The sequence below is a fragment of the uncultured Cedecea sp. genome (assembly GCF_947498825.1).
GTDB lineage: Bacteria > Pseudomonadota > Gammaproteobacteria > Enterobacterales > Enterobacteriaceae > JGM124.
In genome coordinates this window covers 1-91,926 of the sequence record NZ_CANMLV010000019.1, presented here as the reverse complement: position 1 = coordinate 91,926, position 91,926 = coordinate 1, and the positions used below count along the sequence as shown (strand labels likewise).

79 protein-coding genes, 2 tRNA genes and 1 pseudogene are annotated in these 91,926 nt (G+C 45.5%); 33 read left to right on the top strand and 49 right to left on the bottom strand.

Translation table 11 applies throughout. The features are described from left to right. Positions 1–184: 184 nt before the first annotated feature. The 4 genes from htpX to Q1A40_RS17605 form a co-directional block, all read right to left on the bottom strand. On the bottom strand, positions 185–1,066 hold the full coding sequence (gene htpX / locus Q1A40_RS17620) for a protease HtpX (protein WP_300002681.1): 882 nt from the start codon (positions 1,064–1,066) through the stop codon (positions 185–187). A gap of 265 nt (positions 1,067–1,331) precedes the next feature. Then, a complete protein-coding gene (prc, locus tag Q1A40_RS17615; RefSeq protein WP_300002678.1) occupies positions 1,332–3,377 on the bottom strand; it encodes a carboxy terminal-processing peptidase in 2,046 nt (681 codons plus the stop codon). 20 nt (positions 3,378–3,397) lie between these two features. Continuing rightward, on the bottom strand, positions 3,398–4,102 hold the full coding sequence (proQ, locus tag Q1A40_RS17610; RefSeq protein ID WP_300002676.1) for an RNA chaperone ProQ: 705 nt from the start codon (positions 4,100–4,102) through the stop codon (positions 3,398–3,400). A gap of 103 nt (positions 4,103–4,205) precedes the next feature. Continuing rightward, positions 4,206–4,694 carry a GAF domain-containing protein gene (locus Q1A40_RS17605; protein ID WP_300002673.1) on the bottom strand — a complete coding sequence of 163 codons (489 nt, stop codon included), beginning with the start codon at positions 4,692–4,694 and terminating at the stop codon, positions 4,206–4,208. 205 nt (positions 4,695–4,899) lie between these two features. Here Q1A40_RS17605 and yebS point away from each other — a divergent pair, with 205 nt between their 5' ends. From yebS to Q1A40_RS17585, 4 genes are all read left to right on the top strand, one after another. Then, positions 4,900–6,156, top strand: coding sequence for a membrane integrity lipid transport subunit YebS (yebS, locus tag Q1A40_RS17600; protein ID WP_300002670.1), 1,257 nt, complete (start codon positions 4,900–4,902; stop codon positions 6,154–6,156). Next, complete coding sequence (locus tag Q1A40_RS17595) at positions 6,113–8,746, top strand: PqiB family protein (protein WP_300002667.1); 2,634 nt, start codon at positions 6,113–6,115, stop codon at positions 8,744–8,746. Before yebS ends, Q1A40_RS17595 begins: the two co-directional genes overlap by 44 nt. Positions 8,747–8,817: 71 nt before the next feature. Then, the gene (gene rsmF / locus Q1A40_RS17590) at positions 8,818–10,263 is read left to right on the top strand and encodes a 16S rRNA (cytosine(1407)-C(5))-methyltransferase RsmF (RefSeq protein WP_300002664.1); all 1,446 of its coding nucleotides are present in this window, start codon (positions 8,818–8,820) and stop codon (positions 10,261–10,263) included. Between the two features lie 109 nt (positions 10,264–10,372). Beyond that, a complete protein-coding gene (locus tag Q1A40_RS17585) occupies positions 10,373–10,558 on the top strand; it encodes a YebW family protein (RefSeq protein WP_300002686.1) in 186 nt (61 codons plus the stop codon). Positions 10,559–10,677: 119 nt separating this feature from the next. Here Q1A40_RS17585 and Q1A40_RS17580 read toward each other — a convergent pair whose 3' ends face one another. From Q1A40_RS17580 to Q1A40_RS17570, 3 genes are all read right to left on the bottom strand, one after another. Then, on the bottom strand, positions 10,678–11,208 hold the full coding sequence (locus tag Q1A40_RS17580) for a GNAT family N-acetyltransferase (RefSeq protein ID WP_300002661.1): 531 nt from the start codon (positions 11,206–11,208) through the stop codon (positions 10,678–10,680). Positions 11,209–11,226: 18 nt separating this feature from the next. Further along, complete coding sequence (locus Q1A40_RS17575; protein WP_300002659.1) at positions 11,227–12,474, bottom strand: MFS transporter; 1,248 nt, start codon at positions 12,472–12,474, stop codon at positions 11,227–11,229. 304 nt (positions 12,475–12,778) lie between these two features. Beyond that, on the bottom strand, positions 12,779–14,275 hold the full coding sequence (locus tag Q1A40_RS17570) for a SulP family inorganic anion transporter (RefSeq protein ID WP_300002656.1): 1,497 nt from the start codon (positions 14,273–14,275) through the stop codon (positions 12,779–12,781). 322 nt (positions 14,276–14,597) lie between these two features. Between Q1A40_RS17570 and Q1A40_RS17565 the strand changes: the two genes are divergently transcribed. After that, positions 14,598–14,825 carry a hypothetical protein gene (locus Q1A40_RS17565; RefSeq protein ID WP_300002654.1) on the top strand — a complete coding sequence of 76 codons (228 nt, stop codon included), beginning with the start codon at positions 14,598–14,600 and terminating at the stop codon, positions 14,823–14,825. Between the two features lie 438 nt (positions 14,826–15,263). Here Q1A40_RS17565 and Q1A40_RS17560 read toward each other — a convergent pair whose 3' ends face one another. The 3 genes from Q1A40_RS17560 to yobA are packed head-to-tail and all read right to left on the bottom strand — an operon-like array spanning position 15,264 to position 16,891. Further along, positions 15,264–15,611, bottom strand: coding sequence for a YebY family protein (locus tag Q1A40_RS17560; protein ID WP_300002652.1), 348 nt, complete (start codon positions 15,609–15,611; stop codon positions 15,264–15,266). 27 nt (positions 15,612–15,638) lie between these two features. After that, a complete protein-coding gene (copD, locus tag Q1A40_RS17555; RefSeq protein WP_300002649.1) occupies positions 15,639–16,511 on the bottom strand; it encodes a copper homeostasis membrane protein CopD in 873 nt (290 codons plus the stop codon). 5 nt (positions 16,512–16,516) lie between these two features. Beyond that, entirely contained in the window at positions 16,517–16,891 is a 375-nt protein-coding gene (gene yobA / locus Q1A40_RS17550; protein WP_300002646.1) for a CopC domain-containing protein YobA, read from the bottom strand. A gap of 252 nt (positions 16,892–17,143) precedes the next feature. On the opposite strand from yobA, the gene Q1A40_RS17545 reads away from it, so the two are divergent. Together Q1A40_RS17545 and exoX are read left to right on the top strand one after the other, a co-directional pair. Continuing rightward, a complete protein-coding gene (locus Q1A40_RS17545) occupies positions 17,144–17,374 on the top strand; it encodes a DNA polymerase III subunit theta (RefSeq protein ID WP_300002643.1) in 231 nt (76 codons plus the stop codon). Between the two features lie 94 nt (positions 17,375–17,468). Then, positions 17,469–18,140 (top strand): exodeoxyribonuclease X, encoded by a 672-nt coding sequence (gene exoX / locus Q1A40_RS17540; protein ID WP_300002640.1) that lies wholly within the window; start codon positions 17,469–17,471, stop codon positions 18,138–18,140. A 136-nt stretch (positions 18,141–18,276) separates the two neighbouring features. On the opposite strand, the gene Q1A40_RS17535 is transcribed toward exoX, so the two are convergent. Continuing rightward, positions 18,277–18,591 carry a YebG family protein gene (locus Q1A40_RS17535; RefSeq protein WP_300002637.1) on the bottom strand — a complete coding sequence of 105 codons (315 nt, stop codon included), beginning with the start codon at positions 18,589–18,591 and terminating at the stop codon, positions 18,277–18,279. A 133-nt stretch (positions 18,592–18,724) separates the two neighbouring features. Here Q1A40_RS17535 and purT point away from each other — a divergent pair, with 133 nt between their 5' ends. Continuing rightward, positions 18,725–19,906, top strand: a complete 1,182-nt coding sequence (gene purT / locus Q1A40_RS17530; protein ID WP_300002634.1) for a formate-dependent phosphoribosylglycinamide formyltransferase — start codon at positions 18,725–18,727, stop codon at positions 19,904–19,906. A gap of 89 nt (positions 19,907–19,995) precedes the next feature. Here the strand turns inward: purT and Q1A40_RS17525 are convergent, their stop codons facing one another. Both Q1A40_RS17525 and zwf read right to left on the bottom strand, forming a co-directional pair. After that, complete coding sequence (locus Q1A40_RS17525; protein WP_300002631.1) at positions 19,996–20,637, bottom strand: bifunctional 4-hydroxy-2-oxoglutarate aldolase/2-dehydro-3-deoxy-phosphogluconate aldolase; 642 nt, start codon at positions 20,635–20,637, stop codon at positions 19,996–19,998. A gap of 537 nt (positions 20,638–21,174) precedes the next feature. After that, a complete protein-coding gene (gene zwf, locus Q1A40_RS17520; protein ID WP_300002629.1) occupies positions 21,175–22,650 on the bottom strand; it encodes a glucose-6-phosphate dehydrogenase in 1,476 nt (491 codons plus the stop codon). A gap of 498 nt (positions 22,651–23,148) precedes the next feature. On the opposite strand from zwf, the gene Q1A40_RS17515 reads away from it, so the two are divergent. Together Q1A40_RS17515 and pyk are read left to right on the top strand one after the other, a co-directional pair. Continuing rightward, positions 23,149–23,991, top strand: coding sequence for a MurR/RpiR family transcriptional regulator (locus Q1A40_RS17515; RefSeq protein WP_300002627.1), 843 nt, complete (start codon positions 23,149–23,151; stop codon positions 23,989–23,991). 156 nt (positions 23,992–24,147) lie between these two features. After that, positions 24,148–25,590: a pyruvate kinase gene (gene pyk, locus Q1A40_RS17510; RefSeq protein ID WP_300002625.1), complete on the top strand. Its 1,443-nt coding sequence runs from the start codon at positions 24,148–24,150 to the stop codon at positions 25,588–25,590. Between the two features lie 71 nt (positions 25,591–25,661). Here the strand turns inward: pyk and lpxM are convergent, their stop codons facing one another. The 3 genes from lpxM to znuA form a co-directional block, all read right to left on the bottom strand. Beyond that, positions 25,662–26,639, bottom strand: coding sequence for a lauroyl-Kdo(2)-lipid IV(A) myristoyltransferase (lpxM, locus tag Q1A40_RS17505; RefSeq protein WP_300002623.1), 978 nt, complete (start codon positions 26,637–26,639; stop codon positions 25,662–25,664). 280 nt (positions 26,640–26,919) lie between these two features. Beyond that, positions 26,920–28,242, bottom strand: coding sequence for a murein DD-endopeptidase MepM (mepM, locus tag Q1A40_RS17500; protein WP_300002621.1), 1,323 nt, complete (start codon positions 28,240–28,242; stop codon positions 26,920–26,922). A gap of 15 nt (positions 28,243–28,257) precedes the next feature. Continuing rightward, complete coding sequence (gene znuA / locus Q1A40_RS17495) at positions 28,258–29,202, bottom strand: zinc ABC transporter substrate-binding protein ZnuA (RefSeq protein WP_300002619.1); 945 nt, start codon at positions 29,200–29,202, stop codon at positions 28,258–28,260. Positions 29,203–29,281: 79 nt separating this feature from the next. Between znuA and znuC the strand changes: the two genes are divergently transcribed. The 3 genes from znuC to Q1A40_RS17480 are packed head-to-tail and all read left to right on the top strand — an operon-like array spanning position 29,282 to position 31,330. Next, complete coding sequence (gene znuC, locus Q1A40_RS17490; RefSeq protein WP_300002616.1) at positions 29,282–30,037, top strand: zinc ABC transporter ATP-binding protein ZnuC; 756 nt, start codon at positions 29,282–29,284, stop codon at positions 30,035–30,037. Continuing rightward, positions 30,034–30,819: a zinc ABC transporter permease subunit ZnuB gene (znuB, locus tag Q1A40_RS17485; RefSeq protein ID WP_300002613.1), complete on the top strand. Its 786-nt coding sequence runs from the start codon at positions 30,034–30,036 to the stop codon at positions 30,817–30,819. Before znuC ends, znuB begins: the two co-directional genes overlap by 4 nt. Before the next feature lie 34 nt (positions 30,820–30,853). Beyond that, positions 30,854–31,330, top strand: coding sequence for a GNAT family N-acetyltransferase (locus Q1A40_RS17480; protein ID WP_300002610.1), 477 nt, complete (start codon positions 30,854–30,856; stop codon positions 31,328–31,330). Between the two features lie 39 nt (positions 31,331–31,369). On the opposite strand, the gene Q1A40_RS17475 is transcribed toward Q1A40_RS17480, so the two are convergent. From Q1A40_RS17475 to aspS, 7 genes are all read right to left on the bottom strand, one after another. Next, positions 31,370–32,734, bottom strand: a complete 1,365-nt coding sequence (locus Q1A40_RS17475; RefSeq protein ID WP_300002606.1) for a bifunctional diguanylate cyclase/phosphodiesterase — start codon at positions 32,732–32,734, stop codon at positions 31,370–31,372. Positions 32,735–33,075: 341 nt separating this feature from the next. Continuing rightward, on the bottom strand, positions 33,076–34,086 hold the full coding sequence (gene ruvB / locus Q1A40_RS17470; RefSeq protein ID WP_300002603.1) for a Holliday junction branch migration DNA helicase RuvB: 1,011 nt from the start codon (positions 34,084–34,086) through the stop codon (positions 33,076–33,078). Positions 34,087–34,094: 8 nt separating this feature from the next. Then, the gene (gene ruvA / locus Q1A40_RS17465; RefSeq protein ID WP_300002601.1) at positions 34,095–34,706 is read right to left on the bottom strand and encodes a Holliday junction branch migration protein RuvA; all 612 of its coding nucleotides are present in this window, start codon (positions 34,704–34,706) and stop codon (positions 34,095–34,097) included. 119 nt (positions 34,707–34,825) lie between these two features. Then, complete coding sequence (ruvC, locus tag Q1A40_RS17460; protein ID WP_300002598.1) at positions 34,826–35,347, bottom strand: crossover junction endodeoxyribonuclease RuvC; 522 nt, start codon at positions 35,345–35,347, stop codon at positions 34,826–34,828. Between the two features lie 43 nt (positions 35,348–35,390). Further along, the gene (locus Q1A40_RS17455; protein WP_300002596.1) at positions 35,391–36,131 is read right to left on the bottom strand and encodes a YebC/PmpR family DNA-binding transcriptional regulator; all 741 of its coding nucleotides are present in this window, start codon (positions 36,129–36,131) and stop codon (positions 35,391–35,393) included. 24 nt (positions 36,132–36,155) lie between these two features. Then, positions 36,156–36,599 carry a dihydroneopterin triphosphate diphosphatase gene (nudB, locus tag Q1A40_RS17450; RefSeq protein WP_300002593.1) on the bottom strand — a complete coding sequence of 148 codons (444 nt, stop codon included), beginning with the start codon at positions 36,597–36,599 and terminating at the stop codon, positions 36,156–36,158. Beyond that, positions 36,599–38,371, bottom strand: coding sequence for an aspartate--tRNA ligase (aspS, locus tag Q1A40_RS17445; protein ID WP_300002590.1), 1,773 nt, complete (start codon positions 38,369–38,371; stop codon positions 36,599–36,601). Before aspS ends, nudB begins: the two co-directional genes overlap by 1 nt. A gap of 262 nt (positions 38,372–38,633) precedes the next feature. Here aspS and Q1A40_RS17440 point away from each other — a divergent pair, with 262 nt between their 5' ends. Further along, a complete protein-coding gene (locus Q1A40_RS17440) occupies positions 38,634–39,200 on the top strand; it encodes a hydrolase (RefSeq protein ID WP_300002587.1) in 567 nt (188 codons plus the stop codon). Then, on the top strand, positions 39,197–40,015 hold the full coding sequence (locus tag Q1A40_RS17435; RefSeq protein ID WP_300002584.1) for a DUF72 domain-containing protein: 819 nt from the start codon (positions 39,197–39,199) through the stop codon (positions 40,013–40,015). Before Q1A40_RS17440 ends, Q1A40_RS17435 begins: the two co-directional genes overlap by 4 nt. A 320-nt stretch (positions 40,016–40,335) precedes the next feature. Here Q1A40_RS17435 and Q1A40_RS17430 read toward each other — a convergent pair whose 3' ends face one another. The 8 genes from Q1A40_RS17430 to Q1A40_RS17395 all read right to left on the bottom strand — a co-directional run bounded on the left by Q1A40_RS17430 (position 40,336) and on the right by Q1A40_RS17395 (position 51,669). Beyond that, positions 40,336–40,605, bottom strand: a complete 270-nt coding sequence (locus tag Q1A40_RS17430; RefSeq protein ID WP_300002582.1) for a hypothetical protein — start codon at positions 40,603–40,605, stop codon at positions 40,336–40,338. Between the two features lie 588 nt (positions 40,606–41,193). Further along, the gene (locus Q1A40_RS17425) at positions 41,194–42,183 is read right to left on the bottom strand and encodes a DUF3472 domain-containing protein (RefSeq protein ID WP_300002579.1); all 990 of its coding nucleotides are present in this window, start codon (positions 42,181–42,183) and stop codon (positions 41,194–41,196) included. 1,023 nt (positions 42,184–43,206) lie between these two features. Then, positions 43,207–44,826 carry an acyl-CoA synthetase gene (locus Q1A40_RS17420; RefSeq protein ID WP_300002576.1) on the bottom strand — a complete coding sequence of 540 codons (1,620 nt, stop codon included), beginning with the start codon at positions 44,824–44,826 and terminating at the stop codon, positions 43,207–43,209. A gap of 2 nt (positions 44,827–44,828) precedes the next feature. Continuing rightward, a complete protein-coding gene (locus Q1A40_RS17415; RefSeq protein WP_300002574.1) occupies positions 44,829–45,983 on the bottom strand; it encodes an MFS transporter in 1,155 nt (384 codons plus the stop codon). Between the two features lie 3 nt (positions 45,984–45,986). Continuing rightward, on the bottom strand, positions 45,987–47,375 hold the full coding sequence (locus Q1A40_RS17410; protein WP_300002571.1) for a Gfo/Idh/MocA family oxidoreductase: 1,389 nt from the start codon (positions 47,373–47,375) through the stop codon (positions 45,987–45,989). Continuing rightward, on the bottom strand, positions 47,372–48,544 hold the full coding sequence (locus Q1A40_RS17405; RefSeq protein WP_300002568.1) for a citrate/2-methylcitrate synthase: 1,173 nt from the start codon (positions 48,542–48,544) through the stop codon (positions 47,372–47,374). Before Q1A40_RS17405 ends, Q1A40_RS17410 begins: the two co-directional genes overlap by 4 nt. A 27-nt stretch (positions 48,545–48,571) precedes the next feature. Further along, positions 48,572–49,999, bottom strand: a complete 1,428-nt coding sequence (locus tag Q1A40_RS17400) for a nucleotidyltransferase domain-containing protein (RefSeq protein WP_300002565.1) — start codon at positions 49,997–49,999, stop codon at positions 48,572–48,574. Between the two features lie 17 nt (positions 50,000–50,016). Further along, positions 50,017–51,669, bottom strand: a complete 1,653-nt coding sequence (locus Q1A40_RS17395; RefSeq protein ID WP_300002563.1) for a thiamine pyrophosphate-binding protein — start codon at positions 51,667–51,669, stop codon at positions 50,017–50,019. A gap of 911 nt (positions 51,670–52,580) precedes the next feature. Between Q1A40_RS17395 and Q1A40_RS17390 the strand changes: the two genes are divergently transcribed. From Q1A40_RS17390 to Q1A40_RS17370, 5 genes are all read left to right on the top strand, one after another. Then, positions 52,581–52,976 (top strand): MAPEG family protein, encoded by a 396-nt coding sequence (locus tag Q1A40_RS17390; protein WP_300002560.1) that lies wholly within the window; start codon positions 52,581–52,583, stop codon positions 52,974–52,976. A 37-nt stretch (positions 52,977–53,013) separates the two neighbouring features. Next, positions 53,014–53,757 carry a carboxy-S-adenosyl-L-methionine synthase CmoA gene (gene cmoA, locus Q1A40_RS17385; protein ID WP_300002557.1) on the top strand — a complete coding sequence of 248 codons (744 nt, stop codon included), beginning with the start codon at positions 53,014–53,016 and terminating at the stop codon, positions 53,755–53,757. Then, positions 53,754–54,725 (top strand): tRNA 5-methoxyuridine(34)/uridine 5-oxyacetic acid(34) synthase CmoB, encoded by a 972-nt coding sequence (gene cmoB / locus Q1A40_RS17380; RefSeq protein WP_300002554.1) that lies wholly within the window; start codon positions 53,754–53,756, stop codon positions 54,723–54,725. The genes cmoA and cmoB overlap by 4 nt, the downstream gene beginning before the upstream one ends. Before the next feature lie 53 nt (positions 54,726–54,778). After that, entirely contained in the window at positions 54,779–55,693 is a 915-nt protein-coding gene (locus Q1A40_RS17375) for a LysR family transcriptional regulator (protein WP_300002552.1), read from the top strand. Between the two features lie 262 nt (positions 55,694–55,955). After that, a complete protein-coding gene (locus tag Q1A40_RS17370) occupies positions 55,956–58,346 on the top strand; it encodes a TonB-dependent receptor (RefSeq protein ID WP_300002549.1) in 2,391 nt (796 codons plus the stop codon). Positions 58,347–58,715: 369 nt separating this feature from the next. Here Q1A40_RS17370 and Q1A40_RS17365 read toward each other — a convergent pair whose 3' ends face one another. Further along, the gene (locus Q1A40_RS17365) at positions 58,716–59,495 is read right to left on the bottom strand and encodes a Sua5/YciO/YrdC/YwlC family protein (RefSeq protein ID WP_300002546.1); all 780 of its coding nucleotides are present in this window, start codon (positions 59,493–59,495) and stop codon (positions 58,716–58,718) included. A gap of 243 nt (positions 59,496–59,738) precedes the next feature. Here Q1A40_RS17365 and Q1A40_RS17360 point away from each other — a divergent pair, with 243 nt between their 5' ends. Next, positions 59,739–60,446, top strand: coding sequence for a PAS domain-containing protein (locus Q1A40_RS17360; RefSeq protein ID WP_300002544.1), 708 nt, complete (start codon positions 59,739–59,741; stop codon positions 60,444–60,446). A gap of 21 nt (positions 60,447–60,467) precedes the next feature. Next, complete coding sequence (locus Q1A40_RS17355) at positions 60,468–61,379, top strand: pyridoxal-phosphate dependent enzyme (protein ID WP_300002542.1); 912 nt, start codon at positions 60,468–60,470, stop codon at positions 61,377–61,379. Between the two features lie 270 nt (positions 61,380–61,649). Here Q1A40_RS17355 and nfsB read toward each other — a convergent pair whose 3' ends face one another. Beyond that, positions 61,650–62,303 (bottom strand): oxygen-insensitive NAD(P)H nitroreductase, encoded by a 654-nt coding sequence (nfsB, locus tag Q1A40_RS17350; RefSeq protein WP_300002539.1) that lies wholly within the window; start codon positions 62,301–62,303, stop codon positions 61,650–61,652. Positions 62,304–62,458: 155 nt separating this feature from the next. On the opposite strand from nfsB, the gene Q1A40_RS17345 reads away from it, so the two are divergent. The 4 genes and pseudogenes from Q1A40_RS17345 to Q1A40_RS17330 all read left to right on the top strand — a co-directional run. Further along, on the top strand, positions 62,459–63,379 hold the full coding sequence (locus Q1A40_RS17345; protein WP_300002537.1) for a LysR family transcriptional regulator: 921 nt from the start codon (positions 62,459–62,461) through the stop codon (positions 63,377–63,379). Positions 63,380–63,479: 100 nt separating this feature from the next. Next, entirely contained in the window at positions 63,480–64,934 is a 1,455-nt protein-coding gene (locus tag Q1A40_RS17340) for an AMP nucleosidase (RefSeq protein WP_300002534.1), read from the top strand. Positions 64,935–65,092: 158 nt separating this feature from the next. Beyond that, positions 65,093–65,168 (top strand) — tRNA-Asn (locus tag Q1A40_RS17335). Between the two features lie 179 nt (positions 65,169–65,347). Next, positions 65,348–65,848: pseudogene (locus Q1A40_RS17330) on the top strand (tyrosine-type recombinase/integrase); the annotation flags it as partial. Positions 65,849–66,023: 175 nt separating this feature from the next. Here the strand turns inward: Q1A40_RS17330 and Q1A40_RS17325 are convergent. The 3 genes from Q1A40_RS17325 to Q1A40_RS17315 all read right to left on the bottom strand — a co-directional run bounded on the left by Q1A40_RS17325 (position 66,024) and on the right by Q1A40_RS17315 (position 69,700). Further along, positions 66,024–66,773, bottom strand: a complete 750-nt coding sequence (locus Q1A40_RS17325) for an FCD domain-containing protein (RefSeq protein WP_300002531.1) — start codon at positions 66,771–66,773, stop codon at positions 66,024–66,026. A gap of 84 nt (positions 66,774–66,857) precedes the next feature. Then, positions 66,858–68,654 carry a glycoside hydrolase family 2 protein gene (locus Q1A40_RS17320; protein WP_300002528.1) on the bottom strand — a complete coding sequence of 599 codons (1,797 nt, stop codon included), beginning with the start codon at positions 68,652–68,654 and terminating at the stop codon, positions 66,858–66,860. Between the two features lie 53 nt (positions 68,655–68,707). After that, a complete protein-coding gene (locus Q1A40_RS17315) occupies positions 68,708–69,700 on the bottom strand; it encodes a TRAP transporter substrate-binding protein (RefSeq protein WP_300002683.1) in 993 nt (330 codons plus the stop codon). 299 nt (positions 69,701–69,999) lie between these two features. Between Q1A40_RS17315 and Q1A40_RS17310 the strand changes: the two genes are divergently transcribed. Genes Q1A40_RS17310 through Q1A40_RS17300 form a run of 3 tightly spaced genes read left to right on the top strand, consistent with a single transcriptional unit; the run spans position 70,000 to position 74,292 of the window. Further along, positions 70,000–70,494 (top strand): TRAP transporter small permease, encoded by a 495-nt coding sequence (locus tag Q1A40_RS17310; RefSeq protein WP_300002526.1) that lies wholly within the window; start codon positions 70,000–70,002, stop codon positions 70,492–70,494. A 44-nt stretch (positions 70,495–70,538) separates the two neighbouring features. Then, positions 70,539–71,840 carry a TRAP transporter large permease gene (locus Q1A40_RS17305; RefSeq protein WP_300002523.1) on the top strand — a complete coding sequence of 434 codons (1,302 nt, stop codon included), beginning with the start codon at positions 70,539–70,541 and terminating at the stop codon, positions 71,838–71,840. A 55-nt stretch (positions 71,841–71,895) separates the two neighbouring features. Continuing rightward, positions 71,896–74,292, top strand: coding sequence for a glycoside hydrolase family 31 protein (locus Q1A40_RS17300; protein ID WP_300002521.1), 2,397 nt, complete (start codon positions 71,896–71,898; stop codon positions 74,290–74,292). Positions 74,293–74,642: 350 nt separating this feature from the next. Here the strand turns inward: Q1A40_RS17300 and Q1A40_RS17295 are convergent, their stop codons facing one another. The 10 genes from Q1A40_RS17295 to Q1A40_RS17250 form a co-directional block, all read right to left on the bottom strand. Continuing rightward, positions 74,643–75,566, bottom strand: a complete 924-nt coding sequence (locus tag Q1A40_RS17295) for a LysR substrate-binding domain-containing protein (RefSeq protein WP_300002518.1) — start codon at positions 75,564–75,566, stop codon at positions 74,643–74,645. 164 nt (positions 75,567–75,730) lie between these two features. Then, on the bottom strand, positions 75,731–76,876 hold the full coding sequence (locus Q1A40_RS17290; RefSeq protein ID WP_300002516.1) for an aminotransferase class I/II-fold pyridoxal phosphate-dependent enzyme: 1,146 nt from the start codon (positions 76,874–76,876) through the stop codon (positions 75,731–75,733). Between the two features lie 266 nt (positions 76,877–77,142). Further along, positions 77,143–77,661 carry an HD domain-containing protein gene (locus Q1A40_RS17285; protein ID WP_300002513.1) on the bottom strand — a complete coding sequence of 173 codons (519 nt, stop codon included), beginning with the start codon at positions 77,659–77,661 and terminating at the stop codon, positions 77,143–77,145. Beyond that, entirely contained in the window at positions 77,661–78,665 is a 1,005-nt protein-coding gene (locus Q1A40_RS17280; protein WP_300002510.1) for a carbon starvation induced protein CsiD, read from the bottom strand. Before Q1A40_RS17280 ends, Q1A40_RS17285 begins: the two co-directional genes overlap by 1 nt. Before the next feature lie 745 nt (positions 78,666–79,410). Then, the gene (gene cbl / locus Q1A40_RS17275) at positions 79,411–80,355 is read right to left on the bottom strand and encodes an HTH-type transcriptional regulator Cbl (RefSeq protein ID WP_300002507.1); all 945 of its coding nucleotides are present in this window, start codon (positions 80,353–80,355) and stop codon (positions 79,411–79,413) included. Positions 80,356–80,461: 106 nt separating this feature from the next. Next, positions 80,462–81,379, bottom strand: coding sequence for a nitrogen assimilation transcriptional regulator NAC (gene nac, locus Q1A40_RS17270; RefSeq protein WP_300002504.1), 918 nt, complete (start codon positions 81,377–81,379; stop codon positions 80,462–80,464). 249 nt (positions 81,380–81,628) lie between these two features. Next, complete coding sequence (locus Q1A40_RS17265) at positions 81,629–82,135, bottom strand: protein disulfide oxidoreductase (protein WP_300002501.1); 507 nt, start codon at positions 82,133–82,135, stop codon at positions 81,629–81,631. Next, the gene (locus Q1A40_RS17260; protein WP_300002498.1) at positions 82,125–82,754 is read right to left on the bottom strand and encodes a DsbA family protein; all 630 of its coding nucleotides are present in this window, start codon (positions 82,752–82,754) and stop codon (positions 82,125–82,127) included. The genes Q1A40_RS17265 and Q1A40_RS17260 overlap by 11 nt, the downstream gene beginning before the upstream one ends. Beyond that, positions 82,751–84,637: a protein-disulfide reductase DsbD domain-containing protein gene (locus tag Q1A40_RS17255; protein ID WP_300002495.1), complete on the bottom strand. Its 1,887-nt coding sequence runs from the start codon at positions 84,635–84,637 to the stop codon at positions 82,751–82,753. Before Q1A40_RS17255 ends, Q1A40_RS17260 begins: the two co-directional genes overlap by 4 nt. Before the next feature lie 48 nt (positions 84,638–84,685). Further along, positions 84,686–85,051 (bottom strand): copper resistance protein, encoded by a 366-nt coding sequence (locus Q1A40_RS17250; protein WP_300002492.1) that lies wholly within the window; start codon positions 85,049–85,051, stop codon positions 84,686–84,688. A 191-nt stretch (positions 85,052–85,242) separates the two neighbouring features. Between Q1A40_RS17250 and Q1A40_RS17245 the strand changes: the two genes are divergently transcribed. The 3 genes from Q1A40_RS17245 to Q1A40_RS17235 all read left to right on the top strand — a co-directional run bounded on the left by Q1A40_RS17245 (position 85,243) and on the right by Q1A40_RS17235 (position 88,329). Beyond that, a tRNA-Asn gene (locus tag Q1A40_RS17245) sits at positions 85,243–85,318 on the top strand. 179 nt (positions 85,319–85,497) lie between these two features. Continuing rightward, positions 85,498–86,772, top strand: coding sequence for an integrase arm-type DNA-binding domain-containing protein (locus Q1A40_RS17240; protein WP_300002489.1), 1,275 nt, complete (start codon positions 85,498–85,500; stop codon positions 86,770–86,772). Between the two features lie 120 nt (positions 86,773–86,892). Next, positions 86,893–88,329, top strand: coding sequence for an SEFIR domain-containing protein (locus Q1A40_RS17235; RefSeq protein WP_300002486.1), 1,437 nt, complete (start codon positions 86,893–86,895; stop codon positions 88,327–88,329). 125 nt (positions 88,330–88,454) lie between these two features. Here Q1A40_RS17235 and Q1A40_RS17230 read toward each other — a convergent pair whose 3' ends face one another. Beyond that, positions 88,455–88,832 (bottom strand): phage tail protein, encoded by a 378-nt coding sequence (locus Q1A40_RS17230; protein ID WP_300002483.1) that lies wholly within the window; start codon positions 88,830–88,832, stop codon positions 88,455–88,457. 6 nt (positions 88,833–88,838) lie between these two features. After that, positions 88,839–89,947 (bottom strand): IS3 family transposase gene (locus tag Q1A40_RS17225; protein WP_300002481.1). Its coding sequence is split into 2 segments (ribosomal slippage): positions 88,839–89,695 and positions 89,695–89,947, totalling 1,110 coding nucleotides; the frame shifts between segments, so codons are not numbered across the junction. Between the two features lie 310 nt (positions 89,948–90,257). Here Q1A40_RS17225 and Q1A40_RS17220 point away from each other — a divergent pair. After that, positions 90,258–90,656 carry a hypothetical protein gene (locus tag Q1A40_RS17220; RefSeq protein ID WP_300002478.1) on the top strand — a complete coding sequence of 133 codons (399 nt, stop codon included), beginning with the start codon at positions 90,258–90,260 and terminating at the stop codon, positions 90,654–90,656. A gap of 304 nt (positions 90,657–90,960) precedes the next feature. On the opposite strand, the gene Q1A40_RS17215 is transcribed toward Q1A40_RS17220, so the two are convergent. Continuing rightward, positions 90,961–91,926 (bottom strand): SH3 domain-containing protein (locus tag Q1A40_RS17215; RefSeq protein WP_300002475.1); only part of this gene is annotated, 966 nt, incomplete at its 5' end.

Below are 91,926 nucleotides of genomic sequence, written 5' to 3'. Positions count from 1 at the left end.
CACCTCCAAGTCATCTGTTAACCACCACGGTCAACGGACAGCGCCGTTCAAGGCGCTACGCGCCATGCCCGGCGCACCATAAAAAAGCGTGCCCGGAGAGCACGCTTTTGTTCGTTCAGAGGAAAATAAAAGCATTCTCCTCTTACGTTATTATCCACAGCAAAGATGAGTAATACTATATGAACTACTTCAAATACTGACCAGAACGCAGCGCTTCAATACGTTTATCCAGCGGCGGGTGAGTCATAAACAGCTCACTCATTGATTTTGCTTTACCGTTAATGCAAAACGCCATCATGCTACTGGCTTCCTGAGGCTCATAGCTGGTTTTCAGACGCTGCAAGGCAGCAATCATTTTCTCGCGCCCCACCAGTTTTGCTGAGCCAGCATCTGCATGGAATTCACGATGACGTGAGAACCACATCGTGATGATGCTGGCAAGAATACCAAACACCAGTTCCAGAACAGTGGCAACCGCAAAATAAATAAGCGGGTTACCATTGCTGCTCTCACCTTCATCACGATTACCAGACATAAAGCCCGACACTATCTGAGCGATAATACGGGAGATAAAGATAACGAAGGTGTTTACTATCCCTTGTACCAGGGTCATCGTTACCATATCGCCATTCGCAATATGACTGATTTCATGCGCGATAACCGCTTCAGCTTCGTCACGGTTCATGTTTTGCAGCAAACCGGTACTGACAGCCACCAGCGATGCATCACGGCGTGCTCCTGTGGCAAAGGCATTGATATCAGGAGCATGGTAGATAGCCACTTGCGGCATCGCTATCCCAACTTGTTGGGACTGATGGCGAACCGTTTCCATCAGCCAGCGTTCAGTTTCGTTACGCGGTTGTTCAATAACCTCACCGCCGACTGAACGTAACGCCATCCATTTTGACATCAGCAACGAAATAATAGAGCCGCCGAAGCCAAATAACAGCGCCATGATCATCAAACCTTGTACACTGCTCGACTGAATACCTGTCAGGCTAAGAACCAACCCAAAAACAAGCATAACCGCAAGGTTAGTTAATAAGAAAAGGCCGATACGCATCATGATTTTTTTCTACCTCGGTTAGAAATACGTACTTTCACTTCCCACATCCTAGGGGCGCGCCGTCTATTTTCAAGCATCAAAGCTCGCCAAGTCATTAATAATACATAACTTTACACTTTGCATTCATTTCACTGACTAATTATGAGGAAAGCCGACCTGAAAAGAGATTATCTCTTATAATTTAGTCGTTATGAAGCTGGGGTGGAAAAATATAGAGGCATTCTGACAGATGTCGGCTCCCGCTTACCGGGAGCCGACGTGGTGATTATTTTACCACTTTAGAATTTGCGGCGCGAGCTTGCTCAATAGCAGCGAGGTCGAGTGCAATATTCACCGTTTCATCAAGATAAGGATCCGGCTCCTGATAACTTTTCGGTAAATCGTCCAGCTTCTTAATCGCCGGTTTTCCATCACGTTTTAAGCGCTCGTTAATACGCGATAAGCGTAAGGCTTCGTCTTCCTGATTCTCTTTTTCGCGCTCGGCAAAATTAAGAGAAACAATATTACGTTTGTCTTTTAAGGCATTAAAACGTTCGATATCCTGGGTGATGTACTGGAACTCAGAATCTTTAGCGATACGCTGCTCATGTTTTTTCAACAATTCCGGCTCAAACTGAGTAACATCCCCAGTTTTATTGTAAGTTGCCGCCTTAATGCTGTCCCACGGAAGCGCATTATCTTCAAATTTTTCGCCGGTTTCAATTTCCTGATTACCCGTTGGCAACATGATATCTGGCGAAACGCCTTTGCGTTGCGTACTACCACCATTAATGCGATAGAACTTCTGGATAGTGTATTGCACCGATCCCAACGCCGGCCATTCGGGACTTAGCATTTGGTCATAAATACGGTTTAGCGAGCGATATTGCTGAACCGTTCCCTTCCCAAATGTCGGCTCTCCAACGACCAGAGCACGCCCATAGTCCTGCATTGCCGCGGCAAAAATTTCCGACGCTGATGCACTGAAGCGATCAACCAGAACGACCAGCGGTCCTTTATAGTAAACAATGCCATCCGTATCACTGTCTTCACGGACTTTGCCATTATTATCGCGAACCTGAACAACCGGTCCGTTAGGAATAAACAGCCCCGACAACGCTACAGCTTCGGTCAGCGCACCACCACCATTTGAACGCAAGTCAATAATGATACTTTTCACGTTCTCTTTTTCTAGTTTCTGCAGCTGAACTTTGACATCGTCTGTTAAACCGACATAAAAGCCCGGAATATCCAGTACACCGACCTTTTCTTTGCCAACGGTTTTAATCGACATTTTGACCGCTCGATCTTCGAGACGAATACGTTCACGTGTCAGCGTCACAATACGTGTTTTCGCGCCTTTCGCAGCAGGCAAAATCTCGAGGCGGACTTTACTTCCTTTCGGCCCTTTAATCAGCGCAACAACATCATCCAGGCGCCAGCCGATGACATCGACCATACCTTTTCCGGCCTGGCCGATACCGACAATTTTATCGCCTATCGCAATGTTTTTACTTTTTGCAGCCGGTCCGCCCGCAACCATAGAGTTGATGACAGTGTAGCCATCATCCATTTGCAATACGGCCCCAATACCTTCCAGCGACAGACTCATTTCTGTATTAAACTGTTCGGTATTACGCGGTGAAAGGTAATTCGTATGGGGGTCTATTTCGCGAGCAAAAGCGGTCATCGCCAGAGTAAACACGTCTTCACTGTTGCTTTGTGCCAGACGGCGGATAGCAAACTGATAACGTTTTTTTAGTGCTTCCCGAATTTCCGCATCGGTTTTACCCGCCAATTTCAGGCTCAGTTCATCGTATTTGACCTTGGCATCCCAGAGTTTGTCCAGTTCAGCGACACTGGTTGGCCATGATGCTTTGCCACGATCTAAATCAATAGTATCGTTACCGGTAAAATCCATCGGTTTTTCCAGCACCTTCAACGCGTACTCATAACGTTCGAAACGCCGTTTTTGTGCCAGATTATATAAATCATAAAATACCGTCAGTTTGCCGGTACGCAGTTCGTCACCTAACTCATTTTTTTTACTGGCAAATTCAGCCACATCGCTGGCTAACAGCACATTGTGACTGTAATCAAGCAGATTCAGGTAACGATCAAATATTTTTGCTGAAAAATCAGCATCGAGATCAAACTGACGATAATGAGAGCGGGTAAAGCGCGATGTCACGCGCTCACTGACGGTAGAATGCTGATTTTCCTCCGTTAACTGAGGTATTTGATCAGCTTTCGTGATATCCGTTAATGCCAGGGTGCTGCCTGTTACAAAAAACAGGCAAGCAACAGCCGTAAGCTTAAAGAGTTTGTTCATGCCTGGACCAGGCCTCCGTTTCAGAACTGTAAGTGTTCTGCGCGTACGATCATTGCCATACCAGAAGTCAGCTGTACACGGACGCCATCTTTGGTAATTTCCAGAACAGTTGCGTCCATAGCGTTGTTACCCGCTTTGACTTTAAGTGTCTGTCCAACCTGTAATACTGAAATATCCGTTACCGGAGTACGACGTTCTTCACGCGCTTTTTCAGTCGGTTTTTCAGCCGCCGGTTTGTTCAGCGGTTTTTCTGACCGTGGTTTACGTTCAGCACCGTCCTGGCGACGTGCAGCCACAGGTTGTGGTTTACGCTTACGACGAGGCGCTTCTTCTGTCACCCCAGCAGCAGAAGCTGCTTCACGTTTTTTAGCTTGCTGTTCGGCACGTTTAGCCTGCACACGTGCTTTCGCTTCTTCAAGCTGAACACGCGCATGTTCAACATGCTGCTCATCAAGTTCGCCACAAGGATTACCGTCAAGGTCAACGCGGATTGCGCCAGCCTTGATACCATGCAGATAACGCCAGCTTGAGGTATAAAGACGCAATGCTGAACGCAATTGCGTTTTGCTGAGGCTCAACTCACCTTCTACACGTGAGACCAAATCCTGAAAGATACCAATCTTTAAAGGACGAGCTTCGCCTTCGGCATTAAAGCAAAGCGGGAAACGCTCTGCCAGAAAAGCGATAACTTCTTTACTGCTATTCAACTTAGGTTGATTTTCCATGAAATTTCCTGATTACACCGGAATTGCCAATTAGCGCAGGCATGAACACGCCACATTATAATGACGCTATCGTTAAATGCCACGGGATCCGTTGTTTATCATGCTATAACGAGACGATTTTTTTAAAATCTGTGCTGTACAATACTTCTGAAAGTCTTGATACGAGGGATTTTAAACCGATTTCGTCCTGTTGTGAAAAACGTGCATACTGTGTGCTGTCGATATCCAACACGCCAATAATCTGTCCATTCACATAAAGTGGCAGGACAATTTCAGAATTACTGGCAGCATCACAAGCGATATGTCCGGCAAAAGCATGGACATCATCCACCCGCTGTACTAGAGCGCTGGCAACAGCAGTACCACAGACACCTTTACCAGATGGAATACGGACACAGGCTATTTTACCCTGGAAAGGTCCTAATACTAAGGTATCTCCTTCCAGAAGATAAAAACCAGCCCAGTTGACCTCTTCCAGACGCTCAAACAGCAAGGCACTGGTGTTTGCCAGCACAGCCAGAAAGCTCGTTTCACCTGTCATTAACGCACTGAAGTCGCGATTCAGATCTGCGTAAAATTGCTCTTTACTCATTACCCTGCCATTTTGATGTCATTGTGAATTGCATAGCATACTATACCCTAAATAATTCCAGTTAATTACAGGCGTTGCGTTTACCCAGCAGACAGGTGCAGATAAACTACGTGATTCGGCAGCCCTCACTGCGGCAACGCCCAGGCAACGTGAAGTATGACGGGTATTAGCCAAAATTATCGCAGTAAACTGATGATAACAATAGATGAAAATAGATAACTTAAGTCAAACACTGCCTTCAGGGCGTTATCAGCGCTGCCCTGAATGTGATGCATTGTTTTTACTTATGCCCATCAAAACCGGACAAAATGCCTATTGCCCTTGCTGTGATGCCAAAGTGCGTAGCGGACGAGACTGGTCGCTGACTCGCCTTGGCGCTATGGCGATTGCTATGCTGCTACTGATGCCGCTGGCTTTCACGTCTCCTTTGCTGAGTATTCTCATGCTCGGCTCACGTATTGATGTCAGCCTGTGGCAAGGTATCTGGCAGATGGCCATTGCAGGCGATGTGATTACCGCCGCGATGGTCATGTTTTGCCTGATTGGTGCGCCGGCTGTTCTGGTATTATCTATCATTTACTTGTGGCTGGGTAATATTTTAGGGATAAATCTACGCCCTGTACTGTTGATGCTAGCCCGGCTAAAAGAGTGGGTGATGCTGGATATCTACCTTATCGGCATTGGCATTGCGTGTATTAAAGTCAGTGACTATGCCTATATCGAACCAAGCTTCGGACTGATTGCCTTTGTTGCCTTGGTTATCCTGAGTTTACTGACCTTAATACACCTTAACGTAGAGCAGCTATGGCATCGTTTTTATCCTCGCCGCCGCAAATACGCGATCCCAGCACATTTACGTATTTGTCTTGGCTGCCATTTTACCACTCTTGCGGACGAGCAAGGTCGTTGTCCACGCTGTCATACTCCTTTACGCTTTCGACGCCGCCATAGTCTGCAAAAAACCTGGGCGGCACTGATTGCCTCTTTTATTTTCTTACTACCGGCTAATCTGCTACCTATTTCGATACTGTACGTCAATGGCGTGCGCCAGGAAGATACCATTTTTTCAGGTATTATTAGTCTGGCGAACAGTAATATTGCGATTGCCATCATCGTGTTTATTGCCAGTATTCTGGTGCCATTCACGAAAATCATTGTCATGGTTACGCTGTTACTCAGTATTCATTTAGACTGTGGTCCTGGACTTAAGACACGCATGAAAATGTTGCGTTTTGTGACCTGGATTGGTCGTTGGTCGATGCTGGATTTATTTGTTATCGCATTGATGATGACATTGATTAATAGGGATTTGTTACTCGCTTTTACTATGGGACCTGCTGCCGTTTATTTCGGTGCGGCGGTAATTTTAACTCTGCTTGCTGTCGAATGGCTTGATAGTCGACTGCTTTGGGATGTACATGCCTCAGGACACGCCTGCTTCCGTGATGGAAGCTCGGATTAAAACAAAACGCCGGATCTCACCCTTCTGGCTGCTCCCCTTTATTGCTCTGTTGATTGGTGGCTGGTTAATGTGGACCGCCTGGCAGGAGCAAGGGGCCACCGTGACTATCGACTTTACCTCCGCTAATGGCATTGTTGCGGGCAGAACGCCCGTGCGCTATCAGGGTGTTGAGGTTGGGATGGTGAAAAGTATCAGCCTGAATGATGACTTACGCAAAATTGAAGTGAAAGTCAGTATTAAGAGCGATATGCAAGATGCGCTTCGGGAAGAGACTCAATTCTGGCTGGTCACTCCCAAAGCTTCTCTGGCGGGCGTATCCGGGCTGGATGCCCTGGTTGGCGGTAACTATATCGGTATGATGCCTGGAGGCGGTTCCCCGCAGGATCATTTTACCGCCCTTGATACCCAGCCCAAATATCGGTTGGATAATGGCGAGTTACTGATACATCTTCAGGCACCGGATCTTGGGTCGCTGAATAGCGGTTCCTTGGTCTACTATCGAAAAATTCCGGTCGGTCGTGTTTATGATTATGAAATCGATAAAACCAAGCAAGGCGTGGCTATCGACGTTTTGATTGACAAACGCTTTGCTAATCTGGTCAAAACCAACAGTCGCTTCTGGAATGTGTCTGGTGTTAAAGCAGATATTAGTCTTAGCGGAGCACAAGTTCAGCTGGAAAGCCTGGCGGCACTTGTCAATGGCGCCATTGCGTTTGACTCTCCTGATGATTCGCCAAAAGCAAACAGCAATGACAACTTCACGCTATTTGAAGATCTGGCCCATAGCCAGCGCGGCGTCAATATTACCCTGAGTTTACCTGGAGGTAATGGTCTGAATGCCGGATCAACAAAGTTAATGTACCAAGGGCTGGAAGTAGGTTCTCTGACACAAATGACACTCAACCCTGACAGCAGTGTGACGGGGGAGCTAGTGATTGACCCGAGTGTTGTCAATTTAATGCGTACCGGTACGCGTATTACCTTAGAACAACCAAAGGTTTCATTGAACAATCCGGCTCTTAGTCGTTTATTAACCGGTGCAACACTTGAACTCATACCCGGTGAAGGTGAACCGCAGCACCATTTCACCGTACTTCCTGGCGCTGAAAGCCCGCTACAACAGCCTAATGTCTTAACGCTGACACTCACGGCACCTGAAAGCTATGGTATTGATGTCGGACAACCACTGATCCTGCGCGGGGTACAGGTTGGGCAAATTATCGAACGAACCCTGTCAGATAAAGGCGTCAGTTTTGTTATTACTATCGATCCGCAATACCGTGCTCTGATTCAGGGCGACAGTAAATTTGTCGTGAATAGCCGCTTTGATGTCAAAGTGGGTATTGATGGCGTGGAAATGCTCGGAGCCAGTACCAGTGAGTGGCTCTCCGGGGGGATACGTATTCTTCCGGGAAGTAAGGGAGAGGTAAAAACCACCTATCCGCTGTTCGCTAATCTTGAAAAAGCGCGTGAAAACAGCCTGACACCGCAACCGACGACAACGCTCACCCTTACCGCCAGCAGCCTGCCAGATATTCAGACGGGTTCTGTGGTTCTGTATCGTAAATTTGAAGTCGGTAGCATCATCAGCGTTCGTCCGCTGGAGGATAATTTCGAAATCAATGTTCATATCAAACCTGAGTATCGCCATTTACTGACATCAGGCAGTGTGTTCTGGGCTGAGGGGGGTGCAAAAGTTCAGTTAAATGGCAGCGGTTTGAGCGTTCAGGCAGTACCGCTATCGCGAGCCTTAAAAGGAGCGATTAGCTTTGATAATCTGAAAGGCGCTGGAGAAGGCGTTGCCAAAAACGGTAAACGCATTCTGTTTGCTTCTGAAACCGCAGCCAGAGCGGTGGGAAGTCAGATCCTGCTGCGTACTTTTGATGCCGGTAAACTGTCGGTCGGAATGCCAATTCGTTATCTGGGGATCAATATCGGTCAGCTGGACTCCATGGAACTTGGACAATCCCGTAAAGAGGTCGTCGCTAAGGCGGTTTTATATCCTGAGTATGTTACGGCCTTCTCTAAAGGGGGCAGCCGCTTCTCCGTTGTGACACCGCAGATTTCAGCTGCCGGAGTGGATAATCTTGACACAATTATCCAGCCTTATATCAATGCCGAGCCCGGCACCGGTAATTCACAGCGTGTTTTTGAGCTGCAGGCTGCCTCTATCAGTGACTCTCGTTATGCTGATGGGTTGAGTATTGTGCTGGAAGTCCCCGAAGCCGGTGCTCTAAATATTGGTACTCCGGTACTGTTCCGTGGCATAGAAGTCGGTACGGTTGCGGGAATGAAACTCGGCGAACTGTCTGACCGGGTACTGTTGAATTTACGTGTCAGTACCCGCTATCAGCATTTGGTCCGTGACAGTTCCGTGTTCTGGCTTGCTTCTGGCTATACTCTCGATTTTGGCCTGACCGGCGGCGTGGTGAAAACGGGCACCTTTAATCAGTTTATTCGTGGCGGAATTGCTTTTGCCACACCACCAGGTGTTCCGCTTGCGCCGCGCTCTAAAGCCGGAAAGCACTTCCTGCTGGAAGAAAATGAGCCAAAAGAGTGGCGTCAGTGGGGAACGGCCCTGCCACGTTAAATCCTGGTTAATGCGAATAACCAGAGCTTTATGCTAAACTGCGCCCCTTATTCTCCCATGGGGCGCCTTTTATGGCTCAATCCAACTCTGCTTACCTGCCACAACCTTTTCTCGATATGATAAATCAGGCTATGCCTGCTTCTCTGTCCCTTGATAGTTTTATCGCTGCCTGCCACCGTCCACTGCGCCGCAGTTTACGTGTTAATACACTTAAAATATCTGTCAGTGAATTTCTCCTGCTGGTTGAACCTTACGGCTGGCGGTTGACGCCTGTACCTTGGTGCGCAGAAGGTTTCTGGATTGAACGCGATGATGACACATTACCTTTAGGGAGCACCGCGGAACATTTAAGCGGCCTGTTCTATATCCAGGAAGCCAGTTCAATGCTTCCTGTTAGCGCATTATTTTACGGGCAAGACAGGCCACAACGTATTATCGATATGGCAGCCGCACCGGGGTCAAAAACCACGCAAATTGCCGCCCATATGGGGAATAAAGGCGCTATCCTCGCCAATGAATACTCTGCCAGCCGGGTAAAAGTCTTACATGCGAATATCAGTCGTTGCGGGATAAGTAATGTCGCCCTCACCCATTTTGATGGTCGCGTTTTTGGGGCCGCAACCCCCGAAGCTTTTGACGCCGTACTCCTTGATGCCCCCTGCTCCGGTGAAGGGGTTGTACGTAAAGATCCTGATGCCTTGCGTAACTGGTCATACGAAAGCACACAAGAGATTGCCAGCACACAAATGGCCCTGATTGATAGTGCATTTCACGCTTTGCGCCCAGGCGGAACCCTGGTGTATTCAACCTGTACGCTGAATCCGGCAGAAAATCAGCAGATCTGCTTCTGGCTCAAAGCTCGTTATCCGGACGCAGTAGAGATAGAGCCGCTCAACGACCTGTTCCCTGATGCCAAACGAGCCGTCACCCCCGAAGGTTTTTTACATGTTTTCCCACAAATCTATGATTGCGAGGGGTTCTTTGTCGCCCGCCTGCGTAAAACAGCATCGGTTGAACCATTAGACAAACCCGGATATAAACTCGGTAAATTTCCGTTTGTACGCATGAAAAGCGCCGCGGCTGAGCAAGTTACCCGTGCCGCAGCTAAATCAGGATTGCAGGTTACTAACGCACTGACACTCTGGCAGCGCGATAAAGAAATTTGGCTTTTTCCCTCTGAGATAGAACCTTTGCTAAACCAAGTTCGCTTCTCACGTATTGGTTTAAAGTTAGCCGAACAGCATAATAAAGGGTATCGTTGGCAGCACGAGGCAGTGATTGCCCTGGCAAAAGCTAATAATCCTCTGTGCTTTGCCCTGACGACGGCTGAGGCCGAAAGCTGGTATCGAGGCCAGGATATTTATCCCGAAACCTCAGTTTTAAGCGATGAGGTGATAGTCACTTTCCAAGGGCAACCCTTAGGACTGGCCCGGAAAGTCGGTTCACGGCTGAAAAATAGCTACCCTCGTGAACTGGTTCGTGATGGAAAACTATTTACCACCCAGATATCAGGATAAAATTAGCTTTTTTCCTTGTTATTTTGGTGATAGCAACCAGGCTAAAAGAAGGCATCAAGCTTGGTTGCCGCTTTTTTCGCTTATCCATTCAAGCAATAGCGAGATGATAATGTTTGCCTTGGTTATTTTTGTTTGTTATTTACACGGGGGCTGCGATGATTTTGTCGTTGAAATTCTCAAAACTGAGGAGCAATGCCTGGCCGTGATGGATGAGCAGCGTATCCGCCGTGGCGGTTGCTATCCACTGGATGAGGTGCATGACAATTTTTGGCGGCCTGCTCAAGAGTACATCTAGAAGATTCGAATGACTTGTAGGCACCAAGTTCAGCCTGCCTGTGAACACAGGCAGGCTCCATGATTTGCGGGACAGACACCGGTCCGGGCTATTTGCGTATGACAAACAGATGCTGATTATTAGCCCGCTAACGGACGCACCAACATACGAACCTTTTTGTTATGGTACTCCGCATAATGTCTGAACTGAAATCCCAGCCGTTCAGCCAGCCGAAGCGAAGGCACGTTTTCATCATCAATAATACAGCATACCGGCCCGGCAAAGGTGTCATCTGCCCATGCAAGAATCGCAGTCAAGGCTTCCGTCGCATAGCCCTTGCCACAGGCCGTCGGGCTGAGTGTCCACCCGGCTTCCGGATATTCCAGAGCAGGTGTTAAATTCCGCTTCTGGTTTTGAATACCCATAGTACCAACAAGCAGATCCGTCTCCTTTTCACAAACGGCCCAGTAGCCATATCCCAGAAGCTGCCAGTGCCCGATATAGCGCAGCAACCTTCCCCAACTCATCTCACTATCTTGCGGTTGCCCGCTGCCAATATATTTGACCGTATCCGGGCTTGCCCAGTATGCGACCAGCGCATCATAATCATTGAGGGTTAACTGGCGTAAGCGCAATCTCGCCGTTTCCAGGGTCGGAGCCTGAGTCAACATAAATTGTTCCTTGCGTTGTTATTCCTGAAGGCGTTTTTGAATACCGCTCCGTGAACAGAAAATAATGGCCCCCAGCAACAAGCTGAAGAATAAGGTACCCATAAAAACCCCGGAGCCCGTTAAAGTGAGTAATACCCCACCGATTAAAGGACCTATCGCTATCCCCAGTGTCTGGAGTGAAGAAGCTCCCATATAAGCACCACGATGCTCAGCCGGGGCCAGCTGATCCAACAGAATATTGAGGTTAGGCATAAGAATAGCCTCTCCGATACTGAACACGACCGTCACACAAAACCATAACAGTGGATCGGTATTACCGATGGCCAGAAAACCCAACTGCGACAGCGCAAAAATACTGCTACCCAGTAAAATGCGTTTCGAGATCGCCATCTGAGCCAGTAACCGGACTAAAAATATCTGTGCTATCAGTACCGTACTGGCATTGGTCACAAGAATTAAGGTTATCAAAGGTACTGCTGCCGTTGCATCGAGCATCATCAAATAGAGCGGGACCACCGCCTCATAATGGACAAACACGATGGAACACAAAATACTGCATAACAAAGCAGCGATGAACAACTTGTCACGGGCAATAATCATCAGCACTTGAGGCAACGGCACTGGCGCTTCATGGCTGCCACCCGTTGAAGTCATTCTGCCCTTGGGAACAAACAGTAATAACCAGACCAGGAAAGGCAAATAACTTAATGCCGTTATCAGAAAGGTTCCTTTCTGGGATGTCAGTCCCCAGGCAATCCCTACCAGCGGGCCGGTCACTGCACCGAGGTTAATCAAATAATAACGAATTTGTAGCGCCAGCGCGCGACGTCGTTTATCCCCAAGTAAATCACTCATCAAAGCACGCATTGGCGGATCAACCCAGGCAAAACAGACGCCGACAGTCAGTAATCCGGCAATAAATACTCCCATATTGCTGGCCAGCGCCAGTAAGGCATAACCGATAAAAGAAAAAGCACAACCGAGGGATAAAATACCCCGACGTCCCAGACTATCCGATATTTTGCCACCATAAATTCCCAGTATTACCGCAAGTAAAGCACTCCCGGTCATCGACAGACCAATAGCAACCGGAGACATTTGATAATCACGGGTCATAATGATGCCGAGAAACGGCCAGGCCATAAAATAGCTAAAACGGATAACCAGAGTAAAAAATAACAACATCACAACGGTGAGTGGAAAAGTTTTTACCGTTTGAAAAAACGTCGGTGCTGCAGCGCTGACGCGTGCAGATTCAGTGCTCATAGGGAGGGCATCCTGTTGCTTATTAAATCGGTTAATCCTCCCTTTTCGGCAGGTCATATATTAGATTTAAAATGTTTAGCAATAGATCGCAATATAAATGTTACAGCAATGTTTAATTCGCCAGCATCATGGCTTAATGGTTGTTGTTTCAGCTAAAAATATTAATTATTTGCTACCCGGTTCGCATTTTTAGCAATAAATTCTGTTAACACAGAATCCGCTGGCTGACAGTCGAAAAAAGACTGTCAGCCAACTGAACATCAGGTTATTTAGCCCCGACACAGGCATAAATAACCGCAGTTCATTATACTTTCCCGGTTAAACGCTGATGGAAATCGGTACTACGCGTATCCAGCCCGATAATTTCTACCTCTGTCTGATAACGCTGATAGCGTGTCGTGATGGTATCAAGTATTGCCACCGTTGAGGCATCCCAGATTTGGGCGTGGGTCAGATCGATAACCACCCGCGAAGGATCATCGGCATACTGGAAATGTTCCACCAGGTCATTACTGCTGGCAAAAAACAACGGACCACGAATTTCATACGTAACCGTATCGCCGCCAGGTGACAACTGGCGCTGCGCTTTTACAACATGGGCAATACGACGAGCAAACAGTATCATGGCGAAAATAACGCCGCCGAGCACACCGAGTGCCAGATTATCGGTGGAGACAGTGATAGCCACTGTGACCAACATCACCAGCGTTTCTGATAATGGCATCCGACGTAACATCGAAGGTGAAATATTGTGCCAGTTAAGCGTTTTTACCGCGACAATCATCATGATCCCGGCCAGCACCACCATCGGGATTTTTGCCATCACGTCACTTAATGCAGTGACCAGTAAGAGTAATACGATAGCGGCAGAGATCGTGGACAGCCGGGTACGCCCCTTCCCTAGCTCGACGTTAACCATCGTTTGCCCTATCATCGCGCAACCAGCGATGCCACCATAAAATCCGGCAAAAATATTTCCCACACCCAAGCCCCAGCATTCACGCCGTTTACTGGAAGGCGTATCCGTCATCGCATCGACCAGTTTGGCAGTCAGTAATGACTCCATCAAACCGACAAAAGCAACGCTCAGAGCACAAGGCCAGATAATACTCAGCGTGGTGAAATTGAGCGGCACTATCCATTCAGTTAACCCAGGCAACCCCGGTTTCATGCCACCAATATCTTGTACCACCGGAACTGTCCACCCCATCACCAAGGTGACTGTGGTTATCAGCACGACGGCCACTAACGGAGCAGGGACAGACTTCAGTACTCTGGGTAACAGTAAAACTATCATCAGCGTGACGGCAAGCAACCCCCAGATAAGCGGCCCTTTTCCCCAGACGTGAGGCATCTGGGCAAAGAAGATCAGAATCGCCAGTGCATTGACAAAACCGTTCATAACTGACAGAGGAATGTAACGCATCATTCGCGCCAACCCTGTAACACCAAACAGTATTTGAATCACACCGGCCAGTACCACGGCAGGTAAGATATAGCCAACCCCGTGAAGCTGTACCAGGGGAGCAATCACCAGTGCGACAGATCCGGCAGCAGCCGTTACCATCGCTGGACGGCCACCCAGTATTGACAGGCTAAAACACAACACAATCGAGGCTATCAGGCTGACCTTCGGGTCAACGCCGGCAATCACAGAAAAAGAGATAACCTCAGGGATCAACGCCAGGGCAGTAATGACCCCGGCCAGGACTTCCCGCTGTATCAGACGTGGCGAACGTAGCACACTGCGGAGGCTATTCTCCTGGGCATGCCGGGTAATAATATGGGCGTGTTTTGTCATAATAAAATACAGCGTTAAAGTGTCATATACATCCCCCACAGGGCAATGTATAAAGGAGGAGGCAGAGTGTAATACCCGGTCTGTTTTGAAGCGAGCTTTTCAGTATAAGAAAGCATTTTTAGGCGAAGAGAAACCGTTTTTATTCTCAGCTATTCTGTAGAGTTTGTTATACTCAAAGCAGGGCAGAAAGCTTCCTATACCCAAAACAGTTCACGTTGCTTGTATATCCGTCGATGAGAATAGCTAAACATTGTGATCCACGGAACGCATACAAACTTCCCTGACAACGTGAAGTACCTCGGGAATATACAGGAGAACGATTATGCAAGCAGGTATTCGTCGAAGCTGTCACAGAATAGGGCTTATTATCGGAGCACTGTGTTTTCTGTCTTTTTCACTACTGCTAATGAGTGAAATTAATGCCAGTTCACCAGGTAGCGTTTCGCCATGGTACTTTGCTCTGGCAGCAACACTGTCTGTTTTTATCTACTGCGCTTTTCGTTTACTTGGCTGGATAATCCAGGGATTTTTCCCGCACCACGATCGCTAAGGAGCGGAAATACCTCCGACAGAAAAATATTATTATCAGCCCAAAAATCTGTTAATAACATTACCTGTATTTTTTAATAAAACTACCGATGGATTAATAGTCTTCATTTCGTGGTTTTTTCGTGCAATATATAAGTTTAAAAATAGAATTGAAAAACAATCAGATAAAAAGAGACCAAACACGAATCCTGTGTTCGGTCCAGGGAAATGGCTCATCTACGAGCCGTGCGCTAAAACTGGTATATATCCGATATCACTTCGCAGAAGTGATGCCGATATATTAATATCACCTCTCATCTAAAAGCATAGATGAATAATGTTATTTATCCAGTTTCCGCAGAAAATAACGTAAAAAACATTTCCACTCTTTTATCAGCAATGGAAACAGCAACAGACTCCTGAAGTTAGTGCTGCTTCCCGGCCGAATTTTTTATTGCCGTTAATCTTTCTTACACAAGGCCTGAGCACGCTCGATAAAAGGCTCCAGACTCATTTTTTTCCCTGGGTTATCTGGCGAATCAATCAGAATAACGGATACAGGCTGTCCCTTAGTCATACCACTCAGAACCTGCTCCTCTGCAACTTCATTGAGTGGATATTGCATCAACGTGCCTGGATTAATGGCAAACAGTGCGTTACCCCCCCGGCAGGTTAACATCACCTCTTCGCGATTAAAGGCCCATTTATCCTTTCCTATCTCGAAGCGACTGACAGTAATGATATTCGGTGCAGCCAGTGCCGCACTGGTACAGGCAAGCAGGGATAAAGTTAAAATAATTTTTCTCATCAGTTTCTCATATACCCTATGTGACTCTCAGAATGGTTCCTGGGTGGCAAACAGGCTAACCAGCAACAATATTGCTGCTGATAATATCACTTCCAGCCAGGTCAGCCGGATAAACTGCTGCTTTGCCAGGGCTGAATGGTTAAATTTCGCTACCAGCCAGTAACGATTGATTAGCGCCAGAATAACCATCACGCCAACCAGTACTACCTTAAGCAATAACAAGCGAAAATAGTTGCTTTCAAAGGGAATATTCCAGCCCATGATCAGTAAACTATTTATCATGCCGCTGATAATAACAGCAGCAACTGCCAGATGTCCGTAACGGGAAAATCGCATCATGGACTCAATAGCAATATCACTCCAGGCCGTTTTACTCGCCAGCCGCATACAAACTAATAATGGCAGTAACCCCCCGACCCAGAATGACGCACTCAGCAAGTGAATGGTATGGTTGACACGATGAAGAACACCGATCCCACCATCATGCAGGGAGGCATGTCCGACGCAAGCCATTAATACTAGCTGTAAACCAGTCAATACCAATAAGTACGCTTGCATCTTCCGCGGCTGAACTGCCAATACAATGACACTCGTAACAGCCATGATCAGGAGCCAGGCCCAAATATGACCAAACTGGGTTCCCAGCACCATAAGCCAGACCGAGGGGTTAATGACGTCCAGCCAGCCATCTCCCATCTTCCCGCCTTGTACACAAAGCAACAGACAGGCACTGATTAACGAGACCCCAATGGCAGAACGCCAGACAACCTGAAGCTGTCGGACCAATACCCCTCGCAACGCCCCGGGCGCTAATAACACACTATAAACCGTGCAGCCAAACAACAGTATTAGCGACGCAAAGTGGATAAAACGCAGCGCAATGTAACACGCCGAAAGCATCGCCATTATTTCACGGAGAACCGATAGTTGCCTTTAGTTTTATGGCCATCAACCGATACCACATGCCACTCCACCAGATAAGCACCGGGGACCAGAGTCTCCTCAAGCGGAACAATCAGTTGCTTTTCATCTTGAGCACTACGCTGTGCTTTCGCCGTTTTGACTCTGTTATTTTCAGGTCCACTGATTTTGATACCACTGAATCCAGGTTCAATGCCTTCAGAGAAGTCCAGGGTAATCACCTGCGGAGCCGATGTCATCACGGCATCAGAGGCGGGATAATGGTTTTTAAGATGCGCATGGGCCAAGGCTTGCGAAGATGCGCCTAGCGCAGTCAGAAGGAGTACAATCGGGACAATACGTTTCGTGGTGATAGCCATCTTAACGGTTCCTTTTTTATTATCAGGTGAAGCGGTGAGAATAGCTTCACAAGGGGGTTAAGTCGAGCCGGAAAGCACTTTTAGTCCCCCATGATTATTAATGTTATCTGAATGTTACATTCAATCGACTATTGCCGATATTATAGCTATCCGTTACGTTAGCATCTGGCTGATTACGTTTATTTGACTGACAAAACTTGTTATCTCTGGAATAAAACAGTAACTTTTGCCCAGCCTTTGTCGGAGAAGATAATGACCTATAATCTCGCGGAACTCTCACCTGAAGAGATGGATAAAATTAACGTTGACCTTGCCGCAGCAGGGGTCGCATTTAAAGAACGCTACAATATGCCGGTCATTGCTGAAGTGGTTGAGCGTGAACAGCCACAACAGCTACGCGACTGGTTCAAAGAACGCCTTGCTATTCATCGCACCGCGTCTGTGAATCTGTCCAGGCTGCCTTATGAGCCAAAATTAAAATAATTGCCCTGAATGTATGATGCTGATTTTTCCAGTCACAAAAACGCTCAACGCCTGATAAGGATAGCAGGCCATAAATAGTAAACGGGGACCGACCATGCTACGTGTTATTGATACAGAAACCTGTGGATTGCAAGGGGGCGTCGTCGAAGTCGCCTCTGTTGATATTGTCGACGGACAAATTACCAATCCAATGAGCGACTTAGTACGTCCTGATCGCCCTATCAGCCATCAGGCGATGGCCATTCATAACATTACCGAGCAAATGGTGGCAGACAAACCCTGGATAGAAGAGGTGGTTCCGCGTTATCAGGGAAGTGCCTATTATGTCGCGCATAATGCCAGTTTCGACAGGCGTATGTTACCCGAGATAAACGGGGACTGGATTTGTACGGTTAAACTGGCTCGCCGTTTGTGGCCGGGCATGAAATACAGCAATATGGGACTGTATAAATCGCTAAAATTACACGTCAACACGCCGCCCGAGTTACACCATCACCGGGCTCTATTCGACTGCTATATCACTGCGGCATTATTGTTACGCATTATGGACGATTCAGGTTGGTCAGCCGAAGAGATGGTCGATATTACGGGACGCCCTGCGCTGGTCACCACGCTGACATTCGGTAAGTACCGGGGGAGAGCAATTTCTGATATTGCCCAGCAGGACCCGGGCTATTTACGCTGGATGCTGAATAATATTAAAACATTAACACCCGAGCTGCGCCTGACGTTGAATCACCACCTGACACAAATCGCCCAGTCGTGACAGATAAACCAGTGGTTCACAGCGATACCACTGGTTTATACCCTTCATACTTCAAGTTGCATGCGCGTTATTCAAAACGTTAATGTTTTGTCCTGCAAGCCACATTATTTTGGGTACAGGCATAATCGATAGTTTTTCAAGCGACATCGCGCTTTTTACGGCTGGCATGCTCGCTGATATTTTCGACAGCAGCGACTTCATCACTGCCTGATGGCTGGGGAAGTTTGCCGTTTTTCAGAATAGCAGCGAGGCTGTCTTTATTTTCGGCCATCCACATACCCAGCTGTTCCCGGGCTTCATCTTCAATCACCGTGGTGCTGGTCTGTAGCCAGTCAGTTAATGCGTCAGCCAAGTCCAGCATTTTGTCGTAAGCATCGGCATCTTTTTTACTGGTAAAGGCCATTTTTTCTTGCCCCTCTCTCACAACAATATATTTAATCTCAACGGCCATATCCCGGCTCCCATTAGACTGTTTATTCATACAGTATATTAAAAAAATATGCCTCTGGCAAGGCGATCTCATTCCAACGCAAACGTTTTCGTTTATACTGCGGCGGTCTTTTTATCGATTAAGGCCTATCGCTATGTCAAATTTAGGAACCGCCCTGCGTCCAGCGGCAACACGTGTTATGTTGCTTGGCTCAGGTGAACTGGGCAAAGAAGTCGCTATTGAATGTCAGCGTCTGGGGGTCGAAGTGATTGCTGTCGACCGTTATCCTGACGCCCCTGCTATGCATGTAGCCCATCGAAGTCATGTGATTAATATGCTGGATGGTGCTGCACTCAAGGCTTTGGTGGCACTTGAAAAGCCCCACTTTATTGTTCCTGAAATTGAAGCGATTGCTACCGATACTCTGCTGGAACTGGAAGCTCAGGGCCAGCATGTTGTCCCCTGCGCCCGCGCCGCCAAACTCACCATGAACCGTGAAGGTATTCGTCGTCTGGCAGCTGAGGAACTGGGTCTTCCAACGTCCAGCTATCAGTTTGCCGATTCCGAAGAAACCTTCCGCCAGGCCGTAAGTGAGACAGGCTATCCCTGCATTGTTAAGCCAGTGATGAGTTCATCAGGTAAAGGTCAAAGTATGATCCGCACACCAGAACAGCTTTCACAGGCATGGAGCTATGCGCAACACGGTGGACGTGCAGGTCAAGGGCGAGTGATTGTTGAAGGCGTGGTAAACTTTGACTTCGAGATAACCCTGCTGACCATCAGCGCTGTCGATGGTGTACATTTCTGTGCCCCTATCGGTCATCGCCAGGAAGATGGAGATTATCGTGAGTCATGGCAGCCACAGCAAATGAGTGATATTGCGCTCAGTAAAGCCAAAGTTATCGCTGAACAGGTGGTCAGTGCTTTAGGGGGCTATGGCTTATTCGGCGTGGAACTGTTTGTCTGTGGCGATGATGTTATTTTCAGTGAAGTCTCCCCTCGCCCGCATGATACTGGCATGGTGACGCTTATTTCGCAGGATTTGTCTGAGTTTGCCCTGCATGTCCGCGCGTTTCTCGGTTTACCTGTTGGGGGCATCCGTCAGTATGGTCCTTCCGCCTCAGCGGTTCTCTTGCCAACGTTAGATAGCCGCGATGTGAAGTATTATAATCTGGCCGCCGCGACCGGTAACGGATTACAGCTGCGTTTATTTGGGAAACCTGAAATAAGCGGTAAACGTCGGATGGGTGTAGTGCTGGCAACCGCATCAAATGTGGATGAAGCAGTAGCCAAAGCGGTAAATGCTGCAGCACATATTCAGGCGAAGGCTGAATAAAATCTGTCACTGCAGGTGCCTGGTATGCATTTTCTGGCACCTGCCAGTCAAGGCCTCATCCTACTATGAGGATAATCAGGCCCCTGCTCTTATGCCGTTGCGCCTTCTACGGCCTCACGTGCCAGGCGGGTAATACGATCGTAATCACCGGCTTCCAGTGCATCTTGCGGCACCAGCCAGGAGCCACCGATACACAGCACACTTTTCAGTGCCAGATAATCGCGATAGTTGGCCAGAGAGATACCGCCGGTTGGACAGAAACGAACCTGAGAGAAAGGACCTGCAATCGCTTGTAGTGCTTTCGTGCCACCATTGGCTTCTGCCGGGAAGAATTTAAACTCTTTCAACCCATAGTCCATACCCAGCATCAGTTCTGATACGGTACTAATCCCCGGGATCAAGGGAATCGTTCCTTCCGTTGCTGCTTTCAGCAATGGTTCAGTGAGGCCCGGGCTAATGGCAAACTGCGCACCCGCGGCAGTCACCTCGGCTAACTGTTGTGGATTAATAACAGTCCCCGCACCCACGATAGCTTCAGGTACTTCTTTCGCGATAGCGCGGATCGCATCCAGCGCACAAGGGGTGCGTAAAGTCACTTCCAGCACACGAACGCCACCTGCGACCAGCGCTTTGGCCATCGGAACAGCGTGTTCCAGTTTATTCACTACGATGACCGGGACGACGGGTCCTGTTGTCAGGATCTGTTCCGCAGTGGCTTGCCAGTTTTTCATCTGAATACCTCTTTTACCCACGTTAAAATCAGTGAACCGGTGTCATAGCCAGACCCGTGAAGAACCATTTTTTCCTCAAGCCCAAAGCTCAACAACTCAACCGGTGAAAAATTTTCGCCAATAATCAAAAACATCAGCAAAAATATAAAAAATGAAATGACGGTTCAATAATACATTAAGTTCACCCATAAGTTTATGGAATTCTTACTCAGGAAGCATTTTTTTGACACAAAACCGACTGCCATATAGCACGGACACAGAACCACACCATCAGCCTGCCCTTCACAAACGCCAGCGATGGCTTCCTCCGCAACATAACGCATGGCTGAAGGCGAACAAGAACTCATCACTTATCAAGATTACAGCCGCGGTGGGGAGGGAATGCGTCGGTGTGAGAATTTCGTTTACCGATGCTGATGAAAGCACGGGCTATTTGCTGGCGATGAAACAGTTGAGGCAGATTTCTGGAGCAGAAAAAATTTTTGAACAGGATAAAAATACCCGACAACATATATGCTGTCGGGTAACAATTAACGATTACTCAAACTCATTCCACGAATGTCCATCGCGGGTAATCATTGCCACAGAAGCGACGGGCCCCCAGGTTCCTGCCTGATACGGTTTGACACCGTCACTTTCACTTTCCCAGGCTTCTGTAATGGAATCGACCCATTTCCAGGCCTCTTCCACTTCATCACGGCGTACAAACAGAGCCTGAATACCGCGCATGGTTTCAAGCAGTAAGCGCTCGTAAGCATCCGCCAGATGAGTCTCGTTAAAGGTTTCTGAATAGCTTAAGTCCAGTTTGGTCGTCTGGAGATTATGTTTATGCTCAAGACCCGGCACTTTGTTAAGCACCTGGATATCCACCCCTTCATCCGGCTGCAGACGAATAGTCAGTTTGTTCTTAGGCAATTCCTGCCAGGTGTCTTTGAACAAGTTCAGCGCAGGGTTTTTGAAATACACGACAACTTCAGAACATTTGGTTGGCAGACGTTTACCAGTACGCAGGTAGAAAGGCACACCTGCCCAACGCCAGTTATCGATATCAACGCGGATAGAGACAAATGTTTCTGTAGAACTGGTTTTATTTGCCCCTTCTTCTTCCAGATATCCCGGCACTTTTTTACCCTGAGCAAAACCGGCAGTGTACTGGCCACGAACCGTTTTCTCACGCACGTTGGTACGGTCGATACGGCGCAGAGCCTGCAACACTTTCACTTTTTCGTCACGGATGCTGTCTGCGCTGAGATTAGAAGGAGGAGACATCGCAATCATACAAAGAATTTGCAGCAGGTGGTTTTGGATCATATCGCGCATCTGGCCGGCTTTATCAAAATAGCCCCAGCGCCCTTCAATGCCCACTTCTTCTGCTACCGTAATTTCCACATGATCGATAGTACGGTTATCCCAGTTATTGACGAACAGAGCGTTAGCAAAACGCAGCGCCAGTAAGTTCAGTACCGTTTCTTTGCCCAGATAATGGTCGATACGGTAAACCTGACACTCTTCAAAGAATTCGCCAACCTGGTCATTAATTTCCTGGGAAGTTTCCAGTGAGGTCCCCAGTGGTTTTTCCATCACTACGCGAGCCGGTTTGGCATTCAGTTTCGCTTTACCTAAACCGCGGCAAATGGCACCAAACGTACTCGGCGGCATCGCGAAGTAGTTGATAGTCACACGATGGGTCTGATCCAGCATTTTACCCAGTTTGCCAAAACTTGCGGTATCTTCGACATCGAGGTTACAGAAATCCAGGCGAGCACTGAGCTTTTGCCATAACGTCTCGTCAATAGACTCTTTCATAAAGGTTTCGAGCGCTTCGCGTACCACCTGGGTATATGCCGCTTTATCCCAGTCCGCGCGACCAACACCCAGAATACGCGTATCAGGGTGAATTTGCCCCGCTTTTTCTAACTGATAAAGCGATGGCAACAGTTTGCGACGTGCCAGATCGCCTTTTGCGCCGAAAATGACCAGGTCACACGCCTGGGCTGTTTGCGTTACCGCCATGTCTATCTCCTCGTGTCAGATATTCCGGTTAGTACTCTCCCCCGCACCTGGAGTAAGGGGTCAACCGGAGCTCTCATGTAATTTAATTACATGCAATGTACTTCTTTTGCTAATTTGTCGTAAACCTTTAAGCCTGATTTGCGCATTTTATTCTGCATTTTTCTTCAAACAGGGTACGATGACGCAACATTAACGATAATTTCTGAACGATTTTTGTCATTATTGAATCCATGGGTTTATCATAGACCCTAAATAATGCATGTCACTTGCCGATACTCAATCAGTAAACCGAAAAAAAATGTGGTTATTCAGCAAGCTTTATACTCACTATGTGCGAAGAATGGAAAGTATGATGGCGATTGCAGGAAATGAAAATTAACCAGGAAATCTCATCATAATTCAGATATTTTCTTTTTTTTGCTGACCTGTATTCTGGCTGAACCAGGCTGCGATTTCTCCTTTTTCTGAAATCGCTCAAACCGATGGATACCTGACTTTATGAATATTCTGGATAAAATTCAGTCACAACTAACGTTGCTGAGTAAGTCAGAACGTAAAGTTGCCGAAGTTATCCTCGCCGAACCAGAAGAAACGATACACTCCAGTATCGCCATACTCGCTCGTCGCGCTAATGTCAGTGAGCCCACCGTCAATCGATTTTGCCGCCACCTGGAAACAAAAGGCTTCCCGGACTTTAAATTGCATCTTGCACAAAGTCTGGCCAAGGGGACGCCTTACGTAAACCGTCATGTAGAAGAGTCCGACAGCGTAGGATCCTATACGGATAAAATATTCGAATCATCGATGGCGGCTCTGGCTCGCGTGCGTCAGGGTCTGGACATCAGTGTTGTCAATCAGGCTGTTGACCTTCTGACACAGGCCAGAACCCTCGCTTTTTTCGGTCTCGGCTCATCCGCCGCCGTCGCTCATGATGCGATGAATAAATTCTTCCGCTTTAACATTCCCGTCATTTATTCCGATGATATTGTTGTCCAGCGCATGAGCTGTATGAACTGCAGCGAGCAGGATGTGGTTGTGCTTATCTCCCATACCGGCCGAACGAAAAGTTTAGTACAACTCGCACAACTGGCGCGGGAAAATGGTGCAACAGTCCTGGCGATTACGTCTGAGGATAGCCCGCTGTCCCGTGAAGCGACGCTGGCGCTGTTACTGGATGTGCCGGAAGATACCGACATTTATATGCCAATGATTTCTCGTCTTGCCCAGTTAACCGTGATTGATGTCCTGGCGACAGGGTTTATTTTACATCATGGGGCTAAATTCAGAACCAATCTGAAACGCGTTAAAGAAGCTCTTAAAGAGTCACGTTTTGATAAGTAACGCTTTGCTGAGAATGGTAAATGCGTGAATTTTTTTACCTCGAGGCTGTAACTTATCAATACATTCAGTTAGCTTATTCGTTAAGTTATTATCGCGCTTATTAATTGCGCCATTATTCACACAACATTATTGTTGTTCAAGTCAACGGAGTAATACATGTCCAGACGGCTACGTAGAACCAAAATCGTTACCACTTTAGGCCCGGCAACCGATCGTGATAATAATCTGGAAAAGATTATTGCTGCAGGTGCCAACGTGGTTCGAATGAACTTCTCACATGGTTCTGCTGAAGATCACCAGTTACGTGCCAATAAAGTGCGCGAGATTGCAGTAAAACTCGGACGTCATGTTGCGATTCTGGGAGACCTGCAGGGTCCTAAAATCCGCGTTTCTACCTTCAAAGAAGGTAAAGTATTCCTGAATATTGGCGACAAATTTTTGCTGGATGCCGAGTTAGGCAAAGGCGAAGGCGATAAAGAACAAGTCGGTATCGACTATAAAGGTTTGCCTGCTGATGTGGTTCCGGGAGATATACTGTTACTCGATGATGGTCGTGTTCAACTGAAAGTCCTGAAGGTTGAAGGACTCAAGGTTTTCACCGAAGTGACAGTTGCCGGGCCGTTATCAAATAATAAAGGTATCAATAAGTTAGGCGGTGGTCTGTCAGCCGAAGCGCTGACAGAAAAAGACAAAGCGGATATCCTGATCGCGGCGAAAATTGGTGTCGACTATCTTGCTGTTTCCTTCCCGCGCTGCGGTGAAGACTTAAACTATGCTCGTCGACTGGCGCGTGAAGCCGGCTGTAATGCAAAAATCGTCTCTAAAGTTGAGCGTGCTGAAGCGGTAGCCAGTGAAGCAGCCATGGATGATATCATCCTCGCTTCTGACGTTGTGATGGTTGCACGCGGTGATTTAGGGGTTGAGATCGGCGATCCTGAGCTGGTCGGCATCCAGAAAACACTGATTCGTCGCGCACGTAAGCTGAATCGTGCCGTCATCACGGCGACGCAGATGATGGAATCGATGATAACCAATCCAATGCCAACCCGTGCTGAAGTCATGGACGTAGCTAACGCCGTGCTGGATGGTACAGATGCCGTGATGTTGTCAGCTGAAACCGCTGCGGGTCAGTACCCTGCTGAAACGGTTGCGGCAATGGCGCGTGTTTGTATGGGCGCTGAAAAAATCCCGAGTATCAATGTTTCTAAACATCGCCTCGATGTTGAATTTGATAATGTGGAAGAAGCTATCGCTATGTCTGCGATGTATGCTGCAAACCACCTGAAAGGCATTACCGCGATAATTACCATGACGGAGTCCGGTCGGACTGCATTGATGACTTCACGTATCAGTTCCGGCTTACCTATTTTTGGTCTGTCTCGTCATGAAAGCACCCTGAACCTGATTTCACTCTATCGTGGTGTCACACCTGTTCGTTGCGAGATGAACACTGACGGTGTGGCTGCAGCTAATGATGCAGTCATACTGCTGCGAGATAAAGGTTATCTGCTGTCCGGTGATTTAGTTATCGTCACTCAGGGAGACGTGATGGGGGCAATCGGCACGGCGAACACCACCCGTATCTTGCGAGTAGAATAAATCTGTCTGAGCGCGTTCAGGTAAGTCAAAGGAGGGAAAACAGTCTTGTTTTCCCTCCTTTATTTCTATAGTTATTTCTTTTTAGGATAGAGTTCATCCCGGCAATATGGCTCGGTTTCGCCTGCTTTACGTGTTTTCAGCAATTTCAGGATCCAGGTATATTGTTCCGGGTATGGCCCGACCAATAACTCGACTTCCTCGTTCATACGACGCGCAATAGTATGGTCATCAGCCTCAAGCAAATCGTCCATTGGCGGGCGAATATAGACATCCAGCCGATGAGTGGTACCGTTATAGACTGGAAATAGCGGAATAACACGCGCCCGACAGACCTTCATTAAGCGGCCAATCGCTGGTAGTGTCGCTTTATAGGTGGCAAAAAAATCGACGAATTCGCTATGTTCAGCACCGTGATCCTGATCCGGTAAATAATAGCCCCAGTAGCCCTGACGTACTGAACTAATAAAAGGTTTAATACCGTCATTACGCGCATGCATACGCCCACCAAAACGACGGCGTACCGTATTCCAGACATAATCAAATAGCTGATTGCCCTGATTATGGAACATAGCGGCCATTTTTTGCCCCTGAGAGGCCATTAACATTGCAGGAATATCCACAGCCCAACCATGAGGAACAAGGAAAATCACATTTTCGCCACGCGCCTGTAATTCATCAATAAGCTCTTTGCCATGCCAGTCGACGCGTTGCATGACTTTTTTAGGGTCACGCAAGCCCAGCTCAGCCATCAGCACCATCGCCTGTGGCGCGGTCATAAACATCCGATCGATAATCTGTTCACGCTCAGCTTCTGGCAGTTCAGGAAAACAGTAGAGCAGATTAATTTGCGCACGACGACGTGCGCTCTTTGCCAGCCGCCCCGCAACACGACCTACTTTACCCAGGAGCGGATCACGTAAACCCGGTGGCAGCAATGCCAGGCCTGCAAATGCGCCAACACCCAGCCATGCGCCCCAATAGCGCGGGTGAAAAAAGGATTTTTTAAATTCAGGGATAAACTCGCTGTGATTTTTTTTATTTTTTTCCATACAGATACTCATCGGCGTCAGTAAATTGACGAAAAACAATGCCGATATCATAACGGCGTCCAGCCCGCCGCACAAAATAAAAAGCCGGTACACGTACCGGCTTGAGATTAATGGCAAAGCTAAAGTGATATCTGATTTTCAGCGCTTATTTACGAAAATAAACAGGAAAATCAATTCATTGATTTTCGGCAGATAACTCAAAGAAGGAAAAACCACGTTTTTTCCTTCTTTGCCAGCAATCTGAAGCCGGTACACGTACCGGCTTTCAAAGAAGAGTGTATTAGTTTAGCGCGAGCTTAGGAACCACATCGCGGACTTGCGCCAGGTAATCACGACGTTCCTTCCCTGTCAGCCCCTCAGAGCGCGGCAACTTAGCCGTCAGCGGATTAACTGCCTGCTGGTTAATCCATACTTCATAGTGCAAATGAGGGCCTGTAGAGCGGCCTGTATTACCAGAGAGTGCAATATGGTCTCCACGTTTTACTTTCTGTCCAGGCTTAACTAACAGCTTTTTCAAATGCATATAACGCGTGGTATAAGAACGACCGTGGCGAATTGCAACCAGATAGCCTGCTGCACCGCTGTGTTTCGCCATCACCACTTCACCATCACCGACGGCCATCACTGGCGTACCTTGTGGCATAGCAAAGTCAACACCCTTGTGCGGCGCAATACGCCCAGTCACCGGGTTAAGGCGACGCGGATTAAAGCCCGAAGAAACGCGGAATTGTTTAGTGGTAGGAAAACGCATAAAGCCTTTCGCCAGACCGGCTCCATTCTTATCATAGAATTTACCGTCTTCAGCACGAACCGCGTAATAGTCTTTACCATCGCTACGCAGACGGACGCCAACTAACTCACTTTGTTCGCGTTTACCATCGAGCATTTCACGTGACAGTAAAACCGAGAAGGCGTCGCCTTTTTTCAGCTTGCGGAAATCCATCTGCCACTGCATGGCTTTAATGACAGAGTTAATTTCTGAATTAGAGAGTCCCGCTTGTCGGGCGCTTGTGATAAAACTGCCATTCACGGTACCGGTCAGTACACGATTAACCCACTCTCCCTGCTGAATCGCCGTGCTCAGTTTAAAACTGTTACCGGTACGATCGTAGGTGCGGGTTTCACGGCGAGACACTTCCCAGGTTAAACGCTGAAGGTCGCCACTGTCCGTGAGGGTCCAGGAAATCTGTTGTCCTATCTTAAGATTACGCAGATCTTTATCTATGGCAGCGATCTGGCTGATATCGCCCATATCGATGCCATACTGGTTAAGAATACTACTGAGGGTATCGCCCGATGAAACCACATACTCGTGAACACCCGCTTCATTGGCTGTTTTTTCATCGAGCTCATCTTGTGGGATGATATCGTCATCAGCATTCGGCGCTTGTTCCAGTGGTTCACTGGCTTCAGGTAATAACGTACGGGACTCGGTTTTGTCTAGCTCGATAATCTTACTGACTGAAGAGCCTACCGGATGATAGACACTTGGACGCCATACTGCGACCGCGAGAGTAAGAACTGTCAGCGACCCCAGCATAACGCGGTGAGGTCGTGACAAATTATCAAATGCTGTGGCGACAGAGCGGGCTATCTGTTGCACGTAGTAAATTCCTCATTATTCTCCTTTCAGACAGCTCGCATACTGGTCAGATAACTGGGTCAAAAACTGCATATAGCTGTCTTTACCCAACACAACCCCGATGCCCAATGGGTCCAAGCTGCCTGTGCGCACTTGCGTTCCCTGGGCAACGGCATGGATTACCGCTGGCCTGAATTGTGGTTCAGCAAAAACGCAAGTCGCTTTATGCTCAACCAACTCTGTTCTGATTTTATGTAAACGCTGCGCGCCCGGTTGGATTTCAGGATTCACGGTAAAATGACCTAGCGGTGTCAGGCCATAGTGTTTTTCGAAATAACCATAGGCATCATGAAAAACGAAGTATCCTTTCCCTTTTACCGGCGCGAGCACGGAATTAACCTGCTTATCCGTCTCTGCAAGACCAGAGGTGAAATCACGCAGGTTAGCATCAAGTTTGTCTCTATGTTCTGGCATAAGTTCCACTAATTTGTCATGGATTGCAACTGCTGACAGCTGCGCCACTTCAGGTGAAAGCCAGATGTGTAAATTATAGTCTCCATGATGGTGATCTTCGCCACTTTTTTCACCTGATTCATGAGCGTGATCATGATCATGGTCATCATCATCACTGCCCTTCATTAGCAGAGGTTTTACGGGTGCAAGAGCGGATAATTCGAGCTGTTTTTGTTCCGGTAACTGACGCACCGACTTCTGCATAAACGCTTCCATCTCAGGGCCTACCCATACGACTAAGTCCGCGCCCTGTAAGCGTTTTACGTCTGATGGCTTAAGTGCGTAATCATGCTCAGACGCTCCATCTGGCAGTAAAACTTCGGTATCTGTGACCCCATCAGCAATGGCTGAAGCGATAAAGCCCAACGGTTTAATTGACGCTACAACGGCCGCATTGGCACTCAATACAGGAGCCGCAGTCAGTACCGTAGACAAAGCTGCAAAAAGAAGTGTTTTTTTATGTAACATAATGAAAATTACCATCGTGACAAGATGAGGAGTTGTGATATTATAACATTCGTTAATTTCTGCAACCCCTAAAATAGTCATGATAAATTTGGTTGAGCTCGAACATATTTCTGTTTTTTTCGGACAGCGGCGTGTCCTGAATGATATCTCTCTGTCGTTAACGGCTGGGCGGATCATGACGCTGCTGGGACCCAATGGCGCGGGTAAATCTACCCTGGTCCGTGTGGTACTCGGGCTGGTTAAGCCTGATACCGGGCTTATCAAATGCGATAATAATCTGCGTATTGGGTATGTGCCTCAGAAACTGCATCTGGATATCACCCTCCCCTTAACCGTCGATCGCTTTATGCGCTTACGCCCCGGTGTCAAAAAAGCGGATATCCTGCCTGCTCTGCAACGCGTGCAGGCAGCTCACCTGCTTAATGCCCCGATGCAAAAGCTATCCGGGGGGGAAAATCAGCGTGTATTACTGGCGCGTGCTCTGCTGAATAAACCGCAATTACTGGTATTAGATGAACCTACCCAAGGCGTAGATGTGAACGGACAGCTATCGCTGTATAACTTGATTGATAAGCTGCGTCATGAACTGGGCTGTGCGGTATTAATGGTGTCCCATGACCTGCATCTGGTGATGGCCAAAACGGATGATGTACTATGCTTGAATCAACATATTTGTTGTTCTGGCACGCCCGAAGTCGTTTCGACTCACCCTGAATTTATCTCCATGTTTGGCCCCGTCGGTGCTGAACAACTCGCGGTTTATCGTCATCACCATAATCATCGTCACGATTTGCACGGTCGCATCATTCTGCGCAAAGGAAAGAGTCAGTCATGATTGAGCTATTACTTCCCGGCTGGCTGGCCGGTATTCTGCTTGCTTGTGCCGCAGGCCCTCTCGGCTCTTTTGTCGTCTGGCGTCGGATGTCCTATTTTGGCGATACGCTGGCGCATGCTTCGCTATTAGGTGTCGCTTTTGGTTTGTTGCTTAACGTTAATCCATTCTATGCGGTTATCGCTGTCACTTTATTGATGGCGCTGGGACTGGTATGGCTGGAAAGAAGGCCGCATCTGGCTATCGATACTCTGCTGGGTATTATGGCCCACAGTGCCCTCTCCTTAGGTCTGGTCGTCGTCAGTTTGATGGGGAATGTGCGGGTCGATTTAATGGCTTATTTGTTTGGCGATCTGCTATCAGTCACGTTGGACGATATCATCACCATCGCCTCAGGTGTTGCTATCGTATGCGGAGTCCTGGCCTGGCAGTGGCGTAATTTACTGGCTATGACCATCAGTCCCGATCTCGCTCATGTTGATGGCGTCAATCTGCAACGAACCAAAATGCTGCTCATGCTAATAACGGCACTGACCATTGGTGTGGCAATGAAGTTTGTTGGTGCGCTGATTATTACCTCGTTATTGATAATCCCCGCAGCCACCGCACGACGTTTTGCCCGTACGCCAGAACAGATGGCCGCCGTGGCAGTATTGACAGGAATGATTTCAGTGACAGGCGGACTGGCATTTTCTGCTCTGTATGACACCCCCGCCGGACCATCGGTGGTACTGGCCTCTGCGGTGCTCTTTATTCTCTCTATGTTGAAAAAGCAGAGTGCGTGAATCACCAGTAAAACCGTCAGGTAAGGAAAAAATTATGATAACGTTTCGCCCAATGCGCGAGGATGAATATCCCGCTTACCTGACGTATTTTATTGCTGATTATGCGCAGGAAATTACCTCAAACTATCGCCTGTCTCTTGATGATTCACGGCTCAGGGCTAAACAAGAAATCGCCGAAGACCTTCCTGACGGTGTGCATACCCCCGGACAAGTTTTACTCTGTCTGACGGTTAGCCCTGGGCAAAAAGAACAGCATGTGGGGTATCTCTGGTACAAGCCGGATACCGCCATGCGAACGGTATTTATCTATGATTTTCATATTTTTAATGACTATCAGGGACAGGGATTGGGTAAAAAAGCCCTTCAGGCTCTTGAGAAAAATTTGCGTGAACAGAATTTTCAGCAAATTCGTTTACGTGTTGCCGGAGACAATAGCCGGGCACAACACGTCTATGAAAAAAGTGGTTTCGGTGTTACAGGGATCAATATGAGCAAAACCATAACAGACTGAGCAGAAAGCAAGCGCCGGTACTGCTCTTACTATACTGGCTCAGCGATGAGACAAGTAACCTGATGCACTGTATTCAGTATCATGATGGGAATGACTGCTCACAAAGAGGATAAAGTCGGCAACACTTACCGGCCGCGAAAACAGGAATCCTTGAAAAACAGTACAGCCATACTCTTTCATAATTGACCATTGATAAGGTGTTTCTATTCCCTCAGCCACCACTTCTAATCCTAACTCAGTACCCATTCTGGCAATATTTCTCGCAATAACGACGCCTTTAGTATTAGTACTGGCGCCCGTGACAAAACTACGATCGATCTTAATTTGATTAAGCGGCAGCTTACGCAAGGTACTTAAGGCAGAAAAACCGGTCCCGAAATCATCGAGTGCGAACGTAAAACCAGCAGCTGCTAATTCATCCATTTTAGCGGCAACAATATGGGGTTCGGAAATAAAGACACTTTCCGTCAATTCCAGACGCACTTGTCGGCAAGGTATGTTTTTGACTTGCGCCTGCTGGAGTAACTTACGCACAAAATCAGGCTGCATAAAATGATCGGTGGTGATATTAATTGACACTGTTAAATGACGTGTCTCTGCATTTTCTTGCCACCGCAGTAAATCGTTAAAGGCCTGAGCAATTACCCACTCACCAATCATTGGCATCATCCCAGCCTGTTGGGCGTCAGGGATAAATGTCACAGGTGAAATTAACCCGGAGGATGGATGATTCCAGCGAATAAGCGCTTCCGCTCCAGTGACTCTGCCTTTCAGGTTAACCACGGGTTGATATAAAAGAATGAACTGATCGTTGTATAAGGCATTCTGGATAGCCTTGACACTCTTCTTTCTTTTAGAAAAATCAGTATGCATAGCCACAATCACACCGACAAATAATAGCGTGGAAAGCAACGGATTTATCCACGAACTCACCATCTGAAAATGCCGGACGGTGCTATTATCCATCGATAAAAAATGGACATTACTGCTGAATAAAATAAATAACACCAAGCTGATTAAAATAATAAAAATTTGAAATTTTGACTTCGTTTGCTGATAACTAATATAACCTACCAAGGCTATCGTCGGAATATATAAGTGGGTGCTTCGCTGGAACAGCTGATTTGAAACATCGTATCGATAGCAGAAAAAACCGACAAACAATAAGCAGGTAATTTGTGCAATGAGCAGGCTACGGAAAAAAAGACCACGCATTGCCATAACCCAGCAGGGAAGCGTAACAAAGGCGAGAATAATTAGCGATACGGCAAGATCCCACTCCTTTGACCAGATAAAGTAGCTAAACCAGCCGAGAGCAATCGCCACAGCGGTATATGCCGCGATACGACACAGATAAGTCGCGTGAGCCGCTGCCGGAATAAAAGCTGAGGATATGTGAGGCATTATATTATTCGTTCCTTATACGCTTACCCATATCTGTTGATATTTGCCAGTCGTTGGTCTGTTCAGGAAACAACTGGAGCAGCCCACACTCTGCACCCAAAACGATTCGGGCGGCCTACTGAAAACCTGTCTCCCTCCGGAGATATCATTATTTTCCACCAGTCATATACAAGTCATTTGCAGCCTGACAGCTAGAATTGTAAGTATAGAGGATACTTACAATTGCTACAGACTTAAAGATATTCGCGAAGGTTTCTGGAGACTTAGAGCAGAAAATATCAGAAACGTAGCATCAGAGTTGATGCCACGTAATCGGGAGGAGATTCCTTTTTATACTCTCTTTAAGGCATTTCAGGCGGGGTAATACCAAAGTGGCTCCAGGCCCTTGGCGTGGTGATTCGTCCTCTCGGTGTTCGTTGCAAGAAGCCTTGCTGAATTAAAAAGGGTTCTAGCACATCTTCGATAGTTTCTCGTTCTTCACCAATGGCCGCCGCAAGGTTATCCAGGCCAACCGGACCGCCGAGGAACTTATCAATCACTGCCAACAGCAGTTTGCGATCCATATAGTCGAAGCCTTCGCTATCGACATTGAGCATATCAAGAGCCTGAGAGGCCACTTCTGCGCTGATGACGCCATCATAACGTACCTCGGCGAAATCTCGCACCCGGCGTAACAGGCGGTTGGCAATTCGCGGTGTGCCTCGTGCACGGCGGGCAATTTCCAGCGCACCCTCTTCGCTCATCTCCAGGCCCAGTACTGCAGCGCTACGTCCGACGATATGCTGAAGATCGGCAACCTGATAGAACTCAAGTCGCTGGACGATACCAAAACGGTCGCGTAACGGTGAAGTCAGTGAACCGGCACGCGTGGTTGCTCCGACCAGAGTGAAGGGCGGCAAGTCTATTTTAATCGAACGTGCTGCAGGGCCTTCACCAATCATAATATCCAGCTGATAATCCTCCATCGCCGGATAGAGTACTTCTTCAACTACCGGCGACAAGCGATGGATCTCATCAATAAACAGCACATCATGGGGTTCGAGGTTGGTCAGCATCGCCGCCAGGTCGCCGGCTTTTTCCAGCACCGGGCCAGAAGTCGTACGCAAGTTAACGCCCATTTCATTAGCAACAATGTTCGCCAACGTGGTTTTACCGAGCCCGGGCGGGCCAAAGATCAACAGATGATCGAGGGCATCACCGCGCAGTTTCGCCGCCTGGATAAAAATTTCCATCTGCGAGCGGACATGGGGCTGCCCCACATAGTCAGACAGCTGCTTAGGACGGATGGCCCTGTCGATTAACTCATCCGGGGTGATAGTTCCGGATGAGACCAGACGGTCTGCTTCAATCATTCTTTACCTCACAGCGCTGCGCGAAGTGCTTCGCGGATCAGCGTTTCGCAATCTGCACCGCTACGTGCAACTTTGCTTATCATACGACTCGCTTCCTGGGGTTTATAACCTAAAGAGACCAGGGCAGCAACAGCTTCGGCTTCGCTGTCATCCGCAATACCACTCTCTGGCGCAGTCAGAACCAGTTCGGTAGTCGGGGTAAACAGATCACCATGCATACCTTTGAAGCGATCTTTCATCTCTACCACCAGGCGTTCGGCGGTCTTTTTACCGACACCCGGCAGTTTTATCAGCGAAACGGAGTCTTCACGTTCAACGGCGCTGACAAATTGTTGAGCGGACATACCCGAAAGAATAGCCAGTGCCAGCTTTGGGCCGACACCGTTGACTTTAATCAACTCGCGGAACAGAGTACGTTCTTGTTTGTTATTGAAACCAAACAATAAATGAGCATCTTCACGCACCACGAAATGGGTAAAGACTAAGGCTTCAGAACCAATGTCCGGGAGTTCATAGAAGCAAGTCATCGGCATATGAATTTCATAACCCACCCCACCCACTTCAAGTAATACCAGCGGGGGCTGTTTTTCCAGAACAAAGCCTCTGAGTCTACCTATCACATTACGCTCCTGGGAATTCCCCGTTTAAAAAATATCTGTCCGTTATACACCCAAGTAACTTGAAGTATCACGAGTATACTGCATGATATAAAAAAGGCTGGATGAATATCCAGCCTTTTTTATTTTAATCGTCCTCGCGCCAGATTCAGTCGCGAAGAGCTTATATGCGCAGCATTCTGTGTCACATGGCAGTGGGTAATCGCGATAGCCAGCGCATCTGCAGCATCTGCCTGCGGATTAGAGGGAAGTTTTAGCAGCATACGCACCATATGCTGTACCTGGCTTTTCTCCGCACTACCGGTTCCGACCACTGTCTGTTTCACCTGACGGGCTGCATACTCAAATACCGGTAACTCCGCATTAACCGCAGCAACAATGGCTACCCCACGCGCCTGTCCCAGTTTTAGTGCTGAATCCGCATTCTTCGCCATAAACACTTGTTCAATGGCAAAATAATCCGGCTGAAACTGCGTGATTAATTCACTTACCCCGGCGTAGATAATCTTTAAACGCGAGGGTAAGTCAGTGACTTGTGTACGAATACAACCGCTGCCCAGATAGCTCAGTTGTCGACCGGTCTGGCGAATAACGCCATAACCCGTGATACGTGAACCCGGATCGATACCGATAATAATCGCCATCACTTATCACCTTCAAGCGGGCATCTTGCCCGGCAGAACCCCATTAAAGGGTTGCCGCCACCTCGTCAGAAATTTCACCGTTATGGTAAACTTCCTGAACATCATCACAGTCTTCCAGCATATCGATCAGACGCAGCAGTTTCGGTGCGTTGTCAGCATCAAGATCGGCTTTGGTCGATGGGATCATCGAAACTTCAGCGTTGTCCGCTTTCAGGCCGGCAGCTTCCAGAGCATCTTTCACCGCACCCATATCTTCCCACGCGGTATAAACATCAATCGCGCCGTCATCAAAAGTCACAACATCTTCAGCGCCAGCTTCAAGCGCGGCTTCCATAATCTGATCTTCATCGCCCGCTTCAAAGGAGATAATCCCCTTTTTGCTGAACAGATAGGCAACTGAACCATCAGTACCCAGATTTCCGCCGCATTTGTTGAAGGCATGGCGCACTTCAGCCACGGTACGATTGCGGTTATCACTCAGGCATTCAACCATGACCGCAGATCCACCCGGGCCATATCCTTCATAGATGATGGTTTCCATATTGGCATCATCATCCCCCCCCACACCACGAGCGATAGCACGGTTCAGGGTGTCACGTGTCATATTATTAGACAGTGCTTTATCTATTGCTGCACGCAGACGTGGGTTGGAACCTGCATCTCCGCCACCCAGACGGGCCGCGGTCACCAGCTCACGAATAATCTTTGTGAAAATTTTACCGCGTTTCGCATCTTGCGCAGCTTTACGGTGCTTTGTGTTGGCCCACTTGCTATGACCTGCCATAAAAATCTCCAAAAAACGCCTGTATCAGGCGGCATCAATAATAAATTCTTCTATCGCCATTCGGTTGCTCCATGACTTTGTCATTCGAGCCGCTTCGATTGCCGGTACCCATTTCCAGTCCAGATGCTCACTAATGATAATCGGGCGTTCATGGGGAAGTGCCAGCGTAAACCACGATTCTGTGTTACGCGTCACTCCCGGTGCGTAGCGATGACGTAAATGCGTAAAAATTTCAAATTCCACGCAGCGCTGACAATCAACCAAGGGCAGAAGCTCTTCGACGGCATCGATAGCAACTTCCTCTTTTACCTCTCGCTGAGCAGCAGACAGCGCGTCCTCCCCCTCTTCTATACTGCCAGTAACCGACTGCCAGAAGTCAGGATCATCGCGCCGCTGTAGCATCAGCACCCGTTTCGTATCTTGTGCGAAAATAACCACCAGAATAGAAACGGGACGCTTATAACTCATTAGTTTTTCTCTGCTTTTTTAATCACTTCAATACCCAGTTCAGCCAGAGCAACAGTGTTAGCAAAACTGGGTGCTTCAGTCATCAGGCAGGCTGCAGCAGTCGTTTTCGGGAACGCAATTACGTCACGGATGTTCTCGGTACCGGTTAACAGCATTGTCAGACGATCCAGGCCAAACGCCAGTCCAGCATGAGGTGGAGTACCGTATTTCAGGGCATCGAGCAGGAAGCCGAATTTCTCACGCTGTTCTTGCTCATTGATACCCAGGATACCAAATACTGTCTGCTGCATCAGTTCATGGTGGATACGCACTGAACCGCCGCCCACTTCGTAGCCGTTAATCACCATATCGTAAGCATTAGCAATCGCCGTTTCTGGTTCAGCAGCTAACTCTTCAGCCAGCATATCACGTGGTGCAGTAAATGGATGGTGCATCGCACTCAGGCCGCCCTCGCCATTATCTTCAAACATTGGGAAGTCGATGACCCACAGTGGCGCCCATTTGCTTTCATCTGTCAGGTTCAGGTCTTTACCAATTTTCAGACGCAGTGCACCCAGCGCATCGGATACCACACGTTTATTATCAGCGCCAAAGAAAATTATATCACCATCAGCGGCGTTGGTTCGCGTCAGGATAGCTTCCACAATAGTGGCATCGAGGAATTTAGCGACCGGACTGGTAATACCTTCCAGACCTTTCGCTCGCTCATTGACCTTGATATACGCCAAACCTTTCGCGCCGTAAATTTCGATAAACTTGCCATAATCGTCGATCTGTTTACGGCTTAGCTGTGCGCCACCCGGTACACGCAGGGCAGCAACACGGCCTTTCGCGTCATTCGCCGGGCCAGAGAAAACTTTGAATTCGACATCTTTGAGCAGGTCGGCAACGTCCACCAGCTCCATTGGGTTGCGCAAATCGGGTTTATCAGAACCATAACGACGGTCTGCTTCCGCAAACGTCATAACCGGGAAATCACCAAGATCAACGTTTTTGATATCCAGCCACAGATGGCGAACCAGTTTTTCCATAATTTCACGCACTTGAGGTGCGGTCATAAAGGAGGTTTCAACATCTATTTGGGTAAATTCTGGCTGACGGTCGGCTCGTAAATCTTCATCACGGAAGCATTTTACAATTTGATAATAACGGTCAAAACCCGACATCATCAGCAACTGTTTAAACAGCTGTGGGGACTGTGGTAGCGCGTAGAATTTACCTTTATGTACGCGGCTCGGTACCAGGTAGTCACGCGCACCTTCTGGCGTGGCTTTGGTCAGCATAGGGGTTTCAATATCAAGGAAACCGTGCTCATCCATAAAGCTACGTACTTTGCTGGTTATCTTCGCACGGGTTTTCAGGCGATTCGCCATTTCCGGACGACGCAGGTCAAGGTAGCGATACTTCAGACGCGCTTCTTCGGTGTTAACGTGGTTGGAGTCCAGCGGTAGCGGCTCGGAACGGTTGATAATGGTCAGTTCAGCCGCTAACACTTCAACTTCACCTGTAGCCATATCTTTGTTGATATTTTTCTCGTCACGCGCACGAACGGTACCGGTCACCTGGATGCAGAACTCATTACGCAGCTCAGCAGCACGCGCGAGGGTTTCCTGTCCATCAGGATCGAAAAACACCTGCACGATCCCTTCGCGATCGCGCATATCAATAAAGATAAGACTTCCCAAGTCACGGCGACGATTAACCCATCCACAAAGTGTTACTTGCTGTCCCACATGAGTGGCATTAAGCTGCCCACAATATACTGTACGCATTAGAAATTCCTTAATTAGCTGCGCGCGACCCGTCACCTGCGAAGCAGGCACTTTGGTGGCAACTCTGTCGACTATCACGACTGACTGAAAAAAGGGGGCTATTATACTGGAAATAATGGCGCACGATAAGTCCGAAACCACTACGCTGGCAGAATCATCCCGGTAAGTTGATAATTCTCATAAAATTTAACAAAATTTACCGGGATAACACTCTCGACCAAGCGTAATGTCTTGTTCAATCAGAATCAAACTGGAGTGTGATATGACGATTTTTAATACAAAGCACAGAGCACTGGTCGTGATTGATTTACAGGAAGGCATTTTACCTTTTGCAGGTGGTCCAAGACAGGCAAATGAGGTGGTCGATAATGCCGCAGCTCTGGCAAGAAAATGCCGCGAAACCGGTGTACCTGTTTTTCTGGTGCGTGTCGGCTGGTCAGCTGATTTTATCGAAGCCCTGAAACAGCCTGTTGACGCCCCTAATCCCGCTCATGCCCTGCCGGATAACTGGTGGCAACCGCCAGAAGCACTGGGGCAAGAAGAGAGTGATATTGTGGTGATAAAACGCCAGTGGGGAGCCTTCTATGGTACTGACCTCGAGCTTCAGTTACGTCGTCGCGGTATCGACACCATTATCTTATGCGGTATTTCGACCAATATTGGCGTCGAGTCTACGGCCCGTCATGCCTGGGAGCTGGGATTTTCGCTGGTGATAGCAGAAGATGCCTGTAGTGCAGGTAGTACCGAACAGCACCTGGGCAGTATCAATAATATATTCCCACGAATTGCCAGGGTGCGAAGCTGCGAGGAGATTATTACCGCATTATGATATATCTAGGCCTTCCACAATGGCAGCACCCTAAATGGGCACGAGCAGGGATCGCATCTCTCGCTGACTATGCCCGCTATTTTAATTGTGTGGAAGGCAACACCACCCTTTATGCTTTGCCCAATCAGGAGCGTGTTTTACGCTGGCGCGATATGACCAGCGATGATTTCCGCTTCTGCTTTAAATTTCCGGCCACAATTACTCATCAGGCGGCACTGAGCCACTGCGATGATTTACGTGATGATTTCTTCACATGCCTGGCCCCACTGGCAAACCGTATTGGTCAGTACTGGCTACAGCTTCCGGCCACCTTCTCTCCGGCTGACTTGCCCAAATTATGGCACTTTCTTGACCATCTGCCTGATACGTTTACCTATGGTGTTGAAGTACGCCATCCGGCTTTTTTTGACAAAGGCGAAGATGAGCGCGCATTAAATCGTGGCCTGCACCAAAGGCAGGTGAACCGCGTTATTCTCGACAGTCGCCCTGTGCATCTGGCTATTGCTCGTAACGAAGCCATGCGCGAGGCGCAGCGTAAAAAACCCAGACTCCCGGTCCATGCGATTATGACCGCCAGCAATCCATTAGTCCGTTTTATTGGCAGTGCCGATAAAGAGCAAAGTAGTGAATTATTTACTGTCTGGTTAGATAAGCTTGCTGAATGGGCAACTCAAGGTACTCCTTACCTGTTCCTTCATACCGCTGATATTGGCGAGGTCCATTCACTACTCCACCGATTATGGCCCCAGCTACAACAGCGCTTTCCTTGCCTCACTCCCCCACCCGCATTCGCTGAGCAGGCTTCTCTTTTTTGAACCCGGGCACTGATTAAATCCTGTTATTAGCGATATTTTTGACCTGCACTTCTAACAAACCGGTCACTTCGGACTGTATTCAGAAGCGCTGTTCAATCAAGGAAACGCTTTTACCAGACCATAAATAGATAATTTTATCTTTGCTAGATTGATATCGCCCAACCCTACAAGTGAAAATATCAGGCACTTGCATTTTATCGTTTGGGAATTTTTCAGGCTCGGGAAGATTCAATTTCATAAAATAATCTTCACATGAAATTACAATTGCACTAAACACACCCATAGTGCAATGTTATCACGAAAGTAGATATTTATTAGCATCAGGAGGAAAATAGATACATCAAAGCCACAATTACAACGACTGCGCAACAAATAAAAACACTCCCAGTGAACGAACTTAATGAATTTAAATAGCCATTACTAAATTCATTTACCTTTCTTATGGCATCCTTCTCATTATCAGCCTCTACTTCAACATGATGCTTTGTGAAACCAAACTGTTTCAAATCTTTAATTGTTGAACGCGTAACGAGCTTTTTCGGGATTGCTTTAGATTCATTATCCTTGATAAAAACAACATATTTTTCCATTGTTCCCTCCTTGAATAACAGATAGTTGAATCTGTGCCTTTCAATTATAATTACCGAATAGTTTCAGGGGAGCCATTTCGTTCATTGCCAGAACAATCAGCAGACTTACTTCCCCATAAACCATATGTACCAGAGCCACTACCGTAAAGGGCATCTGTTGATGAATCTTTTTGTAATCCGTTGCCACCTTTACTATTGTTATTCTCTTCTGAAGCCTGCAGCTATTATTACTGGAACCACAAAATTCACCAACCCCTCCAACAAACACATCTGATTGTTTCGATATGGCTTATTTAAAAATATCACCTTTCTTTAATTTTTTAGTAACATTCTCTTTATGAGGATTATTTTAAATTTATACTCTGAAAAACCTATTTGCAATCATTATAGTTTAAATATTTTTAGCTGTTATATATCATTCACTTAACCGCACTATCTTCATGGCTTTGAGGCTGTCACTCTAACAAATTAAGGAAATATCCTAAAAGTCGATAATTAATTCCATTGCTAACTTAATATTAGCTCGATAAATACCACCAACCTTACTGTTTGAAACAGAAGTGTTAGTGGTATTAAGGGGGAATAATTTTAGGCCGGGTTAATCACTTTCCATCTGCTACCATCAGACATATACATTATGTGCTGGCCCTTGTTTATCTTTGTAACAGAGCCGTTTACATGAACAGCTGAACTAGAACCTGCGCGATGATCTACAAATATTGATTTCCATTTTAGCGTGTGAGGCTCCGGGAAATAAATATTTGGTGCCCAATGACCATCCTGAGAGCGAATAGCTACCAAGTCGACTTTGTTCAAAGCGTTAGATATGGTTTCTGCGGTCAAGTGGTTATCGTTGACAATCGATACTATAGGTGCGTTTGGGGAAGCCATTGCACGAAGATTGCTGATGGTATTGATGCATGCATCACCATTACATGCAGCTTGTATCACATAAGGATCATTGCAATTTCCATAGGTATAGGAACTCTGCTCTGCGTTTGTTTTGTCATCGCCTATTGGGTTCAGAAAAATTGAGCTTTGAGCCCCCATCACATAACAGGAAGAAAGCTGCTCATTCTCTTGGGAATATTCTTCAACAAAACCGGAAGATGAGTATAGCTTACCGAATGTATCTGGAATTTCGATAACACCAACCGTTGTAGCTGTACCATCCATCAAATCGGTCACTGTCCCTGTAACCAGATTTCCATTTTTGGAAACATCTAATTTGTACTGATGTCCAATTTTCCATGGCACAACAATCTGGCATTGAACTCCAGAACCTTCGTGATCGAAGTAACTACACACACCACTCTTCCATCCTTTTGCCTTCCAGATAGAATAATTAAAGGCATGAACACCGTCGCCCCGGTTTTGTAAACCAATATACCCAGCATCTCCATTTTTAAAATAAAACTGATTTACCCAGTAGTATTTGGAGCCTGTTCCTCCATCGTTATTTATCTGCTGAAAGAACGATAATTTATTAAATTCTGAGTTGACAGGCCATGAATGACTTACCGAAACGATCCCACCAGCTACAACTGCATGACTTAAAGGGCTAAACAGAAATAACAACGGGACTAACAGTTTTTTTTTTGATTCTATAGCTCATGATTTAATTCCTTATTTAAATTCAATGAAATCAGACTCACCGTTACCAATATAAAAATACTGGATTAATTAAATAAGAACAATATTGTAATTGGCATTAAGGATTGTTCTGCGAGAAACTACGCAACCTGTACCGATGGAATGTCCGGAGAAAAAAGGCCATACTTTATGTCATGATATGGGGATACCCCGGAAACGTTGCAAAGACATATATATCCTGATGACCAATGGTGATCTGACGGTATAAATCTACTCAGCATGACATAATTTCTGTTGCCGGAAAATCTGGGGTTCCGGCGTAGATCCCCTCTGGTCGCAACTATCAGACTTAATTATTTTTTATAGACTTCTGTCCTGCCGGATTGGAAGGGTAATATTTGAAGAACATCCGGTGACTGAAAAGGCGAAAGAGGAAGCGATTAAGATAAAATACAGACTTTTCTTATACATAGAGTATTCCTCATGTTGGGGAAAAATTTGTATGACACACTAAGCATAGACATTCAGAAACGTACCGCATCTAAGGAATATCTTAAAAATGCATCTAATGGTCCGATGACATCCCCTCTGTTCATGTGGCCAGACCCAGTGTGCCACGACACAGCACACGTCTCTTTTCTGAGCCCTGGCGACAGAACCCGCGTTGCACGTTATGATAGGAGGGCGAACGCTGTATTTATGGGGTTTCTATGATTTGCGCGCTGTATGCCGTGATTACTGCTTTAATGCTGATTATATAGGGGGATGTTACTGACTTCATTTCCATATCATCTACAGAATCGATCATTAACATTGCTACCAAATCGAGTACTACGAGGTAGTCAACTTAAATTATTCACATTATTGCTCTTTCATATCTATATATCGTACGAACAATCCACTATTTCAGAACATTTTGATTCTATTTACTTCTTTCCTAAAGAGACTCGTTTCCAAGATTCAGACGATGGCTCACAACCTGACCTCAGACACGGACTGAATAGTATTTCACCTCAATTGCAGCCTCTTGCGTAACTCGATTTTATGGATTTTTCCTGTAAAGGTTTTGGGAACATCACCGAAATAGATAGCCCGAGGGATTTTGTAACCCGCTAACAAAGTACGACAATGAACGATCAACTCGTCTTTCGTCACCGAGGAGCCTGACTTGAGCTCAACGAAAGCACAGGGTACCTCTCCCCACTGAAGATCTGGCATCGCTACGACGGCTACAACTGACACCGCAGGATGATGGTAAAGAGCATTTTCAACCTCAATGCTGGAGATGTTCTCGCCTCCAGAGACAATGATATCTTTCTTACGGTCTTTGATATGCACATAACCATCAGGGGACATAACACCCAAGTCTCCAGTGTGAAACCAACCTCCAGTAAATGCGGCTTCCGTAGCGCTCTCGTTTTTAAGATAGCCCTTCATGCAGATATTACCCCGGATTACGATCTCACCGATAGTCTTGCCGTCTGCAGGAACGGACTGCATTGTATCAACATCAAGCACCTCTACATCGCGCTGAAAATGATTACGCACTCCCTGCCGGGCCTTGAGCTCTGACTGCTCACCATCGCTCAGGTGCTTCCAATCATCCTGCTCGGCACACACGGTGGCAGGGCCAAAGACCTCGGTCAGACCGTATACATGAATGAGTTCGAATCCAATCGCTTTTATCCTGGTGATGATGGCAGGTGCTGGCGCAGCACCTGCCATCATGGTATGCACTCTGTGGTTTATTCCCTCTCGCCATTCGGCGGGCGCATCAGCCAGCGCCGCCTGCACGATTGGTGCGCCGCAATAATGAGTAACACGCTCACGACGAATCAAGTCGAATATCAGACTGACATCGAATTTGCGTAGGCAGACATTGACTCCGGCCCGCGCCGCGATTGTCCAAGCGAAGCACCAGCCATTACAGTGATATAGCGGTAACACCCACAGGTAGACGGGATGTTTGGGCATGTCCCACTCCAAGATGTTGCAAATAGCATTGAGATATGCACCTCGGTAATGGTAAACCACCCCTTTGGGATCGCCAGTAGTACCCGATGTATAATTCAAGGTGATAGCATCCCATTCGTCCTGTGGTGTGACCCAAGCGAATACTGGATCACCCATAGCGATGAACGTTTCATAATCTATCGCGCGCGGAAAATACGCTGCGTCTGCCGGTAACACATCTGCAACACAGATAATATGTAACTCAGGTAGTTCCATGGCGACTCGTCTGGCAAGTTCAGAAAATTCCGTATCAATTATTAGAGACTTAGCCTCACCATGACGCAGCATGGATAACACGCTATCAGAATCTAGTCTGGTATTAAGGGTATTGAGTACCGCACCCAACATAGGCACGCCGAAATGCGCTTCGATCATAGGTGGCGTATTAGGTAGCATGATAGCAACCGTGTCACCATAGCCAACACCTGCCTGTTCCAGGGCGCTAGCCAGCTGGCGTGCACGCGTATAGGTATGGTGCCAAGTACGGCGTACACTGCCGTACACTATAGCCAGTCTATCGCCATAAACTTCTGCCGCACGAGCAATAAGATCGACAGGTGTCAGGGGCACGTAGTTAGCCTGACGGCGCTCAAGTCCTTGTTGGTATGCCTTCATGGTTACTCTCCTTTTGTTGCTCTTATATTACGTGGATGGATAGACAGTAATACAGTGGATAAAATCAATATTGCGGAATTGAGTAGAAGGGCGGAGGAAGGTGTTATGAGTATCAATATCGAAGGAGCTATTATTTGCCCTGTAGCCTGAGCGAAGAAGGTTACCGAGCCTAAGATGCCATAAATTTTAGGAATTTCATGAACGGAAAAGGTATCTGAAAGATGGTGATGAAAAGACGTGAAATAAGCAGTACTGCCGATCCCACTCAATATTGCCAAAATGATAAGCAAAGGAGTGTTCATCCCCCCCATCGCTGGCAAAAAACTTGTGAGTGCTAAAATGAGCAGACCACCCCGCATCCGCGTAACGAATGATTGATGGTGAAAAAATCGCCTCAAAAGTGGCCAGAATAATCCACCGCATGCAGATGCCGTGAAAAATAGCCCTAATGCGCTATACCGAACACCATCAATGTTCCCCAAAAAAACAGGCCAAACAACAAGCCAAAAACCTAATGAGAAAAATTCCAGCACCTGAACACAAATAGGCAGCATAAAATAGCTCTGCCATTTTGACCGTATTTCATGCTGAATCACTGGCGCAACTATTTCATATTGTATGTATCGTCGATTAAATAGCAGACACAGCCCCCAGGTCAAAGCGCTACCGATAAAAACTCCCCGAGGGCCATATATTGATGCAAGAAGTGCAGCAAACGCGGGTCCAACCAAGCGCCCCGTACTTTGCGATATAGTATAGGCATCATTGACGGATTCAAATATCGGCTGCTGGCTAAATCCATTGAGAAGAGTACGTAAGGAAACGATGTAGATAGACAGACATACTCCTTCTGCAAAGCGTGCGATGATAAGCACTGCAGGGAGGGGTACGAACGCAGTCGCAAGAGCCATGCCAGCAAGTATCACCAAAGAAACCCATCTGAGCATATAAGTTTTCACGGGTGAAACCAGTAAACCCGCAATAGGTTGGAAGAATGTACGCCCAATAGCCATGCTAGCGAAAAAAAAACTCTGCTCCAAGCTTGTTAATCCGTATATTCCCGCCAGTGACGGGAGATAAGCAACACCAGCCGATGCGCCTGCCCAGAAAAACAGCCCTTCCAGAAAGACCTGAATGTCGTAGCGGATCCTTCGCACTCTTTACTCCTGATTTCCAGACATAAGCTGGGTACGTTTTTCAATATCTTCGCTAAGTTTGTCAGCCAACCTGCTTAATAGCTGCATACTTGCCTGGTGAGATAAAACATCAGAATAGGAGTTATCTTTGGCTAAAAATGACCTGAGAAGATGGACTCTTGCCCATCCGTTAGATGCTGCCCCCAGCGGAAGATTCGGTTCAATATAGGAGAGATCTTCTCTACTGAAACGCTGCACTCCCCCACCCCGATAGCTCGGATGTTTTCCAATCACAAGTTCGAAATCTTCCGGATCCGATGGGTTGGCGAGCTTCCGGTAAGAACTCGCACGTAATGAGATAGAACAATAGTGGCCCAGATTTATCAGAAGTTGCTCACTCCTCACCCGGCCATTTCCAGCTTTCTCTTTATCAATTATCCGCGCTGCGACAGTCGTTTCTAGAAGTTGTCCACTAAACAAAAGTCCGTGACCATGAGGTGAGAGGTAACGGCCAATAAATCCCAAGTCAACTTCTCCATATCTTCGGGCATTCATCCATTGGACAGGATTGTTCACCATGACTGTGGTATTCAATGCTGAATTCCGTCGGACAGGAATACTCGCCAGAAGAATTGTGTCGCTGGGCCTGGTGGTCATAATGTGTACCTCTGGCCTCGCCAGGTCCAGCTCAACAAGAGGGGTATTCATCTCTGCTATTGATGCGATAACATCAACGTAGTGGTAGCCTGAATGGAAGAGGACACCATAGCCATACTGGAAAGGATGATTTTCAAGATAGAGATATTCGTCAGGATAGAGCCATTTTCCGCCACCAAAAATAACGTGGATTGATGTGACAGGGATATTATGTTGCTCTATGGCGTAAGATATCTCCTCTTTAATGAGGGCATAACCTGGATGAGCTCTTCGTTCACAACTAATGCACAGACTACGCCCAAGAGAGATGCTTTTTTCTACCAGATAATTATAGTCTTCGAGCAAAATACCAGATCTTGCAGGAAGGGCTACCGCAGAGACAGGTTTGTCCATAAAGACATCAAGACCGCGATCCATAGCCCAAGCTGCACAAGCACGATGGCTCTTTGGTTCAGTGCAAATCAGTGCAACCTCGGCCTGAATCTGAGTAATTATTTCGTCCAGAAATTCAACCAACGTTGCCTCGGAACGAACATCACGCAATGGTTCAGGAAGAAATATCAGATGCTCAGGTTGCAGGCTATGTTTAGCAAAATTCGCGATAACTGTAGAACGTTCCGTCTCCAGATCTACCGCAAGTCTTAATCGGTGGCCGTCTTGCTCTAAAACCGAATGGTATTTAGAAAAATAGTGTGAACCACACCCAATGACGATAACACCACGTCCATACGCGCCGAACAATTTCGGGTTCATCATGCGCTCAACTCTTGAGGCCGAAGCAGAGGCTCTTTCGTATTAATACTATCAAAATGATGGGCAAGCCATCCGGCAGAGCGGCTCAGACAAAGAAGAGCCGTGTTTTCGCTTGAAACGAAGCCTGCTCGACGTAGCAACAAACCATTAAATAAATCTGGATTGACAGCAATGCCACGCTCACGAAACTTCTCGATACGAATCGCTGCCTGGGCAAGAGAAAGTGCAATTTTCTCGTAGCGGCTAAGATGATTCTGCTCACATTCAAGGTTCTTACGCATAAAAGCAGCTCGAGGATCCTCTTTCCGATAGATCCGGTGGCCGAAACCATGGATACGCTCTTTTGAGTCAAGCTTCCGCTGAATAAACCGCTCAATATCTTCTCCGCTTGCGGCAAGGATATCGAGTATCTCTCCCACGATCCGGCTTGCTCCTCCATGTAATGGTCCCTTAAAAGCTGCGATTCCGGCCACGATTGCGTCATAAGCTTCACCACCTGTACTTACCACCGTGCGTACAGCAAGTGTGGAACAATTCATCCCATGTTCAGCATGAAGAATAAGAAACTCGTTCAAAGCCTTGTATGCTGCTGCTTTAGGTTGTTGCCCAAAGCAGCCTGCAAGGATAAGGCTAACAAAGTCATCCCGATTGCTATCAATAATATTTGTATGCTGTCCTATTGGGTCATGGAATACCATCGTGGCCGCTGCCATTGCGCCTATCACATACGCAGACGTTTCCTCACGGCCCGTATTCTTTGCATCAGCACCAGCCAGAAGGACAGCGGCTGATTCAAATGAGGTCAGCGGCGAGTCAGGCATAGAAGACCAAAGGGCACGAGTTGCGGGTAGCCGTTCGATTGTTGACGCTATGAGTAAACGTTCAAAGGCTCCGTCAGCTTTACTCTCTCCTTCAATTAAGAGATGAGCAACTTCTGCGAAGCGGTTTTCTACCGCCAAAGTCTGGACATCGTATCCTCGATAGCTGATTTGAGGAATAAGTGGATTAATTTTGCCAACGTGACTGATACAGACTGCTGTATGCTGAAGGCCGGGATCCAGGATAATCCGGCTATCATCATTCTGTTTCCTAAGCACTGTGGTCTCACCAATTTTTTGTTCGGAGAATTCAGGGTTTGCACTATGAGTAAACGTATTCAAAGTCGTATTCATATAATGACTCCGATATATATAATGTTATCAGACGAGATTTTTAGTCTGTATTTCTACCAAACAAGCAGCTTCAGACAGTTCATGGAATAACTGTTCGATAAGGGTAATATCTCCTCTAAACAGAGCCTCCTGAAGTGTCTGTTCATTAAATTCAAGATTGTCAATGAAAGAGAGGATATGGGTATAAGATGCTACATCAGAGAAGAATGACCTAATTTCTGCGCGGGAAGTTGGATAAATCCCCATCTTCAGTTTTTGTACCGGGCGTAGGCATCCATGATCAATAAGCTTCGCCATAAGAGCGGCAATATAATGTGATCGTTCGCCGTAGCTACCCTCAATAAGATAAGCCCGGGCAACCTGCCGTACGATAAAAATATTATTGATAATTCCAGCTATATCGTCATTTATATCCGGCTTAAAGCTAAGACACAAATCTCCACTAACCAATTTTGTGCCATTCACTAATCCATACCGACGAAATTTAGGATAGTGATTCACCTCAGCCAGGCTATAGACCAATATAGTAAAAGGTGGGTTATCAGACTGAATACTCCTCACTCTTTCCAGAACATCTCTGCTGACATGATCAACAATAATAAAACTGTCGATATCAGACCCTGGACGCATATCTCCTCTTGCAGCACTTCCATGTAAATAGAAAGATAACAGCGACGGACCAATTTCCCGAGTAAGACGATCTCTTACAGCATTCACGGCAGACGCTATATTTTCTGGATACGTATCATGACCCGCTGCGCTGACCAAGATATCCATTACTGGATGCGTCCTCTGAAGATCTTCTGCCTTGCGGCTGGCAATCTCACTCAGATAACTCGCAGCATCTCTGAATGCAGCCTCAGAATTGGTCAGTTTTCTCTTGTGTTGCATCCAGTTATTTTGAAAATCAATTAACCAATTTCGGTCAGCTGTTTCTTGTTCATTGAGCGAGTCATTCTGGTCAAGATTAAACAGACCATTCAGAGCATAGCGGACAGCCCAGCCAAACTGTCTGACACCCCATATATGGGTCTTAAGATTGAGGTTTCTGATATAGTACAATCGACTAAGATGACAACAGGCAAAAATGGCTTGCCTCCTCTCCTCCAATACATCTCTTTCTGGCATCGTTATTTGATAATTATTCTTTTTATAAAGCCATTCAGAAAACTGAAACTGCCATATAACATGAGGAGGATAGTCAGCCAGTTCAAACTCATAAATAAAATTAAATAATGACTCTGGAAATTCCCTGGCAATATATCTGAGTATCCAGATATCTTCCTGATAGAGATTATCGGAAAGAATAAAATAATAATGATTCTCTGCTCTGGATGAATAGTCTGGTTGCCTCAAATAGGAATCTGTAGCGACAATTCCAATAAGCCTGTTCCCAAGATACTCAAGAGCAACGGAGACTAAATAAGTACTGAAATGACTGCCATTATTTAACATGTCGGATTTCTCCAGTATTACGCCATATGGCGTCGCATTTCATAGGAATAGATAGTTGGAATTTCAATGAGAAACGGTTTTCGTGCTTCAAATGCCCGTTCAAGGACTAAAGACAAGTTATTTTCGTTTTTCAGGCATTCACTTTCCATACCGTTTGCCTTTGCTAAAAGAGCGAAATCGACACTGCCAAATTCCGTCATATTGGCACAATGACCGCGTTCAGATAACGTTTCATAGTAATGGATGAGTCCAAAGGAACTGTCATTCAGAACAACAATGACAACAGGGAGGTTGTAACGTACGATCGTCTCAAGATCCTGACTACCGGAGTGAAACCCTCCATCGCCACAGATCAGAGCAACACGACTGTCCGGAAATTTTAACTGGGCAGCCATTGCGGCTGGCAAACCAAAACCGAACGTTCCGCAGACATTCGAGCACAAAAAATGGTTGGGCTTACACGTTCTGGCAAGCAGACCGGCATACTGTTTGTGCAAGCCAACATCGGAACACAGAAAACCATCCTCGCCGAGCGTATGAGATAGGGACTCCAGCACAAGCGATACATCTGTAGTACCCTCCGGTAAGTTATTGATACGTCGGCGATCAATAATTGTCTTGAGTGCTACATGCTTCGGAGATAATCCCTTCCATGAGGGGGTGGCATGAAGCAGATAATCAGTTATCACACCAAAATCACCGATGCAAGCAAGGTCTGGCTCAAAGACTGTCCCCATAGGGACATCGACACTGTTGATTAGGACTGTATGCTTGTTTCTACCCCAGAGGGAAGGTTTAAGGTCTTCGCCATAATCATAACCAATAAGAATCAAGAGATCAGTTTCGTCGAACATCGGTTCAATTATTGTCTCGTTATATACACCATCTAGATATTTGTTAACTGCTCCAAGGAAGAGTGTATGTTTATCAGGAATGATTCCTTTTGCAGCTAGCGAACAAATCGCGGGTACTTGCAGATGCTCAATGAGCATCATAACCTCTTCAATTTTATTATCGCGGATGACTTGGTTGCCCACTACAACCATAGGATAATGACTCGCCGAAATAGCTGATGCAATTTCTTGTATAGTGGCAGGCTTGGGTAAGAGACGTTGTTGGGGATACGAGATATCAATGTTACGCAAAATGGTATCAGCTGTTTCGTCCGGAACGTCTAGCTTAAGAACATCAAGTGGGAGGCTTACATAAACCGGGCCTGGTAACCCTTCCTGGCACAATTCCACTAAGCGTTTGATCTCTGTTTGCAATAACAAAGGCGTGGTGATTTCGGCCATCCCTTTGGTAAGGGAATTAGCGAATGCCAGATTATCGATACACTGGTGCGTGAGATTGAATTTGATCTGATCACGCGGGATCTGCACGGATGCAAAAAATACAGGAGAGTGATCGAGGATTGCGGAACACATCCCGGTTGCAGCATTAGTTAAACCCGGGGCAAATGTTGTCCAACACATTGCCGGACGTCCCGTTAGTCGCCCCCAAACATCAGCCGCTACACTAGCCGTAAACTCATGTCGTGTCAGGATGAAACGTGGGTAATCAGTCTTATCGGAAAAATGGATCGCTTCTGCTTCACCGCCGACGACACCAAAGCACATATCGATGCCTGACTTCTTGACAGCTTGAATGAATAAATCGGATATTTTCATGTTTTATCTCCTATAATATTCATGTTATTGACTACATAAACACCCATCTCCTCATTTTTTCGCAGCAGATATTCATCTGCTGCACCGCTGGTATTGCAAGTGACTATCTCGATCAGAAACACTGGCTCCGGCCTATCCGCCAGTTGATATATTAGGCACAGAAATTTCTTTATTTAATACGCCTATCTACAAGAAACCATTAATAATAAATTAAATACCAATGATTTATTCCATATTTACTATTATATTTTTTAAATACGGCTTCACGACGTGGAGATATCAGCTGACGTAAATATCTCCGCAACACTTCAAATTTTCTGGATATTGCTGGCGTTAAGATAATTGAATCAAATAGTTATACCTATGCTCATTGACGCTCGGAACTTTACACCTACAAGTAACTCGAATTATTTAGCATATAGAGAACACAATATATATTGTGGTGTGACGCAAAGCTATTCATGTGGTTTTTCAGCGTGTATTTAGTAATAGCAGTGAATGCTGGCAGTTACAACACTCACTTGTAAAGAAATTGTTAAAGTATATTTCACCACCAATTGAAATAATTATTAAATTATTAACATGATAGTTAATACGGCAAACAGAATAAAACTGCATGGCGTATTGCTTTGTTTTAATATACTTTTAGACTTATATTTAGCCGAACTATACCCAAAATAATTCGAGTTGCTTGTAAGCGCAAAGAGAAAGGCAGTCGATGAGCATAGTTTGCCTAAGCTCATCGATGCGCCTACACGCGCCTCGAATTATTTAGAGTATAAATAGCAATCAGTAATGCGCAAAGCATAGCGAAAAAGCCCCCAAACAAACGTCTCTTTTCTGAGCCCTGGCGACAGAACCCGCGTTGCACGTTATGATAGGAGGGCGAACGCTGTTTTTATGGGGTTTATATGATTTGCGCGCTGTATGCCGTGATTACTGCTTTAATGCTGATTAAGTTCTCGTTTGATGTAGCTCGTTTGCGTATGCAATACCGCGTTTCCTACGGGGACGGGGGGTTTAGCGAGCTTCAGAGTGCCATTCGTATTCATGCTAATGCGGTGGAATATATTCCCATTGGTCTTCTGTTACTGCTACTTATGGAGATGAATGGCGCTTTAGCCTGGATGGTGCATGTTTGTGGCATTTTACTGGTGGTAGGACGTCTGATGCACTATTACGGTTATCACCACCGACTATTACGCTGGCGTCGCTCCGCAATGAGCGCAACCTGGATTTCACTGGTGCTGATGGTACTGGCCAATTTATGGTATATGCCGTGGGAGTTGGTTTTCTCCTTCTATTAACGCAAAATACGCTCTTTAGGATTTCCGGATTAACCTTATGTCAGACCGCGATATGCTCTTTTCTGCCCCGATAGATAAACTGGGCGACTGGACTTTTGATGAACGGGTAGCAGAAGTCTTCCCGGACATGATCCAGCGTTCGGTTCCTGGCTACTCCAATATTATCTCAATGATAGGGATGCTGGCGGAGCGCTTTGTACAGCCGAATAGCCAGGTTTATGATCTCGGTTGTTCGCTTGGGGCAGCAACACTCTCAGTCAGGCGCAATATTCGTCATGAGGGATGCAAAATTATCGCTGTCGATAATTCACCGGCCATGGTCGATCGCTGTCGCCGCCATCTTGATGCCTTTAAAGCTCAGACAGTCGTGGACGTTATTGAAGATGATATTCGTAATGTCGATATCAAAAACGCGTCCCTGGTAGTGCTGAACTTTACCTTACAGTTTCTGGTTCCTGAAGACCGGCAGCGCTTACTGAATACTATCTGGGAGGGATTGAACCCTGGCGGGGCTTTAGTCCTTTCGGAAAAATTCAGTTTTGAAGACCAGGAAGTCGGGGAATTATTATTTAATATGCATCATGATTTTAAACGCGCCAATGGTTACAGCGAGCTGGAAATCAGCCAGAAACGTAGCATGCTGGAGAATGTCATGCTGACCGATACGGTTGCCACCCATAAAGCACGCTTAAAACAAGCCGGTTTCGAACATGCTGAACTGTGGTTTCAGTGTTTTAATTTTGGTTCATTAGTGGCAGTAAAGTCCGGGACAACTGTATGATTGATTTTGGTAATTTTTATCAGCTTATTGCAAAAAGTCCGCTGGCCCCGTGGCTTGAAACCCTGCCTGCACAACTGTCCTCATGGCAACGTGAATCCCTGCACGGTCAGTTTAAACAGTGGTTTAATACCATTCATCATCTGCCCGAAGTACAGCCTTATCACCTTGATTTACTGCACCAGGTACATGCCGAGGCCCAGGAACCCTTAAGTCCGGGTCAGCAACTCGGCATTGAGAAGTTGCTGCGTAACCTGATGCCATGGCGTAAAGGTCCTTTTTCTTTATACGGTGTCGATATCGATACCGAGTGGCGTTCTGACCTGAAATGGGATCGTCTGCTACCCCATATCTCCTCCCTCGAAGGCCGCACTATTCTCGATGTAGGCTGCGGCAGCGGTTATCACCTGTGGCGGATGATTGGCGCGGGCGCACACCTGGCTGTCGGCATAGATCCCATGCAACTGTTTTTATGTCAGTTCGAAGCAGTGCGTAAATTATTGGGTAACGACCAGCGGGCGCATTTACTGCCGCTAGGAATAGAACAACTCCCCGAGCTGAATGCCTTTGATACCGTGTTTTCGATGGGCGTGTTGTATCATCGTCGTTCCCCACTCGACCATCTCTATCAGTTAAAAAGTCAGCTATTACCCGAAGGCGAATTAGTGCTGGAAACGCTGGTCGTGGAAGGGGATGAAAATACCGTACTGGTACCGGGTGAGCGTTATGCCCAGATGCGCAATGTCTATTTTATTCCTTCGGCGCTGGCGCTGAAAAATTGGTTAGAAAAATGCGGTTTTGTCGATGTCAGAATCGTCGATAGCTGTGTGACCACTTCTGAAGAGCAACGCCGGACGTCCTGGCTTACCACCGAGTCGCTGGCCGATTTTCTTGATCCTAATGACGTCAGTAAAACCGTTGAAGGATACCCGGCACCGGTCCGCGCAGTGCTGATAGCGCGTAAGCCTTAACCACAGAGTCCGGGGGCGTTCCTCCGGACTGTAGCGAAAGGAATAACGGCCAGGTGGAAAAAGTCGAAAATCTGATCCCGATGGCGGTTTTTGCTCGCGTTGTTGAGACCTTAAGTTTCACTGAAGCAGCCAAAAGTCTCGGTATGTCAAAGTCCTCTGTCAGCCGGGATATTGCTCTGCTGGAACAGCGTGTCGGCGGTATGTTGTTAAAACGCACCACTCGCAAAATCACGATTACGGAACTGGGACTGAGTTACTACCAGCACTGCTTTAAAATTCTGAATGAACTCAGATCCTCCGAACTGTTTATTAAAGAGTACTATCAGGAAACAACAGGCACGATTACCCTGCTGGCTCCGGTCACTTTTGGTACCCAGTATGTCGTTCCGGTTCTGAATTCGTTTCTGGAAAAAAATATTCACGCCACTATCGACCTTGATCTCTCTGACAAAGAAGTCGATATCAAAGAAAGTCCGTATGACCTGGTTATCTGCGTGTCGCAAGACCCTCCCCTGCATGAACACACCCAGTTTTTATGTTCCATTCAATGGGGATTATTTGCCGCGCCCGGATATCTGGAAACACTTAGATCGATCCTGAGTCCGAAAGACTTACCGACACGGGACTATATTTTATTACGCGGTATTGCCCGTTCGATTTCGCTGCCATTCCGTAAAGATAAACAGAAAATCAGTATCAGCGTTCAGAGTCGTTTTCGCAGTAATAACAGTATTGCTTTAGTGCAGATGGCGTTATCAGGTCGAGGTATCGCCTATTTACCAACCTATGTGGCACGTGAAAGCGTCGCTGCCGGTAAACTGGTCAGAATTTTACCCGGCTGGGTAATGGACGAATATAAAATTTGGCTGTTATTTAAAACCAAAGAGCGCGTAACATCAGGCATTAAACGCTTTAGCGATGAGTTACAGCAACGAATTGCCGCCGCCGAATCTAAAGAGCACCCCTGACCTCCCGTACTCCGGATAATCATTTTTGTCCGGACGTCCAGTCATCATAGGCACCCCGCTATATCCCTTTATATTCAATGGATAATGATGAAGCAACATGCCTTCTTGTAATCATGAAGAATTGTGAACACCAATGAAAATGATTATCATTTATATAGTGTAATGATAACATTTACGATATTGTAATAATGGTTGATGCTGACAAGTATCAACCATCATTACCTATAAAAAAGACAAAAAATAATTCTTTAACGGAGTTCACATGCATTTCCATAATCAGGGATTTCAGATCTCGCGTCTTAACAAACTTATTCTTTCTGGAATTCTCAGTAGCGTAGCCTTCGTGAGTCACGCTGCAGAAGAAAACAAAAATAAGACCACTGAAACGACAGAATCCTCTAAAACAAAAGCCGAAGAAAACGTAGAGCAGATGACAGTCTGGGCCCGAAGAATTGAACCTGGCACCAAAGTGGCAATCAGTGCTGAGGAAATGCAGCAGAACGGTGTAAATGATTTTAGTAACGTTATGCGTTATCAGCCATTAATGAGCGCAAACGGTTCTGCTGGTGGCTCATCCGCCGGGAAAAGTTCATACGATCGTGGGGGGGCTACCGGATACAATATCCGTGGTCTGGATGCAAACCGTGTTTCTATCGATATTGACGGCGTCGAATTGCCAACGGCAACTGACCGCTCCACATCGCAAACCAACGGTCGTTCAGAGTATGGAAGCTACGGTATTGGCCGGGGTGACTATCTTGATCCTTATATGTATGGCTCTGTTGATATCGTTTCAGGTACCACCGAGGTTTCCAATCCGAATAACGCGCTAGGAGGTTCCGTTTCTTTTAAACCTAAATCACCCAATGACTATTTACACCGCGATAAGTATAACTATTTCGGTTATCAGAGTGACTATGATTCCTCTAATCAGAGCTGGCACAACGGCATCACCGCAGCCGGCGGCGATGATAATTTACGGGGTATTATTGTCATCAGCCGTAGAGACGGTAATCAAACCAAAAATCAGCATGAAGCGACCGTCAATACACCAGCAGCGAACTGGCATTCTAACGCGGTACTTGCTTCAGGTATCTGGCAGGCAACCGATAACCATCAGCTGACCGCGTCAGTGGATTATTTCCACAAAACTAACCATACCCATTTCCCGACCTGGAGTGGTTCAAGTTATACAGGGTACGCTATCAGCGGCACCTCATATCAGAGTAGCCAGACCCGACGCTATGGTGCGAGTGTCGAAGATCTCTGGACACCCGATCGTTTCACTCTTTTTGATGCGTTAAAAACGAAGGTGTTCTATACCAAGACCGAAGCGCACGACGCCACTTTTGAAACCCCGTCCACAATGACATGGACCAATAACGACACCCGAACTGTCGGGATAGAATCCAGCGCGAATAAGGACTGGGATCGCCACCAGTTTAGCTATGGCCTGAATGCCAAAGTCACCCGTTCAGAACGTCCATTAACCCAGACAGGATCCACAATTATTCTCGGGCAGCCACAAGCGGATAGCGATGTGACAACGCTGGGTGTCTTCCTGCAAGATACCCTAACCTGGGATCTGAACGGACATGATTTCTCGGTGGTACCCGGCATACGCTGGGCTTATCAGTATGCAAAACCGAAAAACCAAGATGCCCTGATGTCTAACAATACCAATGTCACCGATACCAGCAATCTTTACGGTACCATGGCAGAAGGTAAAGTGCTCCCGTCCCTGAGTCTCCAGTATAAACTGAAGCCGGATTTGGCCGCGTACGTACAGTATAAGCGTGGTATTCAGTTCCCTACTCCGGGACAACTTTATGGAGCCTGGAGTCTGGGATACGGAGGCGGTTATTCAAGCCCTTACGCTATCCTGAGTAGCCCGGACCTGAAAACTGAAACCAGTAATAACTATGAACTGGGCGTCAAAGGCCATCTGATTGAAGGCGTTACCTTTGGTGCGTCAACTTTCTACAACGACTATCAAAACTTCATTGGCATTACGCGTTACTCCTGCGCATCAAGCAGCAAATGCAGTGGTTATCCGGGTGGAATAACGACTGTTTATCAGTATGAAAACCGCGATAAAGCCTATATCTATGGTGCAGAGGTGAGTGCCAAATTCGCCTTAGGGACTTGGTTTAATCAGATTGACGGGATGAGCACCCGTGTGGCATTTGGCTATTCAAAAGGTGCGGCGAAATCAAGCTTCTCCGGGGACCAATACGTAGATCTGGATAGCGTGGCACCAATGAGAGCAATTCTCGCAGTGGCCTATGACGATCCGCAAAAACTCTACGGTGCCGCAGTCAACGCCACTTTTAACAAAGGTAAACGCGCAACGGATCCCGGCCGTAATACCTACGGTAATAGCGGAACGGCGATTAGCGGTTCAACCACTTACATGAATGCGCCAGGTTATGGCGTTGTTGATTTGACCGCTTACTATCGCCTCACTAAAAACGTAAGAATTAACGGTGGGATATATAACCTGACTGACCGCAAGTACTGGGACTATCTGAGTGTCCGGGATATTGAAGAAGCAACAAACACGAACGCCAATAGCGATCAAAATTACTACAACCAACAGCTTGCTATCGCGCCGGGCCGTAATTTCCAGTTAGGTGTGAATGTCGATTTCTGATTAAACGGGTTTTTATCATATGTTTTCAACCTGTCCAAAAGCCGGGTTGAAATTAATTCGACTGATGAAAGCGCTGAGTGAACAAGTTACTCAGCGCTTTTTTACCATGAAAACAGGGCCGCTAAACAGAGAAACAGAACATATTTAAGGGAATGATAAACGCTGTCGGCACGTTTACTCTGCGTAAAATTTAGCAAAACAGAATATCAGAGTCGCTACAGCCGACTCTTGCTTAAATTCCAGCAATCTGGCCTGACTCTGTGGGTTTACCAGACTGGCGACAAGGGCAAAATGGGGGGCGATCGCTACCTGAATCACACCCTGACGACACAAAATCGCCACGATGTAGTGAATACTCTCAGTATGGCATTAGTAGTAATCACCATGACGATAATCCCACGAATTAAAGCGATCGGCCATCAGGGACATAATGCGATCCACATCCAGACCTTTACGGATAATGACTGGGCATGGCGTCACTTTACGTTCACCGCGCTGCTCCGGCACCAATTTCCCCTGACTATCGACCATAGAAACCATCACGCCTTGTTCATAACGCGCGCCTTCACTTTTTCCTGCCTGAACAGAACTGACATAGTCATTGGCAGAGATAATTAAGTCCGCACGCTGTTCAATGCGTTCACCAATATTCTCTACCCGGCCACGATTGCCTTTACCTGACGGATTTGCCGAACTGGCAAAGGAGAACTTGCCCCTTTCTTCCCACAGGGCTTTCGCCAGCATCTCACCCGGTTTACCAAACTTAATCACAAAACAGCTGGTCTGGCGGCCATCCATCATCAGCGCTTTTAATCCGTCATCAGGTAACGCATCCAGAGCCTGTTGCTGCCAGGGCAGGATACATCCCAGTAAAATATCGGCATCCCAGTGTGCCTGATAAAATGCGGTAATCTCCGGTGTCAGTTGTGCCAGTTGTTTTAATTGTTCCATACTGCCGCACAATACCACTCCAGGCTTATTGCGGTTACGCTGCTTGGCTTCGAACTTACGCTCCAGTCCCTGCTTATCTGAGGTCATGATGATGTAACCTACTTTTGTCGGGCAGATAATCATCCCGCCTTCAGCCGATAAAATAGTCAAAGCCTCTGGCTGCACCGCGCCATTCCATGTGATTTTTTTGTTGTTCATGCTGTTACCTTTAGACTGTGGGGAAGTGGTTTCAGCATGGAGTTTTGTGCTTAAGGGTGCAATCAATCCAACAGAATCGGCTCGATTGTGCCGCTGCTGGAACAATACTTTGCCAGCATCATTCAATCTTTGATTTTATTGCAAACTAATCAACAATATGTTGATTAGTTATTTTATCAATGCTATTTTTTCTACAAAATGTAGAACTAATCCTGTTCCGGAATGATGAGATAAGGTTCAAACATGTCTCAGTTAACAGAGCAACAGTATCTTGATGAGTTAATGGTCATGCTGTCAGCCGCGGTCAGGGTAATCGGTAGTGTAGTCTCCTGTCAGACCGAGGTGGTATTGCACGATCTCCGCAAGCCGGAATATTCCATTGCAGAAATAGCCAATGCGGGTGTAACCGGGCGTCAAAAAGGAGACTCTGTGCTGGCGGGAATGCGCACGGATAAGGCCTTTCTTAGTGCCATGGAACGACGCGATGAACCCGTTTCATTACTGCTGGACTATGTCACTTATAGCCGTGAAGGCAAGCCGCTACGCAGCAGTACTGCAATCTATCGTGACCGCCGTCACCAGCCTTTCGCCGCGCTCTGTGTCAACGTTGATAACAGCGGAATTGAAGAGGCACTACGTGTGTTGAACTCACTGGCAGGGATAGTCGCACCAGAGCAAAACAGCAATCCTCCCGCACAAACCCTAGAAAATAGTCATGCCAGTATTGAAGACTTAATGCATGAGATCATCAGTAATACCGATATGTCAGGCACTAAAGGTAACCGGGCTGATACCAAACGAGCCAATTTACTCGCGGTAAAAAATATGCAGGAAAAAGGGATTTTCCTGATCAAAGGCGGGGTTGAAAAAGCGGCAGCGGTCCTCGGAGTCACGCGTTACACCATTTATAACTATCTTGATGAACTAAAAAATGAATCCCAAATTCTGTAGTGACAAGAGGAAATAAAACATATGGCGCTTAGTATCAATACCCCGCTACTGGAATCACTGGCGCTCAGTCAGTTGAACCACACCCGTGTCTGGTTAAAGATGGAAGCCCTGCAACCTTCAGGTTCATTTAAAATGCGCGGTATTGGCCATGCCAGTGAAACCCATGTTGCGCGTGGTGCCCGACGTTTAATTTCATCATCAGGCGGGAATGCCGGTCTGGCGGTAGCCTATGCCGGTCGTAAGCTCGGTGTCCCGGTGGTAGTGGTGGTGCCTGAAACCACTTCCGAACGTGCCCGTCATTTACTGGCACTGGAAGGTGCAGACGTCAGAGTGCAGGGCAAGTCCTGGGCAGAAGCCAATGAGCTGGCGCTGTCATTATTAACTGAACAAGATGCATTTATTCATCCTTTTGACGACCCTTTGCTATGGGAAGGACATGCCTCAATGATTGATGAGGTGGTTAAGGCCGGTTTACGTCCGGATGCCATCGTGCTGTCCGTAGGCGGCGGCGGGCTGTTGGCAGGGGTTGATGAAGGATTATCACGCAATGGCCTCGATAATGTTCCCATTTTTACCGTAGAAACTGCAGGTATGGCCTCCTACAAAGCCGCAATGGAAGCAGGACAACCGGTCACGCTCTCCACGCTATCGGGTATTGCCACGACCCTGGGGGCACGTCAGGTCTGCCAGCGAGCGTTTGATGTGACTCAGCATCGACAAGTGTTTCCTTATACCGTCACGGATACCCAGGCCGTGAACGCCTGTCTGCGCTTTCTTGATGACCAACGCGTTCTGGTAGAACCCGCTTGTGGTGCTGCCCTGGCGCTGCTCTATCAACAGCAACCGGCGCTTGCTGACTATCAGAATGTGCTGGTGATTGTTTGTGGTGGCTCAACGGCGACCACCTCTTTCTTGCAGACATTTGATGATTAATTTTTAGCCTTCTGCTCCGAAGCAAGTCAACTGACGCCCTGAGAAAATGACACTCTCGGGGCGTTTTCTTTATCGCTGGATCATTTTTTCATTACCGAGACGGAGCGATCAGCGTTATCGATAACCTAAAATTTAATCAACTCAGGAGGAGCAAACAGATAAAGGCGGGATTAATAGCTGGAAAATTATAGCGATAAGTCTGAGGGAAAATAACAATACAAAACTATCATGCCAGTCAGTCACTGAGTCGCGTCTGACTGGCGATGAACGTTAAATTTCGCTCAGCGTCATGCTCAGTGGTAAGCGTGATTTCGGTAAAGCGGCATTAAAATCATTTTCACTGCGATAGCCGATAGCGACAATCACAACACTGGTAAACCCTTTTTCGCGTAATCCAAACTCGGTATCGAGAATGCGTGCATCGAAACCTTCAATCGGTACCGCATCAATCCCTAAGGATGCAACGCCCAGCAGGAAGTTACCAACATTGAGGTAAACTTGCTTTTCCATCCAGTGCTGCGCATCTTTATAATCAAAGCGGTGCATATTGGCGAAGAAGCTACGGCCTTTATGCTGGCCCGCCATCACTTCGTCGTTCACAAAACGATTGTCAGACTGCTCTTGCTGTAACACAACATTCAGATACTCTTCATCGAGTGTTGTTTTAGCGCAAAAGACCACCACATGGGACGCGTTAAGGACTTTAGGCTCATTAAAACCGTAAGCTCCCGATGTCGCCTTGGCGATGCGCGATTTACCCTCATCGCTGCCGGCAAGGATAAAATGCCAGGGTTGCAGGTTAGTACTCGATGGGCTTAAGCGTAATAATTGCTTCACTTTTTCAACTTGCTCAGCGGGTATTTTCTTGCTGTTATCGAAAACTTTGGTGGTATAACGCGACTCAGCAACATCAATAATGGTCATGCGGATATCCTTAAAAAGGCAAGCTAACAAAATGAATAATCTAACAACGGATTTCTTTCCGTTCGTCAGAAAACCGTTAATGACCATAGAATACAGGCAGGCTGGCTGTCGGAAAACCGCTGTCAGCCGATAACACTTATACTCAGGGAGGATAAATGCTCAGATTTGAAGACCTCACGCTATTTGTCAGAGCGGCCGCATTAGGAAGTTTTAGTGCCACAGCGCGTGAGGCAGGCATTCAGCCAGGCCAGGTCAGTACCGCCATCAAGCGACTGGAAGAGAATCTGCAAATCCGTTTATTTGCGCGTTCGACCCGCCATCTGCGCCTGACACAGGAAGGTGAACGCTGGCTGCCCTATGCCGTTTCGGTACTGGAAACGCTTGAAGCAGGATTCCAACAACTCAAGCCTGCGGGCGATGAAATCAGTGGCTTGCTGCAAATTGCCGTCCCTTCGGATTTAGGCCGTCATTTGCTGCTGGAGGTATTCCATCGGTTTCGCCAACAACATCCTGCTCTGCAATTGAGAATCTTGTTCTCAGATCAAGTCAGTGACGTGTTTAAAGATCCGGTCGATATCGCGTTCCGCTACGGTAACACGCATGATGCATCCTATGTCGCTCTCCCCTTAGCCGCTACCAATCGCCGGGTACTTGTGGCCTCTGCCGACTATCTGCTCCGCGAAGGCACACCGCAAACGCCGGAACAGCTAAAACAGCACAATGCCCTGACCTATACCTTACAGGGTCGAACTTATGATAACTGGAGCTTTCGCCGCCAGGACAAGCACTACCAAGTGGCGGTGAAAGGCACGGTGACCAGTAACGATGCCGAAGTGATCCGCCGTCTGGCAATTAAAGGCGAAGGTATTGCCTATAAATCCTGGATAGATGTCTGCGAGGATGTTCAGATGGGCGCTTTACAGGTCTTACTGCCACAATATCAAGGAGATGATTTACCCCTTAATTTAATCTGCCCGCACCGCCAACAGCTCTCACCCGCGGTACGTTTATTACATCAGGCAGTGAAAAGTCGTTGTGAAATCGCGCTCAGCACTCAACCTGCAACAGAACTGTGACAGGATATTCGGGATAACACATGCGATACTGTAGTTCGCAAAAAAGCCCCTGAAAATAAAAGCCACACCCAGGTAACAGCGTTAACTAAATGGAGATAGAATGAGTAATAAAGCCACACCTGCAGGCCTGACTCCAGCCCAGGCACTCGATAAGCTTGAAGCACTCTATAACAATTCCGTCCATGCCCTGCGTAGTGCTATTGCCGACTATACCCAGAATGGCACCCTGCCAGACGTAGATGCCCGCCTTGAAGGATTGTTTGTTTATCCGCAATTACGCGTAAGCTGGGATGGTACGCCACGGTGCAGTAATAAAACGCGCGCTTATGCCCGTTTTACCCACCCAGGCAGCTACGCCACAACCATCACACATCCGGAGTTATTCCGCTCTTATCTTGGTGAACAGCTCGAGCTGTTACATCAAGATTATGGCATTTCTATCAGTGTCGAACCTTCTCTTCACGAAATCCCTTACCCCTATGTGATTGATGGCTTGAACCTGGATCGCACCATGAGTGCAGGACTGACGCACCATTTTCCCAGCACTGACCTTGCGCAAATTGGTGATGAGAATGCCGATGGCCTGTTTCACTCCACCGAAGAGTGGCCCCTGTCGCACTTTGATGCCCGCAGAGTCGATTTTTCACTGGCTCGCTTGCGCCATTATACCGGTACCCCTATTGAACACTTTCAGTCATTTGTACTGTTCACTAACTACAGCCGCTATGTGGATGAGTTTGTGCGCTGGGGTTGTGAACAAATCAATGACCCAGATAGTCCGTATATCGCCCTCTCCTGCGCGGGTAATATCCTGCTGACCTCGGAAACCGAGTCTCCGGAAGAAGCGATTTCAGATCTCGCCTGGAAAAAACATCAAATGCCTGCCTGGCACCTGATTGATAACCATGGCACCGGTATCACCCTGATCAATATTGGCGTCGGCCCGTCAAACGCCAAAACTATCTGTGACCATCTTGCAGTATTACGCCCGAATGCCTGGATGATGATAGGCCACTGCGGAGGACTGCGGGAAAGTCAGCAGATTGGTGACTACGTGCTGGCACATGCTTATTTACGCGACGACCACGTACTTGATGCGGTTCTGCCGCCGGATATTCCTATCCCGAGCATTGCCGAAGTGCAGCGAGCACTTTACGACGCCACCAAACAAGTAAGCGGTATGCCAGGGGAAGAGGTGAAACAACGGCTTCGTACCGGTACTGTGGTCACCACCGATGACCGTAACTGGGAACTACGCTACTCTGCCAGCGCCTTACGCTTTAACCTGAGCCGTGCCGTGGCCATTGATATGGAGAGTGCCACCATCGCCGCCCAGGGTTATCGTTTCCGGGTTCCTTATGGCACTTTGCTATGCGTTTCAGATAAACCCCTGCACGGGGAAATCAAACTCCCGGGACAGGCTAACCGCTTTTATGAAGGTGCCATCTCCGAACATTTGCAAATCGGCATTCGCGCTATCGACTTACTGCGCGCTGAAGGCGATAAACTGCATTCCCGCAAATTACGTACCTTCAATGAACCACCATTCAGATAATCGCAGCGGGTAAAGAAACAGTATCACCTTAAAAAGTCGCACAAAAGTGCGGCTTTTTTAACAAATCTGCTGGATAAACCAGCAGTCGAACTTCCTTTATGAAAACAGCCTTTGACAACCACCCCGCCCCTCGCTACTATTCGCCTCGTTCACACGATTCCTCTGTAGTTCAGTCGGTAGAACGGCGGACTGTTAATCCGTATGTCACTGGTTCGAGTCCAGTCAGAGGAGCCAATTTAAAGAAAGCAGACGTTCAATGACGTCTGCTTTTTTGCTTTCTATCAATTACTTACCCTCTCTTTTGCGTTCACCCTCTTCCACCAAAAAACGCTACTGCCCACTACTTTTGTTGGTAGAATTGTTGGTATCTCTGGTTCGATTTTGCTTATACCCACAACTCAAGGGGGCGAGTCATGTCACTGACTGATTCCAAAGTAAAAAATGCCAAGTCTCTTGAGAAAGAATATAAGCTGACGGATGGCTTTGGTATGCAGCTGTTGGTGCATCCGAAGGGGTCATACTGGCGCTTGTCTTACCTTTGCGAAAAGAAACAAAGGATACTCGCTCTTGGTGTCTACTCTTCAGTTCCACTTTCTAAAATAAGAGAACGCCGGGATGAAGCCGTAAGCTGATTGCTGAAAGTATTGATCCTGATGCCAAGAAAAAATCGGAAGCTACAGAGCTAAAAGCAAAACGAGCTAATACCCGTGCTTTCAAAGTCATTGCCAATTCATGGTTTACCACCAAAAAAAATGGTTCGAGGATTACCAGAACACGGTAAGAACCCGACTGGAAACTTACGTCTTTCCCTATATTGGGATAAAGACGTGACGGAGGTTTCAACGGGCGATCTGTTAGTTCCGATCAAAAAAGTGGAAGCGCTTGGTTATCTGGAAGTGGCGACAAGGCTTAAATGTATTGGAATACACATTATCTCCAACGGTAAGCAGGTTTACCATGCTTTTAAACTCAGCTTTTCTGCCGCAATCGTGATACTCGCGACCTTATCGACTTATTTATTGTTACGTTATTTTTACTTTGAGCACAAATCAAGTATTAAGGGAGAATTTCTCCTCAATAAATTATGAGTTATGGGAACAGATAGCCATCAAACTTTGGGTCATCCACATCAGATAGCTTGAAAAGAACTTGTTTAACATTATCCAGATGCTCCCACATTGCTTTACATGCCCCTTCTGAATCGCGTTTTTGTAACGCGACTAACACTTTTTCATGATCTGATAACCAAGCTTTACGATAATTGTTATCGGTAATACGGGAATGTAGTTGTCTCCACATCGAGCTTTCATGGCGGCGTTGCCACAAATCACTAGCAATATCAGCTAACACACTATTTTGAGAGGCTTCTGCAATGATAAGGTGGAATAATTCATCACTGTCATAATCTTCGATGCCACTTGCTAAGTTATTTTTTTCGCTATTTAACACGTCACGTAGTCGTTGAATATCACTCTTGGTAATATGGCGCGCAGCGAAACCTGAAATTTCACTTTCAATCACTTGGCGAGCTTGCAACAGTTCAAACGGACCGATATCTGAGCTGGACCTTGGCATTGACGTTTGCCCATTTTGACTGTCTTTACTTGGAATATTAATGACGTAAACACCAGAACCTTTACGCACTTCAACCAAACCTTGTAGTTCCAGCATAATGATAGCTTCGCGTACAACTGAGCGACTGACTTTCATTTCTTCAGCTATATCGCGCTCTGGTGGTAAACGATCACCTACGTTGAATTCACTTTTTAAAATGCGTTCCTGTAGTGATAAACCTATTTCCTGATACTGTCTTTTTGGTTCTGATATTACTATGTTCATTGATACTCTCGCCCGTTTGTCATGATGTTATCTTATTGTTTGGGGCAAATTGGTCACCATGAGATTGATCAATTTTGAGCATTGTTATACAGATTGTGATTTTAGTTTCACGTAAAAGTCGGCAAGCAGATGGAAGGCCGCTTTTTTCGTCGATTTATCATTACAAATTAATCCCTTGCGATTCCATCCACTCTGAAATATATTTTGGCGGCGTTCGGCACGGAATTCATAAAGAATCCAAGGCGAGATACCTTTGATATAATCCAATCGCTCTAGGTATTCAGTCTGTTTTTGATAAACTTCTGTCATATAGGACTCACTGAAGAAACCTGTTTTGATTGCGCCTTCCCCGATGAAACCATCTGCACCCGTTTCAGAAATGACGACTGGTTTGCCTGGATTTGAGTTTTCGCCAATTTCAATCAAATCATCGAAGACTTCTTCATACCACCCGTAGTATTCATTGATACCAATGACATCTAAATGATTGACTAAGCGGTCTTCAATCTTATTTTTTGCATGGTTAACTAAACATGCGGCAGAGACCAGACGACAAGGATCATTTTTACGTGCTGTTTTCACAAGATTAGACATAAAGATGAGACGCGGATCGGTATCAGCATTTTCATTCCCAACCGACCACATGATGACTGACGCACGATTACGATCACGTTTAATCATTTCAATTAACTGATTTTCCGCGTCCTGGTAAGTTGCTGGATTCTCAAAATCGATAGCCCAGTACACAGGGATTTCTGCCCAAATTAAGAAACCCAGTTCGTCTGCCATCTTGATTGCCATTTCATGATGCGTGTAGTGTGCAAAACGCATGTAGTTACAGTTCAGCTCTTTTGCATGCTGGAAACGGCGTTTAAGATCTTCAGGTGTCACGACTTTACCGAGATCTTGGTCATCTTCATGAACACTGATACCGCGTAGGAAGGTATTAACACCGTTAAGGAATATATCTGTCCCTTTAACTTCAATTTGGCGGAAACCAACACGATCGTTGATTTGATCCTGGCAAAACGTTGCTGTTATATCATACAGTTTTGGGTTCTCTGGCGACCATAGTTCAGGCTGCACCTCTAATTTAATCGAACCTTTACCTTCAGTCAGCACAATAGAAGTATTGATACCAAGTTCAGCAATCGTAATTTTAACGTGATCAGTTGAACCTTCGGCTTCAACATCAATATGGATCAGGTTGTACTGGCTGTTTGGAACAAGATAAACGTGCAGATCGCGAATGATTTCCTTTGGTGTTCGCACAATTTCGATATCACGGTATATGCCACCGTAGTTGAACCAGTCAGTATTGCGCATAGGTACGCGATCAAGAGTGCGGTTATTGTTAACACAGCACATGATCCAGTTACGACCCGCTGATAATTTATCCGTAAATTCGGCAAAAAATGGAGTAGATCCCCCGTAGTGGTTACCGATAAATTCTCCGTTCAGGAAGATCTTACAATCATACTGAGCTGCACCGATTCGGAGGAAAATGCGTTCGTCTTGCACTGCTGCATCGTAGTCCCAAGCCTTGGTGTACCAGGCACTCCCTTCAAAGAAATACCATTTCTCTTTTTGCATTTGCCAGCAAGACGGCACTGAAATTGTCTCACCAACATAGGGGTCATAGTCCCACGGTTCGCTCCGTTTTTCAGCTGGCATCGGTTTCATATTATACCAACGCTGACGCAGGCCTGTATCTAGCAAGTCTACTGCAAAATTCCAGTCACCATTGAGAGACTCCGTTTCACGCCCCCCCATAAATAGCATGTTGGTATGGTTAAGATTTTGTAGATTGAGCGGCATATCGTACTGCTCATCATGCAGACAGTTGATAGCATTTTCAGCAAGTTCAGAACGTTCTAACATATGATGACTATTCCTGAGAACGAGAACGCACAATACGCTCGCGATATTTACGATTAGTTAGTATTAGCCAGAGCATCAATACCACGAACATAATCCGCAATTGCTGGATTTTTCAGGGCTGTATCATGCATTGGTTTTACTGCATCTACGAATGGCTGCTTCTCAACGGCGACAAACTTAACCCCCATAGAGGATTTGGACTGTTCGATAGACTCAGCAGTCATCTCCGTCCACAGATTTTTATGATATGCCATTGATTCTTTTGCTGCTTTTTTCAGTGCTTTCTGTTCTTCTTCTGATAGTTTATCCCAGACTTTTGAACTGATAACCAAAACATCAGGAATCATCGTATGCTCATCCATACTGAAAATTTTTGTTACTTCGCCATGGCGAGCGGTTGTGAGTGCTGTTTCGTTGTTTTCTGCACCATCAACCACACCTTGCTGTAGCGCTGTGTATAGCTCGCCATAAGCCAGAGGCGTAGGAGAGCCCCCCATCATTTTAATCATTTCAACTGCTGTAGGACTTGGCTGCACACGAATTTTCATACCGGCGAGATCTGCTGGTGTTTTGATTTCTTTGTTGGCATAGAAGCTACGAGCACCAGCATCGTAGTAAGTCAGGCCGATAAAACCTTTATCATAAGAAGCTTCCAGAATTTTCTCACCCACGTCACCTTCCATTGCACGGTAGTAGTGATCACGGTCGCGGAAGATATAAGGAATATTGAAAGCGCCGTAAGCCGGTTCAAATGCTTCGAGCTCACTGGCGTTTGATTTCACAATGTGAAGAGCTCCATTTTGAAGTAATTCCATTGACTCACGCTGAGTTCCTAGCTGACCGTTTGGATAGATACGGATGCGCACTTCATCGTTTGTGTATTCTTTCACTTTGTCAGCCATATGCTGCATTGACTTATGAACCGGATGGTTACGATCCTGGTTATGGCTCAATTTAAGCGTTGTCGTCGCAAGAACAGAAGAGGAGATACTTGCTGTCAGCACGCAAGTAACGAATGTCACCAGTACTTTTTTATTAAAATGCATAGAATTCTCCATATTTAATCGTTTCATTAGCCGAACACCATTATGGTTGACCAATATTTTGAGGCTAATCAAAATTTTTCAACGCATATCCAAACTGACCTATTCGCAACCAATTTTCAACGAAAAAATTTCAATTGGTTGACCAGTGTCATGCTTTTGGTTAGCAATCTCAGCTACAGCCATCTAATTGTGAGTTTTATCACAAGATCGGTTATTGCTCTGTGTTTAAATGCGCCACATCCTACTTCTGTGTCGCTTTCTACAGTATTAGAGAAATAATTCGTCGCCAGGAGACGTTAATGAATAAACTCATCATCATATTGAACAAAGTACTCTCTTTATTCTGTATTTCACTGAGTAGTGTATTGGTGCTGTCTGTCGCGTGGCAGGTATTTTCGCGTTATGTACTGAATAACCCAAGCACCTTTACGGATGAAATGTCACGTTTTCTATTTATTTGGGTTGGCTTGATGGGAGCGGCATACACCATGGGGCAAAAGCGTCATCTGGCTATCGATTTACTGCCAATGGCCCTGGAAAAAAGCCCACTAAAACTGAATAACCTGAATATCATTATTAATCTTTTAAGCATTTCTTTTGCATTTATCATCATGATTTACGGTGGCGGTAATTTGATGCTAAATACACTTGAAACAGGTCAAATTTCGCCTGTACTAGGTATTGAGATGGGTCTGGTTTACGCGGCTATTCCATTGAGTGGTTTATTTATGGCGGTTTATATCATCCGCGACCTAATAGAACTGGTTGCCAAACGCCGGACTCTGGCGTCATAACACCCGATAAAATTTTAATAATGACTTAAATAAGGAATATCACCGTGGAATGGCAAATTCTGATCGTTTTATTTGGTAGTTTCTTTATATTGCTCGGTATTGGTGTGCCAATCTCATTCTCTATCGGGCTCTCTTCATTACTAACCATCATAATGTCGCTACCTTTTGATGCAGCGATTGCCGTGATTTCACAAAAAATGGCATCGGGTTTAGATAGCTTTGCTCTGTTGGCTATTCCATTTTTTATTCTTGCCGGCAATATTATGAACCAAGGTGGTATTGCGCGTCGCCTGATTGAGTTTGCTAAAATCCTCGGCGGTCGTTTACCCGGTTCGCTGGCGCATGTGAATATCATCGCTAACATGATGTTTGGTGCGATTTCCGGGTCTGCTGTTGCCTCTGCTGCTGCAGTAGGTGGCACCATGTCGCCACTGCAAAAGAAAGAAGGCTACGATCCGGCGTTCTCAGCAGCGGTCAACATTAGTTCATGCCCAACAGGTTTGCTGATCCCACCGAGTAATACATTTATCGTTTACTCGCTGATTTCGGGCGGCACGTCAATCGGGGCGCTATTTTTGGCCGGTTATATACCGGGCATCCTTATGGGCGTTAGTTTGATGATCGTGGCCGGTATTATTGCGAAAAAACGTGGTTATTCAGTTGCTCCTAAACCAACGTACTCTGAAGTGATGCAAAAAACGCTGGAAGCACTGCCAAGTTTGAGCTTAATCGTGATAATTATGGGCGGTATCATCGGTGGCATCTTCACAGCAACAGAAGCATCAGCGGTTGCTGTCATTTATACTTTATTGCTGGCAATTGTGTTCTATCGTGAAGTGAGCATCAAACAACTTCCAAAGATCATTCTTGAGTCAGTGGTAACAACATCGATTGTCTTGTTGCTGATTGGTGCCTCCATGGGGATGTCTTGGGCGATGGCTAACGCAGATATCCCCTATCTAATCAGTGATGCACTACTCACTATCTCCGAAAACCCATTAATCATCCTGCTGCTCATTAACCTGGCGCTGTTGATTGTTGGCACCTTTATGGATATGACACCCGCCCTGCTTATCTTTACGCCTATCTTCTTACCCATCGCGTTAGATTTAGGTATGGATCCCGTGCACTTCGGTATCATGATGACTTTCAACCTGTGTATTGGTATCTGTACGCCCCCCGTTGGAAGCGCACTCTTTATTGGCTGTTCCGTGGGTAACGTGAAGATCGATAGGGTTATTAAACCGCTGCTTCCATTCTACATAGTGTTATTTGTAGCACTCATGCTCGTCACTTTTGTGCCACAAATTAGCCTGACACTTCCTCAGTTATTCCTGGATTACTAATAATTATGGCGAGAGTGTCTGTCGACTCTCTCGCAAATGAATGGATACCTTCACAATGAAATTTCTAAAACAGTGGCAGTTTGAACAACAAAATAACAACGAAGTGATTCTTCGTTGCGATAATAGACACATGCTCCACCTTTTTATTCTTGAAAAGAATCTGATTCGTGTCTTGGTTAAACGTGACAACACGTTACGTCTTGATCGCACATGGACAGTCGCACCCGACAGTCAGGATGTTCCCTGGGAAGGCCGTGATCGTCTATCTATACAAGGCTTCACTTGCCCTGATTATCAGCTAGAACATACCACTGATAAGCTTACAGTGACCACAGAACAGCTACGCTTGACTGTACATCAACCATTGTGGATGGAGTGGGAACATCGCATCAACGGTGAATGGGTAACGCTTGCTAAAGATCGAAAAACAGGCGCGATTCAACTCGGAGTGAATGAATCGGGTATTGCGCACTTTATGAACCGAGAGTTAACCGATCATTACTACGGTTTAGGTGAGAAAGCCGGTAACTTGAATCGCGAAGGTCGTCGTTTTGAAATGCGCAATCTCGATGCTATGGGATACGACGCAAGTAAAACAGACCCTCTTTACAAGCACATTCCTTTCTACATCACTAAACCACTAAATGTTCAGCACAATGCTTCGTTTGGTCTGTTTTACGATAACCTGGCGAGTTGCTGGTTCGATCTTGGCAATGAGCTTGATAACTACCACATCAAATACCGTAGCTACCGTGCTGAAGACGGTGATCTCGATATGTATTTTATATACGGGGATAGCATAAAGAACGTCACGAAACAATTTGTACGCCTCACGGGGGGGACGATGTTTGGTCCGAAATGGAGCTTAGGTTACAGCGGTTCGACGATGCAATACACTGATGCACAAAACGCTCAAGAACTGCTTGAAGGCTTTGTTGATCAATGTGCTGAACATGGTATTCCATGTGATTCATTCCAGCTCTCTTCTGGTTACACATCGATTGGTGATAAGCGTTATGTATTCAACTGGAACTCTGACAAAGTACCAGACCCTAAAGCCATGTCAGACCATTTTCATCGTAATGGTATGAAATTAGCCGCGAATATCAAACCCTGTCTACTGCGCGACCACCCCCGTTTTGCCGAAGTTGAGGAAAAGGGCCTGTTCATTCAAGATTCAGAGTTTGATTACCCTGAAAACTCAGTATTTTGGGATGCAGAGGGGTCACACTTAGACTTTACCCACCCTGAAACGGTGAAATGGTGGCAAACTAACGTCAAAGAGCAGTTGCTGGAAAAAGGCATCGACGCAACCTGGAATGACAATAACGAATACGAAATTTGGGATCGTGGTGCGCGCTGTTTCGGCTTCGGAAAAGAGATCCCCGTTAGCTTAATTCGACCACTTCAGCCGCTACTGATGATGCGCGCATCATTTGAAGCGCAAGCTGAGTTCGCACCATACCTTCGCCCTTACTTAATTTCGCGTTCTGGCTGTCCTGGCATGAGTCGCTACGTACAGACCTGGAGTGGCGATAACCGCACAAACTGGACTAGCTTGAAGTACAACATCAAGATGGGGCTCGGTATGAGCTTGTCTGGCCTCTATAACTTGGGTCATGATGTAGGAGGATTCTCGGGGGATAAACCAGATGCTGAGTTATTTGTTCGCTGGGTACAAAATGGTGTAATGCATCCTCGTTTCACTGTTCACTCGTGGAATGATGATGGTACAGTAAACGAGCCTTGGATGTACCCTAATGTCACCCCCATCGTCCGTAATGCAATATGTCTGCGTTACCAGTTACTGCCATACATCTATGACTCTTTACATAAAGCCGCGACGCAAGATGAACCGATGTTGCGCCCAACCTTCCTCGATCATGAGCATGACGTACGTACTTTTGATGAATGTGACGACTACTTATTTGGTCAAGACCTCTTAGTGGCATCGGTCGTTGAGCAAGGTCAGTATCTGCGTGATGTTTATCTGCCTGACAACGAAACAGGCTGGTACGATTTCTACACCGGCCAATGGCATAGTGCCGGTCAAATGATTACCCTTGATGCTCCTTTAGAACGTATTCCACTACTTGCTCGCGCAGGTTCGATTATCCCGATGAGCGAACGTGTGGCGCATATAGATATCAAGCAAGATGCCGCACGCATACTGAATATCTACCCTATTATGGGAGTAGGTAAGCATACAAGTTGCCTGTTCGATGATGATGGCGAAAGCTATGGATACCAGGAAGGACAGCATATTACGTTGGATATTGAGATGGTATGCAGCAACCAGGCGATTAAATTGGACATCACCCGCTCTGGTAACTACCAACCTGCGTATCAAACCTTGACACTGCGTTTACCTCAAGGTGAAACACGTCCGCTTATTGTCAATGGTAAAACTTATCACTCAGGTGCTACTTTCCCACTCAGCGAAGCGAAATAACAACAGTCATAGCCTGAGAGCCCCTCGGGCTCTCTGTCACCCAGTCATAAAGTCGTTGCGCAATAATATTTTTTTCCTGGGTATGCCAGTACAACCTGCCAAATAGCAAAAATCCCGCATAAGGAAACTTACGCGGGATTTTTGCTATTTGGGTAGCTCTTCCCTATTCAGCGGAACTGTCAATTTCATTTTCCCGCACTTTCAGATACGCAGTATATAAACGACGCTCCAGCACGATGTGATAATACAGGTATCAATTTTAAATGCCTGTACCAACGCGGTTTACATATTACGACTCCAAATCAACCACGAGCGTTATAGCCCAGGTAAAACTCACCGGGCAGGAATATCTACAGGCTATGCCTGACTTGTAAAACATTGATGGTATCTTTTATCTCATCCATCAGATTTCTGACATGTTCATCTACATAACACTTTGAATGAAATATTATGTAAACCGGAATCGGATAGGTCCAGTCATTAAGTATTGATTGTAATATATTATTTTTGATTTTTTCATGGCAAAGAAAACTCAAACCAGACCCAATCCCCATTCCTTTTTCAATAAAAGAAATCACTGTGCGTTCACTGGATACCTTTAAGGTAGGCCCTAATGGATAGGACTCTAATACACCTTTTACTTTATTCCGGAACAACCATTTATCACCTGTCAGGCAGTGCTCAAAATTAATACATTTATAGTCCACCAGATTTTGTGGATGAAGAGGTTCTCCATGAATACGTAAAAACTCTGGTGAGGCCAGAATGTAAGATTTAAGATTAGTGATTATCTTAGAATAATAACTACAGTTCGGTAATTCTCCGATATGTACAGCGAAATCAACTTCTTCTTCAATCAAATTTCCTAACCGGTCGTCATAGCGTGTGTGAACAATAACTTCCGGATTTTTAGTCATAAATGAGGATAATGCATAATGTACATCAGGTATATCGAATATAACAGGTAATTTAATGGAAACCTCTCTCCTCGAAAAAGAAGAAACATTTTCTAATGATTTAACGGTTTCTTCTAATAAGGCATCTATCTTAAGACTTTGCTCATATAGATATTTCCCTTCAAATGTGAGTGAGAAAAAACGTGTATTCCTGTTAATAAACCGAATATTAAAACGTTCTTCAAGATTTTTTATATTTGACATCACCGATGAGCGCGAAACGTTCATCCTCTTAGCCGCAGTAGAAAAACTTCGATATTTGGCGACGTGGAAGAAAAATAAAAAATGTGATAGATCCTGTTTCTTTTTCATTTTCATGAAAACCAATTCCTATGTGAATATCAAAACGTTCCATAGTATATAATAGCAAAATGAATTAAGAACCTCAAAAACACATCGCTAGTTGTCACAGATTTATTCTGTAATAAAGATATTAACCGGGATTGAGCCCCAGTTAATATGTAAGCAAAAAAAAACTACAGTTAAGCCCCATCAAGAAGATTAATGATATTCTGTGATGCTTTATGGATCGCTTCAATACTGACTCGTTCATGGCAGGGTAAAACCAGCATTCTTCGTACCAAATTAGATGCATTAGGAAAATCAATGTTATTATTTCCAGAATACTTAGGCTGCGTGTAAAAAACCTTGCAATAAGGATAATTACTGACTATCGCATTTTTATATCTATAAGTATCAGTGTTAATACCAAGGGTATATAGCTTATTAGCCAGTTCTTTCCCTGTATATTTAACATTTTCATTTAATAAGCAGACTAAAGAATAACAGTTATGCCTGCTCATGACATCTGAATTTAAGAAATCGATATACTTTGATTGCTGGAGTAATATTTTCCATTTTGCTTTGCGTTTCTCGCGCCCCTGAATCTTGATATCCAAACTGGCCAGTTGAGCAATACCCACCGCAGCCTGGAAAGCCGACAGTTTATAATTAAGACCGTCAGTATAACCAAAGCTACCATGGTGTTGGCTAAAACCAATGTGCGTAAAAGAGCGAATCTTTTCAGCATACTCATCGGAATTGGTCAGAATAAATCCACCTTCTCCAGTACTGATCAATTTGAATTCATGAGTACTAAAGCACCCAATATCACCGATTGTCCCCTCGTAACCCAGTAAGGAGTCAGTCCCGGTTGATTGTGCTGCATCTTCAATAATCGTAATATTTTTCTGACGACATGTGCCCACAATGTCACTGTCAATTGCCCGATATCCCCACATCGAAACAGTAATCAAAACGCGAGTTTTAGCCGTTATCTTATCGTTAAAATCTTTCAGGCAAGGTTTAAATGAATTTATACTACTGTCATAGAAAACAGGTATCCCTCCTGCTTGTAAAATAGCTGATACAGTCATAGGCACGCAGATTGCAGGAACGAGTACCTCATCGCCCGGTTCGATAACAGTTAGTAAACTAGCATGTAAGGCTGCTGTACCTGATGATACTGCAATAGCATGTTTAGTATTAAAATAATAACTCAAGTTTTTTTCATATAGCTGAATAACTGATGAATCACCTGACAGCATATCGGCTTCAGTTAAAATCTCTAATGTTTTTTGAATTTCCTTCGGCGTTCTCAATGCTTTATATACACAGTCTATAAACATTATTCGTTCTCTATTATGTTTGTTGAAGTGATTTCTTATTTTAATTTATCAATATATCCAGACAAGTAAGCTACTCTTTTTTTTAGCCATATTTCTTCCTTCATTAGTATTAATCGTATCAGGTAACTTTAGTAATTTGGTGTAAAAATGGTCTATACCCGTCATACTTCAAGTTGCTTGGGCGTTACCTTCGTCAATCCTGCCGAATCACATAGTTTATCTATGCTCATCGCCAGGATTGACTCTGCCCCTACAAGCAACTTGAATTATTTAGGGTATAAAGCATATTTTTTATCGTTCAGTAAGCGCCCTGCAGCAAAAGGATCATCCTCACTATATATTCGCTGACCTAATTTTCCGGCAACATAAAAAACTCTTGCCAGGCCAATCGCACCCAATGCATCAAGTCTGTCTGCATCCTGAACAATCTTAGCTTCAATAGTGACAGGTTTGATTCCCGCTCTGTAACTATGGGAACGTATGACATCGGAAATCTGACCATATAAATTCACTGAGATTTCTTGGAAATGTTCTTTGAATATTTTTATCGTTTTCTGTGCCGAAAATATTGATGAATAATGACGAAAAAACGAATTCTTAGGCAGAGCTACAATATCATGAAAATAACTGGCAATAATAATAACATCTAAATTGCCACCTTCATATTTATGAATATGTTTACTTTTTTCTGCCACCCGCGTTAAATGGCCTAAATCATGTGCGGCATCTTTATGTTCAATCATTTCTTTTTTTAGATAGTTTATTATCTTATTTTCCAGTTCCATTACATATCCACCGTGATGATATGTTTCTTATTAGGTAATGTTTTTAGCATAGATAAGGACGCTAATTTATAACCATAAATTCTGATTAGCCACCTATCCATACCATCGAATTTTTGTGTTCCTGCGATGGCATCTCTGCCATGAATACAAGTTCGATTATTCAAGAGCAGTACATCTCCCGGGTGTAATACGACTTGAGTAATATTTTCTGAACGATTTATTGTATCAGCCAGTGCTTGTAATGCTTTTGCTGCCTCAAGATTATTAGCGGTAACCTTACTGTTACTGTAGCGTAATCCCATACCTCCATCATGGAGTTTTTTAAGTACTGATATATTATTAATACTGAACTCTCTGTCAAACGAAGACTGACTAATTGCAGAAAATTGCGGTTTCATTAATGATTCAATGACCTTCGGAGTCAAACTCTTAAGTACCGATTCTAAGGGAATTACCGTGGTGGCAATACTGTCCGGATTGCGTAATCCCAATAAACCAAAAGCATCGGGTGAAATGGGATTCCCTGGCATCGGATCTTCTTCCATAAAATATCCATTCACTACTTCGGTATGAAAGCCAAGCTTTTTAGTCGAGCGATTAAAACTCTTTTCGTTATTTTTAGCTGGCATCACCATATGACATAAGCGTCCATTCATTTCGTCCAAAAATGAACGAGCTGAATGACCACTCAGTCTTAATAACCCTAATAAAGCTGATGCAGGAATGCGCCAGCCAGGAGTATCGGGTGACGCATTATCTATTGGTGTAAAGGGTAATGACTGAATTGACAAAAAATTTCTTATCACAAGGTAAGAAATTTTATTATCTGAAACTGCGCTAATTTTTTTTAATACCGTGTCATCTATGATCATCTTCAATATATCATGTGCAACACTTTCAAGCTCAAGAGGTGTATCTTCTTGATCATAATTATGAGCGACACTATTCAGTGTATTCCACACTTTACGTCCCTGCCTAGATGAAAAAACAATTTCATTTTGCATAACTTCATCCCAACAATATTAAACATGAGTCTGGTTGTTAACATTCAGTGACATACTCTAGCAAAACAACACGGAGTATAAACAATCATCATATGTCAAAATAACGCACATCAAAAACCAACTAACCTAATGATATCCATCAAAAAAAACACCTTTAGATATATTGATAACTACAAATATATTCTAAGCTAACATCGTATATTTAATATCAAATACCAATATATGAATCATAGAATAAAATATAAACATCCATTTTCTTATCGATAAAATATATTACCTAACATCACTAATGCGATAGACTTTCACTCTTATATGGAATCTGAGCGGTCCAGATGAGACATTGCCAGGCTAAAAGCATTTTCTTTCATTAATATAATTACCCATTCATTAGATTTCATGCAGAAAAATATCCCCCCCAAAATGGGAATGAGCATCATTTAATCATTTTCACCTCAATAGCAATAACAAATGAAAATATAATAACATCGGGCTATATATGTAACATATTTCGCATAAATATTATTTATCTTTCTTAGCAACGTTAAAAATTTGCTGCCAGAGAATCAGATGGATATTCGTATTATGAAAGCAACAAATTGAAAATTGCCTGTCACGATAGGGAGTAAGCGCAGATTAGGTGGGAAGGACAGGCATAATGACGGATCACCTCCATCATTATACTGTCAGGTTGTGCAGATAGTTGCTGTTTTGATAACGTGATTATTTTGTTGCCATCTCGTCTGACTCAAATTTGATAGTCAATTGCGCTATCTTCAGGCTCCAGCGCCAAACGCTTGATTTCGTCTACTGACAGTGCCGGATTGCAAAGCTCAATAAAGCGCCAGACATAGTTACGCTGTAATTGTCCCCGGCGGATCCCAAGCCAGACGGTATTCGTATCAAATAAGTGCTGGGCATTAAGATGAACAAGCTCGTCCCCATCAACGCATGCCTGTGAGGCAACCAAGCCAATACCCAGACCTAATTCAACATAGGTTTTGATAACATCAGAATCCTGGGCACTGAGCACGATATCAGGAATCAAACCACGGCGTGCAAAGGCCTCATCAATACGAGAGCGACCGGTGATCCCTTGACGATAGGTAATCAATGGCCAGCGACTGATATCATCAAGTGTCAGTGGATTATTTTGAATTAGCGGATGTCCTGGTGGAACAAGCAGGCTGTGATACCAGCGAAACCAAGGGTAGGCAACCATCGCTGGATCGGTACTTAAACGCTCACTTGCAATACCAATATCAGCGGCACCACTATGCAGTAAGCTTTCAATTTCTTGTGGCGTACCTTGGATAAGTTCAAGTCTTACCTCAGGAAACAAACTACGAAATGCTTTGATCACCACGGGTAAACTATAACGGGCTTGAGTATGAGTGGTGGCGATAGTCAGCACACCGCTATCTTCATTCGTAAATAAATCTGCCAGACGTCGTACACTGCTGGCCTCGTTTAAAATTCTCTCTGCGATGACAAGCAAGGCTTTGCCTGGTTCAGTCATGCCTAATAACCGTTTACCGCGACGAATGAAAATTTCAATCCCCAGTTCTTCTTCAAGTTCACGGATATGACGACTTACACCCGACTGAGAAGTAAACAGCATATTCGCAACTTCGGTGAGATTGTAATCCTGTCTTGCGGCCTCGCGGATTATTTTAAGTTGCTGGAAATTCATAATGCCTCCGGGGTCATGATTTTCTTTGCACTATTGTTAAAGTCATTTCCCCGGCAAACCAAATAATAAATACCCTCATCTTATGTCTTTTTATACTAAAGAGATTTTAACCCGCCATCATCCATAGTGAATTATCTGGCAATGGCCGAGAAACAAGCGACAGCAAGGAGTCTTTCACTGCCTCGGATTGTGCAGAAAGTGGCACCCTGGATGACAGATTCAGTGTCAGGGGTAAGCTCAGCGAGGGCTGGGTAATGTGTGCCATCCAACCATGTGTTGCCGCAACTAAAGAACACGCCGCTGACTCAGGCAAAATAGTGACCCCCATACCACTGGCAACCACTGCCGTCAGTGTGGCTGTTGACTCAATTTCGCCCATCACTTCAGTGCTCAGACTTCTCAAAGCGAAGGCATGATCAATACGCTTGCGCAACGCGCTGTAACCGCAAGGTAAAAACAAATTCATTTCTGCAATAGTATTCAGATCGACCGTTTTCCCCGGGCAAGTTCCGCTCCCGACCAAGAATAAATTTTCTTTTAATAAGGGTTCACTGACCAGGCCATCCTGAGCAGAACTGTCATAAACGATGGCCATATCCAGCTCACCATTCAATAATTTATCATTAAGTACCGCATTACTGTTTTCATGCAGATGGATCATGACATCTGGTAAACCTGCACGCATTGATTTCAGCATCGGTAAAATCACGACCGAGGCAGCAGCCCCTGGAGCCAGTCCGATAGAAACAGCACCTTTTAACGCTTTACCTACACTATTTACTGCCAGTTGCGCTTGTTCACATTGTTTAAGTATCGCTTTAGCGTGGCCATAAAGTACTTTTCCGGCTTCTGTCGGCGTTACACCACGTTTAGTGCGAATCAATAATTGTTGATCCAGTTCAGCCTCAAGGTTCGCGACCTGCTGGCTCAGCGCTGGTTGCGCAATATAAAGCACTTCCGCGGCCTGGGTGAGACTACCAATATCAACGATCTTCACGAAATACTTCAGTCGTTTTAAGTTCATACATTCCCCTTTACGCAACAACCGCGTCAATCTAACAATCAGTCATAAGGGATGTGCAAAATTCTTGCCAATTTATTAAAACAGCGTGAAATAAACTAATAATATGAATTATAAGAAAATACTATGGTGATGAAGGTGGCAGCATTGCGGAGATATTGCTAACGCTGCCACCTTATCGGTGCAAGTGCACAATTTTGGTGCACTTAATGAGAAAAAAAGAGATATTTTAGAGCGCCTTTAGCACCCTAATCAGGCAATCGTTGCCCACCATAAGCGCAACTTTATTCCCCAATAACTCGTCCAGCCACTGGTGGTGGAGATAACTCGTCCCTGATAAATGATGAACAAAGTCGGCGTGACATTGATTTGGAAGCGCTGAGAAATACTTCCTAATGGATCATTCACCACCGGAAAACGATAGCCTTTATGCTGCAATCCCCCCATCACTTCGTCATCTTGTCCCGATCGCAATGCAACCGTCATCACATTGTTTCCTTCATCATACAGTTTTGCGATATCAGGCGTAGTGAAGCGACAGACAGCACACCAGCTGGCCCAGAAATAGACCAGCAACGGCTTATCAGCGCTCAGTGCTTTCAGGGTTACCCTCTGTCCCTCTAGTGTCTGTAAGGGAATGTCCTCAAAAGAGGGAGGAGCAATCGGAGCCCGCCACCAGTCTACGGCCAGCATCACCACAGCCAGCAATACCATTAAGATAATGCCTTCACGTAGCCAGCGTAACAGTCTACTTTTCATTAGCAGCAGCCAGTTTTTCCTTCACGACCTCTTCCAGTATTTCCCACGAGACAGCACCGGGGATCATTTCATCACCGATAATCGTTGCAGGCGTTCCCTGGACACCAACCAGACGGGCTAACTGTAAATTGGTTTTCAGCGTCTCTGCACTTTTTTCATCCGGGATCACGACCGTCGTTCTGCTCTTTTCAACCGCGGCAGCAATACTTCCCGTATCGTGCTGTCCCTTTTTCTGCATCAATTTTTCATGTAGTGCCAGAAACTGTTCAGGATGCTGACGCCATGTTGTTAAAACGGTGCGAGCAGATAAAACGGAGCTTTCACCTTTAAAGGGTAACGGTTTAATCACTACCGCCACTTGCGGATATTTCTGAACAATTTTTTCCAGCATTGGATCAAATTGTTTACAGTAAGGACAGTTGTAATCTGTAAAATTTACCAAGGTTAACAGCGGTTTCTCTGCCCCAATACGCGGACTATTAGGGTCGTTAAACAACATTTGTTCAATTACAGCCTCAAACTGTTGCTGCTGTTCAGCCGAAAAGGGCTGTTCTGGCGCAGTTTGCGCACGGCTGATGCTGGTATATAAGGCAAAGAATAAGATCAAAAAATATTTCATGGTGTGACTCCTTTAGCTTTATCGAGCGTATTTATTACTGAGTCCCGGCTCAGTAGCGTCGGTAACACTTTCCCTGTGGGGAGCTGTGGGCCATAAATCTGATTAAAGGGGATAGCAACCTGCCCGCGGCTGCGTAAAAAGGCGGTTATCTCATCTGACGGAAGCGTCCAGTCCCCCCGTAAGGCAACAATATCTGGCTGTTGCAGGATGTTCTGTACTTCTTCTTTATTCAGTACATTGTATTTATTGGCCTTACAGGTGATACACCAGTCCGCGGTGACGTCAATAAATACCCGTTTATTTTCGGCCAGCGCTTGCGATATCGCCTGCTCAGTCAATGGCTGCCAGTCGATACTCTCTTTAGCGCCACTGTTCTGCACCAGTCCCAAATGCGGCAACAACAGGCTTGCCAGCCATAAGGCCGATCCCAGCATCATTACACCTAAAAACAGGCGTAAACGATTCATCCATGGTCCCGGACGTGGCAGGCGCAGTGCCAGCTGTGGTTTGAGGGCGATGAGCAGCCAAGGTAAGCTCATTCCCAGTCCGAGTGCGAGGAATAATCCCCATAACACCGGGTAAGAGGCTGTCAAAGCAACAGCAACGGCGGTTCCGAGGAATGGAGCGCTGCACGGCGTGGCCAGCAAAGTAGCAAAAGCCCCCTGCCAGAAATGTCCCGCCATGCCTTGTCCCCCCTGTGTTGCAAGGCGAGTCGTGAGTGATGAAGAGAGCCGGAATTCAAATAAACCAAACAAACTGGCGCTAAATACCAGCATCACTAGCGTCATCGCGCCAATAAACCACGGATTCTGGAACTGAATTCCCCAACCTAACGCGTGATTGGTCATTCTCAGAATAGTCATAAACAAAGCCAGAGCCATAAATGACGTCAGTATTCCGGCGACTGAAGCCAGAAACTGCCAGCGGATCACGCGTCTTTCATTATGCTGCACGAGCAAAACAGAACCCAGCTTCATACCGAGTACCGGCAAAACACATGGCATTAAGTTAAGAATCAGCCCTCCCGCCAGGGCCATTAATACCACCTGCCAGAGCGGTAATATTTCCGTTGCCATGGTATCACCGGAAGCTATACCGACCACAAGCTCACTTTCTTGCGCAATGCCCTGGTCTTCCAATACCAATATCAGCGATTTACCGCTGATATTGGGAGCGTCCTCCCCCCAGCTATCACTGACTGGAATGGTGGCCCGGAGCGTCTCTCCCTCAATATGCAGCGTGGGCTTGCCAAAAACGGCATCATCCAGATTATCCAGATACAGGCCTGGTGTTGCCCACCCTTCTCCACGGGTCGCCTCAAGCAGTAGCTCTCCCTGACGGTAATCCACCTTCAGAGTTTCAGTCAGTCCACTCTTAACCGGGATCTGCCCCATCGCTTTGAGATAATCATGGGCAAAGGTTTCATCCTGATGCGTTGGTGTAACGGTAAAAGGATAATCCGTCAGCAAGCAGACATTACTGCAAGTAGAGAGGGTCAGTATTCCCTCAAGTGGGGCAGAAGTACTCCCCGTTATCTGCATCGGAAACGTCACCTGTTGGTGGTATCCTTGAGTGGTTATCCCCGCTACATCAAAACGCGCCGGAACGGGCCAGAACCATTGCACCTGGGCCTGAGGATCCTGCCAGCGGATCGCGGGCGCAACCCCTCCTTCACCAGGCGATCGCCAGTAAGTTTTCCAGCCATCTTCCAGTTTGATATCCAGCAACAGCCGGGTTTCATTACTGGCACTGATATCGGCCCGTATACGTACCGCAGCATGTGAATTATCTGGCGATGTCAGCCAGACAGACTCGGCAGCCCAGGAAACTGGCAGCCAGAGCAGTAACAGGCAACACAATGCCCGTCTGCAAAGAATGAACATATTTTTTCTCCATAAAATGATGAACTCACTGTCAGAAACAGTTAACTATCATTCCTGGAATACGCAGAAGCGGAGGTGCACTCTGAGAGAGGGGGATGATATGACCCTGGGCGGAAAGAATCGACGCTGACACGAACGCCGGGGAGCCAGAAGTAACAGCAACAGACCAAGAGTCAGTAAAGCACTGTCAAACAGCATCGGCGGCATGCTCAGAAGTGATTTTGCACTAAGCTCGCAGGGGGTTACAGCCGTATCGTCATCCTGTGAAGGCGTATCAGGCTGAGTCAACATAACACTGACGCTCGTTCCCGTCTGCAAGGCATGCAGACTCAACACGCGTTGAGCGCTACACACGAGCACCACCACACATGCCAAACACAGGAACCAGAGACCCAGACGTTGCTGTTTAACCATTACACCCTCACATTTTCAATGGGCTTATCATATGGCCTGAAAACAAAATGGCAATCATTGTGCTGTAAAGTTATCTCAATACGCGCTTTTTTATGCCATTTGTTTGTTTTATCAGCAAACAAACATTTTTCTGTCACGGATGCTTTGACAACCTCATTCAGCCCCGGTAATATGCGCCCCGTTCAAACGATTCCTCTGTAGTTCAGTCGGTAGAACGGCGGACTGTTAATCCGTATGTCACTGGTTCGAGTCCAGTCAGAGGAGCCAATTTAAAGAAAGCAGACGTTCACTGACGTCTGCTTTTTTGCTTTCTATCAATTGCTTAACTCCTCTTTTACGTTCACCCTCTTCCACCAAAAAACGCTACTACTCACTACTTTTGTTGGTAGAATCGTTGGTATCTCTGGTTCGATTTTGCTTATACCAACAACTCAAGGGGGCGAGTCATGTCACTTACTGATTCCAAAGTAAAAAATGCCAAGTCTCTTGAGAAAGAATATAAGCTGACCGATGGCTTTGGTATGCATCTGTTGGTGCATCCTAATGGGTCAAAATACTGGCGCTTATCTTATCGTTTCGATAAGAAGCAAAGAATACTCGCTTTAGGTGTTTACCCTTCTGTTTCACTTTCTAAAGCAAGAGAACGCCGGGATGAAGCCCGTAAGCTTATTGCTGAGGGTATTGACCCTAACGCCAAGAAAAAATCTGAAACCACAGAGCTAAAAGCAAAACGAGATAACACACGTGCTTTTAAGGTCGTTGCAAATTCATGGTTTACCACCAAAAAGAAATGGTCTGAAGATTACCAGAACACGGTAAAAACCCGACTTGAAACTTATGTCTTCCCCTCTATTGGGGATAAAGATGTGACCGAGCTTTCAACGGGCGATCTGTTAGCCCCACTAAAAAAAGTGGAAGCGCTTGGTTATCTGGAAGTGGCGACAAGAATTAAACAGTATATTACGTCTATTCTCCGCTACGCCGTCCAGCAACAGCTTATTCGTTATAACCCGGCTTACGATCTGCAAGATTCTGTTCAGAAGCCTGAAACCGAACACCGCCCTGCACTGGAGCTGGAAGAAATTCCCTTGCTGCTTGAACGGATTGATAACTATAAAGGCCGCAGACTCACTACCCTTGCCATAAAACTTAACTTACTGGTATTTGTTCGATCCAGTGAGCTACGTTTTGCCAGATGGTCAGAAATCGACTTCAAGAGTAAGCTTTGGATTATTCCAGAACAGCGAGAAGTCATTGAGGGCGTGAAGTATTCAGGCCGTGGCACCAAGATGAAACGCCAACATATTGTTCCCTTATGCCGTCAGGCCATAGAAATTTTAAGTGAGATAAAACACCTGACCTATGAAGATGGCAATGAGGATGGGTTAATTTTTACTGGCAGCTATGACAGTTTTAAACCCATGAGTGAAAACACCATCAATAAAGCCCTGCGTAATATGGGCTATGACACCAAACAGGATATTTGTGGACATGGTTTCCGTACCCTTGCTTGTAGTGCCTTAATTGAGTCTGGTTTGTGGTCAGAAGACGCTGTAGAGCTACAGATGAGCCATAAGGAAAGCAACAGTGTTCGTGCTGCCTATACCCATAAGGCTAAGCATTTAGACCAAAGGCGTTTAATGCTGCAATGGTGGGGTGATTTTCTGGATGCTAACACTAGCAATATGGTCAGGCCGTTTGAGTTTGCACAACAGGGATAGATTGATCAAAAGCCATGAACGATTTACAAAACCTGTTAATATTATCGTTGAGAAAGACTCACGATACAAATCGTTAGAACTCACAGCAAAGTTATCCACTCATTAAGGATTTACGCACAAATGGAAAATCCCAAATTATTCATTTCTTATAGTTGGTCTAACCCCACCCATGAACAATGGGTAATGGATTTGGCTAATGAGCTAACAGAATCTGGAATCCATGTAATTCTTGATAAATGGGATCTAAAAGAAGGCCATGACTCAGTTGCCTTTATGGAGAAAATGGTTACAGATCCTCAGATAACCAAAGTAGCAATTATATGTGATGAAATTTACGCATCGAAGGCAGATGGTCGATCTGGTGGTGTCGGTACAGAAACTCAAATTATCTCACGTGAAGTTTATGAAAATCAGGAGCAAGGGAAATTTGTAGCAATCATTTCAGAAAAAGATTCACAAGGAAAAGCATTTCTACCTACTTATTACAAGTCCCGTATATATATTGATTTAAGTGAACCAGATAACTATACCGATAATTTTGATAAATTATTACGCTGGATATATGACAAACCCTTATATACTAGGCCAGCGATAGGAAATCGCCCTTCATTTTTAGACGAATCGGAAAGCGTATCTCTGGGAACTACTGCCGCGTTTAAAAGAGCTGTATCTGCCATTAAAGAGGGTAAACCATTCGCTTCAGGTGCCTTAGACGAATACTTTTCAACATTTTCTAATAACCTCGAAAAATTTAGAATCACGAAAAAAGAAGGTGAATTTGATGATCAAGTTATCAATAATATAGATAACTTCACACCATATAGAAATGAAGCAATAATGCTGTTTATTACTATTTCTCAATATGCACCTACAGAAGATAACATTCTTAAATTACATAAGTTTTTTGAATCAATTATCCCATATATGGATAGACCTGAGCATATAAGCAGTTGGAATGAATGGGATTTCGATAATTTTAAATTTATTATTCGCGAACTATTTTTGTATGCCATTGCGATTTTAATAAAACATGAGAGATTTAAAGAAGTTAATAAATTACTCATGGAGCAATATTACCTTCCGGGAAGAACAGTTTATGGAAGAGATGCAATGGTTGGTTATGAAATAATCAGGGAACACTTACGTTCATTTGAAAGTCGAAATAATAGATTAAAACTCAACCTATTATCACCTTGTGCAGACATCCTTAAGAAAAGAAACAATGGGACAGGTATAGATTTTCGTTATTTAATGCAAGCAGATTTCATACTTTTTTTACGAAGTGAAATACAGAAAATTGATCACTATCAATGCTGGTTCCCAGATACATTAGTCTATCTTGGCCATTTTCCTAGTTCATTTGAGGTTTTTGCGAGATCTTCATCAAAAGCATACTTTGAAAAATCGAAAACTCTATTAAATATAGATAAACCCTCTGACTTAAATGAACTGCTAAACGCTTATAAAACTAATCAGAAAAGATTACCACAATGGCAGTTTGAATCTATCAATCCCTCAGTTTTACTCGGCTTTGAAAAATTAGCAACAAAGGCATAGTTAAGATTGTGAGATATTCCTCTCCATATAGATAAAACCCTCATATGATATTATATGAGGGATATAAAAATACTGTTCTGAAAAAATTAACATGTATTTTATTCATTAATGTTTTACTAAAAGGCTTATTCCCCTTTTATTATGTATATAAAAGACATATTTTTTGGCCTGTTCTCATCTGCTGTAGGTACCATTTTAGACGCATCAAATGTTGCTATACCATGTTCATACCACCCATCGAAACCTGTCCCCATTAATCCTGTTTGAGTGATTCTGAACGCACCGTTAATTTTTTCATTATCAAATCTACCCGATGATGTTTTTACCTGTCCAGTGATATTTCTAATCGCATCACCTTGTTCTGTTAATACTTGTCTTCCTGCATCATAGCCACGTCCCTGATCACTTCCTCTGATAAACAGACCTCTCAGATCAGGTAATTTACCGGAAGGATAAACTAACGCTAACTTGGGATAACTACTTTTATTAAAGGATTTGTCCACTCCCCGTTATCTGAGACAGACCTGATTAGAGTTTTCCAGCTGTTTCCGGTATATCTCCGGGGGAAGGTTCCCCCGGCTTTCATGGGTACGGTTCAGGTTATAATCCTGTTGCCAGAACCAAGCCATTTCTCTGACCTGACTGAGTGATTCAAACAAATAGGCATTTAAAAACTCCCAGCGAAATGAACCATTAAAACGTTCAATAAATCCATTCTGCTGCGGTTTACCCCGTTGAATATGGCGCAGAGTAATACCATTATATTCACAGTAATTCAGTAAGTTAAACGATATCAATTCCGGACCATTATCAACCCTGATTTGCTGAGGTTGTCCGCGCTCTTCTTTCAGGCGTTCAAGTACGCGGATCACTCTGTCCGCTGACAAAGAAGTATCGACCTCAATAGCCAGACATTCACGCGTTCCCTCATCAATAATATTCAGTGTTCTGAATCGCTTACCGCAATACAGGGCATCATGCATGAAATCCATCGCCCACTGAACATTCGGTTTATTCACAACAGATAACGGCTTTTTCTCACGTTCTGGCAGCATTTTTTTGACTCTGCGTTTAAGGTTCAGGCCCAACCGGCAATACACACGATAAACACGTTTATGGTTGAAGCTGTAACCCTTAAATCTGAGTCGGTAATAACATTTCCAGAATCCAGCCTGAGGCGACTCAGATAAAACAGTCTGAATAGCATCAATCACGGCCTTATCTTTTTCACGCCAGTCAGTATTGCGTCGATAAAAAGATGCCCGTGATAAAGAGGTCAGTTTACAAGCCGTAATAACCGACAGACCTGAAGCCGTTAATAGTCCGGCACAGGATTTTTTCTCGGCTATTACCAGCCCTTTTTTGCAAAAAGCTCCTTCATGGCATGATTTTCAAGACTGACTTCAGCAAAGAGTTTTTTGAGTCGGGCGTTTTCATCTTCAAGCTCTTTTAATCGTTTAACATCATTAGCTTCCATACCACCATACTTAGATTTCCAGTTGTAATAAGTTGCATTACTTATTCCGTTCTGACGGCAGATTTCTTCAACTTTCAGGCCAGAATCGGCAAGCTTCAGGATGTTAACGATCTGAGTTTCAGTAAAACGTGCTTTTTTCATTTTGACCTCTGCGTATGTAAAGGCAGAAAATCTAATTATAGCTGTCTCATTTTAGGGGGAGTGGACAATCCTTCTTAAAGAGAAAAATATCCTTCTAACATTAATTTTCAGTACTTTCACCTTTATTAACCAATAAAGCAGAGAACAGAGAATTTTTTATCATTTATTTGTATTTCTACAAAAATTTATATTGATAAAACAATTCATCAGAATTAATTTATTATAAACAACATGGTAAATATAACTTATAAAATTCAGAAGTTATATTTTCCTCAACGCTAGCTTATAAAATTAAAGAACGGAGTCACAATTGAGAGATTTTAATAATGGACGTGACATTAACGTCAATGGGGATTTTAATATAAATGATAGCTCTGAAAATGAATTTAAACTCTATATCCACTGCTCAAATGAGATTCTTTTAGCAGATCGTCCATTTAGAGCTGAAAATATTAAAATTGAACAACGAAGAAAAGTTAGGCGTTTAATACCAACATATGTTTTCGTTATTATTTTAGCTTTCGCTAGTGCAATTTGGGCTATGTACAATGGAAAAACAGATCTTATCGCAATATTGATGGGGGGTGTTTCAGCACTATTGGGGTATAAGTCTATAATCATGACCATTGAGCCTAATGACTTTCAAAAAGAAGAACAAGCAGCGGTTAACGAGATAAGTAAAATATTAAAGCAACGCCGAGTAGAATAATTTATCAATAAGCGAGCAAGCTGTCATATTTGATATCGAAGCTCGCTTTAGTTAGTTTTATATTAAAAACTGACACATATAGAAATCATGTTCGTCATTATCATCCGTTAACACCTACATTAATTATCTTAGTCATTATTTTCGATCCTATTTTTATAAAAATGACTGCTATTATCTTTTTGCTTTACAATAGTCATTAGCTTACCCTCTCTATCATGACAATATTAAAAAACACTAAAATCATATATATTTCAATATATTAGAGAGATAGTTTATTGAAAATGATTTTATTTAAAGTAATCAGCTAGTTTTTCCTTAATGGTTTAGTATATGTGCGATTTATCCATCCATATATTTCTTCATTATTTACTGATACTTTAACATAGAGCCATTTTCTGTCACTTTTATCTAATACTAAAACAATAGAATACTTTTCAAGCAAACCGATCACTTCCCCCTGCATCGACGGTTTCTCACGTAAATTAATATCATTGCCAGTGATAACTCTGAAATCCTTTAATGTTTCCCAGTCTAAAATTCCTTTACGAGTATCGTTGAGTTCTCTTACATATACATTAATAGATGGATTTTTCATAATTAACTCACTGGGTGTATTGAGCGTTTTAAGGATCTCAGCCTTAATAAAATCCGTAAGCATAGGAATTATAACACTAGTAAAAATACAACATATTATTAACTGAACCCCCCAAGGCAACTCCCGGAATTTTCTAACATATTTATTTTTATTTTTAAAATCTTGAAATTTAGCAATTGCATCTGAATCAACTTTATTAAAATGAGATGAGTTCTCTGCAATATAAGCAGCTCCTTTAGCTGTTCCTGTATAATCGTGGACTATATTGACAATGGAATTTAATTCTTCAACGCTAGTCCTATTCAAATAGTTACTTATAGATGCATGCGCTTCTTTTATATTTTTTACTTTATCTTGTTCTAAAGCCAACTGCTGTGTAAAAATTCTAGTTGCGAAATTATCAGATAATAATTTGCCATATCGCTCAGAGGCAGTAAGTTGGGATTTCCATAACGCATTACCTAAAGCACTACCAGCCATACTGGAAGACAATATTTCACTGTACTTTTTCGCCAGAGCATTAGTTCTTTCCAACCAATCAGGCAATACAGCTTTTGATGCTAAAAAGACTGGGGCATTACCAGCCATGCTGGAAGACAATAATTCACTGTGCGTTTTCGCCAGAGCATTTGTTCTTTCCACCCAATCAGGCAATACAGCTTTTGACGCTAAAAA

Excerpts from the sequence above, each read along its gene's own strand:
- yebS (WP_300002670.1), top strand. The coding sequence starts at position 4,900 with ATGAAAATAGATAACTTAAGTCAAACACTGCCTTCAGGGCGTTATCAG.
- Q1A40_RS17395 (WP_300002563.1), bottom strand. The coding sequence starts at position 51,669 with ATGAAAATATCCGATTTATTCATTCAAGCTGTCAAGAAGTCAGGCATC.
- Q1A40_RS17605 (WP_300002673.1), bottom strand. The coding sequence starts at position 4,694 with ATGAGTAAAGAGCAATTTTACGCAGATCTGAATCGCGACTTCAGTGCG.
- Q1A40_RS17560 (WP_300002652.1), bottom strand. The coding sequence starts at position 15,611 with ATGAGAAAAATTATTTTAACTTTATCCCTGCTTGCCTGTACCAGTGCG.
- Q1A40_RS17420 (WP_300002576.1), bottom strand. The coding sequence starts at position 44,826 with ATGAAGGCATACCAACAAGGACTTGAGCGCCGTCAGGCTAACTACGTG.
- nfsB (WP_300002539.1), bottom strand. The coding sequence starts at position 62,303 with ATGACCATTATTGATGTTGCTGAGTCGCGTTATACCACCAAAGTTTTC.
- Q1A40_RS17535 (WP_300002637.1), bottom strand. The coding sequence starts at position 18,591 with ATGGCCGTTGAGATTAAATATATTGTTGTGAGAGAGGGGCAAGAAAAA.
- Q1A40_RS17355 (WP_300002542.1), top strand. The coding sequence starts at position 60,468 with ATGGCGCTTAGTATCAATACCCCGCTACTGGAATCACTGGCGCTCAGT.
- Q1A40_RS17405 (WP_300002568.1), bottom strand. The coding sequence starts at position 48,544 with ATGAATACGACTTTGAATACGTTTACTCATAGTGCAAACCCTGAATTC.
- Q1A40_RS17315 (WP_300002683.1), bottom strand. The coding sequence starts at position 69,700 with ATGCATTTTAATAAAAAAGTACTGGTGACATTCGTTACTTGCGTGCTG.
- Q1A40_RS17430 (WP_300002582.1), bottom strand. The coding sequence starts at position 40,605 with ATGGAAAAATATGTTGTTTTTATCAAGGATAATGAATCTAAAGCAATC.
- znuA (WP_300002619.1), bottom strand. The coding sequence starts at position 29,202 with ATGTTACATAAAAAAACACTTCTTTTTGCAGCTTTGTCTACGGTACTG.
- Q1A40_RS17320 (WP_300002528.1), bottom strand. The coding sequence starts at position 68,654 with ATGTTAGAACGTTCTGAACTTGCTGAAAATGCTATCAACTGTCTGCAT.
- Q1A40_RS17265 (WP_300002501.1), bottom strand. The coding sequence starts at position 82,135 with ATGAAAAGTAGACTGTTACGCTGGCTACGTGAAGGCATTATCTTAATG.
- aspS (WP_300002590.1), bottom strand. The coding sequence starts at position 38,371 with ATGCGTACAGTATATTGTGGGCAGCTTAATGCCACTCATGTGGGACAG.
- Q1A40_RS17580 (WP_300002661.1), bottom strand. The coding sequence starts at position 11,208 with ATGTTGACTCAGGCTCCGACCCTGGAAACGGCGAGATTGCGCTTACGC.
- Q1A40_RS17410 (WP_300002571.1), bottom strand. The coding sequence starts at position 47,375 with ATGATGAACCCGAAATTGTTCGGCGCGTATGGACGTGGTGTTATCGTC.
- cmoA (WP_300002557.1), top strand. The coding sequence starts at position 53,014 with ATGTCAGACCGCGATATGCTCTTTTCTGCCCCGATAGATAAACTGGGC.
- Q1A40_RS17340 (WP_300002534.1), top strand. The coding sequence starts at position 63,480 with ATGAGTAATAAAGCCACACCTGCAGGCCTGACTCCAGCCCAGGCACTC.
- nac (WP_300002504.1), bottom strand. The coding sequence starts at position 81,379 with ATGAACTTAAAACGACTGAAGTATTTCGTGAAGATCGTTGATATTGGT.
- cbl (WP_300002507.1), bottom strand. The coding sequence starts at position 80,355 with ATGAATTTCCAGCAACTTAAAATAATCCGCGAGGCCGCAAGACAGGAT.
- ruvC (WP_300002598.1), bottom strand. The coding sequence starts at position 35,347 with ATGGCGATTATTATCGGTATCGATCCGGGTTCACGTATCACGGGTTAT.
- Q1A40_RS17370 (WP_300002549.1), top strand. The coding sequence starts at position 55,956 with ATGCATTTCCATAATCAGGGATTTCAGATCTCGCGTCTTAACAAACTT.
- Q1A40_RS17260 (WP_300002498.1), bottom strand. The coding sequence starts at position 82,754 with ATGAAATATTTTTTGATCTTATTCTTTGCCTTATATACCAGCATCAGC.
- Q1A40_RS17235 (WP_300002486.1), top strand. The coding sequence starts at position 86,893 with ATGGAAAATCCCAAATTATTCATTTCTTATAGTTGGTCTAACCCCACC.
- Q1A40_RS17345 (WP_300002537.1), top strand. The coding sequence starts at position 62,459 with ATGCTCAGATTTGAAGACCTCACGCTATTTGTCAGAGCGGCCGCATTA.
- copD (WP_300002649.1), bottom strand. The coding sequence starts at position 16,511 with ATGCTTTCGGCGTGTTACATTGCGCTGCGTTTTATCCACTTTGCGTCG.
- Q1A40_RS17295 (WP_300002518.1), bottom strand. The coding sequence starts at position 75,566 with ATGAAAATGAAAAAGAAACAGGATCTATCACATTTTTTATTTTTCTTC.
- Q1A40_RS17435 (WP_300002584.1), top strand. The coding sequence starts at position 39,197 with ATGATATATCTAGGCCTTCCACAATGGCAGCACCCTAAATGGGCACGA.
- Q1A40_RS17440 (WP_300002587.1), top strand. The coding sequence starts at position 38,634 with ATGACGATTTTTAATACAAAGCACAGAGCACTGGTCGTGATTGATTTA.
- htpX (WP_300002681.1), bottom strand. The coding sequence starts at position 1,066 with ATGATGCGTATCGGCCTTTTCTTATTAACTAACCTTGCGGTTATGCTT.
- Q1A40_RS17400 (WP_300002565.1), bottom strand. The coding sequence starts at position 49,999 with ATGTTAAATAATGGCAGTCATTTCAGTACTTATTTAGTCTCCGTTGCT.
- znuC (WP_300002616.1), top strand. The coding sequence starts at position 29,282 with ATGATAAATTTGGTTGAGCTCGAACATATTTCTGTTTTTTTCGGACAG.
- purT (WP_300002634.1), top strand. The coding sequence starts at position 18,725 with ATGTCAAATTTAGGAACCGCCCTGCGTCCAGCGGCAACACGTGTTATG.
- Q1A40_RS17290 (WP_300002516.1), bottom strand. The coding sequence starts at position 76,876 with ATGTTTATAGACTGTGTATATAAAGCATTGAGAACGCCGAAGGAAATT.
- Q1A40_RS17585 (WP_300002686.1), top strand. The coding sequence starts at position 10,373 with ATGTTTGCCTTGGTTATTTTTGTTTGTTATTTACACGGGGGCTGCGAT.
- Q1A40_RS17475 (WP_300002606.1), bottom strand. The coding sequence starts at position 32,734 with ATGCCTCACATATCCTCAGCTTTTATTCCGGCAGCGGCTCACGCGACT.
- Q1A40_RS17310 (WP_300002526.1), top strand. The coding sequence starts at position 70,000 with ATGAATAAACTCATCATCATATTGAACAAAGTACTCTCTTTATTCTGT.
- Q1A40_RS17280 (WP_300002510.1), bottom strand. The coding sequence starts at position 78,665 with ATGCAAAATGAAATTGTTTTTTCATCTAGGCAGGGACGTAAAGTGTGG.
- Q1A40_RS17545 (WP_300002643.1), top strand. The coding sequence starts at position 17,144 with ATGACCTATAATCTCGCGGAACTCTCACCTGAAGAGATGGATAAAATT.
- exoX (WP_300002640.1), top strand. The coding sequence starts at position 17,469 with ATGCTACGTGTTATTGATACAGAAACCTGTGGATTGCAAGGGGGCGTC.
- Q1A40_RS17250 (WP_300002492.1), bottom strand. The coding sequence starts at position 85,051 with ATGGTTAAACAGCAACGTCTGGGTCTCTGGTTCCTGTGTTTGGCATGT.
- Q1A40_RS17565 (WP_300002654.1), top strand. The coding sequence starts at position 14,598 with ATGCAAGCAGGTATTCGTCGAAGCTGTCACAGAATAGGGCTTATTATC.
- Q1A40_RS17360 (WP_300002544.1), top strand. The coding sequence starts at position 59,739 with ATGTCTCAGTTAACAGAGCAACAGTATCTTGATGAGTTAATGGTCATG.
- zwf (WP_300002629.1), bottom strand. The coding sequence starts at position 22,650 with ATGGCGGTAACGCAAACAGCCCAGGCGTGTGACCTGGTCATTTTCGGC.
- prc (WP_300002678.1), bottom strand. The coding sequence starts at position 3,377 with ATGAACAAACTCTTTAAGCTTACGGCTGTTGCTTGCCTGTTTTTTGTA.
- yobA (WP_300002646.1), bottom strand. The coding sequence starts at position 16,891 with ATGGCTATCACCACGAAACGTATTGTCCCGATTGTACTCCTTCTGACT.
- Q1A40_RS17455 (WP_300002596.1), bottom strand. The coding sequence starts at position 36,131 with ATGGCAGGTCATAGCAAGTGGGCCAACACAAAGCACCGTAAAGCTGCG.
- Q1A40_RS17285 (WP_300002513.1), bottom strand. The coding sequence starts at position 77,661 with ATGGAACTGGAAAATAAGATAATAAACTATCTAAAAAAAGAAATGATT.
- pyk (WP_300002625.1), top strand. The coding sequence starts at position 24,148 with ATGTCCAGACGGCTACGTAGAACCAAAATCGTTACCACTTTAGGCCCG.
- Q1A40_RS17480 (WP_300002610.1), top strand. The coding sequence starts at position 30,854 with ATGATAACGTTTCGCCCAATGCGCGAGGATGAATATCCCGCTTACCTG.
- Q1A40_RS17515 (WP_300002627.1), top strand. The coding sequence starts at position 23,149 with ATGAATATTCTGGATAAAATTCAGTCACAACTAACGTTGCTGAGTAAG.
- nudB (WP_300002593.1), bottom strand. The coding sequence starts at position 36,599 with ATGAGTTATAAGCGTCCCGTTTCTATTCTGGTGGTTATTTTCGCACAA.
- Q1A40_RS17570 (WP_300002656.1), bottom strand. The coding sequence starts at position 14,275 with ATGACAAAACACGCCCATATTATTACCCGGCATGCCCAGGAGAATAGC.
- Q1A40_RS17240 (WP_300002489.1), top strand. The coding sequence starts at position 85,498 with ATGTCACTTACTGATTCCAAAGTAAAAAATGCCAAGTCTCTTGAGAAA.
- Q1A40_RS17525 (WP_300002631.1), bottom strand. The coding sequence starts at position 20,637 with ATGAAAAACTGGCAAGCCACTGCGGAACAGATCCTGACAACAGGACCC.
- rsmF (WP_300002664.1), top strand. The coding sequence starts at position 8,818 with ATGGCTCAATCCAACTCTGCTTACCTGCCACAACCTTTTCTCGATATG.
- Q1A40_RS17255 (WP_300002495.1), bottom strand. The coding sequence starts at position 84,637 with ATGTTCATTCTTTGCAGACGGGCATTGTGTTGCCTGTTACTGCTCTGG.
- ruvB (WP_300002603.1), bottom strand. The coding sequence starts at position 34,086 with ATGATTGAAGCAGACCGTCTGGTCTCATCCGGAACTATCACCCCGGAT.
- proQ (WP_300002676.1), bottom strand. The coding sequence starts at position 4,102 with ATGGAAAATCAACCTAAGTTGAATAGCAGTAAAGAAGTTATCGCTTTT.
- Q1A40_RS17390 (WP_300002560.1), top strand. The coding sequence starts at position 52,581 with ATGATTTGCGCGCTGTATGCCGTGATTACTGCTTTAATGCTGATTAAG.
- znuB (WP_300002613.1), top strand. The coding sequence starts at position 30,034 with ATGATTGAGCTATTACTTCCCGGCTGGCTGGCCGGTATTCTGCTTGCT.
- Q1A40_RS17595 (WP_300002667.1), top strand. The coding sequence starts at position 6,113 with ATGCCTCAGGACACGCCTGCTTCCGTGATGGAAGCTCGGATTAAAACA.
- Q1A40_RS17365 (WP_300002546.1), bottom strand. The coding sequence starts at position 59,495 with ATGAACAACAAAAAAATCACATGGAATGGCGCGGTGCAGCCAGAGGCT.
- cmoB (WP_300002554.1), top strand. The coding sequence starts at position 53,754 with ATGATTGATTTTGGTAATTTTTATCAGCTTATTGCAAAAAGTCCGCTG.
- Q1A40_RS17575 (WP_300002659.1), bottom strand. The coding sequence starts at position 12,474 with ATGAGCACTGAATCTGCACGCGTCAGCGCTGCAGCACCGACGTTTTTT.
- Q1A40_RS17325 (WP_300002531.1), bottom strand. The coding sequence starts at position 66,773 with ATGAACATAGTAATATCAGAACCAAAAAGACAGTATCAGGAAATAGGT.
- Q1A40_RS17300 (WP_300002521.1), top strand. The coding sequence starts at position 71,896 with ATGAAATTTCTAAAACAGTGGCAGTTTGAACAACAAAATAACAACGAA.
- lpxM (WP_300002623.1), bottom strand. The coding sequence starts at position 26,639 with ATGGAAAAAAATAAAAAAAATCACAGCGAGTTTATCCCTGAATTTAAA.